Annotated in this window: 112 protein-coding genes, 1 pseudogene and 2 riboswitches; of the genes and pseudogenes, 60 read left to right on the forward strand and 53 right to left on the reverse strand. The window is 70.6% G+C overall.

The genetic code is table 11. The features are described 5' to 3' along the window. Nucleotides 1–172: 172 nt before the first annotated feature. Nucleotides 173–763 (reverse strand): DUF3027 domain-containing protein, encoded by a 591-nt coding sequence (locus tag J2W20_RS15965; protein WP_307007798.1) that lies wholly within the window; start codon nucleotides 761–763, stop codon nucleotides 173–175. A gap of 2 nt (nucleotides 764–765) precedes the next feature. Continuing rightward, entirely contained in the window at nucleotides 766–1140 is a 375-nt protein-coding gene (locus J2W20_RS15970) for a cold-shock protein (RefSeq protein ID WP_307007963.1), read from the reverse strand. Nucleotides 1141–1338: 198 nt separating this feature from the next. Here J2W20_RS15970 and J2W20_RS15975 point away from each other — a divergent pair, with 198 nt between their 5' ends. The 7 genes from J2W20_RS15975 (at nucleotide 1339) to J2W20_RS16005 (ending at nucleotide 9855) form a co-directional block, all read left to right on the forward strand. Next, nucleotides 1339–1620, forward strand: coding sequence for a hypothetical protein (locus tag J2W20_RS15975; RefSeq protein ID WP_307007799.1), 282 nt, complete (start codon nucleotides 1339–1341; stop codon nucleotides 1618–1620). Between the two features lies 1 nt (nucleotide 1621). After that, nucleotides 1622–4018, forward strand: coding sequence for a helicase-associated domain-containing protein (locus J2W20_RS15980; protein WP_307007800.1), 2397 nt, complete (start codon nucleotides 1622–1624; stop codon nucleotides 4016–4018). A 52-nt stretch (nucleotides 4019–4070) separates the two neighbouring features. Next, complete coding sequence (locus tag J2W20_RS15985; RefSeq protein ID WP_307007801.1) at nucleotides 4071–5804, forward strand: DNA repair helicase XPB; 1734 nt, start codon at nucleotides 4071–4073, stop codon at nucleotides 5802–5804. A gap of 135 nt (nucleotides 5805–5939) precedes the next feature. Further along, entirely contained in the window at nucleotides 5940–6644 is a 705-nt protein-coding gene (locus J2W20_RS15990; RefSeq protein WP_066496202.1) for a response regulator transcription factor, read from the forward strand. 3 nt (nucleotides 6645–6647) lie between these two features. After that, complete coding sequence (locus J2W20_RS15995; RefSeq protein WP_307007805.1) at nucleotides 6648–8210, forward strand: sensor histidine kinase; 1563 nt, start codon at nucleotides 6648–6650, stop codon at nucleotides 8208–8210. A gap of 236 nt (nucleotides 8211–8446) precedes the next feature. Then, entirely contained in the window at nucleotides 8447–8737 is a 291-nt protein-coding gene (locus J2W20_RS16000; RefSeq protein WP_307007806.1) for a WXG100 family type VII secretion target, read from the forward strand. 92 nt (nucleotides 8738–8829) lie between these two features. Beyond that, nucleotides 8830–9855, forward strand: a complete 1026-nt coding sequence (locus tag J2W20_RS16005; RefSeq protein ID WP_307007807.1) for a ribonuclease HI family protein — start codon at nucleotides 8830–8832, stop codon at nucleotides 9853–9855. Between the two features lie 158 nt (nucleotides 9856–10013). Here J2W20_RS16005 and groL read toward each other — a convergent pair whose 3' ends face one another. From groL to J2W20_RS16025, 4 genes are all read right to left on the reverse strand, one after another. Further along, nucleotides 10014–11642 carry a chaperonin GroEL gene (gene groL / locus J2W20_RS16010; RefSeq protein WP_307007809.1) on the reverse strand — a complete coding sequence of 543 codons (1629 nt, stop codon included), beginning with the start codon at nucleotides 11640–11642 and terminating at the stop codon, nucleotides 10014–10016. A 235-nt stretch (nucleotides 11643–11877) separates the two neighbouring features. Continuing rightward, on the reverse strand, nucleotides 11878–13122 hold the full coding sequence (locus J2W20_RS16015) for an ABC transporter substrate-binding protein (RefSeq protein WP_307007810.1): 1245 nt from the start codon (nucleotides 13120–13122) through the stop codon (nucleotides 11878–11880). Nucleotides 13123–13124: 2 nt separating this feature from the next. Beyond that, on the reverse strand, nucleotides 13125–13772 hold the full coding sequence (locus J2W20_RS16020) for a LytR C-terminal domain-containing protein (protein WP_307007813.1): 648 nt from the start codon (nucleotides 13770–13772) through the stop codon (nucleotides 13125–13127). 49 nt (nucleotides 13773–13821) lie between these two features. Continuing rightward, nucleotides 13822–14193: a DUF3263 domain-containing protein gene (locus J2W20_RS16025; protein ID WP_307007814.1), complete on the reverse strand. Its 372-nt coding sequence runs from the start codon at nucleotides 14191–14193 to the stop codon at nucleotides 13822–13824. Nucleotides 14194–14280: 87 nt separating this feature from the next. On the opposite strand from J2W20_RS16025, the gene J2W20_RS16030 reads away from it, so the two are divergent. After that, nucleotides 14281–15057 carry a uracil-DNA glycosylase gene (locus tag J2W20_RS16030; RefSeq protein WP_373458030.1) on the forward strand — a complete coding sequence of 259 codons (777 nt, stop codon included), beginning with the start codon at nucleotides 14281–14283 and terminating at the stop codon, nucleotides 15055–15057. A 51-nt stretch (nucleotides 15058–15108) separates the two neighbouring features. After that, a complete protein-coding gene (locus tag J2W20_RS16035; protein ID WP_307007816.1) occupies nucleotides 15109–15984 on the forward strand; it encodes a siderophore-interacting protein in 876 nt (291 codons plus the stop codon). 19 nt (nucleotides 15985–16003) lie between these two features. On the opposite strand, the gene J2W20_RS16040 is transcribed toward J2W20_RS16035, so the two are convergent. Further along, a complete protein-coding gene (locus tag J2W20_RS16040; RefSeq protein WP_307007817.1) occupies nucleotides 16004–17794 on the reverse strand; it encodes a threonine/serine exporter family protein in 1791 nt (596 codons plus the stop codon). A 13-nt stretch (nucleotides 17795–17807) separates the two neighbouring features. Continuing rightward, nucleotides 17808–18923 (reverse strand): lipid II:glycine glycyltransferase FemX, encoded by a 1116-nt coding sequence (locus J2W20_RS16045; protein ID WP_307007819.1) that lies wholly within the window; start codon nucleotides 18921–18923, stop codon nucleotides 17808–17810. 140 nt (nucleotides 18924–19063) lie between these two features. Between J2W20_RS16045 and J2W20_RS16050 the strand changes: the two genes are divergently transcribed. Further along, the gene (locus J2W20_RS16050; protein WP_307007821.1) at nucleotides 19064–19624 is read left to right on the forward strand and encodes a type 1 glutamine amidotransferase domain-containing protein; all 561 of its coding nucleotides are present in this window, start codon (nucleotides 19064–19066) and stop codon (nucleotides 19622–19624) included. A 72-nt stretch (nucleotides 19625–19696) separates the two neighbouring features. Here J2W20_RS16050 and J2W20_RS16055 read toward each other — a convergent pair whose 3' ends face one another. The 11 genes from J2W20_RS16055 to J2W20_RS16105 all read right to left on the reverse strand — a co-directional run bounded on the left by J2W20_RS16055 (nucleotide 19697) and on the right by J2W20_RS16105 (nucleotide 33197). Then, the gene (locus tag J2W20_RS16055) at nucleotides 19697–21109 is read right to left on the reverse strand and encodes an L-serine ammonia-lyase (protein WP_307007822.1); all 1413 of its coding nucleotides are present in this window, start codon (nucleotides 21107–21109) and stop codon (nucleotides 19697–19699) included. Nucleotides 21110–21178: 69 nt separating this feature from the next. Beyond that, complete coding sequence (glyA, locus tag J2W20_RS16060; RefSeq protein ID WP_307007824.1) at nucleotides 21179–22501, reverse strand: serine hydroxymethyltransferase; 1323 nt, start codon at nucleotides 22499–22501, stop codon at nucleotides 21179–21181. Next, nucleotides 22498–22878, reverse strand: a complete 381-nt coding sequence (gene gcvH, locus J2W20_RS16065; RefSeq protein WP_307007826.1) for a glycine cleavage system protein GcvH — start codon at nucleotides 22876–22878, stop codon at nucleotides 22498–22500. The genes glyA and gcvH overlap by 4 nt, the downstream gene beginning before the upstream one ends. A gap of 58 nt (nucleotides 22879–22936) precedes the next feature. Next, nucleotides 22937–24118, reverse strand: coding sequence for a glycine cleavage system aminomethyltransferase GcvT (gene gcvT / locus J2W20_RS16070; RefSeq protein WP_307007828.1), 1182 nt, complete (start codon nucleotides 24116–24118; stop codon nucleotides 22937–22939). A gap of 91 nt (nucleotides 24119–24209) precedes the next feature. Beyond that, the gene (gene gcvP / locus J2W20_RS16075) at nucleotides 24210–27095 is read right to left on the reverse strand and encodes an aminomethyl-transferring glycine dehydrogenase (protein ID WP_307007830.1); all 2886 of its coding nucleotides are present in this window, start codon (nucleotides 27093–27095) and stop codon (nucleotides 24210–24212) included. 41 nt (nucleotides 27096–27136) lie between these two features. Beyond that, a riboswitch (glycine riboswitch) is annotated at nucleotides 27137–27234 on the reverse strand. A gap of 1 nt (nucleotide 27235) precedes the next feature. Beyond that, nucleotides 27236–27334: riboswitch (glycine riboswitch) on the reverse strand. A gap of 246 nt (nucleotides 27335–27580) precedes the next feature. After that, the gene (locus tag J2W20_RS16080) at nucleotides 27581–27769 is read right to left on the reverse strand and encodes a hypothetical protein (RefSeq protein ID WP_307007832.1); all 189 of its coding nucleotides are present in this window, start codon (nucleotides 27767–27769) and stop codon (nucleotides 27581–27583) included. A gap of 145 nt (nucleotides 27770–27914) precedes the next feature. Beyond that, nucleotides 27915–28607 (reverse strand): hypothetical protein, encoded by a 693-nt coding sequence (locus J2W20_RS16085; RefSeq protein WP_307007833.1) that lies wholly within the window; start codon nucleotides 28605–28607, stop codon nucleotides 27915–27917. A 148-nt stretch (nucleotides 28608–28755) separates the two neighbouring features. Beyond that, entirely contained in the window at nucleotides 28756–29367 is a 612-nt protein-coding gene (locus J2W20_RS16090) for a GNAT family N-acetyltransferase (RefSeq protein WP_307007835.1), read from the reverse strand. Between the two features lie 62 nt (nucleotides 29368–29429). After that, nucleotides 29430–32027, reverse strand: a complete 2598-nt coding sequence (locus tag J2W20_RS16095; protein ID WP_373458031.1) for a Tex family protein — start codon at nucleotides 32025–32027, stop codon at nucleotides 29430–29432. Then, a complete protein-coding gene (locus J2W20_RS16100) occupies nucleotides 32024–32887 on the reverse strand; it encodes a metal-dependent hydrolase (protein ID WP_307007837.1) in 864 nt (287 codons plus the stop codon). The genes J2W20_RS16095 and J2W20_RS16100 overlap by 4 nt, the downstream gene beginning before the upstream one ends. A 58-nt stretch (nucleotides 32888–32945) precedes the next feature. Then, nucleotides 32946–33197, reverse strand: a complete 252-nt coding sequence (locus tag J2W20_RS16105) for a hypothetical protein (RefSeq protein WP_307007840.1) — start codon at nucleotides 33195–33197, stop codon at nucleotides 32946–32948. 83 nt (nucleotides 33198–33280) lie between these two features. On the opposite strand from J2W20_RS16105, the gene J2W20_RS16110 reads away from it, so the two are divergent. Further along, nucleotides 33281–33907, forward strand: a complete 627-nt coding sequence (locus tag J2W20_RS16110) for an L-threonylcarbamoyladenylate synthase (protein ID WP_307007841.1) — start codon at nucleotides 33281–33283, stop codon at nucleotides 33905–33907. Here J2W20_RS16110 and J2W20_RS16115 read toward each other — a convergent pair. Beyond that, nucleotides 33904–34368, reverse strand: a complete 465-nt coding sequence (locus J2W20_RS16115) for a GatB/YqeY domain-containing protein (RefSeq protein ID WP_307007843.1) — start codon at nucleotides 34366–34368, stop codon at nucleotides 33904–33906. The two genes, J2W20_RS16110 and J2W20_RS16115, sit on opposite strands and share 4 nt — an antisense overlap. Nucleotides 34369–34471: 103 nt before the next feature. Here J2W20_RS16115 and J2W20_RS16120 point away from each other — a divergent pair, with 103 nt between their 5' ends. Together J2W20_RS16120 and J2W20_RS16125 are read left to right on the forward strand one after the other, a co-directional pair. Continuing rightward, nucleotides 34472–34954, forward strand: coding sequence for a hypothetical protein (locus tag J2W20_RS16120; protein ID WP_307007844.1), 483 nt, complete (start codon nucleotides 34472–34474; stop codon nucleotides 34952–34954). Between the two features lie 40 nt (nucleotides 34955–34994). Beyond that, the gene (locus J2W20_RS16125; RefSeq protein WP_307007846.1) at nucleotides 34995–37184 is read left to right on the forward strand and encodes a transglycosylase domain-containing protein; all 2190 of its coding nucleotides are present in this window, start codon (nucleotides 34995–34997) and stop codon (nucleotides 37182–37184) included. 73 nt (nucleotides 37185–37257) lie between these two features. Here J2W20_RS16125 and J2W20_RS16130 read toward each other — a convergent pair whose 3' ends face one another. Further along, nucleotides 37258–38013: a dienelactone hydrolase family protein gene (locus tag J2W20_RS16130; protein WP_307007848.1), complete on the reverse strand. Its 756-nt coding sequence runs from the start codon at nucleotides 38011–38013 to the stop codon at nucleotides 37258–37260. Nucleotides 38014–38047: 34 nt separating this feature from the next. After that, entirely contained in the window at nucleotides 38048–39718 is a 1671-nt protein-coding gene (locus tag J2W20_RS16135) for a DHA2 family efflux MFS transporter permease subunit (RefSeq protein ID WP_307007850.1), read from the reverse strand. 122 nt (nucleotides 39719–39840) lie between these two features. Here J2W20_RS16135 and J2W20_RS16140 point away from each other — a divergent pair, with 122 nt between their 5' ends. Beyond that, entirely contained in the window at nucleotides 39841–40590 is a 750-nt protein-coding gene (locus J2W20_RS16140; RefSeq protein ID WP_307007851.1) for an MBL fold metallo-hydrolase, read from the forward strand. Between the two features lie 42 nt (nucleotides 40591–40632). Here the strand turns inward: J2W20_RS16140 and J2W20_RS16145 are convergent, their stop codons facing one another. Then, complete coding sequence (locus J2W20_RS16145) at nucleotides 40633–40851, reverse strand: hypothetical protein (protein ID WP_307007854.1); 219 nt, start codon at nucleotides 40849–40851, stop codon at nucleotides 40633–40635. 281 nt (nucleotides 40852–41132) lie between these two features. On the opposite strand from J2W20_RS16145, the gene J2W20_RS16150 reads away from it, so the two are divergent. Further along, nucleotides 41133–41453 carry a hypothetical protein gene (locus J2W20_RS16150; protein WP_307007856.1) on the forward strand — a complete coding sequence of 107 codons (321 nt, stop codon included), beginning with the start codon at nucleotides 41133–41135 and terminating at the stop codon, nucleotides 41451–41453. A 61-nt stretch (nucleotides 41454–41514) separates the two neighbouring features. Here J2W20_RS16150 and J2W20_RS16155 read toward each other — a convergent pair whose 3' ends face one another. From J2W20_RS16155 to J2W20_RS16165, 3 genes are all read right to left on the reverse strand, one after another. Then, nucleotides 41515–43224 (reverse strand): hypothetical protein, encoded by a 1710-nt coding sequence (locus J2W20_RS16155; protein ID WP_307007857.1) that lies wholly within the window; start codon nucleotides 43222–43224, stop codon nucleotides 41515–41517. A 124-nt stretch (nucleotides 43225–43348) separates the two neighbouring features. After that, complete coding sequence (locus tag J2W20_RS16160) at nucleotides 43349–43768, reverse strand: ATP-binding protein (RefSeq protein ID WP_307007859.1); 420 nt, start codon at nucleotides 43766–43768, stop codon at nucleotides 43349–43351. Nucleotides 43769–43886: 118 nt separating this feature from the next. Then, nucleotides 43887–44534 carry an NADPH-dependent F420 reductase gene (locus tag J2W20_RS16165; RefSeq protein WP_307007860.1) on the reverse strand — a complete coding sequence of 216 codons (648 nt, stop codon included), beginning with the start codon at nucleotides 44532–44534 and terminating at the stop codon, nucleotides 43887–43889. A gap of 178 nt (nucleotides 44535–44712) precedes the next feature. On the opposite strand from J2W20_RS16165, the gene J2W20_RS16170 reads away from it, so the two are divergent. The 3 genes from J2W20_RS16170 to J2W20_RS16180 all read left to right on the forward strand — a co-directional run bounded on the left by J2W20_RS16170 (nucleotide 44713) and on the right by J2W20_RS16180 (nucleotide 46435). Beyond that, on the forward strand, nucleotides 44713–45522 hold the full coding sequence (locus tag J2W20_RS16170) for a formate/nitrite transporter family protein (RefSeq protein ID WP_307007861.1): 810 nt from the start codon (nucleotides 44713–44715) through the stop codon (nucleotides 45520–45522). 172 nt (nucleotides 45523–45694) lie between these two features. Further along, nucleotides 45695–45997: a DUF4193 family protein gene (locus J2W20_RS16175; protein WP_307007863.1), complete on the forward strand. Its 303-nt coding sequence runs from the start codon at nucleotides 45695–45697 to the stop codon at nucleotides 45995–45997. Nucleotides 45998–46090: 93 nt separating this feature from the next. After that, on the forward strand, nucleotides 46091–46435 hold the full coding sequence (locus J2W20_RS16180; protein WP_307007864.1) for a hypothetical protein: 345 nt from the start codon (nucleotides 46091–46093) through the stop codon (nucleotides 46433–46435). Between the two features lie 81 nt (nucleotides 46436–46516). Here J2W20_RS16180 and J2W20_RS16185 read toward each other — a convergent pair whose 3' ends face one another. Together J2W20_RS16185 and J2W20_RS16190 are read right to left on the reverse strand one after the other, a co-directional pair. Further along, a complete protein-coding gene (locus tag J2W20_RS16185) occupies nucleotides 46517–49081 on the reverse strand; it encodes a hypothetical protein (protein WP_307007866.1) in 2565 nt (854 codons plus the stop codon). 174 nt (nucleotides 49082–49255) lie between these two features. Beyond that, the gene (locus J2W20_RS16190) at nucleotides 49256–49906 is read right to left on the reverse strand and encodes a hypothetical protein (RefSeq protein WP_307007868.1); all 651 of its coding nucleotides are present in this window, start codon (nucleotides 49904–49906) and stop codon (nucleotides 49256–49258) included. 183 nt (nucleotides 49907–50089) lie between these two features. Here J2W20_RS16190 and J2W20_RS16195 point away from each other — a divergent pair, with 183 nt between their 5' ends. The 3 genes from J2W20_RS16195 to J2W20_RS16205 all read left to right on the forward strand — a co-directional run bounded on the left by J2W20_RS16195 (nucleotide 50090) and on the right by J2W20_RS16205 (nucleotide 54149). Beyond that, nucleotides 50090–52186, forward strand: coding sequence for a phosphocholine-specific phospholipase C (locus J2W20_RS16195; protein ID WP_307007870.1), 2097 nt, complete (start codon nucleotides 50090–50092; stop codon nucleotides 52184–52186). Between the two features lie 50 nt (nucleotides 52187–52236). Next, on the forward strand, nucleotides 52237–53427 hold the full coding sequence (locus J2W20_RS16200) for an alkaline phosphatase family protein (RefSeq protein WP_307007872.1): 1191 nt from the start codon (nucleotides 52237–52239) through the stop codon (nucleotides 53425–53427). Between the two features lie 185 nt (nucleotides 53428–53612). Continuing rightward, entirely contained in the window at nucleotides 53613–54149 is a 537-nt protein-coding gene (locus J2W20_RS16205) for a hypothetical protein (RefSeq protein ID WP_307007873.1), read from the forward strand. Nucleotides 54150–54184: 35 nt separating this feature from the next. On the opposite strand, the gene J2W20_RS16210 is transcribed toward J2W20_RS16205, so the two are convergent. Next, nucleotides 54185–54469, reverse strand: a complete 285-nt coding sequence (locus tag J2W20_RS16210; RefSeq protein ID WP_307007874.1) for a Helicase associated domain protein — start codon at nucleotides 54467–54469, stop codon at nucleotides 54185–54187. Between the two features lie 359 nt (nucleotides 54470–54828). Between J2W20_RS16210 and J2W20_RS16215 the strand changes: the two genes are divergently transcribed. The 4 genes from J2W20_RS16215 (at nucleotide 54829) to J2W20_RS16230 (ending at nucleotide 57690) form a co-directional block, all read left to right on the forward strand. Beyond that, nucleotides 54829–55131, forward strand: a complete 303-nt coding sequence (locus tag J2W20_RS16215; protein WP_307007875.1) for a DUF4193 family protein — start codon at nucleotides 54829–54831, stop codon at nucleotides 55129–55131. A gap of 121 nt (nucleotides 55132–55252) precedes the next feature. Then, nucleotides 55253–55441, forward strand: coding sequence for a hypothetical protein (locus J2W20_RS16220; protein ID WP_307007876.1), 189 nt, complete (start codon nucleotides 55253–55255; stop codon nucleotides 55439–55441). Nucleotides 55442–55539: 98 nt separating this feature from the next. Beyond that, nucleotides 55540–55920, forward strand: a complete 381-nt coding sequence (locus J2W20_RS16225) for a hypothetical protein (protein WP_307007877.1) — start codon at nucleotides 55540–55542, stop codon at nucleotides 55918–55920. 111 nt (nucleotides 55921–56031) lie between these two features. Beyond that, nucleotides 56032–57690: a phosphodiester glycosidase family protein gene (locus tag J2W20_RS16230; protein ID WP_307007878.1), complete on the forward strand. Its 1659-nt coding sequence runs from the start codon at nucleotides 56032–56034 to the stop codon at nucleotides 57688–57690. 16 nt (nucleotides 57691–57706) lie between these two features. Here J2W20_RS16230 and J2W20_RS16235 read toward each other — a convergent pair whose 3' ends face one another. The 3 genes from J2W20_RS16235 to J2W20_RS16245 all read right to left on the reverse strand — a co-directional run bounded on the left by J2W20_RS16235 (nucleotide 57707) and on the right by J2W20_RS16245 (nucleotide 60891). After that, on the reverse strand, nucleotides 57707–58744 hold the full coding sequence (locus tag J2W20_RS16235) for an AAA family ATPase (protein ID WP_307007879.1): 1038 nt from the start codon (nucleotides 58742–58744) through the stop codon (nucleotides 57707–57709). Nucleotides 58745–59232: 488 nt separating this feature from the next. After that, nucleotides 59233–59976, reverse strand: coding sequence for a sigma-70 family RNA polymerase sigma factor (locus J2W20_RS16240; protein WP_307007880.1), 744 nt, complete (start codon nucleotides 59974–59976; stop codon nucleotides 59233–59235). A gap of 279 nt (nucleotides 59977–60255) precedes the next feature. After that, nucleotides 60256–60891 carry a response regulator transcription factor gene (locus tag J2W20_RS16245; RefSeq protein ID WP_373458032.1) on the reverse strand — a complete coding sequence of 212 codons (636 nt, stop codon included), beginning with the start codon at nucleotides 60889–60891 and terminating at the stop codon, nucleotides 60256–60258. A gap of 245 nt (nucleotides 60892–61136) precedes the next feature. Here J2W20_RS16245 and J2W20_RS16250 point away from each other — a divergent pair, with 245 nt between their 5' ends. Next, nucleotides 61137–61493, forward strand: a complete 357-nt coding sequence (locus J2W20_RS16250) for a hypothetical protein (RefSeq protein WP_307007882.1) — start codon at nucleotides 61137–61139, stop codon at nucleotides 61491–61493. Between the two features lie 156 nt (nucleotides 61494–61649). On the opposite strand, the gene J2W20_RS16255 is transcribed toward J2W20_RS16250, so the two are convergent. After that, on the reverse strand, nucleotides 61650–62357 hold the full coding sequence (locus J2W20_RS16255) for a trimeric intracellular cation channel family protein (RefSeq protein ID WP_307007884.1): 708 nt from the start codon (nucleotides 62355–62357) through the stop codon (nucleotides 61650–61652). A 211-nt stretch (nucleotides 62358–62568) separates the two neighbouring features. Between J2W20_RS16255 and J2W20_RS16260 the strand changes: the two genes are divergently transcribed. The 12 genes from J2W20_RS16260 (at nucleotide 62569) to J2W20_RS16315 (ending at nucleotide 72803) form a co-directional block, all read left to right on the forward strand. After that, nucleotides 62569–62865, forward strand: coding sequence for a DUF4193 family protein (locus tag J2W20_RS16260; protein ID WP_307007885.1), 297 nt, complete (start codon nucleotides 62569–62571; stop codon nucleotides 62863–62865). Nucleotides 62866–64180: 1315 nt separating this feature from the next. After that, the gene (locus J2W20_RS16265) at nucleotides 64181–64927 is read left to right on the forward strand and encodes a DUF998 domain-containing protein (protein WP_307007887.1); all 747 of its coding nucleotides are present in this window, start codon (nucleotides 64181–64183) and stop codon (nucleotides 64925–64927) included. A gap of 91 nt (nucleotides 64928–65018) precedes the next feature. Next, nucleotides 65019–65870: a CPBP family intramembrane glutamic endopeptidase gene (locus J2W20_RS16270; RefSeq protein ID WP_307007889.1), complete on the forward strand. Its 852-nt coding sequence runs from the start codon at nucleotides 65019–65021 to the stop codon at nucleotides 65868–65870. 524 nt (nucleotides 65871–66394) lie between these two features. After that, the gene (locus tag J2W20_RS16275; protein ID WP_307007890.1) at nucleotides 66395–66715 is read left to right on the forward strand and encodes a hypothetical protein; all 321 of its coding nucleotides are present in this window, start codon (nucleotides 66395–66397) and stop codon (nucleotides 66713–66715) included. A 298-nt stretch (nucleotides 66716–67013) separates the two neighbouring features. Then, nucleotides 67014–67925 (forward strand): CPBP family intramembrane glutamic endopeptidase, encoded by a 912-nt coding sequence (locus J2W20_RS16280; protein WP_307007891.1) that lies wholly within the window; start codon nucleotides 67014–67016, stop codon nucleotides 67923–67925. 74 nt (nucleotides 67926–67999) lie between these two features. Beyond that, the gene (locus tag J2W20_RS16285; protein ID WP_307007892.1) at nucleotides 68000–68488 is read left to right on the forward strand and encodes a hypothetical protein; all 489 of its coding nucleotides are present in this window, start codon (nucleotides 68000–68002) and stop codon (nucleotides 68486–68488) included. A gap of 482 nt (nucleotides 68489–68970) precedes the next feature. Further along, nucleotides 68971–69405 (forward strand): universal stress protein, encoded by a 435-nt coding sequence (locus tag J2W20_RS16290; protein WP_307007893.1) that lies wholly within the window; start codon nucleotides 68971–68973, stop codon nucleotides 69403–69405. 560 nt (nucleotides 69406–69965) lie between these two features. Continuing rightward, entirely contained in the window at nucleotides 69966–70244 is a 279-nt protein-coding gene (locus tag J2W20_RS16295) for a hypothetical protein (RefSeq protein WP_307007894.1), read from the forward strand. Further along, nucleotides 70241–70399: a hypothetical protein gene (locus tag J2W20_RS16300; RefSeq protein WP_307007895.1), complete on the forward strand. Its 159-nt coding sequence runs from the start codon at nucleotides 70241–70243 to the stop codon at nucleotides 70397–70399. The genes J2W20_RS16295 and J2W20_RS16300 overlap by 4 nt, the downstream gene beginning before the upstream one ends. A gap of 268 nt (nucleotides 70400–70667) precedes the next feature. Then, nucleotides 70668–70901 (forward strand): hypothetical protein, encoded by a 234-nt coding sequence (locus J2W20_RS16305; protein WP_307007896.1) that lies wholly within the window; start codon nucleotides 70668–70670, stop codon nucleotides 70899–70901. 362 nt (nucleotides 70902–71263) lie between these two features. Next, a complete protein-coding gene (locus J2W20_RS16310; RefSeq protein ID WP_307007898.1) occupies nucleotides 71264–72163 on the forward strand; it encodes a multidrug DMT transporter permease in 900 nt (299 codons plus the stop codon). A 118-nt stretch (nucleotides 72164–72281) separates the two neighbouring features. After that, on the forward strand, nucleotides 72282–72803 hold the full coding sequence (locus J2W20_RS16315; protein WP_307007899.1) for a DNA methyltransferase: 522 nt from the start codon (nucleotides 72282–72284) through the stop codon (nucleotides 72801–72803). 342 nt (nucleotides 72804–73145) lie between these two features. Here J2W20_RS16315 and J2W20_RS16320 read toward each other — a convergent pair whose 3' ends face one another. Continuing rightward, on the reverse strand, nucleotides 73146–73439 hold the full coding sequence (locus tag J2W20_RS16320; protein ID WP_307007900.1) for a hypothetical protein: 294 nt from the start codon (nucleotides 73437–73439) through the stop codon (nucleotides 73146–73148). Nucleotides 73440–74647: 1208 nt separating this feature from the next. Continuing rightward, the gene (locus tag J2W20_RS19225) at nucleotides 74648–75241 is read right to left on the reverse strand and encodes a helicase associated domain-containing protein (RefSeq protein WP_373458034.1); all 594 of its coding nucleotides are present in this window, start codon (nucleotides 75239–75241) and stop codon (nucleotides 74648–74650) included. Between the two features lie 283 nt (nucleotides 75242–75524). Here J2W20_RS19225 and J2W20_RS16325 point away from each other — a divergent pair, with 283 nt between their 5' ends. The 3 genes from J2W20_RS16325 to J2W20_RS16335 all read left to right on the forward strand — a co-directional run bounded on the left by J2W20_RS16325 (nucleotide 75525) and on the right by J2W20_RS16335 (nucleotide 77155). Beyond that, nucleotides 75525–76316 carry a metallophosphoesterase family protein gene (locus J2W20_RS16325; RefSeq protein ID WP_307007901.1) on the forward strand — a complete coding sequence of 264 codons (792 nt, stop codon included), beginning with the start codon at nucleotides 75525–75527 and terminating at the stop codon, nucleotides 76314–76316. 58 nt (nucleotides 76317–76374) lie between these two features. Further along, the gene (locus J2W20_RS16330; protein ID WP_307007902.1) at nucleotides 76375–76638 is read left to right on the forward strand and encodes a hypothetical protein; all 264 of its coding nucleotides are present in this window, start codon (nucleotides 76375–76377) and stop codon (nucleotides 76636–76638) included. Between the two features lie 358 nt (nucleotides 76639–76996). After that, nucleotides 76997–77155 (forward strand): hypothetical protein, encoded by a 159-nt coding sequence (locus tag J2W20_RS16335; RefSeq protein ID WP_307007903.1) that lies wholly within the window; start codon nucleotides 76997–76999, stop codon nucleotides 77153–77155. A gap of 10 nt (nucleotides 77156–77165) precedes the next feature. Here the strand turns inward: J2W20_RS16335 and J2W20_RS16340 are convergent, their stop codons facing one another. The 10 genes from J2W20_RS16340 to J2W20_RS16385 form a co-directional block, all read right to left on the reverse strand. After that, nucleotides 77166–77414, reverse strand: a complete 249-nt coding sequence (locus J2W20_RS16340) for a hypothetical protein (protein WP_307007904.1) — start codon at nucleotides 77412–77414, stop codon at nucleotides 77166–77168. A 517-nt stretch (nucleotides 77415–77931) separates the two neighbouring features. Beyond that, nucleotides 77932–78120, reverse strand: a complete 189-nt coding sequence (locus J2W20_RS16345) for a hypothetical protein (RefSeq protein ID WP_307007905.1) — start codon at nucleotides 78118–78120, stop codon at nucleotides 77932–77934. Between the two features lie 772 nt (nucleotides 78121–78892). Then, complete coding sequence (locus tag J2W20_RS16350; RefSeq protein ID WP_307007906.1) at nucleotides 78893–79561, reverse strand: recombinase family protein; 669 nt, start codon at nucleotides 79559–79561, stop codon at nucleotides 78893–78895. Between the two features lie 200 nt (nucleotides 79562–79761). After that, nucleotides 79762–80316 (reverse strand): DUF6036 family nucleotidyltransferase, encoded by a 555-nt coding sequence (locus J2W20_RS16355; protein ID WP_307007907.1) that lies wholly within the window; start codon nucleotides 80314–80316, stop codon nucleotides 79762–79764. After that, on the reverse strand, nucleotides 80306–80851 hold the full coding sequence (locus J2W20_RS16360; RefSeq protein WP_307007908.1) for a helix-turn-helix domain-containing protein: 546 nt from the start codon (nucleotides 80849–80851) through the stop codon (nucleotides 80306–80308). The genes J2W20_RS16355 and J2W20_RS16360 overlap by 11 nt, the downstream gene beginning before the upstream one ends. Nucleotides 80852–80945: 94 nt before the next feature. After that, nucleotides 80946–81335, reverse strand: coding sequence for an ATP-binding protein (locus tag J2W20_RS16365; protein ID WP_307007909.1), 390 nt, complete (start codon nucleotides 81333–81335; stop codon nucleotides 80946–80948). A gap of 707 nt (nucleotides 81336–82042) precedes the next feature. Beyond that, nucleotides 82043–82702 carry a response regulator gene (locus tag J2W20_RS16370; protein ID WP_307007911.1) on the reverse strand — a complete coding sequence of 220 codons (660 nt, stop codon included), beginning with the start codon at nucleotides 82700–82702 and terminating at the stop codon, nucleotides 82043–82045. A 567-nt stretch (nucleotides 82703–83269) separates the two neighbouring features. After that, nucleotides 83270–83944, reverse strand: coding sequence for a winged helix-turn-helix domain-containing protein (locus J2W20_RS16375; protein WP_307007967.1), 675 nt, complete (start codon nucleotides 83942–83944; stop codon nucleotides 83270–83272). A gap of 199 nt (nucleotides 83945–84143) precedes the next feature. Next, nucleotides 84144–84803 (reverse strand): DUF3841 domain-containing protein, encoded by a 660-nt coding sequence (locus tag J2W20_RS16380; protein WP_307007912.1) that lies wholly within the window; start codon nucleotides 84801–84803, stop codon nucleotides 84144–84146. A gap of 67 nt (nucleotides 84804–84870) precedes the next feature. Beyond that, nucleotides 84871–85134: a hypothetical protein gene (locus J2W20_RS16385; RefSeq protein ID WP_307007913.1), complete on the reverse strand. Its 264-nt coding sequence runs from the start codon at nucleotides 85132–85134 to the stop codon at nucleotides 84871–84873. A gap of 205 nt (nucleotides 85135–85339) precedes the next feature. Here J2W20_RS16385 and J2W20_RS16390 point away from each other — a divergent pair, with 205 nt between their 5' ends. The 8 genes from J2W20_RS16390 (at nucleotide 85340) to J2W20_RS16425 (ending at nucleotide 91992) form a co-directional block, all read left to right on the forward strand. Beyond that, entirely contained in the window at nucleotides 85340–85579 is a 240-nt protein-coding gene (locus J2W20_RS16390; RefSeq protein WP_307007914.1) for a GYD domain-containing protein, read from the forward strand. A gap of 392 nt (nucleotides 85580–85971) precedes the next feature. Continuing rightward, nucleotides 85972–88548, forward strand: a complete 2577-nt coding sequence (locus tag J2W20_RS16395; RefSeq protein ID WP_307007915.1) for a PEP/pyruvate-binding domain-containing protein — start codon at nucleotides 85972–85974, stop codon at nucleotides 88546–88548. A gap of 576 nt (nucleotides 88549–89124) precedes the next feature. Continuing rightward, nucleotides 89125–89487 carry a TfoX/Sxy family protein gene (locus tag J2W20_RS16400; protein WP_373458036.1) on the forward strand — a complete coding sequence of 121 codons (363 nt, stop codon included), beginning with the start codon at nucleotides 89125–89127 and terminating at the stop codon, nucleotides 89485–89487. 59 nt (nucleotides 89488–89546) lie between these two features. Further along, complete coding sequence (locus tag J2W20_RS16405; protein ID WP_307007917.1) at nucleotides 89547–89843, forward strand: YciI family protein; 297 nt, start codon at nucleotides 89547–89549, stop codon at nucleotides 89841–89843. Between the two features lie 172 nt (nucleotides 89844–90015). Beyond that, nucleotides 90016–90378: a hypothetical protein gene (locus J2W20_RS16410; RefSeq protein WP_307007918.1), complete on the forward strand. Its 363-nt coding sequence runs from the start codon at nucleotides 90016–90018 to the stop codon at nucleotides 90376–90378. 70 nt (nucleotides 90379–90448) lie between these two features. Beyond that, complete coding sequence (locus J2W20_RS16415; protein ID WP_307007920.1) at nucleotides 90449–91024, forward strand: DUF5655 domain-containing protein; 576 nt, start codon at nucleotides 90449–90451, stop codon at nucleotides 91022–91024. A gap of 224 nt (nucleotides 91025–91248) precedes the next feature. Continuing rightward, complete coding sequence (locus J2W20_RS16420; RefSeq protein ID WP_307007921.1) at nucleotides 91249–91641, forward strand: nuclear transport factor 2 family protein; 393 nt, start codon at nucleotides 91249–91251, stop codon at nucleotides 91639–91641. A 54-nt stretch (nucleotides 91642–91695) separates the two neighbouring features. Continuing rightward, nucleotides 91696–91992 carry a hypothetical protein gene (locus J2W20_RS16425; protein WP_307007922.1) on the forward strand — a complete coding sequence of 99 codons (297 nt, stop codon included), beginning with the start codon at nucleotides 91696–91698 and terminating at the stop codon, nucleotides 91990–91992. A gap of 615 nt (nucleotides 91993–92607) precedes the next feature. On the opposite strand, the gene mscL is transcribed toward J2W20_RS16425, so the two are convergent. After that, nucleotides 92608–92997 carry a large conductance mechanosensitive channel protein MscL gene (mscL, locus tag J2W20_RS16430; protein ID WP_307007923.1) on the reverse strand — a complete coding sequence of 130 codons (390 nt, stop codon included), beginning with the start codon at nucleotides 92995–92997 and terminating at the stop codon, nucleotides 92608–92610. 221 nt (nucleotides 92998–93218) lie between these two features. On the opposite strand from mscL, the gene J2W20_RS16435 reads away from it, so the two are divergent. Next, nucleotides 93219–93491, forward strand: coding sequence for a hypothetical protein (locus J2W20_RS16435; RefSeq protein ID WP_307007924.1), 273 nt, complete (start codon nucleotides 93219–93221; stop codon nucleotides 93489–93491). 949 nt (nucleotides 93492–94440) lie between these two features. Here J2W20_RS16435 and J2W20_RS16440 read toward each other — a convergent pair. Further along, nucleotides 94441–94962, reverse strand: a pseudogene (locus tag J2W20_RS16440) (ABC transporter ATP-binding protein); the annotation flags it as partial. 43 nt (nucleotides 94963–95005) lie between these two features. Here J2W20_RS16440 and J2W20_RS16445 point away from each other — a divergent pair. Continuing rightward, nucleotides 95006–95398, forward strand: coding sequence for a hypothetical protein (locus J2W20_RS16445; RefSeq protein WP_307007925.1), 393 nt, complete (start codon nucleotides 95006–95008; stop codon nucleotides 95396–95398). A 99-nt stretch (nucleotides 95399–95497) separates the two neighbouring features. Here the strand turns inward: J2W20_RS16445 and J2W20_RS16450 are convergent, their stop codons facing one another. After that, nucleotides 95498–96142, reverse strand: a complete 645-nt coding sequence (locus tag J2W20_RS16450; RefSeq protein ID WP_307007927.1) for a GntR family transcriptional regulator — start codon at nucleotides 96140–96142, stop codon at nucleotides 95498–95500. A gap of 102 nt (nucleotides 96143–96244) precedes the next feature. On the opposite strand from J2W20_RS16450, the gene J2W20_RS16455 reads away from it, so the two are divergent. The 3 genes from J2W20_RS16455 to J2W20_RS16465 all read left to right on the forward strand — a co-directional run bounded on the left by J2W20_RS16455 (nucleotide 96245) and on the right by J2W20_RS16465 (nucleotide 99497). Then, nucleotides 96245–97684 carry a purine-cytosine permease family protein gene (locus tag J2W20_RS16455; RefSeq protein ID WP_307007928.1) on the forward strand — a complete coding sequence of 480 codons (1440 nt, stop codon included), beginning with the start codon at nucleotides 96245–96247 and terminating at the stop codon, nucleotides 97682–97684. Next, nucleotides 97681–98337, forward strand: a complete 657-nt coding sequence (locus tag J2W20_RS16460; RefSeq protein ID WP_307007929.1) for a flavin reductase family protein — start codon at nucleotides 97681–97683, stop codon at nucleotides 98335–98337. Before J2W20_RS16455 ends, J2W20_RS16460 begins: the two co-directional genes overlap by 4 nt. 80 nt (nucleotides 98338–98417) lie before the next feature. Beyond that, nucleotides 98418–99497: an aminoglycoside phosphotransferase family protein gene (locus J2W20_RS16465; RefSeq protein ID WP_307007930.1), complete on the forward strand. Its 1080-nt coding sequence runs from the start codon at nucleotides 98418–98420 to the stop codon at nucleotides 99495–99497. A 219-nt stretch (nucleotides 99498–99716) separates the two neighbouring features. On the opposite strand, the gene J2W20_RS16470 is transcribed toward J2W20_RS16465, so the two are convergent. Then, nucleotides 99717–100202, reverse strand: a complete 486-nt coding sequence (locus tag J2W20_RS16470) for a hypothetical protein (RefSeq protein ID WP_307007931.1) — start codon at nucleotides 100200–100202, stop codon at nucleotides 99717–99719. A gap of 211 nt (nucleotides 100203–100413) precedes the next feature. Here J2W20_RS16470 and J2W20_RS16475 point away from each other — a divergent pair, with 211 nt between their 5' ends. The 4 genes from J2W20_RS16475 (at nucleotide 100414) to J2W20_RS16490 (ending at nucleotide 104465) form a co-directional block, all read left to right on the forward strand. Next, on the forward strand, nucleotides 100414–101019 hold the full coding sequence (locus tag J2W20_RS16475; protein WP_307007932.1) for a DUF1326 domain-containing protein: 606 nt from the start codon (nucleotides 100414–100416) through the stop codon (nucleotides 101017–101019). Nucleotide 101020: 1 nt separating this feature from the next. Next, complete coding sequence (locus J2W20_RS16480; protein ID WP_307007933.1) at nucleotides 101021–101833, forward strand: DUF2182 domain-containing protein; 813 nt, start codon at nucleotides 101021–101023, stop codon at nucleotides 101831–101833. 606 nt (nucleotides 101834–102439) lie between these two features. Next, nucleotides 102440–103819 carry an FAD-binding oxidoreductase gene (locus J2W20_RS16485; protein WP_307007934.1) on the forward strand — a complete coding sequence of 460 codons (1380 nt, stop codon included), beginning with the start codon at nucleotides 102440–102442 and terminating at the stop codon, nucleotides 103817–103819. 193 nt (nucleotides 103820–104012) lie between these two features. Next, nucleotides 104013–104465 (forward strand): SRPBCC family protein, encoded by a 453-nt coding sequence (locus J2W20_RS16490; RefSeq protein ID WP_307007935.1) that lies wholly within the window; start codon nucleotides 104013–104015, stop codon nucleotides 104463–104465. Nucleotides 104466–104588: 123 nt separating this feature from the next. On the opposite strand, the gene J2W20_RS16495 is transcribed toward J2W20_RS16490, so the two are convergent. Then, on the reverse strand, nucleotides 104589–104834 hold the full coding sequence (locus tag J2W20_RS16495; protein ID WP_307007937.1) for a recombinase family protein: 246 nt from the start codon (nucleotides 104832–104834) through the stop codon (nucleotides 104589–104591). A 284-nt stretch (nucleotides 104835–105118) separates the two neighbouring features. Here J2W20_RS16495 and J2W20_RS16500 point away from each other — a divergent pair, with 284 nt between their 5' ends. Further along, the gene (locus J2W20_RS16500; RefSeq protein WP_307007938.1) at nucleotides 105119–105694 is read left to right on the forward strand and encodes a hypothetical protein; all 576 of its coding nucleotides are present in this window, start codon (nucleotides 105119–105121) and stop codon (nucleotides 105692–105694) included. Here the strand turns inward: J2W20_RS16500 and J2W20_RS16505 are convergent. The 3 genes from J2W20_RS16505 to J2W20_RS16515 form a co-directional block, all read right to left on the reverse strand. After that, a complete protein-coding gene (locus J2W20_RS16505; protein ID WP_307007940.1) occupies nucleotides 105679–106491 on the reverse strand; it encodes a TIGR03943 family putative permease subunit in 813 nt (270 codons plus the stop codon). The two genes, J2W20_RS16500 and J2W20_RS16505, sit on opposite strands and share 16 nt — an antisense overlap. Before the next feature lie 8 nt (nucleotides 106492–106499). Beyond that, nucleotides 106500–107591, reverse strand: coding sequence for a permease (locus J2W20_RS16510; protein ID WP_307007942.1), 1092 nt, complete (start codon nucleotides 107589–107591; stop codon nucleotides 106500–106502). 83 nt (nucleotides 107592–107674) lie between these two features. After that, on the reverse strand, nucleotides 107675–109036 hold the full coding sequence (locus J2W20_RS16515; RefSeq protein WP_307007944.1) for a YibE/F family protein: 1362 nt from the start codon (nucleotides 109034–109036) through the stop codon (nucleotides 107675–107677). Nucleotides 109037–109231: 195 nt separating this feature from the next. Between J2W20_RS16515 and J2W20_RS16520 the strand changes: the two genes are divergently transcribed. Continuing rightward, nucleotides 109232–110197 (forward strand): metal ABC transporter solute-binding protein, Zn/Mn family, encoded by a 966-nt coding sequence (locus tag J2W20_RS16520; RefSeq protein ID WP_307007946.1) that lies wholly within the window; start codon nucleotides 109232–109234, stop codon nucleotides 110195–110197. The last annotated feature ends 503 nt before the right edge of the window (nucleotides 110198–110700 follow it).

Raw genomic sequence — 110700 nt, forward strand, 5'->3', positions numbered from 1 at the left:
CAGCAACCACCCCCCGCCCCCCCCCGTCCGGCCCTCCACAACCCCGTGCGGCGCCCCCCCCCCCCCGCGGCCGCGCCGCCCGCCCCCCCCCCCGCCCCCCCCCCCCCCGGGGGGGGCCCCCGCCGCTGTCTTCGGCTCACTCGACCGCTGTCACGGTCGGCTCGTCCGGTGCTCAGTCCTCGCGCGTCTCCGGGCCGGCCTCGGCGGCCGGGGCGGCCTCCGATGGCTCCTCGGCAGTGGCCTCCTCGGCATGAGCCCCCGCTGGAGCGTCTTCCCCCGCCTCGGCTGCGCCGGTGACCGAAGGCGAGCCCTCGGCGGCAGCCGAGCCCTCGGCGTCGTCCGTCCCACCGGCCGCGTCCGCGTGGGCCGCGGCGCGTTCCTCGGGCCGGACGCGCTCGGACCAGGGCACCCACTCCGGGGCGAGGACGGCATCCTCGGAGGGCACGAGGCCGATCTCGTTCACCGTGGCCTTCTTGGACCGGGCGACTCTGGCGACGGTGACGAACCACTGCCACCCGCGGTACCCGGGGAGGCGGGACTCGAAGAGGTGGGTGACCACGCGCTCGCCCTCGCTCTTGGCCGCGAGGTGCTCGCCGACGTCCGCCGGGCGCGCGATCTCGGCGAGCGCGGACCGTGCAGTGTCCACCGCCGCGGCGAGGAAGGCGTCGGGCTTGCCGACGCGCCAGACAGGCACGCCGGCCTTGCGCTTGACGACCGCCGCCGCGGTTCCGGCGGCCTGGGGGCGGGGAGTCTGCTCTGCCATGGCTAGGCGTCGAGCTGGTCGGCGACGCGGCGCAGGGCCGCAGCGATGGTGTGGCCCTTCTCCGGGTACGTGCCCCTGGCCAGCTGCCCGGAGAGGTTGTCGAGGACGCTCACGAGGTCCTGCACGATGGGGGCGAGCTCGCGGGCGGGCATGCGCTTCGCCCGGGCCACCGAGGGGAGCTTCTCGAGGACCCGCACGGAGAGCGCCTGGGGTCCGCGCCGGCCGTCGGCGACTCCGTACTCCAGGCGCATGCCCGTCTTGACCTCCGCGTCCGCGGGGACAGCCGAACCGGGCAGGAAGACCTCCTGCCCGTCGTCGCCCGCAATGAACCCGAAGCCCTTCGCCTTGTCGAAGAACTTGACCTTGCCAGTTGGCACTGCCACAACCCCCATCTGTGAGGACTCGAAGGGAAACCGCCCGCGCCGGTGCCGTGGTGCGAGCGCGGACGCTGACCGCGGCCGCGGCAGGTGCTCCGGTCACGGGCGGGATGCTGTACTGCTTCTAGGTTACTGGCTCGCACGCAGAAAGTCGGGGCGCTGCCACCGCCCGGGCCCCGGCGCTGTTAGGTTGGAGCCATGGTGCCATCCGTGCCTCATCAGGACCCCCTCGGCCCTCCGGCGCGCCGCGAACCCGTGAAGGGCTCCCGCACTCCGGGCTGGCGCAAGGCCGTCACCGCGGCCGGCGTCATCGTGGCGGTGGTGTCCGTGGCCGCCTGGGCGGTGACGCTCTCCGTCGCCGCAGCGGGCGGATCGGAGCCGGCGTGGGTCGGCGCCGTGGCCCTCTACGGGCTTCCCGTGGCATTCATCCTCATGGGGGCAGCGATTGTGGGGGCCGTCATCGAACGGAGGCGCCGCTAGCATGTCATCGATCCGCGCACTCGCCGAGGAGCTGTCGGCCCGGGGCAACGACTCCCTCCGCCGCCTGTTCCTGGCCCGCCCGGACCTGATCATGCCGGGCGTGCCCGACTTCGCCGCACTGGCGGCCCGGGCCTGCGCCCGGGTCAGCCTGCAGCGGGCCCTGGAGGGGCTCACCAAGCCCGAGCTCGAGGTCCTCGAGGCCCTCGTGCTCACCACGAACGAGGACGAGGGCCGCAGCGGCAGCGCCGTCGAGCTGCGCCACGCGGTCGGCAACGCGACACTCGGCACGCTCGAGACGATCCTCGCGAACCTGTCCCAGCTCGCCCTCCTGTACCGCGCAGATCCGCCGGACACGATCCATTCGGCCTCGGGCAGCCGGCGGCGCTACTACCAGCCGGTGGCCCGCGTCCGGGAGGTCCTCGGCAGCTACCCCGCGGGGCTCGGGCGCCCCTACACCGACCTCGCCACGACGTCCTCCGTCTTCGCGGAGCAGGCGGCGCGCATCGTCAACGCGAACGCGGCGGTGCAGCCTGAGGGCCAGCAGCAGCCCGTCGAGCACCACATCGCGGCGGCGTACGCGCTCGAGCGGTGGGCGGCCCTCCCCGAGTCGCTCGACGGAGCCCCGCCCCGCACCGCGGAGGTCCTCGCCAAGTTCGCCCACTGGCCGGTCGGCGCTGTCCCGCACGCGGCGGCCAGGGTCAGGCCTGGGAAGAAGACGGACAACCCGATCGACTGGCTCCTGACCCACGGCCTGCTCGTGCCGCTCGACGACGAGCACGTGGAACTCCCGCGCGCCGCCGGCCTCGCGCTCCGCGGGGGGCGGATCGTCCCCGACCTCGCGATGGCCCCGCCCCCGGCCGCGCTCTCGACCACCACGGCCGCCCTGCGCCGCAACGCCGCGCTGGGGGCGATCGGCGACGTCCTGCGCACGGTGAGCGCCCTCGCCGTCGAGGCCGCCGAGCGGCCCATCGAGACTCTGCGCTCCGGCGGCGTGGGCACCCGCGAGATGCGCCGGCTCACCGCCGCGCTGCGGACCGACGCCGATGCCGCGGTGTTCGCGCTCGAGCTCGCGGCCGCGGCCAGAGTCCTCAGCCTGGACCCGGACACCTCGACCTGGCGCGCCACCGGAGCCGAGGCGTGGCTCGCGCTGTCGCGGCCCGAGCAGTGGCTCGTGCTCGCGACCGTGTGGCTGGACACCCCCCGGGTCGCCTCGCTGGCGATGTCCGGCGAGGGGAGCGACCAGCTCGCGCCGCTCTCCGGCGAGGGCCAGCGCTCCGACGCGCCCAGCGTCCGGCGGCGGATCCTCGAGGTGGCGGCTGCGCTCTCCCGTGAGAGCGCCCAGTCCAACGGGCGCGTGCCGGTCGTGGACGCCGAGTCGGTCCGCGCGAGGATCGACTGGCTCCAGCCGCGGCTCGCGCGCCGGCTGCGTGGCCTCCTCGACACGGTCCTCGCCGAGGCCGCACTGCTGGGCTTCACCGGCTCCGGAGCGCTCACGGGAGTGGGCGACGCCGTGCTGCGCGACGACTTCGATGCGGCCCGCGCGAGCCTCGCGGAGCTGCTGCCCGCCGGGGTCGAGAAGGTGCTGCTCCAGGCCGACCTCACCGCCGTCGCGCCCGGCTACCTCGACCCGGTCCTGGCCCGCAGGCTCGCGCTCCTCGCCGATCCCGAGGGCCGGGGGCCCGCCACCATCTACCGGTTCTCCGCGGCCAGCCTCCGCCGCGCCCTGGACGCCGGCGAGGACGCGGCCTCCATCCACGCGTTCCTGAGCGAGCACGCCTCGACCGCGGTGCCGCAGCCGCTGGCCTACCTGATCGACGACACCGCCGCGCGGCACGGACGCATCCGCGTGGGCCGCGCGGGCAGCTTCATCGCGAGCGACGACGAGGCCGCCCTCGCGGGAGTCCTCGCCGATCCCGCGGCGCGGCAGCTCGGGCTCACCCAGATCGCCCCGACCGTCCTCGTCAGCAATGCCAGCCCCCAGGAGGTCGCGGGCGTGCTGCGCGAGCTCGGCCTCTCCCCCGCCGTGGACGCCACCCTCGACCCGGTAGTGCGGCTGCGGCGCGCCGCCGGCACCGGCACCCTTCCGCTGCCCGCGCCCCGCGCGCCCGTCCCGGACCACGAGGCGGTGGAGGCGCAGCTCGCGATCCTGCGCACGCAGTCCCCGGTAGGCCCGGCTGGCGACGAGGCCGCGCCGGCGATGGGCATCGAGACCCTGCAGAAGGCCATCCGCCTCAAGCGGGCGGTACGCTTGAGCATCGTCGACGCGCTCGGCAACTCGAGCATCGAGGAGCTCCGCCCGGTCTCCATCTCGGCCGGCCGGGTGCGCGTCTTCGACCCGGAGCGCGAGACGGAGCGCGTCCTCTCCGTCCACCGCATCATCGACGTCGAGCTGGCCTGAGCGGGCCGTCCCCCGGGCGGCCCGCGGCGGCCGGCCGGGAAGGAGGCGCCCCGTGACCGACGGACCGCTCATCGTCCAGAGCGACAAGACCATCCTGCTCGAAGTGGACCACCCCCAGTCCACCGAGGCCCGCCACGCGATCGCCGCGTTCGCCGAGCTCGAGCGCGCCCCCGAGCACGTGCACACCTACAGGCTCACCCCGCTCGGGCTGTGGAACGCGCGGGCCGCGGGGCTCGACGCCGAGCAGGTCCTCAACACACTCCTGACCTACTCGCGCTTCCCCGTCCCGCATGCCCTCCTGATCGACATCGAGGAGACGATGTCCCGCTACGGTCGGCTCCGGCTCGAGAAGGACCCGGTCCACGGCCTGGTGCTGCGCTCCGAGGACTTCCCCGTGCTCGAAGAGGTCCACCGCGCCAAGAAGATCGCCCCCATGCTCGGGCCGCGCATCGACCCGCAGACCACGGTGGTCCACTCCTCCCAGCGGGGCGCCCTCAAGCAGGCCCTGCTCAAGATCGGCTGGCCCGCCGAGGACCTCGCGGGCTACGTCGACGGGACGCCGCACCCGATGGCGCTCACCGAGACTGTGCCGGCCGCGGCCGGGGGTGACGCGGGAGGCGACGCGGACGACGGCGGCCACCCACCGGCGTCGTCCGCCTCCACCCGCGGTGCCGGCGGCTGGTCCCTGCGCCCGTACCAGCGGGTCGCGGCGGAGAACTTCTGGGCTGGCGGCAGCGGCGTGGTGGTGCTCCCCTGCGGGGCCGGGAAGACGCTCGTCGGCGCGGCGGCGATGGCGCAGTCGTCCACGACCACGCTGATCCTCGTGACCAACACGGTCTCGGCCCGGCAGTGGCGCGACGAGTTGCTCAAGCGCACCACGCTGACCGAGGAGGAGATCGGCGAGTACTCCGGGGCCGTCAAGGAGGTCCGGCCGGTCACGATTGCGACCTACCAGGTCCTCACCTCGAAGCGCGGCGGCCTCTACCCCCACCTCGAGCTGCTCGACGCCAACGACTGGGGCCTCATCATCTACGACGAGGTGCACCTCCTGCCCGCGCCGATCTTCCGTATGACCGCGGACCTGCAGGCACGGCGCAGGCTCGGGCTCACCGCCACCCTCGTGCGCGAGGACGGGCGCGAGGGCGAGGTCTTCTCCCTGATCGGGCCCAAGCGCTACGACGCGCCGTGGAAGGACATCGAGGCGCAGGGCTACATCGCCCCCGCGGACTGCGTGGAGGTCCGGGTCGACCTGCCACGCGAGGAGCGGATGGCGTACGCGATGGCCGAGGAGGCGGACAAGTACCGCCTCTGCGCGGCGAGCGAGACGAAGACCGACGTGGTCGCGCGGCTCGTGGCCCGGCACGCGGACGAGCAGCTGCTCGTGATCGGTCAGTTCCTCGACCAGCTCGCCGAGATCGGCGAGCGCATCGGCGCACCCGTCATCACCGGATCCACGAGCGTGAAGGAACGCCAACGGCTCTTCGATGCGTTCCGCGCCGGGGAGGAGCACCGCCTCGTGGTCTCGAAGGTCGCGAACTTCTCCATCGACCTCCCGGAGGCGTCGGTCGCGATCCAGGTCTCGGGCTCGTTCGGGTCCAGGCAGGAGGAGGCGCAGCGGCTCGGGCGGCTGCTGCGGCCCAAGGCGGACGGGCGCGCGGCGCGGTTCTACGCCCTCGTCGCACGGGACACCCTCGACCAGGACTTCGCGGCCAAGCGCCAGCGGTTCCTCGCCGAGCAGGGCTACGCGTACCGGATCCTCGACGCCGGGGAGATCCCCGGCGCCTGAGGCGGGGGGGGTTCGGATGCGGGTGTGGCCGCGGCGTGCACGGCGGGCGTGCACCCCGGCTCCGCCGACGCGGCCCGGCACCATCGCACAGCCAACGTCCAGACGATTCTCAGAAACCCGGTAGACGATGGAGGCGTGAAGAAGACCGAGCACGAAGCCAAGCTCCTCGTCGTCGACGACGAGCCCAACATCCGGGAACTCCTCTCGACCTCGCTCCGCTTTGCGGGGTTCGAGGTCGTCGCCGCCGGCAACGGGCGCGAGGCCCTCGCCGCCGCGGAGGCGCAGTCTCCGGACCTCGTGGTGCTCGACGTCATGCTGCCCGACATGGACGGCTTCACCGTCACGCGCAAGCTCCGCGCCGCCGGACGCCACGTGCCGGTCCTCTTCCTCACCGCCAAGGACGAGACCGAGGACAAGGTCCAGGGCCTCACCGTCGGCGGCGACGACTACGTGACCAAGCCGTTCAGCCTCGACGAGGTCGTGGCCCGCATCCGCGCCGTCCTGCGCCGGACCCAGCCCGTGCTGGACGACGACGCCGTGATCCGGGTCGACGACCTCGAACTCGACGACGACGCGCACGAGGTGCGCCGGGGCGGGGTCAGCATCGACCTCTCCCCCACCGAGTTCAAGCTCCTCCGGTACCTGATGCTCAACCCCAACCGGGTCCTGTCCAAGTCCCAGATCCTCGACCACGTCTGGGAGTACGACTTCAACGGCGACGCCTCGATCGTCGAGTCCTACATCTCCTATCTGCGCCGCAAGGTGGACGTCAACGGCCCCGGCCTCATCCAGACCAAGCGCGGCGTGGGCTACGTCCTGCGGACGGCCGAGAAGCGCTGACGCGTGCTGGCCGCCTGGAAGCGGGCGTCGCTGCGGACGCAGCTCGTCGCGATCATGATGGTCCTGCTCACGGGCGCCATCTTCCTGACGGCGGCAGCCACCGTGACCCAGCTGCGCACCTACCTCGTGGGACAGCTCGACGCGCGCCTCGACAACGCCTCCGAGTTCGCCAGGAACAACCAGGACATCGACCTGCTGACCACGGCCAACCCGATGATCCCGCAGGACTACGTCCTGGTGATCTACCCGCAGGGCGGGTCGCCGAGCTTCTACTACTCGCCCGACCAGTCGATCGGCCGCCCCGACATCCCCTCGATCACCCCTGACGAGGCCCGCGCGATGCAGCAGCGCGGAGAGATCCGCGAGGTCCGGGGCACGGTCAACTCCGTGGACTGGCGCTACACCGCGATCCCCGTGCGCATCGTCGCGTCCAACACCCCGGCGACGATCGTGATCGCCCTGCCGCTGACGGAGGTCGAGGACGCCATCCAGCACACCCTCGGACTCACGGCCGGGGTCGGGATCGTGACCCTCGCCCTGGTCTTCGCGATCGCCACCTGGACGGTCACCCGCGCGTTCCGCCCGCTCCGGCGGGTGGAGAAGACGGCCGCCGCGATCGCCGCCGGAGACCTCTCCCAGCGCGTCGACGAGGAGGCCCCCGGCACCGAGCTCGGGCGGCTGTCCACCTCGCTGAATGCGATGCTGGCCCACATCGAGGTCGCGTTCCAGGCCCGCATGGCCTCGGAGGCGCGGATGCGCCGCTTCATCTCGGACGCCTCCCACGAGCTGCGGACCCCGCTCGTGACCATCCGGGGCTTCTCCGAGCTCTACCGGCACGGAGCCCTCGCGACCCAGGAGGACGTCGCGACGGCGATGGGCCGGATCGAGAGCGAGGCGAAGCGCATGGGCACCATGGTGGAGGACCTCCTGACGCTGGCCCGGCTCGACGAGCAGCGCCCGCTCACGCTCAAGCCGCTGGACCTCCTGCCGATCGGCCACGACGCCGTGGTGGACATGCGGGCCACGGCGCCTGACCGCACCGTGCGGCTGGTGGGGCTGGACAGCGGCTCCCCGGCGCCGGCCCCCACGCTCGGGGACGAGGCGAGGATCCGCCAGGTGGTCGGGAACATCGTGGGCAACGCGCTGCAGTACACGCCGCCGGGCTCCCCGCTCGAGGTGGCCGTCGGGACGCGCGGCGCTGGGCCCCATCCCGTGGCCGTGCTCGAGCTGCGCGACCACGGCCCCGGGATCGGGGAGAAGGACGCGGCGAAGATCTTCGAGCGCTTCTACCGCGCGGACTCCTCCCGGACGAGGGACACCGGCGGGACGGGCCTCGGCCTCGCGATCGTGGCCGCGATCGTCGGCTCCCACCACGGCACCGTGCGGCACCATGACACCCCCGGCGGCGGCTCCACCTTCGTCATCGAGATGCCCTACGTCGTCCTGCCGGAGCGTCCCACGGAGCCCCCGCCCGGGGCGGCCCGCTCCGGCGGTGCCGGCTCCGGCGGTCCGGGCTCGGAGCGCACGACAGCGGGCGGCAGCGCGGGCGGCCACCTCCCCCGGTGAGGGGCGTCCGCGCGGAGGCGCGGCGGTGCGGCGCGGAGGCGCGGCGGTGCGGCGCGGAGGGGCGTCCGCGCGGAGGCGCGGCGGTGCGGCGCCGAGGGCCGTCTGCGCGCCGGCGCGGGGGCGGCGTCGAGTTGTCCACATAGCCCCGGCCGGACGCTGCGGGGGGCGGCTGCCGGTCCCTAGGGTCGGAAGGGACGGCGCGGACCAGCCGCGGCACAACCAGAAGGCGGGCAACCATGGCGATCATGAGGGTGGACACCGAGGCCATCGGCTCCAGCGCCCAGGCGGTCCTCGCGACCTCCGAGCGGGTGCGGGCGGAGGTCCAGTCGATGCGGAACAACCTCGAGAACCTGCGCTCGAGCTGGGAGGGCCAGGCCTCCAACAGCTTCCAGGCCCTCGTCGCCGACTGGGCACGGACCCAGGCGCAGGTTGAGGCCTCGCTCGGCCAGATCGGCGCTGCCCTGCGCAGCGCGGGCAGCGCGTACGGCGACATCGAGACGAGCAACGCCCAGCGCTTCGCAGGGTGAGGCCCGGCGGGCCGCCCTGCCCGCAGCTGGGGCAGGGCGGCCGGGCCCCGAGGACCGCCGGCTCCAAGGGCGCTCTCTGGCAGGATGGTTCCATGACGATCACCGCCGCCGCGGACGGCTCCGCCCTCGGCAACCCTGGACCCGCAGGCTGGGCCTGGTACATCGACGAGGAGACCTGGCATGCCGGCGGGTGGCCGCACGGGACCAACAACCAGGGCGAGCTCATGGCCGTGCTGGACCTCTTCCGCTCCACTGCCGCTCTGGGCCAGGAGCCCCTCCGGATCCTGTGCGACAGCCAGTACGTGATCAACTGCGTGACCAAGTGGATGCCCGGGTGGAAGCGCCGGGGCTGGAAGAAGGCCGACGGCAAGCCGGTCCTCAACGTCGACCTGCTCTCGCAGATCGACGCGGAGCTGACAGGCCGGAACTACACCTTCGAGTGGGTCAAGGGCCACGCCGGTCACCCGCTCAACGAGGCCGCGGACACCAAGGCCCGCGCGGTGGCGCTGGCCTACCAGTCGGGACGGGCACCCGTCGAGGGCCCCGGGTTCGGCGGGAGTGGTGGGACCACGTCCGCCACGGCACCGTCATCTTCTGCACCGTCCGCCACGGCACCGTCCGCCACCGCACCGTCCGCCACGGCGGCCCGCCAGCGGCCGGCGGACCGCAGCGCCCCGCTGGGCGGCGCCGGAGCCTCGCAGCGGGGGCCCGGCGAGGGGCCGGAGCAGGCGGGCCTCTTCGACGAGCCGGTCCCGGAGCCCGGGCAGGCCGAGCGCGCCCGCGACGTCGAGGCGGTCGTGGAGCTCGAGCAGGAGCTCCTCGACCCCGATGTGCGGGGCGACTACGGCCAGCTGGCCTTCCTCCTCCACCCCGAATACCGCGAGATCGGAGCCTCCGGCCGCCTCTGGGGCCGGGAGGAGCTCATCGAGGAGCTCGTGGCCGACCCAGGCGCGCAGGCACGCTTCGAGCTCGTCGACGCCGTGCCCCTCGGCAGCGACGTCCTCCAGGTCGTGTACCGAACAGTCAACGGCACCGGCTCGGCGCTGCGCTCATCGCTCTGGCAGCGGACCGACGGGCGCTGGCGCCTCCGCTTCCACCAGGGCACCTCCGAGGGCTGAACCGCCCCGCGGCCCGCCGCTGTCCTGCACCCCCGAAACGCCGACGGCGGGGCCCCCACCGAAGTGGGGACCCCGCCGTCGTCCATCAGAGCCGCCGCGTACCCGAAAGGGCTGAACCGCGACGAGATCTGTACCCGAAACGGGTGGGGGTTACGGGATCAGAAGCCGCCCATGCCGCCCATGTCGTCGCCACCGGGCATGGCCGGGGCGGCCTTCTCCGGCTTGTCGGCCACGACGGCCTCGGTGGTGAGGAACAGGCCGGCAATCGAGGCGGCGTTCTGCAGCGCGGAACGGGTCACCTTGACCGGGTCGTTGACGCCGGCGGCCAGGAGGTCCTCGTACACGCCGGTGGCGGCGTTGAGGCCGTGGCCGGCGGGCAGGCCGCGGACCTTGTCCGCCACGACGCCAGGCTCGAGGCCGGCGTTGAAGGCGATCTGCTTCAGCGGGGCCTCGATGGCGACCTTGACGATGTTGGCGCCGGTGGCCTCGTCACCCTCGAGGGTGAGGTTGGCGAACGCCTTGGCGCCGGCCTGGATGAGGGCCACGCCGCCGCCGGCGACGATGCCCTCCTCGACCGCTGCCTTGGCGTTGCGGACGGCGTCCTCGATGCGGTGCTTGCGCTCCTTGAGCTCGACCTCGGTGGCCGCGCCCGCCTTGATGACGGCCACGCCGCCGGCGAGCTTGGCGAGGCGCTCCTGGAGCTTCTCGCGGTCGTAGTCCGAGTCGGAGTTCTCGATCTCGGCGCGGATCTGGGACACGCGGCCGGCGATCTGCTCGGCGTCGCCGGCACCCTCGACGATGGTGGTCTCGTCCTTGGTCACGACGACCTTGCGGGCCTTGCCGAGCAGGTCGAGCGTGGCGTTCTCGAGCTTGAGGCCGACCTCCTCGGCGATGACCTGGCCACCGGTGAGGATCGCGATGTCGGTGAGCATGGCCTTGCGGCGGTCGCCGAAGCCCGGGGCCTTGACGGCGACGGACTTGAAGGTGCCCTTGAGCTTGTTGACGATCAGCGTGGCCAGGGCCTCGCCCTCGACGTCCTCGGCGATGATGAGCAGCGGCTTGTTGGCCTGCATGACGCGCTCGAGGACCGCGACGAGGTCCTTCACCGAGGAGATCTTGGAGTTGACGATGAGGATGTAGGGATCCTCGAGGACCGTCTCCTGGCGCTCGGCGTCGGTGACGAAGTAGGCCGAGAGGTAGCCCTTGTCGAAGCGCATGCCCTCGGTGAGCTCGAGCTCGAGGCCGAACGTGTTCGACTCCTCGACGGTGATGACGCCCTCCTTGCCCACCTTGTCGAGGGCCTCGGAGATGAGCTCGCCGATCTGGGTGTCGCCGGCGGAGATGGACGCGGTGGCGGCGATCTCCTCCTTGGTCTCGATCTCCTTGGCGGACTCGAGCAGCTCGGCGGTGACGGCGTCGACGGCCTTCTCGATGCCGCGCTTGAGGGAGAGCGGGTCGGCGCCGGCGGCGACGTTGCGGAGGCCTTCCTTGACGAGGGCCTGGGCGAGGACGGTGGCGGTCGTGGTGCCGTCGCCAGCGACGTCGTCGGTCTTCTTGGCGACCTCCTTGACGAGCTCCGCGCCGATCTTCTCGTACGGGTCGTCGAGCTCGATCTCCTTGGCGATGGACACGCCGTCGTTGGTGATCGTGGGGGCGCCCCACTTCTTCTCGAGGACAACGTTGCGGCCGCGCGGGCCGAGGGTGACCTTGACAGCGTCGGCCAGCTGGTTCAGGCCGCGCTCGAGGCCGCGACGGGCCTCCTCGTCGAATGCAATGATCTTGGCCATGACGGCTTGAGGTCCTTTCGGGACGTGTGTGTCGGTAGGCCACCTGCTGCAGCGCCCGCGACGGCCGGCGGAGGGCACCGCTTCCACGGTGTCCAGCGCCTCACCCCAGCGAGGTGATCCTGCCCCCGCGACCACACCGCTTTAGCAGTCTGGCCGCCGGAGTGCTAGGTCCATAATTAGCACTCACCCACCGCGAGTGCAAGCGCAGAGGACGCTGTACGCCCACCGCGGAGGCCTACCGCGCGACCGTGACGTCGCCGTCCCGGACAGGGAGGTTGTCGGCGCCGTACGTGAAGGCCATGAAGCGGGCGGTGGTGACGTCGCCGTGCTCGTCGAAGCCGATCGGCCCGGACTGGCCCTCGTAGTCCACCGCGGTGCCCTTCGCCTGCGCGGCGAGGCACGCCGGCAGCCCCGTGCACTTCTCGCGCGCGCCCCCGCCGGTCCCGGGCACAGCTCCGCCCGAGACCTCGATGAGCTTCGACGCGATGGAGGCGCCGCCGTCGTCCTTCGCGGCGCCCGCGGCGAGGATCGCGAGCGAGGCCGCGTCGTATGCCTCGCCGGCGAAGGTCAGGTCTTTCAGGTCCGGAGCGTGCTCCAGGAGGTCGGTCTGGAACTGGGGCGTGGGGTACACGCCCGGGACGAGCGCCTGGGCGCCGTCGAGCGCGCCGTTGGCGAGCGCGGAGCCGTAGCGGCCGTAGACCCCGCTCGAGGCGAGGACCTTCGATCCCGGGACCCCGGCGTCGGCCACGCTGGCGAGGATGGCCTGGCCGTCGCCCTGGCCGATGACGAGGACGGCGTCGGCGTCCTTCGCGGCGGCGGCCGCGGATCCCGCGGAGTGCCCGGTGAACTCGGCGCTGCCGGCCTCCGCGAGCCCGTCCGCGCGGGCGGCCGCCGAGGCGCCGTCCGACTCCGCCTTCCCGTGGTCGCCGGCCTGGTGGAGGATCGCGATGCGCTTGGCCCCCGACCGCCTGGCGAGCTCCACGAGGGCGGCGCCCTCGGCCCCCTCCGGCGCCGCCGTGCGGAAGTAGAACCCGCCGCTGCGGTAGGAGGTCAGCCCGGCGGCACTGTTCGCGGGCGAGATGAGGGGGACCTTGGCCTTGGAGAGCACGTCGATGGCGGCGGGGGCGCGGCTCGAGTCCGTGGGGCCGATCACGGCGTCGGCGCCGGCCTGGGCGAGGCGGCGCGAGTCGGCGGCGGTGTCCGTTCCCGGCTGAACCGGGAGCAGCTCCACGGGCTTGCCGGCGTACCCGCCGGCGGCGTTGGCCTGCTGGACGGCGAGCACCACGGCGGCCCGCTGGGCGTCGTTGAGGTACGCCGAGTCGCCGGTCGAGTCGAGCAGCAGGCCGAGGCGCAGGACCCCGTCTCCGGACGGCGACGGGTGGGCGGTGCGCGCCTCCCCGGTGGCGCCGCAGCCCGCCGCGGACAGGCCGAGGGCCAGGATCCCGGCGACCGCCGCGGCCCTGGACTTCGGCGCCCGCATGCTCACCCGGTGTACCCGGGTCCGATCACGACGGCGAGCGGCAGCCCGAGCGCGGGGGCCTCGAGGACGGTGGGGACCCCGACCTCGGCGGCGAGGGCCTTCGCCGAGGCAGCGTCCTCGGCCGAGCGGTAGTAGACCACGGGGCCGTCGACCGGGGCACCGCTCCAGTTGCCGACCGTCGAGACCGTCCACCCGGCCGCGCGCGCGGTGGCGGCGACGCGGTTGCCCAGTCCCGCGGTCGAGGTCGCGTTGTAGACGCCCACCTCGAGCGACTGGTCGGCTCCCGCCGGAGCCGACGCGGTGCTGGCGGAGCTGGGCGCGGCGGAGGAGGGCGCCTGGCTCGGCGTCGCCGACGGGGTGCCCGGGGCAGAGGTGCTCGGCGCGGGGGTGCTCCGGGCGGGGCCCGAGGCGGACGACGTGGCGGCGGCGGCGGCCGCGGGCTCACCGGAGAGGCCCAACCGCGGCAGCACGAAGAAGGAGACGGCGCCGAGGACGAGGGCGAGGATGCCGGCGGCGAGGATCCACCGCAGCCCGCGCCCGGACGGGCTCGCGCCGCTGTCCGCGCTGCTCTCGCCGCGGGTCCGGTGCACGCCCTGCCGGCGGGGCGCCTCGGGGACTGCGTCGAATTCGTCGCGAGGATAGGTGTTCATGCGTGCGTCAGGGTCCTTGTCGGTGGCCGGCTGGGGACGGCGCGCAGCGTCAGGCCCCGCCGCCGAGCCGGCGGGCAGTGCGCGCACGCTGCCGCGACGTCCTCAGTCTACGCAACCGCTTGACCAGCATCGGATCGTGCGCCAGCGCGTCCTCGGTGTCGATGAGGGCGTTGAGCCGCTGGTAGTAGTGGGTCGCGGAGAGGTCGAACAGCTCGCGGATGGCCTGCTCCTTGGCGCCGGCGTACTTCCACCAGCCGCGCTCGAGGGCGAGCATCTGGATCTCGCGCTCGGTCAGTCCCCCGCTCGGGCGGCCCGGATCGGCGCCTTCGGGGCCCGCGGGCCCGGGGACTTCGGCGGGATGCTCGGGGGCGGCGACGGCGTCGTCGAAGGCATGGGCGTGGTGTGCTGCTGCTGACGACATGGCTTCCAGTTTAAGAGGGAACTACAGCTCTGTCATTTCCCGGCCGGGGCGCGCCGCCTGAGCATCTCTGGCACACTGGCTCGCGTGATGGACGCCGAACCGCTCTTCGACCTGCCCGACGCCGCCGGCGGGCCCGCAGCGGGGGGCGAGGCGACGGCGTCGTGCGCCGAGGACGCCCGCGCGCTCGAGGCGATGGCCGCGGCACCGCTGGCGGACCTCGTCCACCCCGAGTGGGTTCCCGCGCTCTCCGCCTGCGAGCCAACGCTGCGCTCGGCCCTGCGCGGCCTCGCCGCCGAGGCGCACGACGGCGCCCGCATCCTTCCGGCCCCGTCGCGCCTGCTGCGGGCGTTCCGCCGGCCCCTCGGCGACGTCAGGGTCCTCGTGCTCGGCCAGGACCCGTACCCCACTCCCGGGCACGCCATCGGGCTCTCCTTCGCCTGCGACGCCGCGGTGAGCCCGCTCCCGCGCAGCCTGGCGAACATCTTCCGCGAGCTCTCCTCCGACCTTGGCGTCCCTGCGCCCGCCACGGGGGACCTCTCCCGCTGGGCCGACGAGGGGGTCCTGCTGCTCAACCGCGTCCTCTCGGTGCGCGCCGGCGCGGCGGGGTCGCACCGGCGGCTCGGCTGGGAGCACGTCACCGACGCCGCGGTCCGGGCCATCGCCGAGCGCGGCCGCCCCCTCGTGGCCATCCTGTGGGGAAGGGACGCCCAGGCCGTCGCCCCGCTGCTGGGCACGACGCCGGTGATCGCCTCCGCGCACCCCTCGCCGCTGAGCGCCTCCCGCGGGTTCTTCGGCTCGAGGCCCTTCAGCCGCGCCAACGAGCTGCTCGTCGCGCAGGGCGCCGCGCCGGTGCGCTGGGCGTGAGCGGCGTCATGCACCACGGGACGGAGACGGGCGGCCGGTAGGGTGGGCGGCATGACTTCGCCAGCAGAGGGGGCTGCCCAGCCGGGCGTGCAGGCAGCTGCCCCCGCGCCGACCCCGAGGACACGTCCGACCCTCGACCTCGCAGTGGTCCGCACCGAGCAGCTCAGCCCTCACCTGGTCCGCGTGGTCGCGGGCGGCCCCGGGTTCGGCGCCTTCGCGGACAACGGGTTCACGGACAAGTACGTCAAGATCGCCTTCCCGGCCGCCCTGCCCGGCGGGGTGTGGCCCGAGGGCCCCGTGGACCTCGCGGTGCTGAAGGCCTCGCTGCCGCGGGCTTCCTGGCCCGTGACCCGCACCTACACCGTGCGCTGGTTCGATGCCGAGGCCGGGGAGCTCGCGATCGACTTCGTGGTGCACGGCGACGAGGGCCTCGCTGGCCCGTGGGCCGCCGCGGCGCGCCCCGGCGACCGGCTCGTGTGCTCGGGCCCCGGCGGGGCCTACTCCCCCGACCCCGACGCCGAGTGGCACCTGTTCGCCGGCGACGAGTCGGCCCTCCCCGCCATCGCGGCGGCCCTCGAGGCGCTGCCCGCCGCCGCGCGGGGCCTCGCATTCCTCGAGGTCGCCTCCGCCGAGGAGACGGTGGAGCTGCGGGCCCCGGAGGGCGTGGAGGTCCACTGGCTCTCCCGCGGGGGCCGGCCGGCGGGCGAGACGCTCGTCCTCGCCGAGGCCGTCGCCGACGCGGCGTGGCAGGACGGGACGCCCAGCGTGTTCGCGCACGGCGAGCGCGGCGCCATGAAGGAGCTGCGCGCCGTCTTCAAGGGACGCGGGGTGCCGCGGGAGAAGCTCTCCCTCTCCGGCTACTGGGCGCACGGCCGCGCCGAGGACCAGTTCCAGGCGGAGAAGAAGCTGCCCGTCGGCGAGGTCTAGCGCCCGGCCTGCCCCCCAGCTACCGCCGCCTGGACCGGCGCCGGCGCTCGAGCGAGGTGGCGCTGCGGGTGAACGGGCGCGCGAGGTTGTCGCCGAGCACCACGCCGGCCGCGGCGGCGAGGATGATCGCCATGGCCGTGAGCATGCCGCCCGCGCCCGTGGTGATCTGCGAGGCGTCGACCGTCGCCACGTACATCGACCGGAAGATGGTCAGGCCGGGCAGCAGGATGAGCGCCGCCGGGACGGCGACGACGAGCTGGGGCGCGCCCAGCCGCAGCGCCACAATCCGTGCCAGGAAGCCCATGACCACTGCGGAGGCTGCAGGGGCAAGCCGGTCCCCGACGCCGAGGAGCCCCACGCCCGTCAGCGCAAGGTAGCCGACGATGCCGACCGCCGCGGTGGGCAGCACCAGGCGCCGGGAGGTCTGCTCGGTGACCGCGATCGCCGCCACCGCTGCGCCGATCATGAGCACCTCCACGGGATACGGGTACGCCGGCGGGAACGTCTCCGTCACGTCGATGCGGGCGATCCCGAGCATCTCCCCCACCGCGGAGGCCACGGCGATGCCGGCGACGAGGGCGGCGAAGGTCAGGAACGCCGAGAGATACCGGCCCGCCGCGGTCACGGGGAAGCCGTTGATCGCGTCCTGTGTGGCCGAGACGAGCCGGGCCGTGGGCAGGAGCAGGAGGATGCCGCCCACCACCACGATGGCCGGCGCGATGGGCAGGTGCACCGCGAAGAGCATCAGGGCGATGATCGTCACGAGGAATGAGCTCGCCATCGTGACGAAGAAGTCGGGCACGCGCCACCGGCCGAGCACGCGCCACACGAGCGAGACGAGCAGGTTCGAGCCGAACGCGATGAGCGAGGCCAGCTGCCCGCCGCCGAGCACGCCGACGAAGAGCGCGGCGAACACGCCGAACGCCACCGTGACCGACCACTTGGGGAAGGGCTTGGCCCGCCGGGCAATGCCCTGCAGCCTGCGCGAGGCCTCGTTCAGCCCCACGCCTCCGGCGGCGATCTCGGTGACGAGCCGGTGGACCAGCACGAGGCCGGCATAGTTGCTCGTCCACGAGCGCACCACGCGCAGCAGGGTGCTCGGCGTCCCATCCTTCGGGGCGTGGTTGATCGCGACGGACTGGTTGGTGATGTCCACCTCGACGTGCCGCAGCCCGAGGGCAGTGGTCACGGCGATCATGGAGGTCTCGACCTCGAGGGCCCCGGCGCCGTAGCGGAACATGGTCTCGGCGAGCTCGAGGGCGAAGTCGAGCGTGCGCCGCTCGGACTCGTCGGGCGCCGCCGGGATGGCCGGGTTCGCGTAGGGGCTGCCGGCCAGGCGGTCCACGAGGCTCATGGGCGCCGTGGGCGGGTTCTCGCCGCGCATGAGGCGCGCGAGCACGCGTTTGGCCGCGGCGTTGGCGCGGACCTGCGAGGCGCTGATCTGCTGGGTCGCCGGCGGCGCCGCTCCCGGGGCCGGCTCGACCGGCTCGGGGACGGTCGGGGCGACCTGCTGGACCGGCTGGGCCCCGGCGTGGGGCGGGGCGGACGACGGCGGCGGCCCGGCCGGCGTCGTCCGCTCGCCGAGGGCGGGGCCCGACGCGGCGGCGGAGCCGGACGCCGGGGCGGGGCCGGACGCCGGGGCGGAGCCGGGCGCCGGGGGCGCCTCCGTGGCGCCGCCGGTGGGCGCGGTGGTGAAGGCCACCGGCGTGATCTGGGGAATGGTGCCCGCGGGGATGTCCCCGTGGGAGTCGTAGCCCTCCCCGTCGGGGTCGGTGGTGGCGCCGTGCGCCCCGTGCTCCGCCTCAGCCATCACGTCAGTCGGATCAGTAGAACTGCTGGCCGGTGCGGCGCGTGTACAGCTGCCGCGCGACGCGCTCGCCCGCGCTGGCCCACGCCCTGTAGCGCAGCGGGTCGATCACGAAGTCCCAGCAGCCCACGAAGTCGGTCACGGTCTTCGTGAACGAGGTCTTGAACAGGCCGAGGCCGTGGAACGGGTGCGAGCTGTCCTTCAGGCGGTCCGCGGGAGGGGTGCCGCAGAAGTCGTACTCGACGCAGCCGAGCTCCTTGGCCTTCAGGATCGCCGTCCACTGCACCAGATGCGAGTCGCCATACTGGGTGCGCTGCTGCAGGGAGCCGCCGTCTTTATAGGTGCCCTTGCGGCCGTAGTTGATCACGAAGGCGCCCACGGACGGGCGGCCGTTCTCGTAGACGAAGTAGAGCCTGCCCTGCCCCCGCCGGGTGAACTCGGTCCAGAACTGGCGGTAGTACTCGAAGCTGCGCACGCGTGCCCCTGTGTTCGACTTCGCGTTCAGGGTGCCGGTCATGAGCGCGTGCATGGTGCGGTAGTTCTCGAGGGTCGGCTCGGCCTCGACCACCTCGACGCCCTCCCGCTCGGCGCGGCGCACGGCGTTGCGGCCCCGGGAGTGCAGGCTCTTGAGCACGAGCCGGGGCTCGGGGCTGATGTCCAGGATCGCCGTCGAGTCGTTGGGCTGGAGGTTGGGCACCTTGACCAGCCCGGCGCCGGCCAGGAGGGCGCGGGCGGCCTCGGAGTCGATGATGTCCGGCTCGATCTTCACGGCGAAGACGCCGAGCTTCTCGCGGGCCACAAACTCCCGGATCGCCGCGAGGGCCGCGGGGACGTCGTCGATCCCGGCGACGTCCGGACCCTTGATGAGGTACCAGAACCGGCCCAGCAGCGGGATCGACTTCTCGAGGACGAGGTTGTAGCTGGGCTGTGCTTCTTCCCCGTCCACGGGTTCGAGGACGAGGTGGCGCACGCCCCAGCCGAAGTTCCGCTTGACCGCGGCGAACGCCTCGGACTGCAGCAGGTTCCCGCCGTTCGGGTTCGCCGTGACGTGCTCATCCCAGTGGGCGATCTCCTCCTCGTGGGCGAACCGTGCGGCGAAGCGAGCGGCGGTGCGGGCGGAGAGGGTGGTCACTGTAGGAGGGGTCCCTTCGATCGCAGAGGCGGGCCCTGCCAGTCTAGCCAGTGGGCGGCGGGGGCCACGCCACCGGGCTTCCTCCGGGCCCAACGGCAGCTGCGCGTTTGCGCCGCGGCGTCGCGGGGAAAGTGCTGGGCATGGCACACAACATCACAGGCAAGAAGGTCGCGTTCCTCCTCACCAACGGTGTGGAGCAGGCAGAGCTCACCGAGCCGTGGAAGGCCGTGGAGCAGGCCGGGGGCCAGCCCGTCCTGGTCTCCCCCGAGTCAGGCTCGATCACCGCCATGAAGGGTGACTGGGACCATGCCGACTCGTTCCCCGTGGACGTCCCGCTCGCGCAGGCCCGTGTCGAGGACTTCGATGCGCTCGTGCTGCCTGGGGGCACCGTCAACGCGGACACGATGCGGCTGGAGAAGGACGCCGTGCAGCTCGTGCGCGGCTTCGCCGAGGCCGGCAAGCCGATCTCCGCGATCTGCCACGCGCCGTGGATCCTCATTGAGGCGGGGCTCGTCGAGGGCCGCCACATGACCTCGTACGCCTCGCTCGAGAGCGACCTGAAGAACGCGGGTGCGAACTGGGTCGACGAGCAGGTCGTGACGGACCGCGGGCTCACCACCTCCCGGAACCCGGGGGACCTCGAGGCCTTCTGCGCGAAGATGCTCGAGGAGATCTCGGAGGGCCGCCACGACGAGGCCTGAGGCCTCCGCAGAGCGACGGAAGGGGCGCCGGTTCCACTGTGGACCGGCGCCCCTTCCCGCGTGCTGAGCCGGTCAGCACTCCACGACGTTGACGGCGAGGCCGCCCATGGCGGTCTCCTTGTACTTGTGGCTCATGTCCTTGCCGGTCTCGCGCATGGTCACGATCACCTCATCGAGGGAGACGCGGTGGGTGCCGTCGCCCCAGAGTGCCATCTTCGCGGCATTGATCGCCTTCGCCGCCGCGATCGCGTTCCGTTCGATGCACGGCACCTGCACGAGGCCGCCGATCGGGTCGCACGTGAGGCCGAGGTTGTGCTCCATCGCGATCTCGGCCGCGTTCTCGACCTGGGCGGGCGTACCGCCCATGACTTCGGCCAGGCCGGCCGCCGCCATCGACGACGCGGACCCGACCTCGCCCTGGCAGCCCACCTCGGCGCCGGAGATCGAGGCCTGTTCCTTGTACAGGACCCCGACGGCGCCGGCGGCGAGCAGGAACTTCACCACGACCTCGTCCTTGTCCTCCTGCGTGGCCTGGTCCATGCCCGGGGCGTAGTTGAGGGCGTAGTAAAGGACCGCGGGGATGATGCCCGCCGCGCCGTTGGTGGGGGCGGTCACCACGCGCCCGCCGGAGGCGTTCTCCTCGTTGACGGCCAGCGCAATGAGGTTGACCCATTCCTGCCAGTACTTGGCGTCGCGGTCCTTGTCCTCCTTCAGGAGCCGCTCGTGCCAGTCCGGCGCGCGGCGGCGCACCTTCAGCCCGCCGGGCAGCAGCCCCTCGCGCTTGAGGCTGGACTCCACACAGGCCTCCATGACGGCCCAGATGTGCAGCAGCCCCTCGCGGATCTCCTCCTCGGAGCGGGAGGCCTTCTCGTTCACGAACATGATGTCGCTGATCGACAGGCCCTTCGACGAGCACCGGCCCAGCAGCTCGGCCGCCGTCCGGAACGGGAAGGGGAGCTCTTTCTTGGACTCCTCGAGCTCCTTCTTCGCGGTGTCCTCCTCGCCCTCGCGGACAATGAAGCCGCCGCCCACGGAGAAGAACGTGGCCTCGTGCAGCAGCGGGGCTGAACCGTCGGGGCCCGCGGCCCCGAAGACCTGGAACTTCATCCCGTTGGTGTGCCGCGGCAGCACGGTGAGCGGGTGGAGCACCATCTCCTCGACCGAGTACGGCAGCTCGACCTTGCCGGCGAGGGAGAGCCTGCCGGTCTCCGCGATCGAGGCGAGCCGCTCCTCGACCTGCTCGGGGAGGATCTCCTCCGGTTCGAAGCCCTCGAGGCCCAGGAGCACGGCGGTGAAGGTCCCGTGGCCGTGGCCGGTCGCCGCGAGGGAGCCGTACAGGTCCACCCGCAGCGAGTCGACGCGTTCGAGGAAGCCCTGCTCGCGCAGCTCGCGCGCGAACACCGCGCCAGCGCGCATGGGTCCCACGGTGTGGGAGCTGGACGGGCCGATGCCCACGGAGAACAGTTCGAAAACGCCGACTGCCATCGTCGGTGTCTCCTTCCTCGCAGATAAGGTGACCGCGCGGGCCCGGGGATGCCGGGCCCGCGCGCGGGGTCATGCCAGGTCGGCGACCCCCGGGTAGAGCGGGTGCGCCGCCGCGAGGGCGTCCACCCGTGCCTTCAGGCCGGACAGGTCCTCGTCCGGGCCCGCGATGAGGGCCTCGGCGATGATGTCCGCGACCTCCCGGAAGGCCGCCTCGCCGAAGCCGCGGGTCGCGAGCGCCGGGGTGCCGATCCGGAGGCCGGAGGTGACCATCGGCGGGCGCGGGTCGAACGGGACGGCGTTGCGGTTGACGGTGATGTCGATGGCCGCGAGCCGGTCCTCGGCCTGCTGCCCGTCGAGGGCCGCGTCGCGCAGGTCCACGAGCACCAGGTGCACGTCGGTGCCGCCGGAGACGACACCGATGCCGGCGGCCCTGACGTCATCGGCCGTGAGCCGCTCGGCGAGGGTCTTCGCCCCGGCGAGGACCCGCTCCATGCGCTCCTTGAACTCGGGCGAGGCCGCGATCTTGAACGCCACGGCCTTGCCGGCGATCACGTGCTCGAGCGGGCCGCCCTGCTGCCCCGGGAACACGGCCGAGTTGACCTTCTTGGCGATCGCCGCGTCGTTGGTCAGGATGATGCCGCCGCGCGGCCCCGCGAGGGTCTTGTGGGTCGTCGAGGTGACCACGTGCGCGTGCGGGACGGGCGAGGGGTGCAGGCCCGCGGCCACGAGGCCGGCGAAGTGGGCCATGTCCACCATGAGGTAGGCGCCGACGGAGTCGGCGATGCGGCGGAACTCGGCGAAGTCGAGCTGACGGGCGTAGGCGGACCAGCCGGCCACGATGAGCTGCGGCCGGTGTTCCTGCGCGAGGCGCTCCACCTCGGCCATGTCGATCCGGTGGTCGTCCTCGCGGACCTGGTACGGAACGATGGTGTAGAGCTTGCCGGAGAAGTTGATCTTCATCCCGTGCGTGAGGTGGCCGCCGTGGGCGAGGTTGAGGCCCATGACGGTGTCGCCCGGCTTGATGAGGGCGTGCATCACCGAGGCGTTCGCCTGGGCGCCCGAGTGCGGCTGGACGTTCGCGTACTCGGCGCCGAAGAGCGCCTTCACGCGGTCGATCGCGAGCTGCTCGATGACGTCCACGTTCTCGCAGCCGCCGTAGTACCGCCTGCCCGGGTAGCCCTCGGCGTACTTGTTCGTCAGCACCGAGCCCTGGGCCTGCATCACGGCGGCGGCCGTGTGGTTCTCGGAGGCGATCATCTCGAGGCCGCCGCGCTGGCGGGAGAGCTCGGCGTCGATGCTCCGGGCGATCTCGGGGTCGAGGTCGCCGAGGTTGGCATCGAGCGAGGGGGACTTCACCTGCTCGAAGGCGGTGTCCTGCTGGGCCGCGCTCACAGTTCGCCGCCGTTCTTGGAGGCGTACTCCTCGGCGGTCATGAGGGGGCCCTCCTCGGAGACCTCGACCGTGAAGAGCCAGCCGGCCCCGTACGGGTCCTCGTTGACCAGCGCCGGATTGTCGATGGCCTCCTGATTGACCTCGACGACGGTGCCCGAGACGGGCGAGTAGAGGTCGGAGACGCTCTTGGTCGACTCGATCTCGCCGCACGTCTCGCCCGCGGTCACGGTGCCGCCGGCCTCGGGGAGGTCGAGGTAGACGACGTCGCCGAGGGCGTCGGCGGCGACCTGGGAGACGCCGATCTTGGCGGGGGCGGCGGCGGTGTCGAGCCACTCGTGCTCTTCGGAGTACCGGAGGCCGGTCTGGACCTTGCTCATGGGCGGTGTTCCTGTTCTTCTTCGAAGGGGAATCTGTGGGGCGCGGGGTGCGCCGGGCCTACTTCTGGCGCTTGTAGAACGGCAGCGCGACGACCTCGAACGGCTCGGCCTTGCCGCGGAGGTCGGCCTCGAGCTTCGTGCCGACGGCGGAGTGCTCGATGTCCACGTACGCCAGGGCCACGGGGTAGCCGAGGGTCGGGCTGGGCTGGCCGGAGGTGACCTCGCCGACCACTGCGCCGTCCTTGAGGATCGGGTAGTGCGAGCGGGCCGCGCGGCGTCCCAGGCCCTTGAGGCCCACGAGGCGGCGGCCGGCCGTGGTGCCCTCGCCTGCGGCCTTCTTCGCCTCGAGCGCGGCACGGCCCACGAAGTCGCCGTCCTTGCTCTTGAGGGCGACGACGCCGCCCAGACCCGCGGCGAACGGCGATCCCTCGCGGGAGAGCTCGTTGCCGTAGAGCGGCATGCCGGCCTCGAGGCGCAGCGAGTCGCGGGCGGCGAGGCCGCACGGGATGAGGCCGTGGCCCTGCCCGGCGTCGGCGAGCGCCTTCCAGAGCTGGGCGGCGAGCCCGTTCCCGACGAACAGCTCGAACCCGTCCTCGCCCGTGTAGCCGGTCCGGGCCAGGAAGACGGGAACGCCCGCGACGGTGGCCTCGATGCCGGCGTAGTACTTGAGCTGGCGGATGTCCTCGTGGTCCTCGGAGCCGGCCACGGAGAGCAGGATCGCCTCCGCGTTCGGGCCCTGGACGGCGATGAGGGAGGTCTCCGCCGAGGCGTCGCGGAGGGCGACGGCGCCGGCCGCTGCGCCGCCGTCGGCCGCGGACGTGAAGGCGTCGAGGCGGGAGGCGAGCTCGGCCGCGACGGTTGCGGCGTTGCCCGCGTTGGGGACGACGAGGAAGTCCTCCTCGGCCACGCGGTAGACGATGAGGTCGTCGATGATGCCGCCGTCCTCGGCGCAGATGAGCGAGTACTTGGCCTTGCCGACCGCGATCGCGGAGAGCTTGCCCACGAGGGCGTAGTCCAGGAACGCTCCGGCGCCGGGGCCGGTGGCCCAGACCTCGCCCATGTGGGAGAGGTCGAACAGGCCGGCCGCGTCGCGGACCGCGCGGTGCTCGGCGAGCTCGGAACCGTACTTGAGGGGCATCTGCCAGCCGCCGAAGTCGGTGAAGGACGCGCCGAGGGTCTCGTGCTCGCCGTAGAGGGCGGTGCGCTTCTCCTGGGCTGCCTGGGTGGTGGTCTCAGTCATAGGAAGTCTCCTTGCGGTGGTCGAACGAAGCGGTGCGGAGTCGATGCCCGGGGCGGAGCCGGTCCCGGCTCCGCCCCGCCGGCATCGACGGTCAGTTCTCTTCGAACGCCTCGAGGGGCGGGCACGCGCAGATCAGGTTGCGGTCGCCGCCGGCGCCGTCGATGCGGCCGACCGGGGCGAAGTACTTGTCCTGGTGGTGGGTCTTGCCCGGGAAGGCCGCCTGCTCGCGGGTGTACGGGCGGTCCCACTCGGTGGAGACGACGGCGGACGCGGTGTGCGGCGCCCGGCGCAGGGGGGACTGGGCGAGCTCGAACTCGCCGGCACCGACCTGGTCGATCTCGGCCCGGATCGCGATCATCGCGTCGATGAACCGGTCGATCTCGCCGAGGTCCTCGGACTCCGTGGGCTCGACCATGAGCGTGCCCGCCACAGGGAACGCGAGGGTCGGGGCGTGGAAGCCGTAGTCGATGAGACGCTTCGCGACGTCCTCCGCGGTCACGCCGGTCCTGGCCGTGAGCTCGCGCAGGTCGAGGATGCACTCGTGGGCCACGAGGCCGCCCTCGCCCGTGTAGAGCACGGGGAAGGAGGAGTCGAGGCGCTTGGCGATGTAGTTCGCCGCGAGGAGCGCGGACTTGGTGGCCTCGGTGAGGCCCTCGCCGCCCATGAGCTTCACGTAGGCCCACGAGATCGGCAGGACGCCGGCGGAGCCGTAGCGGGAAGCAGAGACGGGGATGGCCGTCTGGCCCTCGGCGCCGGTCCACTGGGTGGCGTCGCCCGGCATGAACGGGGCGAGGTGGGCGCGGGCCGCGACAGGGCCGACGCCGGGGCCGCCGCCGCCGTGCGGGATGCAGAACGTCTTGTGGAGGTTCAGATGGGAGACGTCGCCGCCGAACCTGCCCGGCTGGGCGAGGCCAACGAGCGCGTTCATGTTGGCGCCGTCGATGTAGACCTGGCCGCCGGCCTCGTGGACCGCGTCGCAGACCTGGCGCACGTCCGCGTCGTACACGCCGTGCGTGGAGGGGTAGGTGATCATGATGGCCGCGAGGTCCTCGCGGTGCTTCTCGATCTTGGCGTTGAGGTCCTCGTGGTCGATCGTGCCGTCCGATGCGGTGGCCACGACGACGACCTTCATGCCCGCGAGGACGGCCGAGGCGGCGTTGGTGCCGTGGGCCGAGGCCGGGATGAGGCAGATGTCGCGCCGGCCCTCGCCGCGGGAGGCGTGGTAGCCGCGGATGGCGAGGAGGCCCGCGAGTTCGCCCTGCGAGCCCGCGTTGGGCTGGATCGAGACCTGGTCGTAGCCAGTGATCTCCGCGAGGTCCGCCTCGAGCTCGGCGATGAGCTCCCGCCAGCCGGCGGTCTGGGCGTCCGGCGCGAAGGGATGGATGCCGGCGAACTCCGGCCACGTCATCGACTCCATCTCCACCGTGGCGTTGAGCTTCATCGTGCAGGAGCCGAGCGGGATCATCGTCCGGTCGAGCGCGAGGTCACGGTCCGAGAGGCGGCGCAGGTAGCGCAGCATCTGGGTCTCGGAGCGGTAGGAGTGGAACACGGGGTGCGTGAGGTACTGGCTCGAGCGGAGCATGGCGGTCTCGAGCTGGAAGTCCGCGGTGGCCCGGCTGTCCACGCCGTCGCCCGCGGCGCCGGCGCCGAAGACGCCCGCGACGATCGCGACGTGCTCGGCGGTGGTGGCCTCGTCGCAGGAGATGCCGACGGTGTCGGCGTCGACCAGGCGCAGGTTCACGCCCTGCTTCTCAGCCTTCTCGACGATCGCGGCCGCGCGGCCCGGCACGGTGGCCGTGACCGTATCGAAGAAGCTGCGGTGCGCGAGCTCGACCCCGGCGCCGGCGAGCGCCGTCGCGAGCGAGCGGGCGTGCGAGTGGGTGCGCTGGGCGATGGCCTTGAGTCCCTCGGGACCGTGGTACACGGCGTACATCGAGGCGACGATCGCGAGGAGGGCCTGCGCGGTGCAGATGTTGGAGGTGGCCTTCTCGCGGCGGATGTGCTGCTCGCGAGTCTGGAGGGCCAGGCGGTAGGCGGGCATGCCGGCGTCGTCCTTCGAGACGCCGACGAGGCGGCCGGGGAGCTGGCGCTCGAGGCCCTTGTGGACGCTCATGAACGCGGCGTGCGGGCCGCCGTAGAACAGCGGGACGCCGAAGCGCTGGGCGGAGCCGACGGCGATGTCCGCGCCCTGCTCCCCCGGGGACTTGATGAGCGTCAGGGCGAGGAGGTCGGCCGCGACGGTGACGAGCGCCCCGCGCTCCTTCGCCTCGGCGATGAGCGCGGTGGCGTCCGTGACGAGGCCGGAGGCGCCCGGCTGCTGGATCACGAGCCCGTTGATCGGGCCCTCGGGCAGGCCCTTGGAGAGATCGGCGACCTCGACCTCGAAGCCGAGCGCCTTGGCACGGCCCTTGACGATCGCGATGGACTGCGGGAACAGGTCCGCGTCCAGCACGGTCCGCCCGTTCGCCGCTTCCTTGTTCTTGTTGGCGCGCCGCATCAGGAGCACGGCCTCGGCGACGGCAGTCGCCTCGTCCAGCAGCGAGGCGTTCGCGATCGCCAGACCGGTCAGGTCCGAGACGGCGGTCTGGAAGTTCAGCAGCGCCTCGAGCCGGCCCTGCGAGATCTCGGGCTGGTAGGGGGTGTACGCGGTGTACCAGGCCGGGTCCTCGACGATGTTCCGGCGGATCACCGGAGGGGTGACGGTGTCGTAGTAGCCCTGGCCGATCATCTGCACGCGCAGCTTGTTCTTGGAGGCGAGACCGCGCAGCGTTGCGAGCGTCTCGGCCTCGGTGAGGGCGGTGCCGAGCGAGAGCGGCTTGTCCTGCTTGATGCTCTCCGGAACGGCGGCAGCGGCGAGGGCGTCCGCGCTGTCGTAGCCCACGGCGTTGAGCATGTGCTTGATGTCTGCTTCGCGGCGGGCACCGATGTGCCGGTCGACGAAGGCTGCGGGGGAAAGGTCCGTCACGGGGAACTCCATCAATCAGGCCGGCCCGGCCGGGCTGGCTTTTGACTCCAGTTCCTCCCCGCTCTGTATGGGACCTGAGAGATTCCGCCGGATGGGATCCGGCTTGCACCGTCGGTGAACGTCCGGTGAAGGACGCTGCTTTCCAGAGTTGCCTTGCCGCAGCGGTACAGGTGCCTGAGAGATTCCTGGGGAGGTGTTGCTCCTACGGCGCCTGCTTGCTCTTGCTCGCAGGACTCTCCCGCCGCAGATCAGAGGCTGTGTGTTCAGTTGTCGAAGGCCGGGCGCGTGCGGACACGCGGACCCACGGCTTGCCCTTCCATTGTGCTATGCCGGAGGTCACAGGGGCAAATGCCTCCGGCCACATGGACGCGCACCCCTTCATCTGGGGGTCACCTCCTGGAGGTCACCTCCCGCGGGCTGCCGACTGCGGCCGCGGTGCCGTGATGCGGAAGGCCCCCGATCCGGGTGGATCGGGGGCCTTCCGTGGTCGCCGCCGGTCAGCCGGCCAGGCGTGAATGGTCGCGGTGCAGCCGCTCCTGCGCCGCCTCCGTGGTGTGCCTGATGCCACGGAATGCACCGAGCATGAGGGTCGCCCCGAACAGGGCGACCACGGCCATAGTGAAAAGCAGCGCTCCCAGCGCCACGGTGCCGAAGAACACGGCAGTCTGAAGGTTGAACTCGAACATCGCTCCACTCGCTCCGCGCCCCTCCCATAGGGGCCCACCCCCTATTCTGACGGCCCGCGATCCGCGTCACCGCGCGGAACGCCTGCTACGCGATGTGAATTCGCCCACACCTCTCGCCCGCGGCGCTCCGAGCACCCCGGAGCGCCTAGTTGCAGGAGCCGCCGCCGGTGCCGGACACCGTGGCGCCGACCCCCAGAATTCCGATCTGGACGGTGGGCCGGCTGCTCGTCTGATCCGGGGTGCACGTGGTCGGGACCGGCGAGGGCCCCGTCTGGGAGCCGCCCGACGTCGGCGACGGGGCGGCCGCCGGCGGAGCCTGGCCAGCAGGGGCGGAGCGGGCCGGGGCGGAGCGGGCCGGGGCCGCGGGCTGCGTGGAGGCGGACGACGGCGCGGGGACTGGCTGGGCGGGAACCGGAACCGGCTGCGCGGGGGCCTCCTCCGGGGCGGGGGCTGCCGGCTGCACGGGGCTGGCAGCCGGGACCGCCCCGGCGGCCTGGTCCGACGCAGCGGCGCTGGGCGGGGCGCCGATGGCAGAGGACGAGGCGGAGGAGGTCGTGGACGATGCCCGCATAGCCGGTACTGCGCCGGACGGGACTGTGGGCACCCCGCTGTCCTGCCGCGGGGAGGTCGCCGTGGGGTGGGGCACCGGCCACACGCTCACGATGAGCTGGAACGAGAGGACGGCCAGCGAGAGCAGCGAGGCGCCCCCGGCGCCCCAGACGGCGCCAGCGGGGACGACCGCCGAACCGGCCGAACGCCGCGCCCGGGACTTCCAGAGCACCGCCGTGCCGAGCACGACCGCCGCAGCAACGAGGACGAGTGCCGGGACAGTGGCCACGCCGAGGCAGACGAGGGCCAGTACCACGGCCAGCAAGCCCCACGGCGTCCGCCGGGGCGTCCCCTTCCGGGCTCGGCGCCGACGGGGCGCAGCGTCCCGCCCGCGGCGGCCCCGGAGCGCCCGGGGCGGTCCCTCGGTCAGCGGTTCCTCACGCTCCGCCATGGGCAGCCTCCCACTCCTCCCGGAGAACTCCGTACACGACGGCGTCGTAGAGTTCGCCGCGGACCTGGCGCGCCTTCCGGTGCCTCGCCTCGAGCGTGAACCCGAGCTTCTCACCGACCCGGCACATGCCCGAGTTCCCGCTCCACGTCGCGAAGTCGAGGCGGTCACTGTCGGTGGAGGCGAAGAGGTGGCCGGTCCACAGGCCGAGGGCCTCGGTGCCGTAGCCGCCGGACCAGCGGGCGGGGTCGTAGACGGCAAGCCCGAGCCGGCGCCACGGAAGGAGCCGCGTGCCGTCCTCGGCCTCGGGCCCCGGGCGCTCCTCCCAGTACCACGACACCTGGCCCATGAACTCGCCCGAGCCGGCGTCCACGATCGCGAGGTGCTCGCGCACCGGCGGCCACCCGCCGTCGGCCGCGCGGGCGAGGAGGCCATCGCACCAGCCGTTGGCTCCCTCGGCGCTCCAGCGCCCGTAGAAGGGGCCGTCGTAGAGCTGCCATTCGTGGACCCCGGCGGGAGGCGGCACGATCCAGCGGCGCAGGCCCTCGACGTCGTCGGGCGTCCAGTCCCGCAGGGCCACGCGGGAGCCTGTCAGGGTCACGGGAAAATCCATCCGCACTACCCTACAGGCCCCTGCTGGCGCGCCCAGCCGCCCGAGCGCCGTCAGCGGGCGAGCCCTGCCCTCCTCAGCGCGTCGGCCAGCGCGGTGTCCGCGGCCGGCTCGGCCTTCCCGCCTCGCTGGCCGCCGCCGTTCTGGTTCCGGCCGCCCTGGCTGCCGTCGCTGCGCGAGCCGACATTGCTGCCCTGGCCACCGCGGCTGCGCTGGCCGCGGCCGGCCTGTCCGTCACCGCCGCGCTCGTCCCCGGGGCGCCCATTCCCGCCGGCCTGGTTCCCGCCGGCTCGGTTCCCGCCAGCCTGGGCTTCCCCGGACGCACGACGCCGGGCCTCGCCACCGCGGGCTCGCTTGCGTTCGCCGCGCTCGCCGCCCGGCTCGTCGTCCAGCCGCAGCGTCAGCGAGATGCGCTTGCGGGGAACGTCCACGTCGAGGACCTTGACCTTGACGACCTGGCCCGACTGGACCACCTCGCGGGGGTCGGAGATGAACTTGGTGCTCATGGCGGAGACGTGGACGAGGCCGTCCTGGTGGACCCCGAGGTCCACGAACGCGCCGAAGGCGGCAACGTTGGAGACGGTGCCCTCGAGGATCATGCCGGGACGGACGTCGTTGATCGTCTCGATGCCCTCCGCGAGGGACGCGGTGACGAATTCGGGGCGCGGGTCGCGGCCCGGGCGGACCAGTTCGGTCATGACGTCGCGGACGGTGGGCAGACCGAACCGCTCGTCCGCGAAGCGGGCGGGGTCCAAGGTCGCCACGCGCTCCTTCGATCCCCCGGCTGCCTCGAGGATGCGGGCCGCCAGCCCGTAGGCCTCGGGGTGGACTGCCGAGGCGTCCAGCGGCTCGGAGCCGCCGGTGATGCGCAGGAAGCCCGCGCACTGCTCGAACGCCTTGGCCCCGAGGCGCGGGACCTTCTTGAGCTCGGCGCGCGAGGCGAAGACGCCGTGGGCGTCGCGGTACTCGACGATGTTGCGGCTCAGCGTAGGGCCGAGGCCGGCGACCCGGGCGAGCAGCGCGGGCGACGCGGTGTTGACGTCCACGCCGACGGCGTTGACGCAGTCCTCGACGACGGCGTCGAGGCTGCGCTCGAGCTTGGACTGGGTGACATCGTGCTGGTACTGGCCGACGCCGATCGACTTGGGATCGATCTTCACGAGTTCCGCGAGGGGATCCTGGAGCCTGCGCGCGATTGAGACCGCGCCGCGCAGGGAGACGTCGAGGTCGGGCAGCTCGGCGGAGGCGAGGGCGGAGGCCGAGTAGACGGACGCGCCGGCCTCCGAGACGATGACCTTGGAGCCCCGGGGCAGCCCGAGCCGGGCCAGCAGGTCTCCGGCGAGCCGGTCCGTCTCGCGGCTCGCGGTGCCGTTGCCCACCGCCACGAGTTCGACGTTGTGGCGCCGTGCAAGCTTCTCCAGGACGGCCAACGACTCGTCCCACTTCTTCGCCGGCGCGTGCGGGTACACCGTCGCCGTGTCGAGGACCTTGCCCGTGCCGTCGACGACCGCGACCTTCACCCCCGTGCGCAGGCCGGGGTCGAGGCCCAGCACGGCCCGGTTCCCAGCCGGCGCGGCGAGGAGCACGTCGCGGAGGTTGGCGGCGAAGACCTTCACCGACTCCTCCTCGGCGGCGTCGAAGAGCCGCGCCCTGAGGTCGGACTCGAGCTTGGCCAACAGCCTGCCCTGCCAGGCGACCCTGACCGTCTGCGCGAGCCACTTCCCGGCCGGGGTCCCGGCGCCGCCGTGCACGCCCAGCGCACGCGCCACGGCCGCCTCGTAGGCCGCCCGCGCCTCGGACCGGGCGGCCTCGTCCCGCGGATCGGCCTCGGCGATCTCGAGCGACAGGGCCCCCTCGCGCTCGCCGCGCAGGAGCGCCAGGACCCTGTGGCCCGGCATGGCGTCGACGGGCTGGACATAGTCCTCGAAGTCGGCGTACTTCCCCTCCCCGCCGGCGCCGCCGGCCTTTGCGGCGGAGCGGAGGCGACCGCCCCGGAAGAGCCGTTCGCGGAGGTCAGCCACGAGCGCGGCGTCCTGCCCGACACGCTCGGTGAGGATCGCCCGGGCGCCCGCGAGCGCCTCGGCGGCGCCGGTGATGCCCTTCTCCTCGTTGAGGTAGGCCTCCGCGAGCGCATCGAGGTCCTGGGCCGGGTCGGCGAGGATCGAGTCCGCGAGGGGCTCGAGACCGGCCTCGCGAGCGATCTGGGCGCGGGTGCGCCGCTTCGACTTGTAGGGGAGGTAGAGGTCCTCGAGCTCCGACTTGGTCGCGGCGGACAGCAGCGCAGACTGCAGTTCCTCGGTGAGCGCTCCCTGCTCGGCGACCGCGGCAATGATCGCGCGGCGGCGGTCCTCGAGTTCGCGCAGATAGCGCAGCCGCTCCTCGAGGTCGCGCAGCTGGGCATCGTCGAGGGTGCCGGTGGCCTCCTTGCGGTACCGCGCGATGAAGGGCACGGTCGCGCCGCCGTCGATGAGGCCGACCGCCGCCTTGACCTGCCAGGGTGCCACGCCGAGCTCGGCGGCGATGGTCCGGGCGATCGCCTCGGCGGTCTCCGCTTCCCCCGGCGGGGCGGGCAGGGCGGGGGACGGCTGGGCCAGGGAGGTCTCGGTGCTCACGGTTCTACTGTGCCCTATCCCTCCGACAGCCGTGGTCATCGGCCCCCCACACCCCACGTGGCGATGGCCCAGAGGACGCCCGGACGGCCGAGGTCCACGAGCGAGGTCCCGACCCCGACGATCGCGTAGAGGCTCACGGGGACGAGCATGAGCCATTCCCGCCAGGAGCCCGCATCGCCGAGGACGGGGATGCTCAGATGCCCGCCGCGCCGCCAGACCCAGCGGATGATCGGGGTCTTGTGCATGAACTTCGGCCTGCGGAAGCGGAAGGGCCAGACCAGGTTGCAGCCGCCGGTCGTGAGGAGGTCCCCGGCGATGTGGACCGCGCTCCCGATGCCGACGGCCAGCGGGAACCAGTCCTGCCGGTCGGGGGCGCACAGCGCCACGAAGACGGCCAGCGGCACGGCCAGGATCCAGGGCAGCTTCTGGACGCCGTCCGGCAGGATCCCGAGCACCTTGGCCGCGAAGGAGACCAGGAGCAGCGAGACGAGCCCTGCGCCCAGGTACACGGTTCCCCACAGCGGCGTGTGCAGGGTCCAGTGCCCGGCGAACCACGCGAGGGTCACGAAGCCGGCGATGCCGACGAGCGAGTGCGTGCCGTTGCGGTGGCCGCCCGCGATGGCCCCGATTCCCGCGCACACCGCATTCGAGACGGGTGGGAGGGACTGGGCGATGGTCGCGCTGCGGTGGTCGGCGTCGGGCAGGAGCGCGGCCCCCGCAGTGACGAGCGCACCGACAACGACGCCGACCGGCGAGGCCTCGAACAGCGGCCACCCGAGGTCGAAGGCGACGTGGCCGAGGCCGAGGGGCGCGGTGGCCGCGGAGAGGTCGAAATGGACACGGGTGGTCAGCGCGACCCAGGCTGCTGCGCCACAGGCCGCGTGGTGGGGCCCCATCATGCTGCGGGACCCTCCCGTCGGAGACGGGACGGTGGAACGGTGGTGCTCACGGGACGGTTCAGGCCTCGCAGGAGGCGCAGGCGCCGGCGTCGAGGTCGGCATCGCTGAGGACCGAGCCGCAGTCACGGCACCACGCGTGGGATGCGAGGTCCAGGCAGTCCGCGCAGCGGTGCTCCTCGGACTCCGCGAGGCCCCTGCCGCACTCGGCGCAGTCGTCCTCGCGCCCGGGGACCCGACGGTCAGGGTCGAGGGAGTGGGTGCCGGTTCCGTGAAGGTCCGGGACCGGCGTCAGGACCATTGCTGTGCTCATGCTTCGAGGCTAGGCAGGGGGTCCGACATTTCTCGCACACGCCCTCGGAGAGTTGCGGATTGGGCAGGCGTAGGCTGGCGCCCATGGCGAGATTCTTCGATGTGCACCCGGTCGACCCGCAGCCCCGGGCGATCAGCCAGGCCGTGCAGATCCTGCGCGGCGGCGGACTCATCGCGTACCCCACGGACTCCTGCTACGCGCTCGGGGCGATGATGGGCAACCGCGAGGCGCTGGAGCGGATCCGGCAGATCCGCCACCTCGACGACAAGCACCACTTCACCCTCGTGTGCGCGGAGTTCGCCCAGCTCGGGCAGCTCGTCGAGATGCCCAATGACGTCTTCCGGGCCATCAAGGCCGTCACGCCCGGGCCGTACACCTTCATCCTCCCGGCCACCCGCGAGGTGCCCAAGCGCATGCTCCACCCGAAGAAGAAGTCGGTGGGCGTGCGCATCCCGGACAACGCCGTGGTACGCGCCCTGCTGCGCGAGCTGGGCGAGCCGCTGCTGTCCTCGACCCTCCTCCTGCCCGGGGAGGAGGATCCCCTCACCGACGGCTGGGAGATCAAGGAGCGGCTCGACAACGTGGTCGACGCGGTCATCGACGCCGGCGAATGCGGTTCCGAACCGACCACCGTGGTGGACTTCACCTCCGGCTCCGCCGAGATCGCCCGTTACGGGGCCGGGGACCCGAGCCGGTTCGAAGAGGCCTAGGCCAGCCGGGCCCGCACGATCTCGCTGACGGCCTTGCCGTCGAAGCGGCCCGCCACGACGGCGGTGACGGGCTTCATGACCTGGCCCATCTGCCGGAGGGAAAGCTCGGCGACGTGCGCCCTGAGCGCGGCGATGGCGTCGTCGACGATCCCCTCGACCTCCTCGCGGGTGAGCGGCTGCGGCAGGTATGCCTCGATGACCTCGGCCTCGGCGACCTCCGCCGCAGCGCGGGAGTCCTCGCCGGCGGAGGCGTAGATCTCGGCCGTCTCGCGCCGCTTGGAGGCCTCCTTCTGCAGCAGCGAGGTGACCTGGGCGTCGTCGAGCGTCACCGGGGTCTTGCCGGACTTCTCCCGCGTCTCGATCTCGCCCAGGACGTTGCGGACCGTGGTGAGTGCGGTCCGGTCGCCGGACTTCATGTGCGTGACGAGGTCGGCCTGGAGCCGCTCCTTGAGCGTGGACATCGGGCACCTTCTTCTGGGGACGTCGTGGGATGCGGCGCGCGGGCGACCGCCTGCCTCAAGCGTAGGCGCTCCTACAATGGAGGAAGGCCAGCAGGAGGCTCCCGTGGGACGCAGGCACTACAGGGTCCGGCACCGGCGGCGCATCGGCCAGCCGAGGCGCCTTGAACAGCACCGGCGCGCTGCGGCTGCCCCGCGGCCCCGCTCCGCCCGGCAGGAACGGCAGGAGCCGCAGGAGCCGCAGGAGCCGCAGGCCGTCCTCGAGTGGGCGGCCCTGAGGAGGGTGCAGCCCCTCGCCCTCGCCGCCCTCGTGCTCAAGTGGCTCCTCATCGCACTCCTGTGCCTGGCAGTGCTCGACGTCGCGCGCACCGCCGGGGTGCCGATAGTGCTGATCGTCCTCGTCTGGGCGTGGTCTGCGGCCGTCCGGGGGCGCCGCCGGTCCGGCTACCGGGCACCGGAACGCGCGCCCCGGGACGCCCAGCAGGCCGCGCCCCGAAGCGACCCGCCGGCGGCTGCCGCCGGGCCGCCCCGCGGCAGCCCCTACGACCTCGAGACGTACCTGCGGCGGCTCGGCGAGGACGGCTCCTGATGGCACGCCCGGCCCTATCCGACCCCCTAAGCTGGCGAACATGGCCCGAGTCCTGAACGCAGCCGCAGTCCTCGGGCGGCTTGTCGCCTTCGTCCTCGTGAGCGCGGTATGCGGCGCCCTCGTGGCCGGCATCTTCATGCCGGTCGCCGCGGCGGCCTGGGGCACCACCAACGGCACCGTCCAGTTCTTCGACAGCCTCCCCTCGGAACTCACCGTCACGCCCCCGGCGCGCGTGACCAGCATCGTCGCTGCCGACGGCTCGCCGATTGCCTCGCTCTTCAGCGAGAACCGGACACCGGTGGGGCTCGATGCGATGTCCCCCGACGTGAGGAACGCGATCGTGGCCATCGAGGACTACCGCTTCTACGAGCACGGCGGCGTGGACACGACCGGGATCCTCCGGGCCGTGATCGCGAACCTGCGCGGCGACCGGCAGGGCGCGTCGACCCTGACGCAGCAGTACGTGGCGAACGTCCTCAAGGAGAACCTGGTCGCCCAGGGGCAGGATCCCACCGTGGTGCTCAACGGACAGAAGGACCTCGGGGACAAACTGCGGGAGATGAAGCTCGCGATCGCGCTGGAGAAGAAGTACTCCAAGGACGAGATCCTCGCCGGCTACCTCAATCTGGTCTTCTTCAACCAGAACGCCTACGGGGTCCAGGCTGCGAGCCGGTACTTCTTCTCCGTGGACGCCAAGGACCTCACGCTCCCCCAGGCCGCCCTCCTCGCCGGAGTGGTGAACGGGCCCTCGGTCTACGACCCGACCGCCCATCCTGACGCCTCGGTCCAGCGCCGCAACCTCGTGCTCGACGCCATGCTCAAGCACGGCTACGTGACCCAGAAACAGCACGACGACGCCGTCGCGTCCCCGCTCAAGCTCAAGGTCAGCCCGCCCCGTCAGGGCTGCGCCTATGCCGCCCAGGCGCAGTACTTCTGCGACTACGTCCTGCACGAGGTCCTCAACGACCCGGCCTACGGGAAGACCCCGGACGACCGCTACGCGACCGTCACCCGCGGGGGCCTGACCATCACCACCACCCTCGACCCCCGCCTGCAGGGCCCGGCGCAGGCCCAGGTCGATGCGACCGCCGGCGCCAATCCGGACAAGTGGGGCACGTCGCTCGTGACGGTCCAGCCCGGCACGGGCAAGGTCCTCGCCATGGCCCAGAACACCCGGATGCTCCCGGGCCAGGGCCTCGGCTTCGTGACGAGCTACAACTTCAACGTCGACCGTACGGACGCGCACGGCAACGACCTCGGCGGGGCGGGCGGGTTCCAGCCGGGCTCGTCCGCGAAGCCGCTGACGCTCACGGCGTGGCTGAGCGAGGGCAAGCCGACGGACGAGAAGGTCAACGCCGCCCAGCGCCGCTACCCCCTGAACCACCCGTGGCATGACACGTGCGCGAAGGTCACCGGGGCGTACGACGACACGACGGCCCGGCCGCCCTGGAACACGGCGCCCGACCTCCAGAACGACGAGCCCAACTGGTACCGCCCCATGTCGGTGCGGGAGGGCATCTACCAGTCGATCAACACCGCCACCTTCGCCTCCGCCGCAGGCCTGAGCGACTTCTGCGACATCCAGCGGGCGACCGACGCACTGGGCATGCACGACGGCGAGGGCGGCGGCAAGAAGCTGGACATGTCCACGCTCGGCAATCTCCTGGGCGGTATGAACGTGTCCCCGCTGACCATGGCCTCCGCGTACGCGACCTTCGCCGCCAACGGCACGTACTGCACGCCGAGGTCGATCACCTCGGTCAAGGATGCCCAGGGCAACAAGATCGGTGGCCAGTCGAAGGACTGCCACGAGGGCGCGGTCAAGCCGGACGTCGCCAAGGCCGTCACGAACGTTCTCCAGGACGTGCTGACCAAGGGCTCCGGCTACAACATCAAGGACACCGCGGGCAAGACCATCAACCTGGGGGTGCCGGACGCCGCCAAGACCGGCACCAACCAGTACAACAGCGAGACGTGGCTCGTCGGCTACACCCGCGGGCTCTCGACGGCCTCCTACTTCGGCGAGGCGCTGAAGAACCCGGAGGACCACCTCGGCCGGAACGTGTACGTCAACGGCCGGTTCTGGCCGGTCATCGACGGCGCCTACATCGCCGGCCCGCAGTGGGCGTACTACATGCAGAAGGCCGTTGGCCTCTACAGCCACGGCGCCTTCGACGCGCCCCCGCCGAGCCTCGTCAGCGGCGACAAGCACCAGGACCAGAAGAAGTAAGCACCGCGTGGGGCGGGCGGACGACGGCGGGAGGCGCCCGCCGTCGTCCGCCCGCCCCGCGCCGGGGCCGCGCTCAGGCGGCGAGGGTCGCGTCGAAGAGGGCGCGGAGCTCGCGGAAGTGGCGCTCCGTGGCCTCCTCGTTATAGGCGGAGGTGTCCGCCATGGAGTAGCCGTGCGAGGCGCCGGGATAGATGACGTTGGACGCCTCGAGTCCGGCGGCTTCGAGGGCCTCGCCCAGACGGGCCACGGCCTCGGGGGCCATGCTCCGGTCGTGGTCGGCGTGGCCGAAGACGAAGCGGGCCCGGGCGCCGGGGAGGCCGAGGTGCGGGCTGTCGGCGTCGTCCGTGGCGAGGCCGCCGCCGTGGAAGCCGCCGCACGCGGCGACCTCGGGGTGGGCGTTCGCGGTCCGCACGGCGAGGCGGGCACCCATGCAGTAGCCCGTGACGCCGATGGGGCCCTGGGCCACCCCGTCGAGGGAGGCCAGGGCTGCGGTCCAGGCGTCGATGTCCGGCAGCGCCTTGTCTGCGGTGAGCCGGCCGACCCGGGGGAACGCCGCCTTGCCGGCCTCCTCGCGCCCCTCGCCGGTGGTCATGTCGAGGGCCGGGGCGAGCTCGGCCACGCTGCCCTCGCGGTAGAACACGTTCGGAGCCAGGACCACATAGCCCCAGTCCGCGATGCGCTGTGCCATCTCGGCGATGCGGGGGCGGATGCCGAACGCGTCCATGTAGAGGATGACTCCGGGGAAGGGGCCCTCGCCGGCCGCGGGCCGGGCGACGAGGGCCTCGGCGGTGCCTTCAGGGGCGGGGATCTGAATCATCTCGGTAGACATGGGCACAGGATAGCGGCGGCCGCTGGGCACGGGCTCAGGCCCGCTGGGCCTGACGGTCCTCGGAGGCCTGCCCGGACACCCGCCGCCGTGCGCGCCCCGGCCCGCTCCCGAGGGACAGGGTCGCGAGCAGCCCCACGGCCAGGAAGCTCGCCGCCGAGAAGGCGGCGTACCGGGTGCCTTCGGAGAACGCCGCCTTCGCGTCCGCGGCTGCGGGCGCCGTGGCCGGCGAGCCCGCGAGCCCGGCGATGGCCGCCCCCGAGCTGTCGACGACGGCGGAGACGATGGACTCGCGCTGGGCGGCGGGCACGCCGCGGCCGTCCAGCGAGCCGCCCAGAAGGCCCCCGGCCGAGGAGAACAGGACCGTGCCGAGCACGGCGATGCCCAGCGCCGACCCGATCTGCCGCGCGGTGCTCTGCGTGCCGGAGGCCTGCCCGCTCAGGGTGACGGGGACGTCCTTGAGGACCACCCCGGTGAGCTGCGCCGTCGCTAGCCCCACCCCGAAGCCGTAGACGAACAGGAACGGGACCAGCAGGCCCCACGGGGTGTCGGGCCCGATGACCGCCCCGAGCCCCGCCACGCCGGCGATCTCGGCCACGAGGCCCGCCCGGACGATCACGACCGGGGAGGCGCGGTGGCTGAGCGCCCCGGCGAGCCCGCTCGCCGCGAACGAGCCGATGGCGAGGGCCAGCAGGATCAGTCCAGTGTCGAGGGCGCTGAAGCCGAGGACGTTCTGGAGCCAGATCGGCAGCGCGAGGATGATGCCGAACTCGCCGAGCGAGACGATGAGTGCGGCGAGGTTGCCGTTGCGGAACGAGGGGATGCGCAGGAGCTCGACCGAGAACATGCTGGCCAGCCCCCGGCGCTCCCGGCGGACCGCCCAGAGTGCGCAGGCCGCGATGCCGAGGAGGGCGAGGCCGAACACGAACGGGATCGGCGAGACCGGCCCGGGCCACTCCCAGGATCCGATCCTCGGGCGGTGGTCCACCGTCCACCAGCCGTAGGTGCGGCCTTCGATGAGCGCAAAGACGAGGGACGCCGAGGCGACGACGGACAGGATGGCGCCGACCGGGTCGAGGGGCCGGCGGGCGCCATCCCTCGACTCGGCGACCGCAACCAGGGCGCCGGCCACGATCACCGCCGCGACCGGGATGTTGATCCCGAAGGCCCAGCGCCACGAGAACGAGGTGGTCAGCCATCCGCCGAGGAGGGGGCCCACGGCGGACATGCCGCCGATCGTCGAGCCCCAGACCGCGAACGCGATCGCCCGCTCCGAGCCCCTGAACCCCGCGTTGATGAGCGAGAGCGTCGAGGGGAGCACCATCGCGCCGCCCACGCCCTGGACGAGCCGGGAGCCGATGAGGATGCCGCCGGTGGGGGCGAAGGCCGCGGCCACGGAGGACAGCGCGAAGGCGACGACCCCGAGCAGCAGCAGGCGCCGCCGGCCGAAGCGCCCGCCGAGCGTGCCGAAGACCAGCAGCAGGGCCGCGAACACGAGGGTGTAGGACTCCTGGATCCACTGCACGCCGGTCGAGTCGACCCCGAGGTCCTTCACGATCGAGGGGATCGCGACGTTGACGATCGTCGAGTCCACGATGATGAGCGAGACGGCGAGGCTGATGACCACGAGGCCGACCCATCGCCGTCGTCCTCCTGCGGGGCTGTCCGGACCGGGCGACGATGGGTGGGGGCGGTGCTGGGACGCCATGACCGAGCCTCCGGGGAACCGAGCCGATAATTTCTCGATGATCTTACTTCTCGATCTTCGAGACATCAACCCTGCGCGGGTCTGAATGCGGCGGCCGGCGGACTGCTGGCTACGATGGCGCCATGGAACTGCGCCCCGGGCTGCACCGGATCGGCAATGACATGGTCGCGGCCTATCTCGTGGTCGACGGCTCGGGCATCACGGTGATCGACGCCGGCTTGCCGGGGCACTGGCGCGACCTCGAGCAGGAACTCGCGGCCCTCGGCCGCTCCGTGGAGGACATCCGGGCGGTGCTCCTGACCCATGGCGATCCGGACCACCTCGGCTTCGCGGAGCGCCTGCGCCGCGACCACGGGGTCCCCGTCTACGTGCATGGGGCGGACAGCGCGCGGGCACGCGGCCAGGGGTCGACGAATCCTGGCTGGGGGCCGATGCGGCTGGGACCCGTGGCGAAGTTCCTGGCCTACGCGGTCGGCAAGGGCGCGCTGCGGCCGGTCCACGTGGCGGAGGTGCGTGAGTTCGAGGACGGCGAGGTCCTGGACCTCCCCGGCGCGCCGCGGATCATCGCCCTGCCCGGCCACTCCCCCGGCAGCGTCGCGGTCCACGTCCCTGCCGCGGAGGCCGTGCTCGTCGGGGACGCGCTCACCACGCGCCACGTCCTCACGGGACAGGAGGGGCCACAGCCCGCCCCGTTCACCGACGATCCCGCCCAGGCCCTGAGATCCCTGGAAAGACTGCGGCCCACGGGGGCGCGATGGGTGCTCCCCGGGCACGGGACGCCGTGGCGGGGCGGCGTCGACGCGGCGGTCGACGCCGTCGAACGGGCAGCGGCCGACGCCGGCCGGTCACCACGGCGGCGCGGGCTCCGCTAGGCGTTGCCCGCGCCGCCTCGGTGGCGGGTCAGCGGCAGCGGGTCAGCGGCCCTTCTCCTCGAGCTTGAGGGCGATCCCGATCGTGAAGAACGTGGGCGCCCAGTGGCCCACGAAGATCCCCCAGCGGTCGGACTGGGCGCGGTCGTGGCGCGGGTTCATGCGGCTCACAAGCCAGGAGACGAAGGAGAATCCGATGGATCCGAAGCCGGCCATGTAGGCGTATTCGCTCCTGACCCCCATTTCGTGCAGCTTCTCGAGCATGACAGCAACCTCCTGGTGGGGCGGTGATATGTTCCGGACGCAGTGAGGTTGCCCACTGATCAGGGGGTTGAACCCGATCCGGGGCGCCTGATCCGCAGGCGCACCGTGGGCGGGCTGCCCGATGCGATATGTTGTACATGTCCATCTGTGGGAGCTGGGGTCCCACCGGTGGGCTGCCTGTCCACGCGCGGCCGCCCCGGGTGCAAGCCCGGGCGCGGCCGCCGAGGACATCGGCCGGCCGCGGCCGAGTGAGCCGCGGACATCGTGATCAGGGGGACAAGATGGACTCGTCAGCGAGCGGCGCCTACACGGAGCGGCGCGGGAGCATTGAGTCTGCCCGCCTGCGCGCGGCCCTGGACCGCGAGGCGGCCCGCCGTTCGGTCCGGCATTCCGAAGGACCGTTCGCCGCTGAGGCGCCCCTCCTGGCCGGCACCCCAGATCTTGCGGCGGTGCGGCAGCGTGCGTGGCTGATCCCGAAGGGCCCCTTCGTGGCCGTGGGCCGGCTCGCCCTCGCCCTCGCGGGGATCTCCGGACTCGTCCTGCTCGGGCTGCTGCTGGCCGCGGCCGTCGCCATGGTGCAGCTCCACTTCCAGGGGCACTGACAGCACGGCTGCGCCTCGACGCCTGCGCCGTTCCATCCCCCGGTCCGGCTCGCGTCGGGGTCTAGCCCTGCGGTCCGATGATCTTCACAGTGCCGCCGGATGAGATGGCGATCCTGCCATGCTCGAAGTCCTGCACCGTCGCGCCGCCGGCCCCTGCGTAGGGATCGCTCGTCGGATAGCCCAGCGGGCCGCGCTCGAAGTCGGTCGCGCCCCAAGCTGCGCGGAGCGGCCCTGAGCTCACGCGGACGCCGGTGGAAGGCGATGAAATGAGGAGCCCCTTCTGGAAGCTCTGGTAGGCGCCTCCCCTGACGAGCCCGGCGACCCTGTCTCCGACCGGGAATCCGACAGCTGCGAACCCTCCCCCGGCAGTCAGGGCGGCCCCGAAGTCTCCGAGGACTGCATGAGCGCCGGTGGCCGGCGACCAGTAGATCGCCCCACCTTGATAGCGCTGGAAGACCCCGTTGCCCGTGCGCAGCTCATCGCTGGTGGGATAGCCGAGGGCTCCGGCCTCGTAGCCCGTGCTCGCCCAGACGCTGCGGATAGCACCGAGAGACAGGTGGGCTCCGCTGGCCGGTGACCAGTAGACGGCACCGTTCTGGAAGAGTTGATAGGCGCCCCCGTCCCGGAGGCCTCCGGCCTCGTCGCTGACGGCGTAGCCGAGCGGGCCACCTTCGAAGCCGGCAGAGGCGTAGGCGGAACGGATCGCGCCCCGGGTGGCGTGAGCGCCCACTCCGGGCGCCCAGACGATCGCTCCGCCCTGGTACAGCTGGTAGACGCCGCCGCGGCGCAGTCCGCCGACTTCCTCGGAGACGGGGTAGCCAAGGGGGCCGTCCTCGAAGCCGCTGCGCGCCCACGCTGAGCGGATCGCGCCCTGGGAGACGTGGGCGCCGGCCTTTGGCGACCAGTTGATGGCGCCGTTCCGGAAGAGCTGGTAGGCGCCTCCGTCCCGGCGTCCGCCGACCTCGTTCGAGGCGGGTGCGCCGAGCGGTCCGAAGTTGCCCCCGGTGCTGCCGTACCTGGCGGTGATCGCGCCGAACGGGTTGGACGAATAGGGGGTGAACACATCGTCGACCGCCCCCATGATGATCCTGTCGCCCGGGCGGTTGGTCTGCAGCAGGCGGGTCACCGTCGGCAGGGAGGTGGAGACGCAGCCTGCAGAGGGGACACGGCCTGCATGGAAGAAGATGGCGAAGGATGCCCCCTGGACGGTCGGCATGTCGGGGAGGCGGTTGTAGTTGATGACCGCTGCCTGCTCGTAGTAGCCCTGATTCATGTAGTACCAGAGGTTCTCGTCGGACTCCCCGCCCGCACCCTCGAAGTACTGGTTGTAGGTGCTGCCCCGCTCGCCGCCCCACCGGGAGTTGGGGGTCACCGTGTGGTACCGGAGGGCCGTCCCGGGGTTTCGACGGCCCAGCGCCTCGGTAATGCTGAACGAGCCGCTCGGAGACTTCCACGTGTCCTCCCACGTGCCGCCCGCAGCGAAGCCCTTCTGGCCGACGTAGCCCCAGTCCTGCCACTCCTGGGCGTAGCCGGCGCCGGATCTCACGCACCCGGTGATCGTGACGGCATTCGAGCCCCTGTCCGCTGCTGTGGCGAAGGTGACGCGGTGGGCGCCGGAGGCGGAGAAGCGCACCTGGCCCGCGCTGAGCCGCGCGCAGGGGTTGTACACCTGAGGCGAGGCCTCGGCGTCGGGAGCGAACCCGACGAGGGAGGCGGCGACGAGCGCAGCGGCGCCGAGCAGGCGCAGCGATGCCCTCAGATCAGGCTTCATGGATTCTCCAGCGGTGGGGACGGACTCCGGGCGTGGTTCAGGCGCCGTCGGAGCCCCCTTCTCCACGGGAGCAGCATATGCGCCGCGGGCGCACGCTACCGTGAGGCTGGCGGCCAAGGCCGGTTCAGATGTCGGTCCGGTCCCTTCCGAGGGTCCACACATTGGCGTCCTCGACGCGCTCGTAGCGGACCTCGGTCATCAGTTGCCTGAGCATGGCCAGTCCGCGGCCAGCGTCCGGCGGTGTGCCCGGCTCGTGCCGGAGCGACGGCGTCGGCTCGGCGCCCACCTCCCGCAGTTCCGCCTCGAGCCTCCGATAGGTGGGGCGGAGCTCGATCTCCAGGAGCAAGGTCTCCCCGGCCTCGGCCACGGCGTGGCGGATCGAATTGGAGACGGCCTCGATGACAGCGATCTCGAATGCCGTCCGGTCAGCAAGGCCGGCCCAGGGGTCGTCGTGCCACAGGCGCTCGAGGAGGCCCTCCACCCTCGTGAGGAACGCGTCGCTCCGCTTTCCGCTTGCTCTGAGCACCACTGCCGCGCCGGACACGGGACCGTCCCTTCGATGGAGTTATAGGGTTCAAGGAGCTGTTACCCGCGGACTGCGGGGCTCAATCGGACCCGCTGCGACCGCTTCCTCAGGCGGGCGAGGACCAGCCGCGTCGCGCCTACATGTCCCGGTAGCGCTTCGCAGCGGCGAGGGCCTGAGTGAGGCCAGCTCGGTCGAGCCGGGGCCCGTATCCCGGGGTGTCACGCTGGATGCGCCAGCCCTCGGCGAGCGGCCCGGCGTCGACCACGTCGAACCCGAACTCGTCGATCAGGGCGGCCACCTGTGCCTTCGCGCTGTCGTCGTCTCCGGCGATGGCCAGGGCGCGGCGGTCCGACGAGCCTGCCGGCAGCGGATCGGTGGTGAGGTCGCGGGCGTAGATGTGGTTGAACGCCTTCACCACGTGGGAGGTCGGCAGGTGCGCCTGGAGCAGCTCGGCGGTCGTCGTCTCCTCGGCGTCGAGCGCGGGGATGGAGCCGTCCCGCTGAGGGTAGTAGTTGTCGGTGTCGATCACGGTCTTCCCTGCCAGTTCCTCGACCGGGACCTGGTCGATGTTCTTGAGCGGGATCGTGACGACGGCGAGGTCCGCGGCGTCGGCCGCCTCGCGGGCGGTCGCGGCGCGTGCGTGCGTGCCGAGCTCGGCGACGAGGCCCGACAGGGTCTCGGGGCCACGCGAGTTGCTCACCACCACGTCATAGCCGGACCGCACGGCGAGGCGTGCGAGCTGGGAGCCGATGTGTCCACTGCCGATGAAGCCGATCGTTGTCATGTGGGGTGCAACCACGGCCTGCGCCCAGTATTCCCGGCTTCCTCCAGACGTCCCGAGGGCATGGCGGCGTGCTGGCTGCGGCGCTAGATTGGACGCCGGAGCGCCACGGAGGCGCGCCGGGGCCGCCGCGTCGCGCGGATCAGACATCAAGGACCGCCCTTCGAGAAGAGGCCCGTGCATGAGCGATGAGGACCGCCGGCGAGAGCTCGGCAGCAACGATGCCCCGGTCGAGGAGGAGATCGAGGAGTCCTTCGACCGGATCGTCGGAGAAGGGGCGCAGCGCCTGCACCGCACCTGGCGCTCGGTGCTGATCACCGGTTTCTTCGGGGGCGTCGACGTCGGGCTCGGCGTGATGGCCTATCTGGCCGTCGAGCACTCCACCGGGAGCAGGCTGCTGGCCGGGCTCGCCTTCGGCGTCGGGTTCATCGCCCTCCTGCTGGCCAAGAGCGAGCTGTTCACCGAGGGCTTCCTCGTGCCCATCGCAGCGGTGGCCGCGCGGCAGGCCCGGCTCGGACAGCTCATCAAGCTGTGGACGGGGACGCTGACCGCGAACCTCGTGGGCGGATGGTGCTTCATGTGGCTCGTCATGAAGGCCTTTCCCGAGTGGGCCCCGACCGTCATCGACTCCGGCCGCCATTTCGCCGAGGCGCCCCCGAACCTCCAGTCATTCTGCCTGGCGACCCTCGGCGGCAGCACCATCACGCTCATGACCCGCATGCAGCAGGGCACCGAGTCGGTGCCGGGGAAGATCGCAGCGGCCGTCGCCGGCGGATTCCTGCTGTCCGGCCTGCCGCTGTTCCACTCGGTGCTCGATTCCCTGCTGATCTTCGGCGCACTCCACTCCGGCGCGCCGTTCGGCTATGGCCAGTGGCTGGGCTGGTTCGCCTACACGGCCGCCTTCAACGTCCTCGGTGGCCTGCTGCTGGTGACCGCGCTGCGGCTGCTCCGCAGCAAGGAGCTCATCAGCGAGCGCCGGGCCCGCGGCTGAGCGCCCGCGGGCCCCGCTGCCCCGGGTCCCGGCCCGCGCGACGGTCGGTCCCACCGCGCCGTGCTTTCCCGGGGCCGCACCCCAGGCACTTTCCCGGGCCGTACCTCGGCGCGCACGCCGTGGTGTACGGTTGCTGCTCGCACTCCCGCCAGCCGAAAGGAAGGCCAGGCCTGTGGCCGCCGACTACGACGAACTGCGCTCCGACGTCAAGGAATCCCAGAACGACTCGCTCGAGGCCGTGAAATCGGCCAGCGCACCAGACCCGCAGAGCGTCGTGCGCGAGCTCGACGGAGACGACAGCGGGGAGAGCGGCGAGCTCCCGGGCGGGGAGATCCTCACCGATGAACTCACCGTGCACGTCGTCCCGCAGGGCGACGACGAGTTCGTCTGCCAGTCCTGTTTCCTGGTCCGCCACCGCTCCCAGAAGGCCGTGGAGAAGGACGGGGCGGCCTACTGCCGGGACTGCGAGGGCTGAGCAGGAGCTCGTCCGGCGGCCAGGCCCGATCGACGGTAGGGTGGCTTCTCGAGGCGGGGCACCGGGCCCGGCCAGCTACCTGTAGGGACCAGATTGAAGAAGACCGCCGTCCTCGTGCCCGCCCTGCTCACAGCCGCCGCCCTCGGCCTGTCCGGCTGCTCGGCCCAGCTGTCCACGAAGGATTCCTGCGCCCAGTTCCTGTCGATTGAGAAGAACGTCTCGACTCTTGGAGGCAGCCCCAGCCCGACCCAGGTGAGCGGCGTCGCCAGCCAGATGGGCACCCTCGCCCAGAAGGCCTCCGACGATGTGAAGAAGGACATCGCTGCTCTCGCCGACGGGCTCGAGGGCTACGCGAACGGGGACAAGTCGGCACTCAGCACCTCCAAGGTCAGCGGCGCCGTCACGCACCTCCAGAGCGTCTGCGGTGCCGGCAACTGACCTGCCGGCAAGGACCTGCCTGACAACGCAGGGCCCCGGACTCCAGGGGAGTCCGGGGCCCTGCGTCGTTGCGCCTCGTGCCTAGGGCGTCGGCGCAGCCGTTCCCTTCGGAGTCGCCGACGGGCTCGGGGCTGCTGCCCCGGTGGGACCTGCGCTGGCTGACGCGCTCGGGGCCGGGGTGGACAGCGGGCTCGCCGTCCCGGTGGCGGACGGGCTGGGAGTCGCCGCGGGGGCCGGCGCCGTCGTGGTGGTCGGAGCCGGGGTACTCGAGGCCGATGCGCTCGGGGTCGGGGCCGGCGCCCCAGCGGCCGTCACCGTGGTCCCGGACGTGGGGCTCCACACGATCCTGCCGCCCTGGTAGTCCTGGGCAACTCCGCCCGCAACGGCGTACTCACCGCTGGTGGGGTAGCCGAGCCGGCCATCCTGGGCACCGAGGGACAGCCACGCTGAGCGGATCGCACCCTTGGACTCGAACGCCCCGGTGGCCGGAGACCACACGATGGCCCCGCTCTGATAGGACTGTGCCACGCCCCCTCCGGTGAGGCCGGGCACCTCATCGCTCGTGGGATAGCCCATGGCCCCGTTCTCGTACCCGAGCTGCGCGTACCGGGAGCGGATCGCCCCGGTGGACTGATGGGCCCCGGTGGCCGGGGACCAGACGAGGGCTCCGCCTTGGTACATCTGGTACACGCCCCCGCTCTTGAGGCCGGGCACCTCGCCGGTGGTGGGGTAGCCCATGGTGCCGTCCTGGGTGCCGAGGGACTGCCATTCCCCGCGGATTGCGCCGGTGGACTCGTGTGCGCCGGTGGCCGGCGACCAGACGATCGCGCCGCCCTGGTAGGCCTGGCTGACGCCGCCGGCCTTGAGGCCTGACGTCTCGCTGCTGGTCGGGTAGCCCATCTTCCCGTTCTCGGACGCCAGGGACTGCCAGTCGCTGCGGATGGCACCCCTGGACTCGAAGGCGCCTGTCGCCGGGGACCAGACGATGGCCCCGCCCTGGTACATCTGGAAGACGCCGCCGCTCTTCAGGCCCGCCGTCTCCCCGCTCGTGGGGTAGCCCATGATCCCGTTCTCGAACCCGAGCTGCGAGTACCGGCCGCGGATCGCTCCGGTGGACTCGTGGGCACCCGTGGCCGGGGACCAGACGATGGCCCCGCCCTCGTACATCTGGTAGACGCCACCATTCTTGAGGCCGCCCACCTCGTCGGTGGTGGGGTAGCCCATGCGGCCGTTCTCGAACCCGAGTGCCTGCCAGACAGACCGGATGGCTCCGTGGGAGACCATGGCACCGTTGGCGGGGGTCCAGATGACCGCGCCGCCCTGGTACATGTGGTACCAGCCGCCGTCCCGGGAGATCCCGTAGCCCCCGAATCCGGAGCCGAGGCCGAACTGGGCGGCCTTGGCGTCCATGAGGTCGGCGACGCCGGGCGGCGGGACGTTGCCGCCAGTGACCGTCACGGTCGCGGACGCAGCCGAGACGGAGTTGACGGTGACCCGGGTCCCGCCGGCCGTGGTGAAGGTCTGGCCGGGCTGCCACGCCAGATTGGACGCGTAGTACCCGAGGAACGGCATGGTGCTCGGGGCGAGGAGCAGCGACTCGCTGGAGTTCAGGCCGCCCTTGATGATCTCCACGCCCTGGTTTCCGCCCACGGCCGTCGGAGCGTCGTATCCGACCGGAGCCTTGTACTGGAGGTAGTACCACTCCCCCGTCAAAGGGTCCTGGAACTTCGCCGCCCGCGCTGCACCGCTCCCGGCCCAGGGGGTGAGGGTGAGCGTCATCGGAGCCCCCGCGGTGCCCGCATTGCGGATCTCGTTCCCGGTGCCGAAGCCGCCGTACTCGTACAGGTAGGAGTTCAGCTGCGGCTCGCTGTACTGGGAGACGCCCATGAGGTCGGTGCGGTCTCCGTAGAAGCGCGTGGTGCAGGCTGCGTCCGTGAAGTCCGTGCCGGCAAGGGTCGAATCGGCTGCCCCGTCCGTGCACTGCAGGGCGTTGGCGTGACCGAGTCCGAGGACGTGGCCGAATTCGTGGGCGGTGACCGGGGACGTGAAGTTGGACGGGCTCGGAAGCAGGACGAGGCCGCTGGTCTGGCCCGTTTCAGCCCCGGCGCCGAGGTTCCCGGTGGTCCCGTACACGATCACGTCGGTGCGGGGCACGGCGAGGACCAGGACGTTGGACGTGCTCGGCGTCCATCCGATCTCCTGGGCAACGGTGTTCATGATGACGGTGAAGTCGTCGCTCGAGGAGGCCGCGGTCTTGAATCCGGCCATGACCTTGTCGACGCGCATGCTGATGCGGCCGGCGGACATGGTGGACCAGTAGGCACTTGCCGAGGAGACGGCGCTCTTGTAGGCGTTGACGTCGAGCGCGGCGGCGTCGGCAGCGGTCTTGTCGCTCGTCTGCAGGGTGACGATGGTGACCGAGAGCTGCGCGGTCCGCTGCGGGAGGACCGTCGGGGCGACGGCGGGCAGCGGAGCGGCCTCCGCGGGCGCCAGGCCCTGGCCCTGGCCCTCCACGACGGGGACTACGGCAACCGCGAGCGCGACGGCGGCCGACGCGAGGGCGCGGGTCCCCGCACCGCCGCCGGTTCGTCGGTGGCGGCGTTTCTTGGCGGACTGGGCACGGTGATGAGGGGCGCGTGGGCGCATGGGGGCCTCCAAAGGCGGGATCGCTGCGGTTCGATCCTAGGGGAGGTTGGACCTGTCCAACGCGGAACCCGCGCAATCCTCGGCTGACCTTTGGACAATCGTTGGCTGGCGCTTGGGCCACGGCCGGTCGGCGGTTGGAATCGGGACGCGCCGACCAGTGCCGGGGACCGCTGCTCAGTACCCGTCGGGGAAGCTGTAGGAGCTGGGGATGGTGGCGGGCGGGGCGCCGTGCACCAGCAGCACTTCGTCGTGGGCCTTCAGGGTGATGTCCCGGGGGTTGCCGGACTGCTTCGCTCCGTTGACGTAGGCCTGCCAGTCGGCCGCGCTCGAATGCGCACTGCCCGGGGCGCCTTCGGAGCCGTCCAGGACGCCCCACTCGGTGAGCACCTGTCCGAGGGTGTAGGTGGCGCCGGCGGTGGGCGCCTCGATGTGGATGATGCCGGACGGGTCATGGGTATGCAGCGCGGAGATGCCGTTGGGCTGTCCGTCTGCCCCGAAGCTGAAGCCGATGTCTGCCGGCACCGGGACGGGGTGGCCGTCCGAGATGACGTCGAGGTGCGCGTGGTAGTGCTCGGCGCTGCCCTCTTCGGAGAGGACCTGGAGCCCCGCGGCCTTGATTCCTGCTGCCCCGTTGGCGGGCACCAGCTGCCAGCCGGAGCTGGCACCGGTGGCCTGCGCCTCGCCCGGAGCGGTCGTCGAGGCCGACGCCGAGGGGGATGTCGCAGCCGACGCCGTCGCCGGCGTGTTCGGGGCTGCAGCCGAGCAGCCTGCCAGGCACAGGGTGATCGCCGCGAGGGCGGCGGGGAATGCGGGCGTGGTCTTCACTGGGCCGTCGCTTTCGTCGGTCGGTCGGGGCCAGTCTAGGGGCGCCTCCCCTGCGGACGCTGGCAGCCCTCCCCCTTGGCCTGGCTCCGGGTCGCCCGCAGTTCATGAAGCCTCAATGCTCCCGTCACTTCGAGGGGGAAGGCTACCTCAGGGGACGCCACCACCGTGTACTAGGAGCAGTTCATGACACACCTGAACCGTAGACGTTTCCTCCAGCTCTCGGCCGCGATGGCCGCGGGCACCGCCGTGTCCCAGATGCTCGGCCAGAGCATCGCCCGCGCCGCGGCGATCCCCGCGAACCGGGCCACCGGTTCCATCAAGGACGTCGAGCACGTGATCGTGTTCATGCAGGAGAACCGGGCCTTCGACCACTACTTCGGCACGCTCAAGGGCGTGCGCGGGTTCTCGGACCCCCACCCGGCGATCCTCCCGAGCGGGAAGGACTCCTTCCACCAGGCCAACGCCACGCGCGAGATCACGCCCTTCCACCCGAGCGCCCCCAACCTCGGCCTCCAGTTCGTGGAAGACCTCGACCACTCGTGGAAGATGACCCACGAGGCGTTCAACGGCGGGAAGTACGACAAGTGGCTCCCGGCCAAGTCGGACGCGACCATGGCCTTCTACGAGCGCGGCGACATCCCGTTCCACTTCGCCCTCGCCGATGCGTTCACGGTCTGCGACCAGTACCACTGTTCGGTCCTGGGGCCCACGGACCCGAACCGCTACTTCATGTTCGCCGGCGGCGACGACCCGGCGGGGAAGGGCGACGGCTCCGGCACGGGTGGCGGTCCCGACCTATGGAACGCCGAGACGGGCTACACGTGGAGCACCTATCCCGAGGAGCTCGAGAAGGCCGGGGTGAGCTGGAAGGCCTACCAGGACATCGGGCAGGGCCTCGACCCTGCGCACTACGAGGGCTGGACCGGCAACCCGTATGTCGGCAACTACGGCGACAACTCGCTGCTGTACTTCCAGCAGTACCAGAACGCGAAGCCCGGGACACCGCTCTACGACAGGGCCCGCACCGGCACCGACGTCCTCGGCGGCCACGACGACCTCTTCCGCATCTTCCGTGACGATGTCGCGAAGGGCACGCTCCCCCAGGTCTCCTATATCGTCGCCCCCGAGGCGTACACCGAGCACTCGAACTGGCCGGCCGACTACGGCGCCTGGTACACCGCCAGCATCCTCGACATCCTCACCTCGAACCCCGACGTGTGGAGCAAGACCGCGGTGTTCTTCATGTACGACGAGAACGACGGCTTCTACGACCACATCGTCCCGCCGCACCCCAACACCCCCCAGATCCCCGGCGCCTCGACGGTCCCCACTGACGGCGAGTGGTACGACGGCCGCATGACGTACTCCGGCAAGGCTGATGTCCCCGGCCACTTCGGACTGGGCGTGCGCGTGCCCATGATCGTGGTCTCGCCGTGGAGCATGGGCGGCTGGGTCTGCTCGGAGACATTCGACCACACCTCGATCGTGCGCTTCCTCGAGGCCCGATTCGGGGTGAAGTCGCCCAACATCACCCCGTGGCGGCGGGCGGTCTGCGGCGACCTCACGAGCGCCTTCGACTTCTCGGCGAGCGCCGGAACGGCCCCGGCCCTGCCGGACACCGCTTCGTACAAGCCGAGCGACGCCGACATCGCTGCCGCCAAGAAGTACCCCAGCTACGTCCCCGCGCCGCCCGCGGCGAACACCATGCCCAGCCAGGAGAAGGGGACGCGCCCCTCCCGCGCCCTCGGCTACGCGCTCGATCTCGAGGCGACGGTCGACGGCGGGAAGCTCGCCGCCCGCTGGAAGAATTCCGGCACGCTGGGTGCCCATGTCCAGGTCCGGTCGAACCTCCTGCCGGCCGGTCCCTATTCCTACACGATCGGCGCCGGCGGGACGTTGGACGCCGCCTGGCCGCTCGGCACCGAGTACGACGTGCAGCTGCACGGCCCCGCAGGGTGGTACCGCCGCCTCGCGGGCACCACGGCCGCCACGGACATCCGGGTGTCCGTGACCTCGGACGGGGCCGCCGCGCATGCCCGGTTCCGGATCGAGAATGCCGGCTCCGCCAAGGCCGACCTCGTGCTCAAGGACGCCTACGGCAGCGGAGCGCAGCGCCTTTCACTCAACCCCGGACAGGCCAAGACGGTGGTCCTCCCGACGCCTGGAGGCTGGTACGACCTGACTGTCACTTCCGCGGCAGATGCAGCCCTCGTCCGTGTCCTCGCCGGGCGGCTCGAGAACGCGGGCTCCCTCACGAGCGACCCGCAGCTGGGCCGATGACCGGTCCCGGGCGGGGCCCCGCCCGGGACACACCCCGAAAGGACAATGCAATGCTCAATCTGCTCAAGGGCCGCGCAGCAGGCGCTGCCGCGGCGATGGCTGCGGCCGTCGCCCTCACAGGCGCCACTGCGGTCGCTCCCTCGGCTGCGCTGGCCGCTCCCGGCTCCTCTGCTGCCGCAGACGCCCAGGGCGCCATGGGCCCGGACCACGTCTTCGTGATCATGATGGAGAACCACGGCCGCGACCAGATCATCGGCAACACCGCCGACGCGCCGTACATCACCTCGCTTGCCCAGAGGTACAACGTCGCGACCAACTACCACGGCGTGACCCACCCAAGCCTGACCAACTACCTGGCCACGATCTCGGGGGACTTCCAGGGCATCTGGGACGACTGCAGGGCTGGGGCGGACGTCACCTGCGCCCCGGAGGAGTTCGTGCCGGGCTCGGGGGACGCCACCGACACCGCCTCGCTCACCTCCGCGCAGGTGGCGAGCGCCTCCGCGAAGCCCCACATGTTCTCCGGCAAGAACATCGTCGACCAGCTCGAGGACAAGGGGCTCTCGTGGAAGGCCTACATGCAGTCGATGCCGTCTGCCGGCTCCACGGTGGAGTACGCGCCGACCATCGGTTCGACGACGGTCAAGCTCTACGCCGAGAAGCACAACCCGTTCATGTACTTCTCCGACATCGCGGGCAACCCGTCCCGCACGTCGAAGATCGTTCCGCTCGAGCAGAACCTGGCGAGCGACCTCTCCTCGGGGAACGTCCCCAACTTCGTGTGGATCAGCCCCGACCAGTGCCATGACATGCACGGCACCTCGCCGTCGGGAGCCAACCGGATCGGCATGCCGTCGTGCGGCTACCCAGCCTCCGGTCTGGACCACGGCGCGATCAAGCTCGGTGACGACTACGTGAAGCAGCAGGTCACGCAGATCATGGACTCCGCGACGTGGAAGACGACCAACTCGAGCATCGTGCTCGCGTGGGACGAGAACGACTACTCCGGCTACTCGGGCGGCCCGGGAAGCCCCGTCGGCGCGAACGGAGCGGTGCTCGGCGGCGGAGACGCCCCGCTGATCGTGATCAACTCGGCTCAGGGCCCGCACAAGACCACGGACAAAATGTCCGACCACTACACGCTGCTCTCGACGATCGAGCACCTGTGGCACCTCGGCTGCCTTGCCAACACGTGCTCGCCCACCACGTCCGGCACCTTCGAGGAGCTCTTCCGTCCCTGACCGTGGAGCAGCTGCCGTCCTCCCACGGCGGGGTCGAGGCGTCGCCAGAATTTCCGGCGGCGCCTCGATTCCTGTTTGGGCCGGGCCATGGGCGGCGTTCCCCCGCGCGCTGCGGCCCCGGCAGGCGTAGGCTCTCCTCGTTGGGGAGCAGGAGGTGCTCCTGCGTGCCAGAAGGAGCACCCGCCATGAGCCATGACCAGCACTTCTCCCACCAGCCCCCAGGGCCGCAGGCCGGCGCGTGGCCCTCGACCGCCGCTCTCTCCCCGGAGGACGCCGAGAAGTCCAAGCGGTGGCGTGTCATCCTGGGCTCGACCTCGCTGCTCCTGGCGCTCTTCTCCGGCTTCTACGCCTACACGAACATTGCCTCCGTCGTCCGCGCGACGGCGGCCGTGGAGGCCGCCGGCGGCTTCGTGCCCCAGACGGCCATGGCCCTCGCGGTGGCGATCATCGGCGTCTTCTGCTTCCTCGCCCTCGCCTACGCCGGCGTCGGGGCCTGGAACGTGGCGGCCCGCCGCTCCACCTCCAAGGCCCCGCTCATCGCCGCCGTCGTCCTGGCCGCCACGGCGTGCGTCCTCATCGTCTTCTACATGGCGACCCGCGGGACCGGCGGCTTCCAGCTCGGCGGCCTCGCCCTGAACGTCCTCATCCTTGCCCGGGCAGCGACCATCCTGAGGATGAAGAAGTCCCCCGCGCATCCGACCGCGGCGCACTGGACCACCTGACAGGGGAGGACCGCGAGCGGACGTTCTGCAGACCGCTAGCGTTCCGAGGACCAGCCCCGCCCCAGCACACCTTGGAGCGCGCCGGCACGCTGGGCGCTGAGCCTGCCGCGACGGTCAGCGGCCCGTTGTCCATCCAGCCAGGACCCGAGCCTTGCCTCTGACGCGTCGTGCGCGGCGGCCGCCTCCGGCACCCGGTCGCGCTCGCGCATGAAGGCCGAGAGCTCGTTGGTCCGCGCGGCGAAGTCCTGGTCGCCCTGCTGCCGCAGTGCCGGCAGCCCCGTAATGTCCCGGGCGAACCGCGTCTGCAGATCCCTGTCCATGCGACCCCCAATAGCCGAACCTGAGGTGGGAGCCAGCGCCGGAACGGACTCCTGCTGGGGGCCACCTCGGCCCCCGGTGACCGTGACGATAACGCTGGCATAACGCTGCCTACAAGGGCCTTCGGACAGGGCTCAGAACGCCCCCGGCGGCCTTGTCATACGGCCCGCACCTCCGCGGTGCACGTCATCGCGCGGCGGATGGGGCAGGCCTGCCCCTCACCCGGGGGGCTCCATGACAGGCCTCTCACCGGAAATTGTCACGTCGATGGATGAACGGCCGTGGGCCCCGGGCGCCGCGACACAGCGCGATGGTGTACGGTTGCTTCGCTATCCTCCCGTATGAAAGGAACATCAGGCCGGTGGCCGCCGACTACGACGAACTGCGCTCCGACGTCAAGGAATCCCAGAACGAATCGCTCGAGGCGCTCAAATCCGCCAGCGCCCCCGACCCGCGCAGCGTCGTGCGCGAGCTCGACGGGGACGACAGCGGCGAGGACACCGGCCTTCCCGGGGGCGAGTTCGTCAACGACGAGCTCACCGTGCACGTCATCCCCCAGGGCGCGGACGAGTTCGTCTGCCAGTCCTGCTTCCTGGTCCGGCACCGCTCCCAGAGGGCGGTCGAGGTCGACGGCGTCGCCTACTGCCGGGACTGCGAGGGCTAAGCCCCGCCTGGTTTCCCGTTCCGACGCCCCGGGTAATTTCTCCGCTATGCCCCACCCAGAACCAGCCTCGCCACTGCATGAGACCATGCTCGAGGTACTCCACGAGGCCCGTAGGCGCGGGATGACGCACAGCAGGCACTCCCTGCAGGACTGCCAGCTCCTGCTGGCGATCCACGCGCCCGCGGGTGAGATGATCGGCGCCCCGTGCGCGGGGTGCCGCGAGCCGTGGCCCTGCAAGACGGTGCTGGGCATCCTCGGCGGCCTCGAGCCGGCTGCCGTGCCGTCGGCCCCATCTGCCGGCCGCCGCTGATCCAGCCGTCGTCCAAGTCCTCCGTCGGGCGCCAGAGTCACTAGAATTGAAATGCGCCAAGCAGACGCATAGTTCGTCGCAGGAGAGGCGGCAAGGTCATGGCTGAGGGTAGCGGCGTCGAAGAGCCCCGGCGCGGCGAGGACGGGCACGGGCCAGCGTCCGAGAAGCCGGAACTCCGCGGACGGTACGTCGAGGGCAACTTCGGCAAGTCGGGCCGGGAGACGGGCCGGCACTCAGGGGACGAGGAAGGCCAGTACGTCCAAGGCGACTATGGCACTGCCGGCCGCCAGGGCGGTCTGCCCGAACCTCTGGGAGAGAACGCCCGGGAGTCCGGACGGTATGCGCAGGGCGATCTCGGGGAGGCAGGAACGGCGTCCGGCCGGACCGCGGGCTCGGAAATAGGCCAGTACTCGGAGGGCGACTACGGCACCGATGGAAAAGTGCCGCCCCTGCGCAAAGCCCGCACCGACAAGGAATGACCTCCGAGGGCTGACGATGGCCGCCGGCGCTGGATGAACATCGCGCAAAACGTTCGCCAACTGTCCCCCAACCCCGGCCAGCCGGCGAACACGGGCTCCTACCCTTGAACGGTGCTCTCCCCCAGAACCCGCAGAACCCTCGCCTCCGCCGGCATGGCCATCGCCGTTTCCTCGGCACTGCTCGGCCCGGTCGCCCCCACCCAGGCGGACGCCACCACCCCTGCCGCCACGGCCTCGGCGCGCCTGAACCTCGGCGCCCCCGACCTACCCGAGACCCGGACCGAACAGGTCCTCGCCCCTGGCGTCACCCTGACCGCCATTCACCGCGGCGCCCAGGACAGCTCGTTGTTCTGGACGGCCGAGGTGGCCATCCCCTCTGACTCACCTGACCCGGATGCGCCGTCGTCCGCGCTGTCCTCGCAGGTTGACGCCCACAAGGTGGCCGCCAAACTCAAGGCTGCCGGAGTCGACTCCCGCGTGGAGCAGGTCATCTCGCCGCAGCTCGCCGACGCCGGCGGCCAACTCGGGTACCGGGTCCGCGCAGGCCACTTCACGGCGAAGGCCGACGGCGCGTCCCTCGTCGCGCGGATCAAGGCCGCCGGCTACGCGTCCTCCCTCGTCTACACGGGCTGGGACGGCGACTCCGGCAGCATCGGCCAGACCCGCGGGCCCTGGAACCTCGACGTCGTCACGATCGACCCGAGGCAGTACCACGGCGAGCTCGCCGCAGACTTCGGCCCCGACCTCGAGACCCCCGAGACCACCAGCCGGCTCGCCGCCGCGCAGCACGCCCTCGCAGGCGTCAACGCAGGCTTCTTTGTCTTCGACCCCGCAGCCGGAGCACCGGGCGACCCGGCAGGAGTGGGCGTCTACAACGGCAAGACCCTGCGCGAGCCGGTCGGCGACCGGCCCGGGCTCATCCTCAACGGCGAGACCAACGCCTCGAGCATCCAGCGGCTCACCTGGAGGGGCGACGTGTCCGCCGCCGCGGCCAGCATTCCCCTGACCGGCATCAACCGTGACCCGGGCCTCGTCCGCAACTGCGGCGAGAAGGGCGAACAGCCCACCGAGCTGCCCCAGCAGGACGTCACCTGCACCAACCCGAACGAGGTTGTGGCCTTCACCCCCGACTTCGGGGCCACGACGCCCTCCGGATCCGGACTCGAGGTCACCGTCGACGCCCGCGGCACCGTCACCGCCGTCGCCAGCACGCGCGGCACCACGGTCCCCGCCGGGGGCCGCACCGTCCAGGCGACGGGCACCTCCATCCCTAGGCTGCGCGCGCTCGCCCATGTGGGTCAGAAGCTGCACGTCAGCGCCGACGTCCTCGGCGAGAACGGCCGGCCCCTACACACCACGAAGGACACGAGCGTCGTCAACGGCGGCCCCATGCTCGTCAAGGACGGCCAGGAAGATGTCACCGCCCGTCAGGACGGCTTGGTCCACCAGGGCGACTCGAACAGCTTCTACTACGGGTGGGTGCACAAGAGGAACCCGCGCACCTTCGCCGGCACTGACGCACAGGGCCGGACCCTCCTGGTGACAGCCGACGGCCGCTCCACGGACTCCCTCGGCCTGAGCCTGAAGGAGGAGGCCGACGTCGCCCAGTCCCTGAGGATGGTCCAGGCGATGAACCTCGACGGCGGCGGGTCCACCACCGCGGTCGCGGGCGGCTCCGTGGTGAACACGCCGTCCGGAACGAGCGAGCGGCCGGTCGGCGATGCGCTCCTCGTCCTGCCGGGCCGCGACGGCCAGGACCGCCGCCCCTGACGGCGGCCCGATCCGGTCAGACCAGCCAGCGTTGCCACCAGCGTGGCTGCTCCGGTTCCGGCGTCGATTCCGGCTCGGGCTCCTCGCCCAAGGCCAGCGCTGCCTCCGCGATGTCGTCCGCGGTAAGCGTCATGACGGCCTCGCGGTCGAGCGCGTCGAGACTCTGTTCCTCGTCGCGGGACAGCCGCAGGGCCTGGCGGTTGAGTGCCTGCTCGAACAGCGTCCGGGCAAACCGTGCATTGCCGGAGTCCTCGCCCGCGTGGAGCCCCGTGAGGATGCGGCGCAGCATCTCGTCGGCACCCGGCCCCAGCGCGTACTCATGCTGGACCAGCATCTGGTGGAAGATCACCTGGAGTGCGTCGACCGAGTAGTCGGGGAAAGTGATCTCGCGGGCGAACCGGGAGCGCAGCCCCGGGTTCGAGAGCAGGAAGGACTCCATCAGCCGCGGATACCCGGCCACGATCACGACGAGGCGGTGGCGGTAGTCCTCCATCCGCTTGAGCAGGACCTCGATCGCCTCGGGGCCGAAGTCCATCCGGCCGTCCTCGGGTGCCAGTGCGTACGCCTCGTCAATGAACAGGACGCCATCCAGCGCACGCCGGATCACCCTGTCCGTCTTGATGGCGGTCGCGCCGACGTACTGCCCCACGAGCCCCGAACGGTCGACCTCGACCAGGTGACCCTTCTGCAGGAGCCCGACGGCGCGGTACATCTCGGCCAGGAGCCTCGCCACCGTTGTCTTCCCCGTGCCCGGGTTTCCGAGGAACACCAGATGCTGTGACGTGGCCACCTCCGGCAGGCCGTGCGCCTGGCGGCGGGCCTGGACCTGGAGCAGGGCGACCAGCGCCCGCACCTGTTCCTTCACGGTCTCCAGTCCGACGAGCGCGTCGAGCTCGGCCTGCACTTCGGACAGCGGCCGTGCCGGACCTGGCCTCGCACCGATGAGATCGCCCACCAGCTCGTCGACGCGCTCCGAACCGGGCAGCTTGAGCTGATCCGCAAGATGGCTGAGGGTTCCGCGGAGGTCGTCGAACGGATTGTGGCTGGCAGCCATGGTTTCATGGTACAGCGCACCCTTGAGCACGCCACCAAGGCACCGACGCTGACCCGTGCGCTTCCGGCGCTGAGCTTGCTTGGACTCCTCTCGGACCCTCCGTCTGGAAGGCCGGGTCGGCCCGCCCCCGTGGCCGCCGTCTCGCCCTTCGCTCGGGGCCGACGAGAGGCCGTTGGACCACCTGGGCCCGAACCGCCTGCACACGGGCGGCCGGACAGCGCGGTGCGCAGGAGTTCGGCCCGGGAAGGATTCGGACCCCGCGGTGTCAGGGCAGTTGCGAGAGGACTGCGGTGATGAGGGCTCCGGTCTGCCGTGTCGAAGTGGGCGGACGAGGCCGGCTGCCTCCCGGCTCAACCTGGTGGGCGTGCGGGGAGTCTGGGCCGGAATGCCAGTGCTCCCCGCAGCTGCATCCCTCCCGCCGGTGCGGCAAGGCAGAACATGCAGATGAGCCCGAAAGGTCCGGCGGGGCGGCCCGGTGTGGTGGCGGGTCAGGCGGCCATCTTGCGGCGCATGCGGTCCAGGAGGCGGCGCAGCAGGCGCGAGACCTGCATCTGGGACACCCCCAGCTCCGCGGCGATCTCCGACTGGCTCATCTCCTCCACGAACCGCAGCCGCACCAGCCGCCGCTCCTGCTCGCTCGCCCCCTCCAGCGCGCACGCGACCATCTGCCGCAGCTCCACCTGCTCGAACCCCGCATCGACCACCGGCACCAGGTGCGCCGTCCGCTCCCCCTCCGCATCCGAGGACGCATCCAGCGGCTCGATCGCCGCCGCCGTCATCGCCGACTCCACCGACCGCGCCTCCGCGACCTGCTCGGCCGTGGCGCCGGTCGCCTCGGCCAGCTCCGCCAGCGACGGCTCCCGGCCCAGCTCCTGCACCAGACGCCCCCGGGCCTCCTTCACCCCCAGCCGCAGCTCCTGCAGCGACCGCGGCGGGCGCACCACCCACGACTGGTCCCGCAGGTACCGCTTGATCGTCCCCGAGATCGTCGGCACCGCGAACTGCACGAACCCGTGCCCGGCACCCTCCCGGTACCGCTGCGCCGCCATAACCAGCCCCAGCCGCGCCACCTGCCGGATGTCCTCGAAATCATGCCCCGGCACCCGATGCCGACGCGCCAAAGCATCCGCCAGCCCCAGATGCTCCACCACCAGAGCCCCCGCCCTGGCATCCACAGCGGCACCCGCAGCAGAACCGGCAGCGCCGGCGGCAGCACCGCCGTCGGCCTCCACACCAGGCTCCCCGGCCCGGCCCCCGGCCACGACCGCCAACCGGCTCTCCCGCTCCATCACAGCTGACTCGCCCACAGCGACCTACCCTCCCTGCACCGCCAGGCGGTGCCCGGTGTTGATGCCGGCTACCTCGAAGTCTTCAACGAGACAGACCTGTCTGTTCCGTCATGAGGAGTATGCACCGAGACAGACCTGTCTGTCCAGCGGTAGCCCGGGAGCGGATCCTCAAAGGACCCCGAAGCAACGCAGCGCGGCATGCTCGGCGGAGCCTGAGGCCGGTTAGGGGCGTTGGATCTGCTGGCGGTCGGGCCGGAAGCCGTGCTCGACGCCCCAGAGGATCGCGTTGGCCCGGTTCGTGACGCCGATGCGGCCGTAGCAGCTGCGGATGTAGGTCTTGATCGAGTTCATCGAGAGCCGGGTCCGCTCGGCGATCTGGGCGTTGTCCAAACCTTGGGTGATCAGGGCGAGGACCTCTGCCTCGCGCTGGGTCAGGCCTTCCTCTCGGCCAGGCCAGTCTCCCCCGACAACGGTCGCGGTGCCGCTGCTCTCGGCGGTCTTCTTCGGCTGCCCGCCGCGGTGGACTGCTTCCAGTGCCTCGACGAGCTCACTGGCGGTGAGGCTCTTGGAGACGTAGGCGCTGGCGCCGTTGGCCAGAGCCGCTGCCACCAGGTCGGCATCGGTGTTCCAGGAGTAGACGACCACCCTGCCGGCACGGGGGTCGGCGGCCAGCTGGTGGACGCCCTTGCGGTCGCCCTGGGCGTTGGCGAAAGTGTCGTAGAGGGTAATGTCCACGGTTTCGCCCACGCCGCGGTCGAGGTCGAGCTCGACTATCTCCACCCGATCCCCATAGGAGCGCAGCATCGCGGCGACGCCTCGGACCACCACCTCGTAGTCATCAACCAGCGCCACCCGCATGGGCTATATCCTCCCCTCCCTGGGGAGCCCGGGATACACCCCCAGAGGTGAATACTGCCCCATGCGCCTCCGCCTATCGTTGACACAGCAGCAGGCCCTGGCAGTTGCCCCCCCCCGGTCCGCGACGGTGGTCCGGCCCGCACCGCCGAGGACGAGCCCCCGGCCGGGGTCCCCTCCACCGGGCCCCGGCCCGGCCCAGAAGCTGCAGGCCGCATCACGACAGGGCAAGAGGTTCAGGAGGAACGATGGACCACCAGCCAGCCGCCACAGCCCAGCGTGAGAGCGTACCCCCGAAGCTGCCCGAGGACACCGGTACCCGGACCCGCCGCGGGCAGTCCGCCGACGGCCCGGACGCCCCTGATTCCGGGCGGTCGGTCATCCGGCAAGGGCGCAGGCCCTGCTCACCCGCGTACACCGTGCCGACCGCCACGGGCGAACCCACCCGGCGCTATCTGCAGGGTCAAGCCTGGACGATCCGCCCGCTCCGTTCCGTGCAGGAGCTGAGGGCCACGCTCACCGCGCTCCGCCCCCGCCTCACACAGGAGCTGGGCCGCGAGCCCACCATCGCCGAACTTGCCGCCGCTGCGCAGAGGCCGTCGTGAACTTCGGCCGCTAGGCGGTGAGCGAGGACTTCAGCAATGGTCCCACCACGGTCGGGGTGCCCTACCCATACTTGGGACCGCGGCCTTTGCCGCTATTGCCGCCTCGGCGTGGCTGGGCAACGGCTGAACCGGCCCCCGGACTTCGACGGTCGGTGATCACCGGCTCCCTGGGCCACCGCCTCCGCCAGGGTGGTGCCTGTCTCGCCGGTGAAAGCGCGCAGGCACGGCCTTGGCCGGGGACCAGGGGTCCGAGCCTGGCAGGATCCAGCCGCGCCAGCGGGCCAGCAGGCACAGCCCGGCCCCCACGGCGAGGGCTGCCAGCGAGCCTGCCGTCCGGTGGCCGGTGAAGAACAGGATGGTCAGGGTGCCGCTGGCGGCGGCGGCGCAGGTGGCGTAGAGGGTGTTACCACCTAGGACCGTGGGCACGCGGCGGAGCACCACGTCGCGGGTGGCGCCGCCGCCGACGGCGGTGAGCGTGCCCAGGAGGACAGCGGGAAGCCAGCCCAGCCCGGAACTGAGGGTCTTCTCGGCCCCGCTTGCGGCCCAGCAGCCCAGGGCGAGGGCGTCGACCACGGGCCACACCCTGTCCCAGAGCCGCCCCTCGACGCGGATGATGTAAGCCAGCGCCGCCCCCGCGAAGGCTGTGTACATGTAGGTGTAGTCCGTCAGTGCGGCTGGCGCCCCGTGTTGGAGCAGGGTGTCGCGGATCATCCCGCCGCCGAGGCCCGAGAGCACGGAAAGGACGATGAAGCCCACCGGATCGAGCTTCTCCTGGCGGGCGATGAGGCCGCCCAGGAGGGCGTTGAAGAGGACCCCGGTCAGGTCCAGCACCCGGAACAGGTCCGAGACAGGGAAACCGCTCACTGTACCTCGCCTCTCCCAACCACCACTGGAACCGGGCGCCGGTCTCACTACCGGGCTCACAGTAGCCCCCTGCACCCGGCCGCGGAACAGTTCCGCTCGCTTACCGGCGTCCAGCCAGGCCCGTGAGGCTGGACACGTTCTCCCCCACGGGGACGGTCACGGGGGTAGGGTTGCGTCGCCCATCAGCTCTCCGGAAGGAACTGCGCGCCAAGTGGCAGCCGATTACGACGAACTTCGCTCCGATGTGAAGGAATCCCAGCATGAGTCGCTGGAGGCCGTGAAGTCGGCCAACAAGCCCGATCCGCGGTCGGTGGTGCTCGAGCTCGACGGGGACGACTCCGCCGAGACGGCCCTGGCCGGTGGCGAGATCATCAACGACGAGCTCACGGTCCAGGTCATCCCGCAGGGCGCCGACGAGTTCGTGTGCCAGTCCTGCTTCCTGGTCCACCACCGGTCCCAGAGGGTGGTCCGTGGCGGGGTCGAGTACTGCAGCGACTGCGAGGGCTGACCCACGGGTTCTGCTGTGCCTCCGGTTTCCGGCTCCGGCCGTTCGGGCAATGACCTCTCCATGTTTTCAACGGAACCGGCCCTGCCGCTGCACGGGACGATGCTCGGGATGCTGCTCGAGGCGCGCCGCCGAGGCCTCGCGCACACCGAGTACTCGCTGCCCGTGTGCGAGCTTCTCCTGCAGATCCATGCCCCGGCCGGCGGGGCCTTAGGCGAGCCCTGCGCGGCCTGCCGGGAGCCTTGGCCGTGCAAGACAGTGCTGGACATCCTCGGCGGCCTGGTGCCATCTCACCAGCCAACGCGAGCACACTCGTGCCCGTGACCGGGAAAAGCTGAAGCGGTCGCCCCGCCCGGCTGGGGGACGGCCGAGACGGGGTGCCGCGTGCAGGCTTCCCATCCCATCAGGCGGCAGGCCGGCTGGCTTCACGGGACGGCCGGGCGTAGGCCTGCTCCAGAGGACTCCGACCCTCGCTTTTCATCGGCCGGCCGGGGAAGAGGAGAGAGATGCTTTCCCCGGGCCTGGCCGCGGAGCGGCACCTGCTCCCGCGCTTTGCCCCCTGGGCTCACGCGATGCCGCTCTCCAAGGGATTACCCGGCCCCGGTCCGCTCACCCTAGACGCGGCGCTAGTCGGACCAGTCCCGGCCGAGGACGCCTTGGAGGGCCAGGGCGCCCGGGGCGCGGAGCCTCCCGCGCCGGTCCGCTGCCCGCTACCCGGCCAGCCACGCGCCTAGCCGCGACTATCCGCCTGGATTATCGACGGTGGCCGTTCTGCCGGCTCGACGGCGCCACCTGGCCAGAGGGCTGATTCGGGGGTTGGGTGCACGGGAAGCGCCCGGACGGCCAATGGCCTCCCTATGGACCGGGCGCCGGCCGGGTGCCTCCCGCACGTGCACGCACTCGATCGGGTCTGCAGGGATCGGGAACCGTCGGGCGCTCCCCCTTGTCTACCAGAGCGGCCCGGACCGTGGACAGGGTCAACCTGGCATGTCGCGCAGCCGCCCGGGGCGTGTCCGCCCACCTGGTCCCGAGGAACACCGAGCAGGCGACCGCCCCCAACCCGCTGCAGCCCAACCCATACTCCTCGGACCCTCAGCGTCCCACCCCTTACTCGTCCGAGCAGCACACCACCCCGCACTCCCCTCAGCCAGACCAGCCACCGCAGTACCCGGACGCCGGGGTGGTGCCCCGGTCCGGTCTGCGTCCAGCCCCGCGAAGTGCCCTGACCCTGCGCTGCTCGCATCTCGCTGGTCGCATCTCGCTGGACCACGCTGCCGTGACCTTTTCCTCTGAACGGCAACTCTGGGCCGAGACAACCATGGAATCGGAGGTGGAGAATGTGAAGCCCATGGCGGACGGTGGCGGGACAGCCTCATGGTGGCGGCGCAGCCCCCGGGTCCAGAGGATCCTCCTCGTCGCCCCGATACCCGCAGTCGCCGTTTACGTCATCGGCGATGTGGTGTCGACCGTCGGCTACAACGGATACAGCTTCCGGGATCAATGGATCAGTGAGCTTACCGCTTTCGGCTCACCTGTCCGGCCGCTAATGGTGACCGTCATCCTGATCCACGGAGTGCTGCTCCTGGCGTTCTCCTTCGGTCTCCTCCAGGTGGCGCGACGCAGAAGCGCCCTGTGGTGGATCGGAGCGATCGGGGTCGCGGGGTTCGTTGTCGTCGGCATACCCACTCACACCTTTTGGGCGATGAACTCGCGTGGGATGCAGCCGGGGTTCAACGACGCCATGCACGCCACCTTGTCGCTCGTTTTCAGTGCGAGCATTATGGCCACGATGATCCTTTCCGCAGTCGCGTACCGGGGATGGTTCCGCCTGTACGCGCTGGCGTCCCTCGCTGCGGTGGCCTTCTTCGGGGCCGCTTCCGGCATCGCGATCCGCGGCATCGACCAGGACAACACCCCGTGGGCTGGTGGTTTCGAACGGATAGATGCCTACACCTACTTCGCCTGGCTAGTGGTCCTTGCCGTGATGGTGGACCGCCGCGAACTCGGCGGCGTACGTCTCACTCGCAGGGTGGGACGGCGCCCGTGGCGAGGTGCACCAGCCTGAGCCCAGGCAGGGTCTGCGAAGGGAGGTGCTACGACCCGTGGGGGCAAGAGTGCGCCCCTCTGCCCGTGCCTTCATCACGAGGCACGCGGCGGTGATCTTTTACACCGTGATCTTCGGCCTGGCGTTCGGCCCGGCCATCGTCCTCGCCGGCCCCGGCGCCTTCTCGGACCCAACCGGTTTGTCGGGCACGGGAAATGCGGTGGCCACAGCCGCGGACCTCGGCCCTGTCATGCTCGCGGCCGCCGTCGCGGCCCCTCTCGTCTACGCCCTGATCGCCGTCGCGGTGATTGCCCTCTCCTCCGGGAGGGCCGGCCTGCGCGACCTGTGGTCGAGGCTGTTCCGCTGGCGGGTGGGCCTGCCCTGGTACGCCTTCGCCCTGCTCGCTGCACCACTCCTGTGGGCGGGAGTCCAAGGCGCGCTTTCGCTCACCTCCGACGTCTACGTCCCCGGCATCGTCACCGCCGATGACAAGGCAGGCCTCCTGGTGACGGCACTGGTGGCTGGGCTGGTCGCCGGCTTCTTCGAAGAGATCGCCTGGACGGGCTTCGCCACCGACGATCTGCTCAGGCGGCACGGAGTGGTGGCAGCCGGCATCTCCCTGGGGCTGCTGTGGTCAGTGCTGCACCTGCCGCTGTACGCAGGAGCGACCTACGGCGGCGTTCCGCGGGAGCTTGCGGTGCCGGTGAATCTCTTCGCCTGGCCGCTGCCCTACCGGGTGCTTGTGGTGTGGGCCTACAGCCGCACGAGGAGCGTACTGATTGCGGTGCTCATGCACGTCCCGATGACCGCGCTGGGTTTCGTCCTGGGTTCGGCGGCCATGGCTGGTGTCCCTGACGTGATCTTCAACCTCATCTTTGGGGCGGCGCTGTGGGTGGTCGTGGCAGCTGTGACAGTAGCCGGTCGCAGACACAGCGCTCCCACTGGGCATCCAGCCTACGGGTAAGAGCCCCTGCGGAGAGCGGGTGGCAGTGCAGGGACGGATCCGGTCAGGGCATACGAACCGGCGCCGCATCCACGCCGTCTGGGCCCGCACCGAGGCCGAGCTCGAGACGTCCCAAGGGATCGCAGCCGGGATCCGCGCCCACTTTCCGGGCGCCCTCGCCGAAGCACGCGCGCCCTAGCTCTGAAGGGCGGCCCCCATGACCACCGCTGCCCGCACCGGCACCCGCGAGCCCGGCGACGAACTCCACGAAGCCCTTCAGGCCAACGTCCGAGATCGGCGTCCTCGCCCTCGGCTCGGTCGGAGACCCGAAGCTAGCCCTGGAAGGAAGGAAGGGAGTCTCCCGCGCCGCGGAGGGGCCCCGTTCGCTGGGCCCCTCCGTCCGGCGTCGCGGGTTACCAGCCCGCCGAGCCCCGTGAATGGGAGAGGAACTCGACAGGCACCTTGCCCGCCAGCCGTGGAAGCCAAACCGTCCGGCCCGCCGCGCGTCTCCACCAGGGCTCGGGCCCGCACCTAGGATCGGGGCCGTGAGCACGACCCCGTACCGCCGATCGACCCTGCACGGCCTCGACGGCGCCTGGGTCGCCGGCCGCATCGAAGAGTCCCCGATCCTCCTCGACGTCACTGACGGCATGCCCAAGTTCGAACGCCCGCGCCCCGCCCCGCCGACCAGTTCGCCGTTCTCATCTTCGACTCGGCCGATGGCACCCGCTTCATCATCGAAGTCCAGACCGGCACCACCGACCAGGACCAGCTCGCCCACGCCCCTCGACTGGCGGGAGACCGAGCGCACCCGCCTCCCCGTGGACCACCCGGTCGTCCTCGCCGCCGAGCACATCCGGTCCTGATCGGAGAACGAGACGCCTTCAACGGCCCGGAGCCGTGGACCCGCGCGCGGGAGCGGGTGCAGGACGTCCGGGTCGCGGACTGCGACCGTCTCCTCCCGTTCACCCTGCCAGCCTCGCCGCCGATGTGATCCTCGAGCCGCTCCCCGCTCCGGCGAACCCATCGGCCCCGGCCGCTGACTCTCCTTGCTGAGGCGCGAGCTGAGACGAGACACCTGGGTGTCGGGGATTTTGACTCTGGGATAGCAGCCTCGGACGGATGACGCTGAAACGTGAGCACAGCGACTTGTAGGAGCTCACCATGAAGAAACTCACTGCCCGCAAACTTGTCTGGCCGGTCTACCTCGTTGCGGCACTTCTGCTGCTCGGCATGGGCAACGGCACCGCCTACGGGATCGTCGTGCCCCTGGCGGCGCTGGTGCTCGCAATCGCCCTGCGCTGCTACAGGCCTAACCCGAACTCACAGGTGGACCGGCTCGACCTTGCCGTCATCGCCGGCCTCTACCTCGCGGTCGTCGGGCTCTTCTCGCTCGCGTTCAGGGTCTTCACCCAAGCCAACACCGCCGGGCTGTTCCTCACGTTCGCCGCCGGCCTCCTCCTCGGGGTGGTCGGTCCGATCGTCTACACCGTCTGGATCCGCGGCAGGGCGCTGGCCGACTTGGGCCTCGCCCGTGCCAACCTGGGCCGTTCGCTCGTGTTCGGAGTGGTTCTGGCCGGGGTCCAGTTCTTCCTCACGCTGTGGGGGTACCACCTGCCTCGCCCCGTCGACTGGGTCCCGCTGGTGGCCTTGGCCCTCACCGTCGGGTTCTTCGAGGCAGTATTCTTCCGGGGGTTCGTGCAGAACCGCCTGCACGAGAGCTTCGGTCCAGTGGCCGGCGTCGGCGGATCGGCCGTGCTCTATGCGCTCTACCACGTGGGCTATGGGATGGGCACGTCAGAGATGCTCTTCCTCTTCGGGCTCGGTGTTGTCTACTCGGTCGCGTTCGCCACCGTGCGCAACATCATGGTGCTCTGGCCGCTGCTGGTGCCCCTCGGTTCGTTCTACAGCAACCTCGCGGGAGGAGACATTCAGATGCCGTGGGAATCCATTCTCGGCTTCGTCGACGTGCTCGCCCTCATGATGGCTTCCATCTGGCTGGCAGCGCGGCGCCAACGCCGCAACCTGTCTGCGATGCGAGGTGGACTCGGGACCCCGGGCCCGGCCCTGCCCTGAAGCCCCTGCCTCAACAGACGCTGCTGTTCACCTCGTGACGAACTGCCGACATCCAGCGCGCATATGATGCCCGAGTGAACACCGGAACCCCCGAGCAGTCGCCCCTGGACAACTCCTTCGCCCTCGCCGGCGCCTGGCTGGCCGCCCGCATCGAGGACGACCCGTCCCTGCTCGGCCTCGGCGACGGCGTCCCCGCATTCGAGCGGACCGTCGTGCACGAACGCCCCGACCAGTTCGCCGTCGTCCTCTTCCACCAGGCCGACGGCGTCCGCCACGTCGTGGAGGTCCAGCTCGGCACTGCGGACACAACCCAGATCGCACGCGCCATCGCCCACCTCGAGGAGGAGCGGGCCCGGCTGCCGCTCATCCCCCACCGAGCCGCGGTCGCGGCCGAGCGCATCCCCGACAGCGTCCTCGCCGCCGCTGCCCATGCCGGGCAGCCGGTCGATGTGATCGCCCTTCGGGTGGAGCCGTCCGGTGAGCTCGCCACCGTCCACGGCCACCTCCTCCACACCCGCACCGAGCCCGATGCCCCGGACGGGGCGCCCGAACCGGCACACTGAGCGGCGGAGGGCAGGCCTGCCCGTCGATCCGGCGGAGACCGGCGTCCGCTCAACCGGGGTGCGGCCGGGCGGTAGCCCACCGCGCACGAGACCAGCCCGAGCCGACCGACCGGGGAGGCGCGCAACCTTGAACGGGCGAGCGTCGCCGAGCTCTCGCCGAACTGGCAGAGGTGGAGGAGGCCATCAGGTATCCCGCGTTGGCGGGGTCCCCCGCGGCAGCTGCCCGGTCCCGGCGAGAGGACCCGATCGTGGAGGCGCTGGGTCGGCGCTACGGGCCAACCTCCGGAGGCCGCGCCACGCCTGGGCCTTCCTGGGCTCTCGGTGCGTTCCGAGCCCTCACGCGTTGTGGGAGTCTTCGCCTTTGGGCTCCGCGACTGGCCGCTTCGTGGGCTGGTTCCGGACGTGCACCAATAATCCTCGCCATCCCTGTACGTGTGCAGATCTGAGCTTCACCCTTAAAGCCGAGTGGGAGGAGGGATCGCATGAGTGATGGGAAGGCCTACAGGATCGTCGTAGGGGTGGACGGCTCCCCTGGTTCCGTCCTGGCCCTGGAATGGGCGCTCGAAGAGGCCAAACTCCGGGGAGGCACAATCCGGGTCATCACAGCCTGGCACTACCCCGCTCTGGGGGAAGCAGCCGATACCGCCTCGGACTACGAGACGTTGAAGCAGGCCGCTGCGCGTGCCCAGACCAAGCTACTCGCAGGAGCGCAGGCGAAGGGCGCGCCGAGCAGCGGGGAAGTCATAGAAGGGGCTCCCGTCCAAGTCCTGCTCGAGGCGGCAGGCGACGCCGACCTGCTCGTCGTAGGCTCACGCGGCCACGGCGGGTTCCGCGGACTCCTGCTGGGCTCAGTCTCATCCCAGCTCGTCCACCACGCCCCGTGCCCAGTCACCATCGTCCGCCACCCGAAGGCCTAGGTCGATCCCGTCCTGGGTCACAGGTGTAGATTGCCACGCATTCTGGTCTTTGGGACCGACTTGCGGACCTCGTCGATCCGCCGCTTCCATCGCTCGTCAATGGCTCGGTCCTGCCCTCGAAGATGGTCCATTTCTACGCTGAGCGCGACCCTGAGATCGACACCGGAAGAGGGCGAGCGACAGACGGTCCGGTTCCGTGTCGCGGCGGGTGGGGCGACGAAGTACGTTCTTAGCAGCGAGTGGGAGCCGGCTGTTCGGTCCACCGGCGAACGGCACCGTCATTCATCACCCGTCGCCCAAGCTCCTCGCAGGCTGCAGCTTCACTCGGGAGCACCGCTTCAGTGTTCCCGCGCCGCGTTCGCTGTAGTACACGTGCCACCCGGTGGCCTCTCGGGTGAGGCAATGCGACTCGTTGGCGTCTCTGCCAATGCTGTTGGCAGACGAAGGGTCTTCCTCGGCCCCTTCCGGCCCTTCAAGATCAGCGGCCAGCCTCCTACAGTAAGGCCACCGGAATCACACCGCGTCCGGCGCCCGGGCGCCGCTCCCCGGCCGATGAAGGGATGGATGAGATGGCAGAGGCGCCGCAGAGCCCGGTCAAGGACAAGAACTACGACCTCGCATGGGTACCGGAGGCATCGCTGAAGAATGTCTGGCAGCTGAAGGCGTACATTCAGGACGCCGCACGGGACGGCGACGGAGAGCTCGCGGAATGGTCCCGCAAGATCCAGACGAACAACCGCAAGGCCGGCGAGCAGGGCAAGCGGACGCTCGCCGAACGCCTGCGCCGCGAAGGAGCACAGGCCCGCGCCTGGCTGCAAGAAGAAGGGAAAGTGTCATGATCGTCCTCGGCATCATCCTCCTCATCCTCGGCTACGTCCTGGGCCTGGGCATCCTCACGACCATCGGGTGGATCGTCATCGCCGTGGGGATCATCCTCCTCGTCCTCGGCGCTCTCGACCGCCCTATCGTGGGGGGCAGGCGCTGGTGGTACTAGGGGAGGACCCGGCCGAGGGAGTGGGAGCGCCATACTCTCAGGCCGCCGACCCAGGGGACGACTGTGCTGAATGTAGCCGTGTTCCTGTCAGGAAAGGGGTTCGCGGGCGACGATGGCGAGTACTCGCACGGCGGCACGGCCATGTCCACCACCGGTCCCAGAAGGTGGTCCGCGGCCGGGTCGAGGACTGCCGCGACTGCGGGGGCTGACGCATGGGTTCTGCTGTGCCCCCGTTTCCGGCTCCGGCCGACCGGGCAACGACCTCTCTATGGTTTCAACGGAACCAGGCCTGCCGCAGCACGAGACGATGCTCGGGATGCTGCTCGAGGCGCGCCGGCGCGGTCTGGACCACACCGACTACTCGCTGTCAGCCGGCGAGCTCCTGCTGCAGATCGATGCCCCGGACCGCGACGTTCTCGGGGGGCTGTGCGCCAGCTGCCACGACGCCTGGCCGTGCAAGACCGCGACGGGCATCTTTGGCGGCCTCGTGCCACTCCCCTAGGTGAAGCCCGTCCCCGTGGGGCTTCAGCCGGCGGAGGGTTCGTTGTTGGCCTTGGCCATGTAGATGGCTGCCTGGGCGGCCGGTGTGGCAGTGCAATCCCGCTCCTCCGGGCTCGGGGTCGTAGCCTCGAGATCGTGTCCGCCCAACCCGGGCACCTCACCGGCTTCGACTGCTCCTGCCCCTCAGAGAAAGGCGGATAACGACGGGCAGGCCTCCCCTGATCGCCGCCGGCCCGGACCGCGCCGATGGGTTCCTCCCGCCGCTCTAACCGGTGATCGCGGCCCGTCCGTTTTCGAGCGGGAAGGGGCGGGTATCCGGGTGGTGAGCGGCCCGTGCGGGGCAGTGCAGAGAGGCAGCGGCTGATGCTCACAGTCGGGGTCGCGTCGGCCAAGGGCCTCAGCGTCTTCTCCTCCACCCACTGGCTGGGCATCCCGATAGCGCTGCTCGGCGCGGTCCTCCTCGCCCTCGGAACGATCTGCCAGAGCAAAGGAGTCGAGTCCGACGGCGAGCAGGAGACCAGCTTCCGCGGGCTCGTGCGCCGCCCAACATGGCTCGTCGGCACGGGGCTGATCGGCGGCGCCATCGTCCTGCAGCTGACCGCCCTGAGGTTCTCCCCGCTCATGGTCGTCCAGCCGATCGGCGCCGCGGCCCTGGTCGTGACCGCCGTGGCAAACGGAGTGCGATCCCGCCGGATGCCCGGCAAGAGGGAGAGCCTTTCGATCATCCTGTGCATCGCGGGCATCGGCTCCTATGTAGCGGTGGCAGCGCTCTCCGCCGAGGACATCCAGGTCGACCAGCAGCACATGCTCGAGGTGCTGCTCCTCATGGGCTGCACCATCCTCGCGGCGTCCGTCGTCTGGGTGGTGACCCGCCACCATCCGAGTGCAGCCGCCGCCACGGTGGCAGCGGGCGTCCTCTACGGCTTCGTCGCAACCCTCGCAAAGGCCGTTATCGGGCGCATTGTCCAAGGCGACCTCGAATGGCTCGTGCTCGCGGGCCTGGCGGGGCTGGGCATCGCCTTGGCCCTCGGAGCGAGCCTGGTACAGAAGGCGCACGCGGGCGGCAGCAACGAACTGGTTGTGGCCGGGTTGACCGTAATCGACCCCTTGGTCGCGGTGACGCTCGCCATCACGGTCCTCGGAGAGGCAGCCAACGCACCTTCACTGGCCTTCATCGGCTTCCTGGGCGCAGGAGCCGCAGCGGTAGCCGGGGTATGGATCATGTCCGTGCACGAGCCGGAAACCTCAAAGGACCTCGAGTGAATCGGGCCAGCGTGTTTGGCATGGGGCCACGACCTACGCATGGGGTATTGCATGGAGTCGGACGGGATGGGCTCGACGGGGCCCCGCGGCGAAGGCCGAGTGGGACACCGCCGACGAGGTGGCTGCCTTTCTTGGGGACCGCGGCCGCTGGCCCAGCCCCACCTCAGGGGACACCGCCAAGCGCGAGATGGGCCTGTGGCTGCGCCGCCAGCGCCTCGACATGGCCCGAGGGACCATCGAGCCGTTCCGGGCCGTGTACCTGGAATCCGCCTGCGCGGCTGGCGCCCCGACCAACGAGGACGCGCACGCCGAGTCGCAGGCGATCTTCGGATCCGGACGCGGGTTCGACGCCCCCAAACCCGGCGCCCTGCTCGAGCGGTTCATCCTCGCCGCCACCGACCTTGGCGGCCGCGTCCTGGACCCGTTCGCAGGGTCCGGGACGACCCTCGCCGTCGCCGAGCGCACCGGCCAGGCCTGGACCGGGATCGAGCTGAGCGTGCGGGTGTGGTCGAGAGGCGCGGTCGGCATGTGGCCATGGTGGAGCGGGCACCGCCACTGCGGCCAGCTCGCTCATGTCGAGGATGCAGGGGATGGACGCGGCGGAGGGGTCCTCATCGAGAACCCCTCCCTTGACTGCTGACTGATGCCCGGGCGTTGCCCGGCCCTCAGACCCTCTCCTTAGCCCCTTCGGCGGAGTGGGTGCGGGGCGCAGGCGTCCTGCGCCACTTGGGGAAGGCAAAGAACGTGAAGTCCCGTGCCTTGACCGGCTTCTCCGGCGTTTCCGCAGGGGTTTCCGCTTCAGGCCGGCGCCCAGTTTCTTTCCTGGCATCCCACCCGAAATCCTTGTTCGATGCGTAGCACATCACAACCTCCTCTTGGTGACTGCCCTTCAATCGTCCTCCTACTGATTGCGGGAGTCGATAGCCCTGTAGGCGACGTGCTCCCGGCGCGCGCCTGGTCCGCACCCACGTCCCAACCCTTGTCACGAAGACAGCTCCCGGAGGTTGAGCCTCGGCGAGGCGCGGTGGCGTCGCCGGAGCACCTCCATCACGAATGGCGGTGCCTGAACCACGAGATCCTCGGCTTGCCGACCTGACCTTCGCCAGTCCTGACGGAAGAACCGGCCGGCCACGTGGGCTCCGTTCTCATCTCTGTGGGCGCGCTGCTCGACGAGAGTCCCTCTCACGTGCACGAGTGCCGATTCGAGGTCGATGTCTTCCCATCGGAGGGCGAGCGCTTCACCGATGTGAACTCCGAGTCCAAGCATGATGTCCAAGGCATCGCCCACGTACTCGGAACGCGGAGCGCCCACGTTCTTGCCCCCCGGTTCTGCCAGGCCCGGGGCGCGTTGCGAACCGCCTCGAGTTCGCGGTCGGTGAGTGACCGGGGCTTGCCCTTGTATTGCTCAGGTGCGTCGCAGGCGAGGGCAGGATTTTCCTTGATGGGGGCCGCCCTGCTCGGCATACTCGAGAGCTTGACGCAGAACCGTGAGCATGTGCCGGGCGTCGCTGTACCGGGTCCCGTCCGCGACTATCTCGTTCAGCGCACCTTCGATGTCCCGTGCCGTCAGATCCTCGATCGGGCGTTTCCCCCAGAGCAGGGACGATTGCGCGGCGGACGACCTCGGAGTAACCGGCCCGGGTCTGCGGTGAGATTTCCGCGGCGGATGTCAGCGTCGCGGCTGGGCCGGGACCGGAGCCAATCCCTGACCGCCCACTCCACGGTCATTGCGGGCCACATCCACGAATCCGCCGGGTAGCTTCTCGACATGAGCTAGGAGATCTGCACGCGCTTGACCCTCAGTAGGGCGTTCGATGTGGGGCGTGTGCTGCACGCCGTCTCGGTCGACCTAGAGGACCTGTGCGCGGTACAGGCCCTTCGAGTTCTTCTTTGGGATCAGCTCGGGGCCGAGCCCTGCGCAGCGGAGTGAAGAGCCTCTTCACAGAAAGGCCGAGATAACCAGCGGCCTCAGCGCGGGTCAAGAGGAGTTCGGCCATGTCCTCCCGGTTAAGGGCAGCGGTCTGATCAGCAGTCGTCATGCGCCGCATGTGTGCGGACAACAGCGCCGCCCTCGACAGTGTCTGCTCCGGACCTCGCTCGTTCTGGTCCCCCCGCCGGGGGCCTCCGAAACTTCGGGAACGGTCGGAGTAAACATGGGAGTTTTCGTGGGAGCGGGTCGAACGCCACATGGGAAACCCCTCTCCAATCTGCGTTTCCGCAGGTCAGGGAGGGGTCTGTGGAGCCCCCTGCCGGATTCGAACCGGCGACCCTCTGTTTACAAGACAGCGTGTCCCGCGGGTTCCTGCTCGCTCCCGTGTGCGCCGAATTGCCAGCCATTTCGCGCCATTTGTATGACCCTACGATACCCACGATTACCCGTGAGTCCATCGGCAATCCGTGTCGTTTCCGTGTCGTCCGGCTAATGGGCCCTTCCAGGGGAAGTCCGCGAGCCATCGGCGGGCCGTGACGCCGCCGGGCAGACTTTCAGCCGACGATGATCCTAAGGCCGATCGATGATGTAAAGATCCCCGGTACGCGCCCGGGCGTGAATGGGCCACATAGGTGAGGCGGGTCTCGTGGCCCAGCAGCGTTCTTGACAGCCAACGACTGCGCAGGCGAAGGCCGCACGAAGCGTCCGTCCAGAGCGGCGAGACGTGCCAGCCTTTCCCCCCGGAGGGCACCGCGGTTCATTGCAGCCACCTGGTTCCGGATCCAGGTTCCAATGCGCCTACCCATGTAGACAGTCGAATGGGTCAGCCGTGAGTCGGGGTTCTCGCGGAGGTAGTCCGCGCATGCCCGGTAGTTCTCTTCCCACGCGCGGTCGATCTGGTTCTCGAATACCCCGTGGTGGATCTCCTGCATCCGCCCTGCCCGATCCCTGGGAAGAAGGCCTTTCCGGAAGTTCTTCTGCTGGTCGTTCTGCCACTGCCCCGTTCGCGTCCCGAGATGCACGGTCTTCTGAGGCATGAGCCGACCAGGGTTCTCCCGGTGCCAGTCAGCCCACGCCCTGAAAGCCCACTCCCATGCCTGGCCGTGACGGCGGTGTCCGCGTGCACTCGGCTCCTGCCTTGTCCTCATCCTCAATCTCCCGTCTAAATGCCGTTGCGGGTTAAATGAGTGCGGCACACTGAAAAACTCTCACCGGTCGGTGGGCACTCGTGGCTACGCCATCAGGAGCGCTGCCGGACTCCTCGCGATGTTGGACTCTCCCGCGCTGCTGACTTCTCCCGGGACAGGTCGGCTTCACCGGTCTGCTGGATCCCGGGCCGGCTCCCCTGCTCCCGCCCTGCACTCGTCGCCTATCCGATAGCCTCTGATCGTCACAGCCGACAGGGGCAGCGAGACAGGAGGACTTCCTCACGTGTTCCGGGCAGCCGTCATGGGCGATTTCCACGGCCAGACCCACCACTTCCGGGCCGCAGTCAGAACAGTGCGACGTGCGGGGATTTCCCTGCTGCTGGGAGTCGGCGACGTCGGCTTCGACCTCCCCACGGGCCAGCGCGGCCGGACTGAGAAGAAGATGCGCCTCCTTCTCGAACAGAATGAGGTGAATTTCATCTGGGCCGCGGGCAATCACGACAACCATGACACTCTCGGAAGACTTCCACTCAGCGCTGACGGCACCCGTCGAGTCTCGAACCGGAACTCGAATCTGCCGAATGGAACGGTCCTGGAGATCGAGGGCGTGCGAATCGGGGCTCTGGGCGGCGCATACAGTGTCGACCAGCGCTGGCGCACCCTCGGTCGGGACTGGTGGCCGCAGGAGGAACCGACCGGTGAAGAGGCGGAGCGGCTTGTGGCCGAAAGCTCACGAGGGCCTCGTCTGGACATCATGCTCACCCATGACGTGCCGATGGGCGTCGCAGGCCTGAAAGGTCTCCCAGGGCTCTCGAAGAGCGCAGTCGAACGGGCCAATGAGACTCGAATCCTCCTCCGGCAGACCGTCGAACGAATCCGGCCCAGGGTCCTGTTCGCCGGTCACTGGCACCAGCGGCTTCGCTCCGAGCTCCGATGGGACGACGGCGCCATCACGATGGTCGAAGTACTCGCAGCCGAACAGTCTTGGGCGGGAAACCTCGTAGAGGTAACCGTCGACTCTGACGGAAAAGTGCAGGTCAGCCCGTTAATAATCGAAGTCTCGTTCCCGGGATGAGGGCTCTTGGACAGTCGGCAGAGATCATCAGCAGAGGCGGCGGCGTAGCCTTGATTCCATGCCAACAATCAAGGTGGCTTTCACCGAGGAGGAACTCTCGGCCATCCGCAGCGAGGCCGACCGAGCGGCCATCTCGCCAGAGATCTTCGTCCACCGTTCCGCATTGGCCGCCGCGGCAGGCGGCCCGTTCGGCGTCGCGTCGGCTGCGGCCGAGGTCGCCGAACGCTCAGCTCAGCTGAACGTCAGGCTCGCCCCTAGCGGCACCGGCGCTGAGTCCGCCGTCCCGGATGCCGAGAAGGCGCGAAACCGGGAGTCCAGCTAGGACCGCCGGGTGCAGATTGCGGCGGCGACGGCCCCCGTTGTCTTGGACCGGCGCCTCCGTCTGAGCACTTTCCCCGGATCATCGAGCTCGCGAATGAGAAGCTCCAGTAACCAGAGCGGGACGATCGAAGACGCCGCGGGCTTGGGATGTCGGTCCTGCTCCTCACAATAGGGCCAAACCTCGCGCAGAGACGTAGGAGGCGGCCATACTGACCCGCATCACCGACACCGACTTCGGCGTCTACCGCTTGCACACGGCCGCGGGTACTACCTACCGGCTCGACATCCGCCCCCACGACAGCACTCTCACCCGCCTCCCCGTCTCGGACTCGCCTAACGAGGACTACGACCAAGCCGTCTTGCGCAAGGATGGGCAGGCCCTGCCCCTGCTAGGGATCGTCCGCGCCGCAGTGGGGGCCTCGGCGGAATTCTGGATCGACGTCCGCCGCGACGGCATTCCGACCTTTCGCACGACCACCCCCGTGCTCAGCCTCAATCGCGAAGAAGACCCGTCGTGAGCATGGCCCTTCATCGTTGACGGGGCCGAGGTGTCGAGCTCGTCGAGCAGGAGCAGGCCCTCCGCGGCGGCGTTGAGGTGTTGAGGTTCTGCACCCGCTGGAAGGACGAGTAGCGGATCGCGCCTTCGTCCTCGATCATGACGCTGAGGAAGTCGGTCGCCTCGCGGTTCGAGCCGATCACCCTCTCGACGTGGCGGCCCCAGCCCTCCGTCGAGTTCTCGATCGTGGCCGTCTTGCCCTGGCCGGGCTCGCCGATCACGCCGGTGGGGACGTTGGCCTGGATGCGGGCGGCGAGTGCGCGCTCGCCAGCGCGCCGGGGAAGGTGCCGTACACATGGAGGACGAGGCCGACCACCATGGGAGGCCATGACGAGAGCGGGACACCATGAGCGAGCCCGGCCCGGAGGGCCGCCCAGCCGGCAGCGGCGAAGGCAGACATACCGCGTGGGGTCGCAGGGGGGCCGGTGGCAGGCGGAAGGACGAGCTGATCGTCAGGCGCGCCGAGAATGGGGAGACCGTCGCGTACACCCGCGCCGAAAGCAGCGGACCGTACGCAACGGTCACCTCGGCGCCCCCTGCGTTCCTGACCGTTCTGGCAACCATCGGTGCAACTCGGCCTTCGTGGAGTCGTCTTCCGCCCGGGCGTTGCTGGCGATCTTGCCGACAGCGCTTGCCGCCGCCATGAATTCGGGCCCGTCGTCTTCGCCCGATCCTCCTTGCTCGGACCGAATGAGAGAGCGGGACCCCACCCATCGCTGAGCGGGGCCCCTGGATGAATCAGACGGCGCTGGCCAGCGGCCCGGCGGCACTGATGCGCCGGTAGCGCATCCGCGGTCCGGCGGTCGGCGGCATCTTGTCTCCGGCGCGGACATAGCGGTAGTAAGGCACAGCCCTGCCGTTCGGGGTGATCATGACATAGAAACCGGTCTCAGGGCAGATCCGGCCGGGGCAGATGAGAGGCTCCAAGATGGGCCTCCTCCTTTCATGAGAGCGTCGACGACGCGCCCCGACGTTTGCGGTGCGCGACCGGCCCCGACTATGCTCTCGAAGTATTCCAACAGCCCATTGGACTCCTAGCGCCCAGTCTTTGTCGCCCTAGCGTCGACACTGACTGGGCGTTCCGCGTTCTGGGCGTCGCCCTCCTGCGTTCCGGTGCTTAGATGCTACATGTAGTGCACCCTGCTGCCGAGGACCCCAAGATGTTGTCTTACAGGTATGTCATTCCTCATCCTGTGAGTCCACAGCCGATCCACCTTTAATGCACCGCCGGATGCCCGTATTGCCGCCCTTCAGGGCCCTGGGTCTACAGGCTGCGGATGCCCGGTTCCCACACCCGCGCCGAGGGGGCGTGTCACCCGTCTCACGGCGTGTTACGGCGTGTCGTAGGCTTGGCGAGCCGTCGCTAGTGTAACTTTCTGGAACTCGCGGAACTCTTGGGTGCCAGTAGTCGGTGCGACCATGCGGGCAGGAGGAGACTCAATCAGACCTCGACGGTGGCGCCGGCGCCCCTCGCGGCCGCCGAGGCACTCGCAGGTCTGGGCGGCAGTGTCCCAGCCGGTCAAGACCTAGCCGGACTGGATGTAAGTTACCTTCCGCGAGGACAGGGGACTGGTCCCGTGATGGACGACCCGGGCTCGAAGTGCTCATCGGCGACGTCGTTGTCGCGGCGCTCATCGCAATCGTCCTTCTGGCGCTCACGCTGCTGAGGCGGCGGCGCGCACGCCAGTCAGCAATGGCCTCAGCCCCGATCGGGCAGGGGCTTTACCTTGGCGTACTGGGACCGTGCCCGGCCTCGGGCGACGGGTTTCTCCGGCTGGGACGACTGCTCGGCCCCGCGCCCTTTCAGGTAGCGGTACAGGGTGGACCTCGACCAGCCGACGAGCTCTGCGACTCTAGTTGCCGTCTTGCCCTCGGCGAGCAGTTGGCGCGCGAGCTTGAGCTTGTCCTCGACGGTCTCCTGGTTCACGGGCTTCTGGCCGAACCTGACCCCGCGGGACTTGGCGGCCATAATTCCGGCTCGAACACGTTCGTTGATGAGCTCGCGCTCATACTCGGCTAGCGTGGCGAACAGGCCCAACTGGAGCCGGCCTGCCGGGGTTGACGGGTCGATGCCGTCCATCAGGGACCGCAGCCCGATGCCGCGCTTCTGCATCTCAGCGACGGTGTTGAGCACGTCGATCAGGGATCGGCCGAGCCGGTCGATTCGGTACACCAGCACGGTGTCGTCCCGCCGGGCGTAGGCCAACAGTGCGGTGAGCCCTGGTCGCTCCGTCGCTGCCTTCGCGCCCGAGAGCCTGTCGAAGTAGATGTGCTCTTCGGGGACGCCAGCTTCGCGGAGCGCATCAAACTGCGCCTGCCCCTTCTGGTCCGTAGTCGAAACCCGCACATACCCGAGGAGGAGTCCCATGGTGCAGATGCTAGGCAAGGGGTCCGACAGGATTGCCCCACCGCGCCTCGAGGAGTCGCGAGACCGGCTGAGTGAGACCGACCTGGTGAGACACTTCCACACCCTCGAACGACTGCTCAGGCAATTTCAGACAAATCCGCATCGAGGTATACCCCGTGAGACGGCCAGAAGGGGCGTTGACGAGCACTGCTAGTCGAAGGTCAGGCCTGCTTCGCCGGCCGCGTGGCGCCTGCGAGCCACCTCGAGGCGAGGCCGACCATCTCATCGTGGCCCTCGATCATCTCCAACCGCTTCCTGAGTGTTTCCTCCTGCACCAGGCGCTCGTCGAGGAGCGCTCGGACGAAACGGTGGTCCTTCTCGCGGTTCGCGATGAGCTTCGCCGCGCAGAGGTCGTGAGGCTCAAGGCAGAGGCCAGTTCGGCCCCGGGTGTTGTCGTTCTTGACGCGCACGAGCCTGTCGTACCAGCCGGCTGGCAGGACTGCGGTCTGGCGGCCCACCCCTTGGATGTAGAAGCCGTGGGTCTGGTGGAACTGTGACGCCTCCCCGATTAGCGCGTCGAGCGTGGTCGCGAGCGATTCGGCGTCGTCGTCCTCAAGAGGGCAGATGTCCACCTCGTCCGACAACGTGGCTGCATCCGGCAAGCTGTCTTCGTCGTAGGTGCCCAGGATGGCCTGGCTGCCGATGACGATGACAGCGTCCTGCTGGATGATCTCGGTTGCGGCGCGGATCGCGTGCTCGAGCTGGTCACGCCGCAAGGGCGACCGCCTTGTGAATGGCGACAAGGCGGTCGGCCTGGCTGACAGCTCCCGCAAACGGCGTCATCTGCCGTAGGTCGATCGCGCGCTCATCGGTGCCGAGCATCCGCTCGATGAGGGCACTCACATCGCCTCGGACGAGGGACTCCCACTCTTCGACCCAGCCGCGCGCGTACTCGTCGCGCCGCTTTGCCTTCATGCGGTCCAGGTTCTTCAGAGCCACTTCCAGGACGGGACGGGGGTCCTGCCGGATCCGATCGGCGATGGCTCGGTGGATCTCCCAGGAGACGCGTTGCTCCCTGCGCCCCATGGCCGGCCTGCGGCGCTTGGCCTTCTCGATCGAGTCCTGAACGACCGAGGGGCTGCATCCGAGCTTCTTGGCGATGTCCCGGATCGAGAGGCCTTCGGCGTGCAGGCCGAAGATCGCCTCGTGGCGCCGCTCGGCGGCGAAGAGCATTGCGCTGCGGGCGCGCTCCGATTCTTCGGCGTAGCGCTCCTCCTCGGCCAGGAGGGACTCGATCAGCTCAGTGGACATGTGTGCATGGTAGCCCCCTACAGCCGGTGGTGCACCACGGGCGGCCGAACCGCGTGGCGGGCTCCCGCCAGGAGGGGCCGTCCGCCTGTGCCGCCTACAGGACCAGGGTCCAGACGCTGCCGTCGGGGATCCGCTCGAAGGCCACCGAGCTCAGGAGCCGCTCGAGGAGGGCGAGCCCGCGTCCCGATTCCGCGTGCAGGTCCGGCATCCCGGGCGACTCGCCGGGGACCGGGGCTGCCTCGGTGCCGTGCTCGAAGATCCGTGCGCGGAGCTCACCGTCGGCCGATTCCAGCTCGACGGACAGGTATACGGGCACCGTGGCGTCGGCGGCCCGGGCGTGCTCGATGGAATTGGTCACCACCTCGATGACTGCGAGCTCGAACGCCATTGCGTCCATTACGCCGATCCCGGGGACCGCCGCCCGCAGGCTGTCCAGCCGCTCGTGCACGGCGTCGATGAGCTCCGGTCTGGCGGGCCCTTCCACGCACTCCTGTGCCCGCCGGCCGGCGATCACCAGAACCTCCACTGAGGCTGTGCGCAGCGCCCGTCGGGTCGGGCACGGTTCCTCCCATCCCGGCGTGTGCCGGCGCGCCTGCGCGCCCGCAGGATGAGAAGGCTTCCGTTGTGCACCGCGTGGGGCGTATGCGTGTGCCCGGTCGTCCCCACGGCGACCCCTGGGACGAATCCCCCAAGGCCGTTGCCCGTGTATCCGGCCAGACCCCTCGAACCCCCAACTTTCATCGAGTCGGTCATCCCCCGAAGCTAGATGCAGACAGACGGCTCTGTCCATGTGCGACGTGCACTTTGACCTGAGGCCCCGGCGGCGGGCCCGCTGGCGGACCACTGGAATGCATGGAGTCACTGAGGCTGAGGTTCCTATCGGCTGCTGCTGGCCGCGTCACGAACAGGAGCGCCCCATCCTCCATTCTCGGACGGCACCATTGCCCACCGCGCGGCCATCACCCCGCCTGCGGGGCGACAGTCCTGGCCTCGGCCCTGCGCCGTGCGGTGAGCTTCGACACTCAGCGACGCCGTGTGCATCGCGCGGGCGTACTGTTGCGTCGCTCATCTCTTTGGAAGGAACAGCGCGCCAAGTGGCAGCCGATTACGACGAGCTTCGCTCCGATGTGAAGGAATGAGCATCCTCGGCGGCCGGGTGCCCCTCTACTAGCTGAAGCCCGCCCGGGGGCTTCAGCCGGTCGAGTGTCCGCTGTCGGCCTGGGCCATGTAGACGGCTGCCTGGGTGCGCGTGCCGAGTCCGAGCTTGCCCAGAATATTGGAGACGTAGTTCTTCACGGTCTTCTCGGTCAGGTGCATCGCTTCGCCGATCTCCCGGTTGGTCATCCCCTGCGCCAAGTGCTGGAGGATGCGCTTCTCCTGTGGGGTCAGCCCCTCCATGCGTGGATCCACGAGATCGCCGGCCCCGCCCTCGGCCTGGTGCCGCTCTTCCTCGGTGAAGAGGGTCTCCCCTGCTGCCGCCCTGCGCACGGATTTGGCGAGGTCCCTGGCGCCGACCTGCTTGAGCACGTAGCCTGCGGCGCCGGCCAGGACCGCGCTGCGGAGGGCGTCCTTGTCCTCGTGCGCGGTCAGGATCAGGCACGCGATGCTGGGGTCGACAGAGCGCACGTCCCGGCACACCTCGATTCCCGTCCCGTCCCCGAGTCGTCCGTCCAGGATCGCCACGTCCGGGTGCAGGGCCGGGATCCTCCTGACTGCCTCCCGGGCCGATGCGCTCTCTCCGACGACCCGCATCCCGTCGCCCTCGAGCAGGTCCTTCAGCCCGATCCTGACCAGCTCGTGGTCGTCGAGGATGAAAACATCCAAGGGCCGTCCGTCTTCTGCATCCTGCATGCGACCAGCCTCCACGGTCTTCGCCAGGGGCGCGTGCCTGCTGGCCGGCAGAGGGAGGGCAGAAGCGTGAGTGGCGGCCCGCTGCGAGGGACGCCAGGCCCGTGCCTTCCCGCGGACCGCTTCTTGATCTAGTGCGCAGCATAGGAGTGCCCCGGGGAGGAAACCCAGCTTTGAGTGCGCCGAAATAGTTTCGCGGCGGTGGTGGAGGCGACCCCTGAGATCGGGTCAGCCTACGACCCCCGGACTCGAATGGCTCTGACCAAAGCAATGGCGGAGATCGCCGGCCGTTCCTGTCCCACGGGACGGCCAGGATCTGTAAGCGGTCACCCCGCCCGGCTGGGGGGTGCCGAGACGGGGTGCCGCGTGCCGGCTTCCCATCCCATCAGGCGGCAGGCCGGCTGATTCCACGGTAGGGCGGGTCGTCTCCCTGTCCCAGAGGACTTCGGCCCGCGGCACCTTTTGTCGCCGGCCCGGGATGACGAGAGAAGGTGCTTTCCCCGGGCCGCGCAGCGCGGGCTGTCACTGTTGGGCCGTCGTATCAGCGCAGCCGGGCTTCGCATCCTCTGCTCAACCGCCTACCCGTTCGATCATGTAGCCGGCGCCGCGCACCGTGCGGACCATCGGAGGCCCGGCGGCATCGAGGCGCCGGCGCAGCGACGAGGCACAGAGTTCGACCTTGTTCCAGTTGACAGAGGTCAGGTCCTCTCCCCACACCTGCCGGAGGATCTCGGCCTTGCCGACCACCGACCCCGCACTGGCCATCAACAGGGCCAGCAGTGCCGCCTGCCTCTTGGACAGTGCGATGCGGTGGCTGCCTCGGCGGGCCAGCAGGGAGCCCGGCACGAGCGCCAGGTCGCCAACAATGAGTTCTTCGGGGCAGGTGCCGCCGTCCGGGCGGGGAGCCGGGGCAATGGGGCCAGCGCTTCGAGCACTGCTGGCGAACCCCCGGCGCATCAGCCAGCTCAGGCGCACGGCCACGTCCTCCGCGGTGAAAGGACCATGCAGGTAATCGTCCGACGGCGTCGCCGCTCCGCCCACGAAGCTCGCCCCCGCCTCCCGCGAGACCAGGAACAGCGCCGGAACGCCCGGCAGCAGTCGCCTCCACCCTGTCCTGGCGGAGTCAGTCAACAGCACATCGGGCCGAGGCTCCCCCACTGCGCCGTTCAGCGTATCCACTGTCTCCCACCCGGCGACGGAGAGCTCACGGGCGAGGGCACGGGACTGTTCGGGACCGCTGAGCATCACCAGCACCCGTCCACAGAGCGATTCAGACGGGCCGGAGGGAGCCGGAGGGTCGGGAGCTTGGACGAGAGTCACCGGTCAAGGGTCCACGGACGTCCTGTGGGGTGAGTGGGCCGAAGCTGTGCGCTTCCTGTCAATCCCGAGCTTGCCGGGGAGGTTCCGGTCCTGCTGGGTCCGGGAGGAAGCCGGCGTGGCTGCCTCAGTCCGTGAAGCGGACCGCCTCCACGACGTCCTCGGCGCGCAGCTCGTGCACGGTGGCCTGCCAGTGGGCCGCCCGGCCGTACCAGGACGGGTCGAAGATGATCTCCCAAGTCGCCTCGAGCTCGGCCCGCAGCTCGTCCGGCCACGGGTCGAGGTCGTAGGGGTCGAGGCCGGCGGCGTCCACGCGGGCGTAGAAGTCGTCCTGCAGCGCGTCGATCCTGGCATCGGCCGCCGCGACGTCCTCGCCGGGGAGGTCCCGGTAGCACAGCGAGGCGTTGAGGACCGAGTGCCAGTCGCCGTAGTGCGAGAGCAGCACCCGCTCGCGCGGGACCCGGCAGGTCAGCAGCACCTGCCCGTCGTAGCCGTGGCAGTGGTCGATGAGGCCAGCGCGGGGGATCTTCGCCCACAGCCACGCTGCACCGGCACCCGTGGTGGGCAGGCGCCGGCCCATCTGGCGGGTCATCCACGCGTACGCCCTGGTGTACTCGCCGTAGGCGAGGGCCGGGTCGGGCACGAGGCGGCCCGTCGAGACGAGCTCCTCGATGGCCTCGGCCGTCTGGACGGTGTGCAGCAGAAGGACCGGGGCGGTGATGTCGTAGCCGACCCGGCCGGGCGGGACGGCCTCGGCGCGGGGAGCGGTGCGGATCGGGAAGGGCACTGGTACATCATCTGCGACCCGTCCGACGTCGGAGCGGCCGCCGCACCTCCCCTCGGGCGGCAGGAAGCTACGCCTCGACGAGGATCACCAGGGTTTCGGGCAGGACGCCGTCGTACTCCATGGCCTCAGCGGCGGCCTTGGACTGCATCGCGGCCTCGAGGGCATGCATGTCGGGCACGTCCATCAGCACCGCCACCTGCGTCGGGTTCTGCGGGTTGACGAACGTGCGGATGTTGGTGATGCCCAGCGGTCCGAAGAGCTCCTCGCGCTTGGGCGAGGCAAGCCAATGGTCCTTGTCCTTCACATCGTGGTGACCGATCACGGTGGGCATGGCGCGTCCTCTCGACAGGGGCCAGCGGCGCGCCGGCCCGCTGCACAGGACAGTATTGGGGCTCCGCACACTGGAGAAGGGTATTCGGGCCCGGATCTCGCGCCAGCGTGCACCCGGGCCCGGAACGGGAATGGGAGTCGGCAGCCTCTGGCGCTTGATGCTCGCCGTGCTCCATAGTGTCTGGCGATGACCTAGGAGGCGTGTCATGAAGTTCCTTGTCTTCTTCGATTTCAAGCCGGAGACCGTGGCGGCGGCGATGCAGCGGCCGAGCGACCGGGCAGCCGTGGTCGGCAAGCTCTGCGAGGCCGTCGGCGGACGGCTGGAGAGCTACTACTGGATGTTCGGCGAGCACGACGGACTGGTCATCGCTGACCTCCCCGACTCCTCTGCCGCCGCGGCAGTCAGTCTCGCCGTAACCAGCTCTGGTGCGTTCTCGCGCCTGTAGACGCACGAGTTGATCCCCGCCGACCAAATCCGAAGCATCCTGGACCGGGCGAAGACCAGCCAAGCGGCATACACGCCGCCTGGCGCATAGACAGCTGCTCACCCCCGACCGCCGATGACCACCGCCCGATCGCGGCGGGTATGGGACTTCTGGGGCCCGAGCGATCACGGTGGGCACGGCGCGTCCTCTCGAGAGGCGCTGGCGGTCCACAGCCCGGTGCGCAGGACGATACTGACGGTTCCGCGGTCGGCGGAAGGGCATTCGTGCCCGCATCTCTCCGGCTGGCTGTGCCCGGGCGTCGTCGGGCGGCCGGCACGGAGGGCCCCGCCCGCCTGTTCCGGTCCGGCCTGCGGGGCCTTCCGGGGCACGCTGCCCGGTGGGACGCTGGGGGCATGCAGAACGACCCGGGCCCTCTGGTCATCGGCCTGCGGGATCCTGCCTCGCGGGATGTGGGCTTGGTTGGAGGGAAGGCGGCAAAACTCGGCGCACTGGTCCGCGGCGGGTTTCCCGTGCCAGCGGGCTTCGTGCTCACCACCGCGGCCTACAGGACGGCAGCCGGAGAAGTGCACCCGGATCTGGACGACTCGCCGGCCGCCGCTGCGGCTCTCCGGGCCGCTGTCGTTCCACCGGCCGTTGCTGAGGTGCTCCTGGCTGCCTACCACGCGCTGGGGTCCGGGCCCGTGGCCGTCCGCTCGTCCGCCACCGCCGAAGACCTGCCGGAGGCGAGCTTCGCCGGGCAGCACGACACGTACCTCGGCACCGCGGGCGATGACGCGGTCCTCGACGCCGTCCGCCGATGCTGGGCCTCCCTCTGGACGGACCGGGCGGTGGCCTACCGGCAGGCCCATGGGATCGAGGGGCGCCGTGTTGCCATGGCGGTCATCGTCCAGAACATGGTGGACGCCGCCGCGGCCGGGGTGCTGTTCACCGCAGATCCCGTCACCGGGACCCGGCGGCGCGCCGCGGTCGACGCCGTCCCCGGCCTGGGCGAGGCCCTGGTCTCGGGCGAGGCCACCCCGGACCACTACGTCGTGCACACGGCTGAGGGCTCGGTCCTCCAGCGCCGTCCCGCGGGGAGCGCCGCCGTCCTCACCGACGGCGAGCTCGAGGAGCTTGCCCTCCTCGGCGACCGGGTCGAGCGGCTCTTCGGCGCCCCGCAGGACATCGAGTTCGCGCTCGACGCCGGGCGCCGGCCCTGGCTCGTGCAGTCGAGGGCCGTCACCACCCTGTACCCGCTGCCGGCAGGGGCTCCCGACCCGGCGGACGACCTGCGCGTCTACCTCTCGGCGAACGTGATCCAGGGCTACTTCGAGCCCATCACCCCGATGGGGGTGCAGTTCTTCCGGCTGCTCGGCTCCGGCGTCTCCCGTGCCATCGCCTGGCCCTCCCGGCCAGCCGGCGATGCCGCCGACGGGCCGCGGATGCTGGTCGAAGCGGCCATGCGCCTGCACATCGATGTCACCGGCGCGCTGCGGGACCCGATCGGACACCGGCTGCTCCACCTCGTGGCCGGCGTCGCCGAATCCCGCAGTGCCGCCGTGCTCTCCCGGCTGGCAGACGACCCGCGTTTCGCCATCCGCACCGGCCCGCATCTGGCCTCCCTCCGCCGGATCGCAGGGCCCCTGCTGCGACTGGGAGTGCCCCTCATCGCCCTGCGCACCTTCCTTGCCCCGGCGTCGGCGCCCGGCCGGCTCGCCCGCCAGGTCGAGACGATCGTGCGTCCTCTGGCGGTGGCCGACGACGACGCGAGCCGCCGCCTCGACGCCGTGGAGCGGCTCCTGCTGGAAGCACCGCCCCGCATGTTCCCCCGACTCATCGGCGTCTTCGCCCCCGCGATGCTCTCGCTGGGGCTGGCCGGCCGCCTCCTGCGCGGACGCGCGAGCCCCGACGAGCTCAGGACCGTGACCCGGGGCGCCCCGGGCAACCCGACGACCGAGATGGATCTGGCCCTCTGGCAGGTCGGTGCAGCAGCCCGCCACGCACCGCCGTCGAGGAGGGCGCTGATCGAGCGCACCCCCGCCGAGCTCGCCGGCGCCTACCGCACCGGCTCGCTCCCGCCCACGCTCCAGTCACAGCTCGCCCAATTCCTCTCGCGCTACGGCTTCCGCTGCATCGGCGAGATAGACATCGGCACGCCGCGCTGGTCCGAGGACCCCACCCACCTCCTGGGCGCCCTGGCCAACTATGCACGCCTCGGCGACGGACTGCCCGACCCCGAGGCCCAGTTCGCCAAAGCCGCCCGGGACGCGGACGCCATGGTCCAGGAGCTCCTAGGGAGGGTGCACGGGCCGCGGCGCGCCGCCCTCCGCTTCGCGCTGCGCCGCGTCCGGCTGCTCATCGGCTCCCGGGAAGCACCCAAGTCCGACCTCATCCGCCTCCTCGCCACCCCCGCCCGAGAACTCCTGAGGCCCGTGGGATCGCAGCTCGCCGAAGACCGCCGGATCGACGACCCCTCCGACGTGTACTTCCTCACGCTCCCCGAGGCCAGACGCGCCCTCGCCGGGCAGGACCTGCGCGCCCTGGTCGCCCAGAGGCGCGCGGCCTTCGAACACGAGCGGAAGCGGAAGCACATCCCGCGAGTCCTGCTCTCCGACGGGACCGACGCCGAAGCCGCCACGGGCGTCCCCGCCGGCAAGGACCTGACCGGCACACCGGCCTCACCCGGGACGGCCACCGGCCCCGCGCGCGTGATCCTCTCCCCCGAGGGCGCCCGCCTCGAACCCGGCGAGATCCTCGTGGCCCCCTCCACCAACCCGGGCTGGACCCCGCTCTTCCTCACCGCCGCCGGTCTGGTCATGGAGATGGGCGGAGCCATGTCCCACGGAGCCGTCGTCGCCCGCGAGTACGGCATCCCCGCAGCAGTCGGCGTTCCCGGCGCCACCGAAAGGATCACCACCGGAACGGTCATCACCGTGGACGGATCCCTCGGCACAGTCTCCCTCCACGAGCCGACACAGCCGACGCCCTAGCCCCGGCAGCGACCTGCAGCCGGCCCCGTGTGAGGACAGCCCGCGCCGACCCGTCCGGCCCAGAGGGTCTGGGCGCTTTCTGTGTGACCGCGACGGGCACTCGAACTGCGGCCAGCCGGGTGCACGGACGGTCAGCGGCCGTTCGCCTGCCGTGCGAGGAGGCGAGGCCACCTCCCGCCCCGGGCACGCGGAACATTCCCGAGGAGGTGCCTGCCGATGGCGGGCGCGCGGTGCCGGGCAGTTCGGATGACAAGGCCCATCCGAAGAGGCAGGGCACCGCGCAGTCCAGCTCCCCCCAAGAAACGGAGCCTAAGCTGGACAATTCTGACGCTATGGGGGCACGAAGCCTCAGTCAACGCAGTGCGGTGGACTGATGCCTCCGAAGACGCCGGCAAGCCACCCTCCCGCCGGGGTAGGCCGGCACCGGGACCCCTCTGGCGTGGGACCGTCGCCTTTGGGTAGCGTGTTGCCCATGTTGCGCAGCCCCCGGTCTCCCGGCACGGCCACGGGCCGACCAGGGCCCCCCGCTGCCGGACTCCTTGCCGCCCTCGTTGCCGGGGAGGCCTGAAGGTGCAGATGCCCAAGGCCACCGACGCGGAGAAGGCCGGATTCCGCGCCCTGATCGCATCCATCGCGACAGAGATGCCGGCCGTCGAGGTCAAACCGATGTTCGGCCAGCTGGGCGCGTTCGTGAACGGGAACATGTTCGCCGGCCTGTTCGGCTCCGCGATCGGGGTCAAACTGGACCCGACCGACGCGGCAGAGCTCGCCAAGGCGGGCGGGGGCCCTTTCGGCCCCGCAGAACGTCCGATGGGCGGATACGTCAGCCTGCCCGCAGGAGCGGACGCCGGACTGTGGACGGCACGCGCTGCAGCCCATGTCTCGGCCCTGCCCCCGAAACCTCAGAAGAAGGCGCCCGCCAAGCCGAAGGTCCCCTGACCGCGCACCTCAGCACTGCCTCGTGATCGACAGCACGTCCCCCAGCCAAGGAGAAGCACATGAGCAAGTACCTCGTCCTCTACCGCTCCGATGTCAGCGCCCAGGAGCAGATGGCCAACACCAGCCCCGAACAGGCCCAGGCCGGCATGCAGGCCTGGAACGACTGGTTCGCCAAGGCCGGCCCCGCCGTGGTCGACGGCGGATCCCCGGTCTCAGGCGAGGACAGGACCATCGGCGGCTATTCGGTCCTCCAGGCAGACTCCCGCGAAGAGCTCGACCGCATCCTCGAAGGGCACCCCCACAGGAGCATGGGCACCATCGAAGTCCTCGAGTTCCTCACCATGCCCGGCATGTGACACTCCGATACCCGGGCGCGCCGAACGGCTCCTGACCCGCTGGCAAGGGGACCTCAAGGCCGTGGCACCGCCGACCGAGGGAGCCCCCACAGCCTGACCCACGAGCCCCAGCCGACCGAAAGGACGTGCCCGGCGGCCGAGGTCTCCTGGCCGTGGGTGGTTCAATGGCCTCGTGAACCTCTGGGAGAAGCTTCAGATCAGGCGCGGCACGACCGTCGCGATCCTCAACGCCCCCACCGACGCGCCCGCCGTGCAGGGCCCCTTCGACGCCACGGACGGTCCCGGCGCCGCCGACGCCGTCCTGCTCTACGCCCGGAACAGCGACGAGCTCGCCTCGCAGGGCGCGCCCGTGGTCAGCGCGGCCCGCGAGGACCGCCTGGCGTGGATCGCGTACCCGAAGGCGAAGAAGCTCGGAACCGACCTCAACCGGGACATCCTGGCCCGCGAGATGACCGCCCACGGGGCCGACCCAGTACGGCAGGTCTCGCTCGACGACACCTGGTCCGCCCTGAGGTTCAGGCCCGCCTCCCGCTGAGGCCGCCGTGGCCGCGCCCTCGAGGCTGGCGCTCCTGGATCCCGGCCGTGGGCCGGGCTATCGTCGTGCCATGGGTGATGAACGGCGCACGTGGAAGGGCATGGTCGAGTGGAACCAGTCCCTCCTGCTGCGGGCGACCGGACGCGACATCCAATGGTGGACGGAACACGCGCGCGAACAGGGCTTCACGGACAACCAGGCCCTCAACGCTTGGCTGCGCGCAGAGCACGGCGTGACCGGCTACGCCCAGTACGCAGTCTCCTGGGAGGTCTTCGGCTACCCGGACTTCATGCTGAGCACCGCCGACGAGCTCCTCGACGGCCAGTACGCCGACCGCGGACACCTCAGACCCGTAGCCGACGCAGTCCTGGCCTGGGCCGGCGAGACCCACGGCGTCACGGTCCAGCTCCGAAAAGGATATGTCTCGCTCCTCTCGCCGCGGCGGAAGTTCGCCCAAGTCAGTGCCGCGACCAAGACCGCCGTCGACGTGGCGCTCCGCTGGGACGGCCCCGTCCCCGACCGGCTCGAGCCAACCAAGGTCCGCAGCGGGGACCCTTTCGCGTGGCGCATCCGCCTGCGCTCCCCTGAGGACGCCGACGGCGGATTCTTCGCCCTCCTCACCTCCGCCCTCCGGCAGAACAGCTGAAACGCGGTACGAAGCCCAGGGCTATGACCGTGGCCCCACCGGCAGCATCCACCCGGCTCACGCCGCGCCCGCTCTCCTCGCGGTCCCCCTGCCCGGCCCTGACGAAAGCTCGGGGCCCGAAACACCTGCGCGTCTTGGGCCTTCCGGCCCGAGACGGTCACCCCGGGCTGGGAATAGCCTTGAGCCGTCCATCGACCGACAAGGATGACGGTGAGGTATCCGACATGGGCGCTGCAGAGAACGCTGAAGTGGTCCGGCGGGGGTACGAGGCCTTCAATGCAGGGGATCTAGCAGCCCTCAGCGACTTGTTCGCGGAGGACGCGGTCTGGTACGCCGCCGGCAGGGGCGTACTGTCCGGGGCCAAGCAGGGACGCGACGCGATCTTGGCCTACTTCGGCGAGCTGGGCGCCCGTTCCCACGGTACCTTCCAAGCAGCGGTCCAGGACATCGTCGGCGGGGAAGGCCACACGGTCGGGATCCAGCAGAGCCGCGCCGAGAACAACGGCAAGACCCTCGACGCGGCCACGGCCATCGTGTTCGTCATCCGCGACGGAAAGGTCGTCGAAGGCCGTGAATTCTTCGAGGACACAGCCACAGCCGACGACTTCTGGAGCTGACCCTCCAGCCGAGCAGAACCACAGCACACACCCGGACCCACCCAAGGAGCAGACATGGAAGCCACCCCCTACGGAGTCGTGCACTTCTTCCCAGGAGGCACCAAGGAGCAATACGAGGCCTCGATAGCCGCCGTCCACCCAGGCCCAGGCCTCCTCCCCGACGGCCAGGTCTTCCACGCGGCAGGACCTTCAGCGGGAGGATGGACGATCATGGCCGTCCACCAGTCGAAGGAGAGCTGGGAGCAGTTCCGCGACAGCATCCTCATGCCCCGCATGCAGGCCGGCATCGAGGGCGGATTCACCTCACCCCCCGAGGAGACCGTCATCGACCTCTACAAGATCATGCCCTGACACTCCGGCACGCCGCCTGGGCTGACACTTCCGCAGGCTCAGGAGCGCGTAATCCGCCGCCGCGCCATCGTCTCCACGGGTGCGCGCTGCCCTGAAGGCTCACGGCCGAGGCGCCCAAGCCTTGGCCTCGGCGGGCGGTCAGACTTCTGCCGAGGCCGCGTGCGCGCCGGCCCGCACAGGGCACCCGTGCGCGCGGAGGATGCAGTGAGGCGAACGCGTCGGGAGCGCGGAGGTCATGCCCCGTTCCCGGCGCGACCAGGGTCGGCCTGCTGTGGCCGGCCGGGGAGGCGTCCGACAGCGATGGGCACCCCGGCCCAGGGCCGTACCGCGCTTGGCAAGAAGACCTTCCCTGCTGGGAACGAGCGCTGCCGCAGCTGCCCCGAGGCGACCTCCCACACCACATTCACGCGGCCGCCGCGCAAGGACAGGGCATAACCGTGGATCTCCGCTTCGCCATCGCTAACGATCACCTGCTGGAGCATTCTGGCCCCGCTTCCACCCTTCCCCTCCGCACCGACATGCCCCTTGGCTGCCGCCCGGGGGGGCCCAGGAAGCGGCCGCGTCCAGAACTCCGGCGGCCGCCAGCCCTACGCTCCCCGGCGGTCCGCCGCGCTGTCAGCGGCGCTGGGCCAGGAGGGCGTCCCTGATCTCGGTCAGCAGGCCGATCTGGGGGTCGATCGGCTCTTCGGCCGCCTCCTCCTTGATGCCCAGGCGGCGGTTGCGGCGCTCGATCATGTGGTTCATCGGCACGACGACAATGAAGTAGATGGCAGCGGCGATGATCAGGAAGTTCACCACCGCGGTGATGAACGCGCCGACCTTGACCGGGCCGAAGACGAGGAAGCTGTCGAAGTTGGGCTGGCCGAACACCAGGGAGATCAGGGGCATCAGGACGTTCTGGACGAGCGAGGTCACCACGGCGCCGAAGGCGGCGCCCATGATCACCGCCACCGCGAGGTCGACGACATTGCCCTTCATGACAAAAGCTTTGAATCCGCTCAGCATGGGCAGATATTAGACCCACCCACCCTGTCGGGCGCAAGGAGCCAGCAGAGCCAGAACACGGCGGGAGGTCGCCCGTTCCCTTGTCCGGGCCCCGGGAATCACCAGGGGCGCGAGAACCCCATACCGGGGCGCCTCCGAGGCCCCTGGGGTCATACCGGCAAGGGATAAAGTGACCCTGCCGGGACCGCGCGGAGCCCCGGGGCAGGAGACGGGGGCGGGGCGTGGGAGAGATCATCGCAGCGGCGGCTCACCTCGTGCTCCGCGTCGGGGACCGCTTTGCCCTCCTGGGCGGCACCGAGGAGCGCACCGGGACCGTCCTCGCCATCGAGGCGGCCGCCTGTGTGCGGTTCAGGGACGACCTCACCGGCCAGGACCTTCTCGCCGACCTCGCCCATTGGGAATCTGTCCGCACGTGCTCGAGGGCCGCCGGGCAGCCGGTACCGCGCTCGGTCCCAGCGCCCCTGCCCCCGGGGGCTTCTTCGCGGACCTGGTAGGACGGCTCGTGCACGGCCCTGACGAGCCGCCCCGCTGTGGGGGCTCCAGGTCCAGCTTCTTCGGCCAGAGTATCGGTCCGCGGGTTGGCCGTGCCCGGTCCGCAATGGCCGCGGCAACATGATCGGAGTGGAGCCCTGCGCACCTCGTGGGCTCCGAACCTGAACGGGCCTGCACGTGCACCAAACCCGGCTGCGGCTGGACGTTCAGGCACCCGCCCATCCGAGAGGAGGCGTGTGCTCAAAGGGTGAGGCGCTCGCCCTGCCCAGCGAAGGTGGGCGCCGAGGGGGCGGCGCCGCCGGCTTCCCATCCATCCGGCGGCAGCGGCGACCTCCAAAGCCAGGCTAGTCTCCGACTGAGGCCGCAGAGGCTTTCGGCCCACGGGCGGACCGGCCAGAGATGGCGGGTGCTGGCAACGATGCCCGGGGAAGGGGAGAGAACAGCCTTCCCCGGGTGACCGCCGGCCCGGCAACTGCTTCTGCACTGGGCCCCCTGGCCCCGGGCAGGTGCCACACAGGAGTAACCATATCAACTGTGATGCACGCCTCATGCACCGATCGGCCGTCGCCCAAGAAGGAGCCAGAACACAAGACGCGCGCGCCCGAAATCCCTAGACAGAGCGCCTCTCCCTGCCCGCTACCCCGGAACTTCACTGCGCGAGCCAAACGGTTCAGCATCGCCAACGCCCGGATGTGTCCACGCCCGCTCGGCGGGGGCCCGAAGGGAGGCATGTCAGCCTGTTCAGCCTCGAGAGCCGGTTCTCTCGACGCTGCGGACGTACTCGACCGCGACGAGGATTAAAGACCACACCTGTCTATCCAGAAATACGTCCCCTAACGGGAACCGCCTCGGAGATGCGCAGCTCCTCGCCGTGGCCGCAGCGTGTCGATGGCTGCCCGAATGGGGGACGGGCCACAGCGGCCGGCCTGCGCCTCGAGCGGCGGAGGGAGGTCAGGCGTCGGTGAGCACTGGGGCGGTGGACCTGCCGTCGCGCATGGTGGCGGCGGCGTCGGTCAGCGGGACGAATTCGGTGTCATGGGTGACCATCACGGTTGCTACCCCGAAGTCGTCGGTGACGCGACGAAGCAGGCGGACGATCGAATCACTGCGTTCGTGGTCGAGGGCTGCCGTGGGCTCGTCCACGAGCAGGACCTTGGGTTCTCCCACCAGCGCCCGGGCGATGTTGACCCTCTGCCGCTGGCCGCCTGAGAGCTGGTGAGGGCGCCTGCCCGCACTGGAGGCCAGGCCCACGACCTCGAGCAGGTCGGCGGCCCTGGCCCGGGCTGCCTTGGTGGCTTTCCTACGCAGGTGGTCACCGATGACGAGCTGCTCGAGGGCGGTCAGGGACGGGAGCAGGTTCGGCTGTTGGAAGATGATGCCGACCTTCTCCCGGCGCAGCGCCGTCACGTCCCTGTCGCCGAGGCCGGTGGCATCAGTGCCGTCGATGAGCACGCGGTCGCGGGTCGGGCGGACGGCCGCCAAATACGGCGCCACATACACCCCGGAGGCCTGCGAAATGCTGCTGGCCGCCTCCGGCGGCTACCCCTACTTCATCCAGGAATACGGCAAGGCCGCCTGGGACACCGCACCCGAGAAGACCATCACCGTTGAGGACGCCAGAATCGCCATCGAACTCGGCCGCGCCCAGCTCGACCAAGGCTTCTTTCTCACCCGCTGGGAACGGACCACTAGGGCCGAAAAAGACTTCCTCCGCCTGATGGCCCAGGACGGCGACGCAGGATCCAGCACAGGTGAACTGGCCGAACGTGCCGGCAGGAAACCCAGCTCGATGACCATGACCCGCGCGGCCCTGATCAGGCAGGGCGTAATCTACCCGCCGGCCCTGGGACGGGTGGCCTTCACCGTGCCCGGAATGGCCGACTACATCAACCGGCTCAACGACCTCTGACCCCAGCAGAGTCCGCATCCCTCCGCCCCTGTCGAGTTGGCCGACGTCGACTTCGTCACGTGCAGCCCACAAAGGGGCTTGGATGGCGCCGGCCTAGCCCTATTGCTGACTGCGGAGGGTGCCGTAGGCGAATTCGACGAGGTAGTCGTTGAGGGCCTGCGAGGACTTCTCGGCGGCGTCGGCGGCCCGGGCCAGGACATCGCGGAGGATGGCGAGATGCAGCTGCGTGCCGCGGGCCATCTCGCCCTCCTCGTCGCGCACGTGGGAGAGCCAGAAGCGCCGGGACAGCCCTTGGAGGGGTGCCATCGCGTCCGCGAGGTACTCGTTGTGGCTGGCCTCCACGATCATCTGGTGCGTGTCCTTGACGGTCTCGGCGTACTCGGCCAGGGAGAGCCTGTCTGCTTGCAGCAGGTCCACCATGGCCTCCATCCGGGCGCGGTCCTCCCGGCCCGCGTTCTGGCAGGCGAGCCGGACGGCCAGGGCCTCCAGCACCCGGCGCAGCTCGAGCATGCGCAGCTGCGCCTCAACGGAGGCGGGGGGGACCAAGACTCCCTTGTTCGGATGGATTTCCACCATGCGGTTGCGCGCGAGCTGCTGGAGGGCCTCCCGCACCGGCGTGCGGCCCAGCCCCGTCTTCTCCATCAGCACGGCCTCGGACACGAGCGAGCCCGGCGGGAGCTCCTGGAGGACGATGAGCCGCTCGATCTCCTCGTAGGCGTGCGCGGCCTTCCCTTGCTGCATCATGCATCCACTCTAGCCGGAGCCCTTGTGCAACCGGTATATCGGTCGCATACTGGTCTGGTCCGTTCATACGGGCACCGAAAACCCCCTACAGATAGGTCTGCAATGGCGAAGACCGTCAGGGTCGAACGGCGTTCGATCGACTTCATCCCGCCGGAGGAACGGCACGGCTCACCGCGGAGCCTGATGTTCGTCTGGTTCGCTGCCAACACCTCCATCACCGCCGTGGTCACCGGCGCACTGTTCGTCATCCTGGGCAACAGCGCGCTCTGGTCGATCCCGGCCATCATCCTCGGCAACGCCGTGGGCGGCTTCTTCACTGCCCTGCATTCCGCGCAGGGGCCCAAGCTCGGGGTGCCCCAGATGATCCAGAGCCGGGCCCAGTTCGGCTACTTCGGCGCGATCCTCCCCCTCATCCTCGCGCTCATGATCTACGTCGGCTTCTACGCCACCGGCCTCGTCCTCGGCGGCCAGGCCATCGGGACGCTCTTCCACGTTCCGGCCCAGGTAGGCGCCATGGTCTTCGCGCTCATGTCCACCGCCCTGGCGATCGTCGGCTACCGCTGGATCCACAGGTTCTCCCACGTCGCCGCGGTGCTCAGCGCCGTCGTGTTCGTGATTCTGCTCGTCCGCATCATCTCCGAGAAGAACATCGGCGCAGTCACCGATACGCCGGCGTTCGACGGCGCCGCCTTCGTCCTCGGCATCTCCCTCTCGGCCTCGTGGCAGCTGACCTTCGGCCCGTACATTGCCGACTACTCGCGCTACCTGCCCGAGAGCACCCCCAAGAAGGCCACAATCGGGTGGACGTTCCTCGGCAGCGTCCTGGGCGGCTCCCTCGCCATGACCCTCGGCGCCCTCGCCGCGGCCCTGGGCGGGAAGGCGTTCGGCCACGACCAGGTCGGCTACCTCGCCGGGCTCGGCGGGGCGGTCTGGCCCTTGGTGCTGCTCGCCGTGATCCTCGGCAAGCTCACCGGCAACACCCTCAGCTCCTACGGGGGGTACATGTCCCTCGCCACGATCATCACTAGCCTCGTGGGCCAGAACCGAGTGGGACCGCGGCAGCGCTCCGTCTACGTCGTTGCCATCTCGGCGGTTTCACTGGGCATCGCCCTCGCAGCGAGCAGCAACTTCCTGGCGAACTTCACGGACTTCCTGCTGTTCCTGCTCTACTTCATGACCCCGTGGTCTGCCATCAATCTCGTCGACTACTACTGGGTGCGCAAGGAGCGGTACAACGTCGCGCAGCTCTTCCTGCGCGACGGCGAGTACGGCCGCTTCAACAAAGGCGCGTTCCTCGCCTACGCCGTCGGCGTGCTCATCCAGATCCCGTTCATGAACAGCACCCTCTACGTCGGCCCCATCGCCGACCTCCTCGGCGGCGCCGAGATCGCCTGGCTGATCGGCCTCGTCGTTGCCGGCGGCCTCTACTATTTCTCATCCCGCACCGTACGGCTCCAGACGGCCGAGGCCGTCCGCGCCGACAGCCCAAGCCAGCCCATCCAGAACCCGGCCCCCGCCGTCGCCCTTGAGGAGACCCTGTGAAGTACGACCCGTCCACCGAGCGCGCCCCCATGCAGTACTCACCGTTCAAGAGCTGCACCGTCCCGCGTCCCATCGGCTGGCTCTCCAGCGTCAGCCCCGACGGGGTCGAGAACCTCGCCCCCTACAGCCAGTGGCAGAACCTGACCTTCGACCCGCCCATGGTGATGTTCAGCGCCAACCAGTACCCGGACGGGCGCCGCAAGGACACCGTGCTCAACGCCGAGCAGACCGGCTGGTTCGTCTGGAACATGGCCACCTACGACCTCCGCGAGGCCGTGAACATCAGTGCCATGGCCCTGCCATTCCAGGAGAGCGAGTTCGACCGCGCCGGCATCACCAAGCGCTACGCCGAACTCTCCCCCACGCCGATGGTGGCCGAGAGCCCGGTCCACTTCGAATGCCGCTACCTCTCCACTCACCGCATGACGGGCAACTCCAACGTCGGCACCATCGACATCGTCTTCGCCCAGGTCGAGCGGATCCACATCAACGACGAGGTCATCACCGTGGACGGCCGCCTCGACATCGAGAAGATCCGGCCCCTGGCACGGATGGGCTACCACGACTACACCTCCATCACCGAGACCTTCGAGATGAACGTCCCCGAGGCATCCGAAGCCGAGTCGTACGGGCTTACGGGCCAGCCCGCCTGAGACCGAGGACCCGCGGCCCCTGCTCTCCTCCGGGCAAGGGGCCGCGGCTGTGCCCAGGTCGGGCGGCCTACGCTCGAGCTGTGAGCAGTGACAACCCTCTGAGGGCAGCAGTTGCAGCGGCCCTGTCGTGCGAGGTCGAGGGACTTGTGGACGTGCGCCGGGAAGCACTCGAGTACGACGCCTTCCTGGCCCACCGTGCGGTGCACCGGGTCCACGGATACGCCCTCGTGGGCGGTGACCAAGTTTCCTGGTCGTTGATTGAGAAGGCCACCGAAGGGCCCGGGCTTGCCCAGCCGTACCTGCTGGACAACGGTGCCCGGGAGTTCCGGGCCTACGAGTCCGGGCTTCTAGACGAGCTGGCGGCATCGGTCAGGGCCCCTCGGCTCTACGGTTCGGAGGAGGGTGCGGACGGGAGGCTGGTCCTGTGGCTTGAGGAGGTCCCACACCATGGGCCGCGCCCCCTTGATGCCCAGTCCCTGCTGAAGGCCGCTGGCGACCTGGGCGCCATGGCCGGGCGGTGGCACGGGCAGGTAGCAGTCGAACCGTGGCTGTTCACCGGATGGATCGACAGGCACAGCCAGCCCGAGGCCGTGCCGGCCGGGCTCGTCACACTCAGCCAGCGAGGCCCCGGAATGACTGCGCGGCTCGGCGATCGCCTCGCAGCCGCGCAGCGTCTCGTCGCGGCCCAGCCCCGCCTCCGACGGATCCTGGAGTCCCTGCCGCACACGCTGTGCCACCACGACGCTGTCGGAGCCAACGTCTTCGTCTCCAGAACCACGGTTCTGATCGACTGGGAGACCATTGGACCCGGCCCGGTAGGGGCAGACCTGGCCTCGCTGCTGTTCTCATCAGTCCGGCGCGGTGATGCCACGGCATCGGTGGTCGTCCACCTCCTCGACGAGGCCGTGGCGGCGTACACCGAGGGCGCCCGAAGCGAGGACCCCACCATCTCGCCCTCAAACGTCCGCCGCGGGGTCGACGCCGCGGTCGCCCTGCGCTGGAAGCTCATCGTCGACGTCGCGGCCTCGGCCCGCACCGGTCACCGCCTGCGGCGCGGCAGCAGGCCGGACGAAACGGCCGAAGACTCCACTCACGAGCTGATGACCCTCATCGACGTGCTGCTCGAGGCCGCGCAGCGCGCCCTGCACCCCAAGCCCTGAGCAGCGGCGGCCGACAGCGCCGCACCGAACTCAGGTGTCTCATTGCAGGCCCCTCTTCCGTCCACGACCGGTGTGACGGCTTGATTCAGGACCACACTTGACGTCCCATCATGGGTTCCTTTGATGAGCGCATGTGTCCAGCTGGTTCCGTGACCGAGGGCTGCTGCCGGCAGACAGCCTGCCGCCAAGTGAGTGCCCGCGGTGGCCGGTGGTGTGCGGTCAAGCGTGCACTTCGGACATCGGCGACCTCGGGGTCATCGGCTGTGGGCATTTGCTTGGGCGCTTGCCCGGTCGATCGTCCGATGAGGGATCAGACACCACGCGATGGAGGACGACGACATCGGCCACCTCGACCTCGCCGGGTGCCAGAGCCAGATCCACCCCGACGCGCCGCTCAAGCCGGTGGACGACCCCGGCTGCCTCGGCGAGCCGAACCGCGTCCTCCTCGTTCCCCGCGGACAGCTCGAGGTTCACCGCCCTGGCAGCCCCGCGCTTGAGCAGCTCGAGCTGGATCTCCCCGATGCCGCCGCCCACTTCAAGCACCGAAGCCCCTACGATCCCGGCGCCGACGACGAAGTCGACGATCCCCCGCTCCAGAGCCCGCAGGCCGCGTCGGGCGTAGCGCCGCGCGACCGCTGCCGAGAACACGGAATCGAACACCGCGTCGTACCGGCGGGAGTCGCGCGGACCGCAGCAAGGATCCATGCCACGAGTATCCGCGGCCCTGGGCCCGATCCCAGAGGATCGGATCGCTCTCGGCGGTGGGGCGCTCCGTACAGGGGATGACCCGCCGAACCTTCTTCGAGCACCCCTCGGCAACTGCCGCCTTTCGCCTCTTGACCTCCCGCGAGGTCGGGAGGACAGTGCCGATCGAGGGGTTCCATACGGGGGTGGGTCGGTCCTGGAAGGAGCCGAAATGGCATGGAAAATCGAAGGCACCTACTTCGAGAACTGCAACTGCGATATGGTCTGTCCCTGTTCGACCTCCGGCCTAACGGCGCCCGCCGACAATGACCGCTGCAAGGTAGCGTTGACCTTCCACATCGACAAGGGCGACGTCAACGGGGTCGACGTCAGCGGCCTGAATGTCTGCGTCGTGGCGGACTCGCCCGCGCTGATGGATGAGGGCGGCTGGAAGATGGGCGTGCTGATGGACGCTGCGGCATCGCCGGAGCAGGCCCAAGCGCTCGGGGCGGTCTTCGGCGGCCAGCTCGGCGGCCCCATGGAGGGCCTCGCCCCGCTGGTCGGCGAAATGCTGGGCCAGGAGTCCCGCGAGATCGCCTACGCAAACAACGGCCGGGAGCACAGCGTCCGGATCGCCGATGCCGTCGACATCACCGTGGAGGACTTCGTCTCCCGGTTCGATGCCACCGGAGCGGGCGTGAAGGTCAGCGGCGTCGGATTCCCCGCCGACACCTTGGCTGCCGGGCGAGCCACCACGTCGACCGTGGACGTGTTCGGCCTGTCATGGGACAACACCGGGAAGAACTCCTTCTCCGCCCCGTTCGCCTGGTCGGCCTGAAATGGCGGGGCAGGCACATCTGGCGGTCCGCAGCCAGCCCGCCCTGCTGGCGCTGCTCGGCTGCGCGGCCGTCGCCTGGTACTTCACCGTCCTTTCAGCCCGGGACATGCCCCCCGGGCCAGGGACGATGGGACTGGGCCTCGGGGTCTTCCTCGCGGCCTGGACCCTCATGATGGCCGCCATGATGCTCCCGGCATTGACGCCGCTGACAACGGTATACCTGCGGTCTCTCCGGGCCACTCCGAACGCGACGGTCCGCGCACTGCGGACCGCAGCGCTGGTGTTCGGCTACCTCGTCTCCTGGGCCCTGTTCGGCGCTCTCGCCTTCGCAGCCGCGCTGCTGGCCGCACAACTGGCGATGGACGCCCCGGAGGTGGCGCCGTGGGTGGGGGCCGGAATCGTGGCGGCCGCCGGCATCTACCAGCTGACCCCGCTGAAGGACTTCTGCCTTCGCCATTGCCGCTCGCCGATAGCCTTCCTCCTCCACGTCGCCGCCTACAGGGGCAGGCTCCGCGACATCCGCGTCGGCCTCTACCACGGCGTGTACTGCATCGGCTGCTGCTGGGGTCTGATGGCAGTGCTGACCGCCGTCGGCCTGACGAACCTCGCATGGATGGCCGTCATCGCTTCAACGGTGCTGCTGGAGAAGACCTGGAGCCACGGCCGCGCGCTCAGCAGGGCCGTCGGAGTCGCCCTGATCGTCTTCGCGTTCTTCATCCCGGCAGACCCGGCCCTACTGCCAGGACTTCACTCCTCTCCAACGATGCCGTCAGCTTCCATTTCCCTGAACAGCACCCCGTTTGGGACCCCCTGACGCGTCCGCAACCGGATTTGGCGGAGTCGACGGGGTTCGGGAGGACTGACCGTGCGGCCCTGCGCTCTCTAGGACATGCGGTCCTTGGCGGCCCCGCGAACGGTATCTATCGGCGCGTCCGCAGAAGGCACAGCTTCCGACCCTCGCCGGCCGTGGATCAAATGTTCACGATCGGACGTCATGTCCTCCAAGGCGCCCTTCCTCTGGAGGCCCAAACGCCCCGGACGCACCTTTGCGGACGCGGCCACCTGCCTGGCGACGGCGCCATGACCCCTCCCTCGGATGCTGCGCCCTCCCCGTCGCGGCGGAGCAGAACCTACGCCTCGGCGAGGATCACCAGCGTGTGCAGCAGAACAGCAGAACGTCCGTTGTACTCCATGGCCTCAACAGCAGCTCTAGACTCCCACGACCACGAACGTCGCCGGCGAGGGTCCCAGCCCGAAGGACTGCTGACCCCGAGCCTCCCTACCCGCGTGAGCCTGCGGGGGCAGCAGCCCCCTGCGCGGCCGTACATGACGAACGGCCGGCCGCGGGGCGGCCCTCGCCGCCGTGAATTCGAAGCCGTGGGATGTTGCCAGGCGAGGCATGTCCTCTGATCATGCCCTCATGGACGGTGAGTTATCGGGCTTCCGGGGCGAATTGCTGCGACCCACGGATGGAGGGTATTCCGCATCCCGGAGGATCTGGAACGGGGCCATCGACCGGCACCCGGCCCTGATCGCCCTTTGCGCGGACGAGGAGGACGCGTCCGCCGCGCTGAAGTATGCGCTGAGCCGGAAGATTCCGCTCTCAGTGCGCGGCGGCGGGCACAACGTCTCAGGTTCGGCGCTGGCCGAGGGCGGGGTCGTCACCGACTTCTCGGCCCTCAGGGGCGTGGCCGTCGACCCGGACGGCATGACCGCCCGGGTCCAGCCCGGCGCCCTGTGGGGCGACGTCGACTCCGCCAGCCAGAAGCACGGGCTCGCCGTGCCGGCAGGAATCGTCACCCACACGGGGGTGGCAGGGCTGACCGTGGGCGGCGGCTTCGGCTGGCTGAGCCGGCACTGGGGCCTAACCTCGGACAACCTGCTCTCCGTCAGGATGCTCCTTGCCGACGGCAGCCGAGTCCGGGCATCCGAGGACGAGAACCCCGACCTCTTCTGGGCCGTCCGGGGCGGGGGCGGAAACTTCGGCATCGTGACCGAGTTCCGCTTCCGGCTCCACCGCCTCGGCACCCACGTCCTGGCGGGGCCCATCCTGTTCCGCGCGGACCAGGCGCGGGAGGCCATCGCCTTCTACCGCGAGTTCATCGCCACGGCCCCGGACGAGCTGTCGGTCTACCTGAACCTGCGCACTGCCCCGCCGCTCGGCTGGGTGCCCGCGCACCTGCGGGGCACCGAGGTGCTGCTGGTGATCCCGTTCTACGTAGGCGACCCCCGCCAGGGCGAGGATCTGCTGCGGCCGCTGCGAGCATTCGGCCCGCCCGCCGCCGACTTCGTCGGCTACAAGCCGTACGTCGAGCACCAGGCCATGTTCGACGCCGGGGTCCCCCACCACTGGGGCTACTACTGGAAATCGCACTACCTCCCTCCTCTCACCGAGGCCGCCGTCGAAGTCCTTCTCGAACATTCCTGGGCCAAGAGCTCCCCGGCCTCCTACACCCTGCTGTTCCACATGGGCGGCGCCATCACCGCACGCCCCAAGGACAGCTCCGCGGCCAGCGGACGCGACGCGGCGCACGCCATGAACATCAGCGCCGCCTGGGCCGCCGGAGGCCCGTCCCACCCTGACATCGCATGGTGCAGGGACTACTTCACCGCGATGGAGCCCCACGCCACCGGCGGGGTCTACGTGAACTTCCTCCACAACGACGAAGGCGAAGCCCGCACCCGCGCAGCCTACGGCAGCCGCTACGACCGCCTCGCCCAGATCAAGGCCAAGTACGACCCCGAGAACGTCTTCCACACGAACCAGAACATCAGACCCGCCCCGGCCGAGAGCCGCTGACCTGACGCTCTCGATGCTCCACCAGGCCCGCGGCAGCCTCATGGAGCACGAGGAGTGGTCAGGCCAGGAACAGCCGATGGCACCGAACCCGAGCGTGAGCTCATGCCATCACCCTCGAGGGTGAGGTCCCGGCCCTCGCCAGGGGTAGCATCTCCTGGACCAGCTCATCGCCTTTACCGGAAGGGTGCCCCCCATGGTTGACGTCGAAGTCTCCACGACCATCCGGCGCCCGCGCGCCGAGGTCGCCGCCTACGCCGCAGATCCGGAGACTGCCCCCGAGTGGTACCAGAACATCGTCGCCTCGGTGTACCGGACGCCGAAGCCGCTCGCGCCGGGCAGCGAAGTCGACTTCACCGCCCGGTTCCTGGGCAAGACCCTCGACTACACCTACCGCGTCGAGGAGTTCGTCCCCAGCGAGCGGCTCGTCATGACCACAGCACGGGGGCCGTTCCCGATGCGCACCACCTACAGCTGGCAGGACACAGCAGACGGAACCCTCATGACACTGCGAAACGAGGGCGGCCCCACCGGCATCGCAGCACTCGCAGACCCCCTCATGGCCATCATCGTCAGACGCACCACCGCCAAAGAGCTCCAGCGGCTCAAGGCCATACTCGAGAGGCACGCCTCGCCTCACCCGCAGTGAACTCAACAAGCCCCGTACCTGCGCGCTGCCCCACAGCGCGCCGGGCCGTGTCCGGCGCGACCAGACGAGCAGGACTGCGTGACCCCAGGCCGCCCTGCATCATCAGTCGTTCCTCTAACGAGACTATCTGGGCGCGGCAGCGGCCCCTCCCTTGCGGAGCGACGCTCCCACCCGCGGGGGTCTAGTCCAGAAGGCCGTCGGATGAGACGGCCAGCTGGACCTTGAGAGTGCGTCGGGCTGCTCGCTCGGCGTCGAGGTGTCGATGCCCTGATCCAGCACCACTAGGTCCACACCCTTGGCCTCAAGCTGCTTCGAGACCTCGATCAGGTTCTCCAGCGACCGGCCCAGCCGGTCCAGCTTTGTCACCATCAACTGGTCCCCGCCCTGTTCGCCGGCAGCAGCGCCTTCTCCAGCCCGGGCCGGGACACCAGCTTCCCGGAGGCTGAATCGACGAAGACCCGCTCACAACCGGCCGCGGAAAGGACATGCCGCTGGGCATCGACATGCTCAGCACTCGTCGCCGTCGCAGTCGGCGCGTTCTTCGTCCGCCACGCCCTCGCCGACGCCCGCAACGAATAGGCCCCCGGTTCGCCGGCGCAGTCCGGCGTGCAGCGGGCCCCATCCGGAGTGGGCGACCGTTTCGAAGAGTATGCATGGAGACGGTGCTGGCGAGGCGGAGGACTGCCGCGGCCGCGCTCACGGTAGGGCCGGCCGCGGTGGGACTCGGCCTCGCCGCCCATATCGTCTCCGGTGGTGCCCCGCCCCCGGTGACGGTCCTGATGGCCCTGACCGCGGTGACGAGCCTGCTCGCGGCCGCCGTCGCGCACCTGCAGCTCCCCTCCTGGGCCATCGGCATCGGCTCCGGGGCGCTCCAGCAGGTCCTGCACCTGCTGTTCACCGCCCTAGCGGGCCCGAACGCCCCGCTCCTGCCCGCAGCCGGGCACGTGCACAGCCACGGCCTTCCCAGCGCCGGCCCCGCGGCCGTCCCTGCCGGCCCGGGGCGGCGCTCGATGTGCACCTGCTGGTGGTCGCGCATGTGGCAGCCGCCCTCCTCACGGTCCTGGCCGCCGTCGCCGCGGACCGCCTCTCGGACCGCTGGGCAGTCGCCGCCGGTGGGCCAGGCGCCCGCGCCTCACGGCCAGCGCAGGCCGACGCACAGGACCGAGGCATGGCCCGGTCGCGCCCGGCGATCCGGCCTGTCCTGGGGATTGGTCTATCGGGTGAGGTAGGGCTGTTTGGGCTGGGCGGTCTCGGTGATCTGGTCGGCGGTGATGACGACCGGGGCGTCCTTGGTGGCGTGCGGGTTCTGCTGGAATCTGCCGGTGGCGGTGACCCATTGGTCGGGCCTGTACTGGCGCTGCCACCCGGGCAGGTAGACGGGGACGCCTACGGGCTGGGCGTCCACGGTGCAGCAGGTGACGACGAACCGGGTGATGAAGAAGACGGCCGGGTCGGTCCGGTCTCCGGTGACGAACCCGGTCACCGTGGCCGTCTGGCCGCCCAGCTTTGGGTCGGCGGCGGCGTCGTAGCGCAGCAGGGATGCCCAGTCCCGAACGGTGTAGCCGGCAGGGTCCTGGCCGGCGAGCCTGCTCGTCTGGGCGCGGCTGAGGGTTCCGGAGACGTTCAGGTTGCGCTGCCCGGCGGCGGTGGAGGTGAGGGTCTTGGGCGGCAGGACGAGCAGCCCGACGACCGCGGCGCCCACCATGAGGAGGCTCCCGGCGGCCCGGAGTCGGCCGGGTCCGGCCGCACTGTCCCCCTCACCCACGTGGATGCGGTCGTCGCCGAGGCTCTGCGCGGCCATGTCCCGGAGATCGTCTTGGTCGGGCTCGTGGGGGTGCTGGGCTGGGAGGAGGATGAAGGCGCCGAGGGCCAGGGCGCCGCCGACGACGGCGAGGATGGTGGCGAACGGGGCATAGCCGGGGTTGATGTAGAGGCCGAGGCGCCCGGTGGCGGCCAGCCAGAGGGTTGCGGCGACGGCGGTGAGGCTGAGCATGATGCCGGCCCTGCCGGCGAATCCCCTAAGCATCGGCGCTCCTAGACGACAAGGTTGACTGCCCATCCGAGGACGGCGGCGCACCCGCCGATGAGGAGGGTCAGGGCGGCGAGGGTCTTCGCCGTGAAGGTGGTGCGCAGCAGGGCGAGCATCTTGACGTCGATCATCGGGCCGAAGACCAGGAACGAGGCGATCGCGCCGGGCATGAAGGTGCTGCCGAAGGAGAGGATGAAGAAGGCGTCCACGTTCGAGCACAGGGCCACGATGAAGGCCAGGGCCATCAGGGCAAGCACTGACCAGATGACGTCGCCGCCGAGGGCGACGAGGGCGTCGCGGGAGACGAAGACCTGGACGAGCCCGGCCAAGGCCGCGCCGATGACCAGGGCCGGCATCATGGCGTTCGTCTCGTGCGCGAAGAGCTCCAGGCTGCGCCGGACCCTGCCCTCCCGCCCGTGGCCGTCCCGGTGGTGGCGGCTGTCGGCGGCGCAGGCCGCCTGGAACCCCGGGGTGAGCAGCTCCTCGGGGCGGGGATGGCGGGCGTAGAGCCAGCCGACGAGGTTGGCGATCAGGAACCCGCCCGCGACGCGCGCGGCCAGGACGGGGCTGTCCCAGCCGAAGGCCTGCCCGGTGGTGACGATGGTGATCGGGTTCAGGATGGGGGCGGCGAACAGGAACGTCATCGCCTCCGCGACCGTGAGCCCGTTGAAGACCAGGCCCCGAGCGAGCGGGACGTTCCCGCACTCGCACACCGGCATCAGGATCCCGAGGAAGGACAGTGTCAGGCGCCGCAGTGCCGGACGGGAGGGGAGGCGTCGCAGGAGCAGGTCCTGCGGGAGCCAGACCTGGACCACGATCGAGATGAGGATGCCCAGGAAGACGAACGGCACCGACTCGATCACCACGGAGACAGCGAGGGTGAAGAAGTCCTGCGCCGCGCCCTCGAGCCCTGCGGTGGCGGACGGCATGAACGCGCGGAAGATCAGCACGGGCACGAGGACCACGGCGGCGAGGACGAGGAACACCGCCGTGCGCGCGAGGGCCTCCGCCCGGCGCACCTGCTCGGGCGGCGGAGGTTCGGGCCCGCTCCCGGCCGGCAGGGCGACGCTGTCCCGGTCCGGTTCCGGCTGCGACATGCAGCGAGGCTACGGCCGGCCCGGCAGGGCGGCAAGGGCCCGAAGCCCCTCCCCCAGCCCCCGGCCGGAGCCTCAGGAAGGCATCACCTGGCGGGTACTCCTGGGGCCTCGGCCTCCCGGTGCCCCCGCCTCCTCTCGTGCACGCCCGCGGGAGCCGCAGCCTCCCGGTCCTCCCCGGCGGCGGGCCGGGGGCCTTGGGCGGGTGGGAGCCAGTCGTCCTTGGCCCTGGTGCTGGCCTTGACGATCAGGACGGCGACGGCCGTGGTCACCGGAACGGCCAGGACCAGGCCGATGGACCCTGCCAGGGTCCGGACGACCTCTTCGGCCAGCTGCCCCGAGGTGAGGGCATCGAGCAGGGGCTGGTCGTAGAGCATCACCAGGATCAGCACCGGCAGGGCCGCCCCGGCGTAGGCGAACGCGATCGTGTAGACGGTGGAGGCGATGTGGTCCCGGCCGATCCGCATGGCCGAGGCGAACAGGCTCCGCGCGCTGGTGTGCGGGGCGAGCTCGTGCAGCTCCCACACCGCCGAGGACTGGGTGACGGTCACATCGTTGAGCACCCCCAGGCCCGAGATGACCAGCCCGCACGTGATCATCCCCGAGACCGAGAGCCTGCCCGCGCCGTTGATGAGCTGGTACGTGTTCTCGTCCCCGGTCCCGGTCAGGAACGCGGCCCCGGTGGCCCAGTCCGCCAGCGCAGCGATGGCCCCGAGCCCGAAGAGCGTCCCCAGCAGGGCCGTCGAGGTCCGGGCCGAGAACCCGTGGGCGAAGTACAGCACGCCGAAGGTGATCGCCGCCGATCCCGCCAGGGCCACCGGCAGCGCCGGGCGCCCCTCCACCAGGGCCGGCAGCACGAAGACGGCCAGCACCGCGTACGCCCCGCCGAGCCCGACGATCGCCCGCAGGCCCCGCCAGCGGGCGACGGCGATGACGACGACGGCGTAGAGCAGGGCCAGGAGCACCATCGGCACCGTGCGCACGAAGTCCGTGAACATGTACACCGACCCGGTGGAGGTCACCCCGGAGAGGTTCAGGTAGCGGATCCGGTCCCCGGCCTTGACCCCGTGGGACTTGGCGATCTCCGGTGTCACCTCCACCGGCACCTCGGCCCCGCCCCGGTCCGGCTGCGTATGGGCGACCAGGCACTGCCGCGCAGCGACCCCGCCCGACCCTTGAGCTGGGCCCGCCGACGGGCAGTCCTCCATCCGTGCCATCTTGACCGTGCCGGTGTCGAACGTGACCCCCGGCGCCGCCGTGTAGGGGCTTCCGACCTGCACCGCGCCCCGGTCCCCCGTCGGCCACAGCAGCACCATCGCCAACACCGTCAGCCCGGCCAGCGGGACCAGCACCGCCATCAGCAGGACATGGGCCCTGCGCCGCCCCGCCCGCGCCGCCGGCGACAGCCCCGCAGCCGGCGCCGGGGCATGGGAATGCCCTTGCCCCATCAGAAGAACAACCTCATGCCCCGAGCCTACGGCCGCCGGCCCACGGGCACCGGCCCGACCCACCAGGCCAGACGCACGACGGCAAGGGGATCAGTCGAATCCGGCACGTGGAGCCGCTCCGGAGTGAAACCCGCTAATGAGATCGATTATCATCTGTAGCGATCCTGCCGCATCCGATACCTGAGGACCACCGCCATGAAGACCCACTCCCCGCGCCCTTCCCTGGCGAAGCTCGCCCTCGTCGCCCCGGCCGTCGTCGGGGCCCTGCTGCTCGGAGCCTGCAGCACCCAGCCGGGCACCGCGGCCCAGGGCAGCGGCTCCGGGTCCATCCCGGTCGTCGCCTCCACCTCCGTCTACGGCGACATCGTCAAGGCCGTCGGAGCCGACAAGGTCTCCGTCACCTCGATCATCTCCAAGCAGAGCCAGGACCCGCACTCCTACGAGGCCACCACCCAGGACCGCGTCGCGGTGTCCAAGGCCAGGCTGGTCGTGCTCAACGGCCACGGCTACGACGACTTCATGCTCAAGCTCGCCGACGAGGCCAAGCTCCCCTCCGGCAGCCTCGTCAACGCCGTCGACGCCTCCGGCCTCGCCACCAGCTCACCCTCCGCCGGCCCCGGCGGGAAGGACGAGTTCAACGAGCACATCTGGTACAGCACCGACGCGATGAAGAAGGTCGCCGGCTCCATCGCCGACAGGCTCGGCGCCCTCGACCCCACCGACGCCCACGCCTTCAAGGACCGCGCCTCCCAATGGGAGGCCAAGCTCGCGCCCATCACCGGCAAGCTCGCCGCGATCAAGGCCGCCCACCACTCCCAGGCCGTCGCCGTGACCGAACCCGTCCCGCTGTACATGCTCGAGGCCGCCGGACTGCAGAACAGGACACCCGCCGCATTCAGCGCCGCCGTCGAAGCAGACAACGACGTCCCCCCAGCCGCCCTCAAGCAGATGCAGGACCTCATCAGCACCCACCAGGTCGCCCTCCTCGCCCACAACCCCCAGACCGAGACACCCCAGACCCAGGCCCTGAAGAAATTCGCCCAGGACGCCCATGTCCCCGTCGTCGACTTCACCGAGACCATGCCCGAAGGAACCGACTACATCACCTGGATGATCGACAACGCAGACGCCCTCAGCACCGCCCTCGGCACATCCAAATAGCCGCCCATGCGATCGGGCGCGGGGTGCCCTCTGACGAGGCGCCGATATGCGCTAGCGCGGCAAGCGTCGCGGCGTCCCGAAGCCGTGCCCGATGGAGAGCCCTGCCGACTGCGGCCACGCCGAAGGGTGATGGCCGCGAGATAGATCCGTTCCAGGCCGGACCTCCGCGTGCCCTACCGGCAGGCCCGGCACGGGCAGACAGCGGGCGACCTCATGTAAGCGCCCGCCGGGCGGGGCAGAGGAAGTGGGTCTAGGGGCCTATAGGTTGAACAGCATCCGGTCCTGTCCGCGGCAGCGCCGTCGGGGGCGCCCTGTTGGCCACGCGGTGAGCGAGCCGGACGTATGGCCCTGTCCCGGCGCCGCTTCCGGGCACATCATCCTGGTCAGGTGCATGGGCTCCTGCGGTCGCCGAATGGCCCGAGGGGCAGCAGGGACCGCCCATGTGCCCAGGCGCGCCCACCGCGTCCTCTCCGAGCAGGGCCAGAAGCGTTGCGGGAAGGACG

Origin of the sequence: Sinomonas atrocyanea (assembly GCF_030812675.1) — a bacterium.
Taxonomy (GTDB): domain Bacteria; phylum Actinomycetota; class Actinomycetes; order Actinomycetales; family Micrococcaceae; genus Sinomonas; species Sinomonas atrocyanea_B.

Bases quoted from the DNA above. Each gene is read 5' to 3' on its own strand.
- J2W20_RS16300 (WP_307007895.1), top strand. From the start codon at position 70,241: ATGATCGTCCTCGGCATCATCCTCCTCATCCTCGGCTACGTCCTGGGC.
- J2W20_RS16100 (WP_307007837.1), bottom strand. From the start codon at position 32,887: ATGATGGGGCCCCACCACGCGGCCTGTGGCGCAGCAGCCTGGGTCGCG.
- J2W20_RS16510 (WP_307007942.1), bottom strand. From the start codon at position 107,591: ATGTCGCAGCCGGAACCGGACCGGGACAGCGTCGCCCTGCCGGCCGGG.
- J2W20_RS16165 (WP_307007860.1), bottom strand. From the start codon at position 44,534: ATGACAACGATCGGCTTCATCGGCAGTGGACACATCGGCTCCCAGCTC.
- J2W20_RS16185 (WP_307007866.1), bottom strand. From the start codon at position 49,081: ATGCGCCCACGCGCCCCTCATCACCGTGCCCAGTCCGCCAAGAAACGC.
- J2W20_RS19225 (WP_373458034.1), bottom strand. From the start codon at position 75,241: ATGAGGACAAGGCAGGAGCCGAGTGCACGCGGACACCGCCGTCACGGC.
- gcvP (WP_307007830.1), bottom strand. From the start codon at position 27,095: ATGGAGTTCCCCGTGACGGACCTTTCCCCCGCAGCCTTCGTCGACCGG.
- J2W20_RS16295 (WP_307007894.1), top strand. From the start codon at position 69,966: ATGGATGAGATGGCAGAGGCGCCGCAGAGCCCGGTCAAGGACAAGAAC.
- gcvH (WP_307007826.1), bottom strand. From the start codon at position 22,878: ATGAGCAAGGTCCAGACCGGCCTCCGGTACTCCGAAGAGCACGAGTGG.
- J2W20_RS16035 (WP_307007816.1), top strand. From the start codon at position 15,109: ATGACTTCGCCAGCAGAGGGGGCTGCCCAGCCGGGCGTGCAGGCAGCT.
- J2W20_RS16125 (WP_307007846.1), top strand. From the start codon at position 34,995: ATGGCCCGAGTCCTGAACGCAGCCGCAGTCCTCGGGCGGCTTGTCGCC.
- J2W20_RS16490 (WP_307007935.1), top strand. From the start codon at position 104,013: ATGGTTGACGTCGAAGTCTCCACGACCATCCGGCGCCCGCGCGCCGAG.
- J2W20_RS16015 (WP_307007810.1), bottom strand. From the start codon at position 13,122: ATGCGGGCGCCGAAGTCCAGGGCCGCGGCGGTCGCCGGGATCCTGGCC.
- J2W20_RS16280 (WP_307007891.1), top strand. From the start codon at position 67,014: ATGAAGAAACTCACTGCCCGCAAACTTGTCTGGCCGGTCTACCTCGTT.
- J2W20_RS16105 (WP_307007840.1), bottom strand. From the start codon at position 33,197: ATGAGCACAGCAATGGTCCTGACGCCGGTCCCGGACCTTCACGGAACC.
- J2W20_RS16470 (WP_307007931.1), bottom strand. From the start codon at position 100,202: ATGGATCCTTGCTGCGGTCCGCGCGACTCCCGCCGGTACGACGCGGTG.
- J2W20_RS16130 (WP_307007848.1), bottom strand. From the start codon at position 38,013: ATGTCTACCGAGATGATTCAGATCCCCGCCCCTGAAGGCACCGCCGAG.
- J2W20_RS16140 (WP_307007851.1), top strand. From the start codon at position 39,841: ATGGAACTGCGCCCCGGGCTGCACCGGATCGGCAATGACATGGTCGCG.
- J2W20_RS15965 (WP_307007798.1), bottom strand. From the start codon at position 763: ATGGCAGAGCAGACTCCCCGCCCCCAGGCCGCCGGAACCGCGGCGGCG.
- J2W20_RS16145 (WP_307007854.1), bottom strand. From the start codon at position 40,851: ATGCTCGAGAAGCTGCACGAAATGGGGGTCAGGAGCGAATACGCCTAC.
- J2W20_RS16150 (WP_307007856.1), top strand. From the start codon at position 41,133: ATGGACTCGTCAGCGAGCGGCGCCTACACGGAGCGGCGCGGGAGCATT.
- J2W20_RS16095 (WP_373458031.1), bottom strand. From the start codon at position 32,027: ATGACCACGGCTGTCGGAGGGATAGGGCACAGTAGAACCGTGAGCACC.
- J2W20_RS16220 (WP_307007876.1), top strand. From the start codon at position 55,253: ATGACGCACAGCAGGCACTCCCTGCAGGACTGCCAGCTCCTGCTGGCG.
- J2W20_RS16305 (WP_307007896.1), top strand. From the start codon at position 70,668: ATGGTTTCAACGGAACCAGGCCTGCCGCAGCACGAGACGATGCTCGGG.
- J2W20_RS16115 (WP_307007843.1), bottom strand. From the start codon at position 34,368: ATGTCCACGCTCAAGGAGCGGCTCCAGGCCGACCTCGTCACGCACATG.
- J2W20_RS16250 (WP_307007882.1), top strand. From the start codon at position 61,137: ATGGACCACCAGCCAGCCGCCACAGCCCAGCGTGAGAGCGTACCCCCG.
- J2W20_RS16245 (WP_373458032.1), bottom strand. From the start codon at position 60,891: ATGCGGGTGGCGCTGGTTGATGACTACGAGGTGGTGGTCCGAGGCGTC.
- J2W20_RS16350 (WP_307007906.1), bottom strand. From the start codon at position 79,561: ATGGGACTCCTCCTCGGGTATGTGCGGGTTTCGACTACGGACCAGAAG.
- J2W20_RS16080 (WP_307007832.1), bottom strand. From the start codon at position 27,769: ATGTTCGAGTTCAACCTTCAGACTGCCGTGTTCTTCGGCACCGTGGCG.
- J2W20_RS16055 (WP_307007822.1), bottom strand. From the start codon at position 21,109: ATGGCAGTCGGCGTTTTCGAACTGTTCTCCGTGGGCATCGGCCCGTCC.
- J2W20_RS16505 (WP_307007940.1), bottom strand. From the start codon at position 106,491: ATGCTTAGGGGATTCGCCGGCAGGGCCGGCATCATGCTCAGCCTCACC.
- J2W20_RS16200 (WP_307007872.1), top strand. From the start codon at position 52,237: ATGCTCAATCTGCTCAAGGGCCGCGCAGCAGGCGCTGCCGCGGCGATG.
- mscL (WP_307007923.1), bottom strand. From the start codon at position 92,997: ATGCTGAGCGGATTCAAAGCTTTTGTCATGAAGGGCAATGTCGTCGAC.
- J2W20_RS16210 (WP_307007874.1), bottom strand. From the start codon at position 54,469: ATGGACAGGGATCTGCAGACGCGGTTCGCCCGGGACATTACGGGGCTG.
- J2W20_RS15980 (WP_307007800.1), top strand. From the start codon at position 1,622: ATGTCATCGATCCGCGCACTCGCCGAGGAGCTGTCGGCCCGGGGCAAC.
- J2W20_RS16495 (WP_307007937.1), bottom strand. From the start codon at position 104,834: ATGGTGACAAAGCTGGACCGGCTGGGCCGGTCGCTGGAGAACCTGATC.
- groL (WP_307007809.1), bottom strand. From the start codon at position 11,642: ATGGCCAAGATCATTGCATTCGACGAGGAGGCCCGTCGCGGCCTCGAG.
- J2W20_RS16310 (WP_307007898.1), top strand. From the start codon at position 71,264: ATGCTCACAGTCGGGGTCGCGTCGGCCAAGGGCCTCAGCGTCTTCTCC.
- J2W20_RS16375 (WP_307007967.1), bottom strand. From the start codon at position 83,944: ATGCTCAGCGGTCCCGAACAGTCCCGTGCCCTCGCCCGTGAGCTCTCC.
- gcvT (WP_307007828.1), bottom strand. From the start codon at position 24,118: ATGACTGAGACCACCACCCAGGCAGCCCAGGAGAAGCGCACCGCCCTC.
- J2W20_RS16155 (WP_307007857.1), bottom strand. From the start codon at position 43,224: ATGAAGCCTGATCTGAGGGCATCGCTGCGCCTGCTCGGCGCCGCTGCG.
- J2W20_RS16360 (WP_307007908.1), bottom strand. From the start codon at position 80,851: ATGTCCACTGAGCTGATCGAGTCCCTCCTGGCCGAGGAGGAGCGCTAC.
- J2W20_RS16205 (WP_307007873.1), top strand. From the start codon at position 53,613: ATGAGCCATGACCAGCACTTCTCCCACCAGCCCCCAGGGCCGCAGGCC.
- J2W20_RS16265 (WP_307007887.1), top strand. From the start codon at position 64,181: ATGGAATCGGAGGTGGAGAATGTGAAGCCCATGGCGGACGGTGGCGGG.
- J2W20_RS16225 (WP_307007877.1), top strand. From the start codon at position 55,540: ATGGCTGAGGGTAGCGGCGTCGAAGAGCCCCGGCGCGGCGAGGACGGG.
- J2W20_RS16110 (WP_307007841.1), top strand. From the start codon at position 33,281: ATGGCGAGATTCTTCGATGTGCACCCGGTCGACCCGCAGCCCCGGGCG.
- J2W20_RS16385 (WP_307007913.1), bottom strand. From the start codon at position 85,134: ATGCCCACCGTGATCGGTCACCACGATGTGAAGGACAAGGACCATTGG.
- J2W20_RS16425 (WP_307007922.1), top strand. From the start codon at position 91,696: ATGGAAGCCACCCCCTACGGAGTCGTGCACTTCTTCCCAGGAGGCACC.
- J2W20_RS16395 (WP_307007915.1), top strand. From the start codon at position 85,972: ATGCAGAACGACCCGGGCCCTCTGGTCATCGGCCTGCGGGATCCTGCC.
- J2W20_RS16450 (WP_307007927.1), bottom strand. From the start codon at position 96,142: ATGATGCAGCAAGGGAAGGCCGCGCACGCCTACGAGGAGATCGAGCGG.
- J2W20_RS16020 (WP_307007813.1), bottom strand. From the start codon at position 13,772: ATGAACACCTATCCTCGCGACGAATTCGACGCAGTCCCCGAGGCGCCC.
- J2W20_RS16050 (WP_307007821.1), top strand. From the start codon at position 19,064: ATGGCACACAACATCACAGGCAAGAAGGTCGCGTTCCTCCTCACCAAC.
- J2W20_RS16005 (WP_307007807.1), top strand. From the start codon at position 8,830: ATGACGATCACCGCCGCCGCGGACGGCTCCGCCCTCGGCAACCCTGGA.
- J2W20_RS16500 (WP_307007938.1), top strand. From the start codon at position 105,119: ATGGAGACGGTGCTGGCGAGGCGGAGGACTGCCGCGGCCGCGCTCACG.
- J2W20_RS16420 (WP_307007921.1), top strand. From the start codon at position 91,249: ATGGGCGCTGCAGAGAACGCTGAAGTGGTCCGGCGGGGGTACGAGGCC.
- J2W20_RS16290 (WP_307007893.1), top strand. From the start codon at position 68,971: ATGAGTGATGGGAAGGCCTACAGGATCGTCGTAGGGGTGGACGGCTCC.
- J2W20_RS16480 (WP_307007933.1), top strand. From the start codon at position 101,021: ATGGCGGGGCAGGCACATCTGGCGGTCCGCAGCCAGCCCGCCCTGCTG.
- J2W20_RS16415 (WP_307007920.1), top strand. From the start codon at position 90,449: ATGGGTGATGAACGGCGCACGTGGAAGGGCATGGTCGAGTGGAACCAG.
- J2W20_RS16390 (WP_307007914.1), top strand. From the start codon at position 85,340: ATGAAGTTCCTTGTCTTCTTCGATTTCAAGCCGGAGACCGTGGCGGCG.
- J2W20_RS16025 (WP_307007814.1), bottom strand. From the start codon at position 14,193: ATGTCGTCAGCAGCAGCACACCACGCCCATGCCTTCGACGACGCCGTC.
- J2W20_RS16235 (WP_307007879.1), bottom strand. From the start codon at position 58,744: ATGGCTGCCAGCCACAATCCGTTCGACGACCTCCGCGGAACCCTCAGC.
- J2W20_RS16030 (WP_373458030.1), top strand. From the start codon at position 14,281: ATGGACGCCGAACCGCTCTTCGACCTGCCCGACGCCGCCGGCGGGCCC.
- J2W20_RS16520 (WP_307007946.1), top strand. From the start codon at position 109,232: ATGAAGACCCACTCCCCGCGCCCTTCCCTGGCGAAGCTCGCCCTCGTC.
- J2W20_RS16515 (WP_307007944.1), bottom strand. From the start codon at position 109,036: ATGGGGCAAGGGCATTCCCATGCCCCGGCGCCGGCTGCGGGGCTGTCG.
- J2W20_RS16400 (WP_373458036.1), top strand. From the start codon at position 89,125: ATGCCCAAGGCCACCGACGCGGAGAAGGCCGGATTCCGCGCCCTGATC.
- J2W20_RS16040 (WP_307007817.1), bottom strand. From the start codon at position 17,794: ATGGCTGAGGCGGAGCACGGGGCGCACGGCGCCACCACCGACCCCGAC.
- J2W20_RS15975 (WP_307007799.1), top strand. From the start codon at position 1,339: ATGGTGCCATCCGTGCCTCATCAGGACCCCCTCGGCCCTCCGGCGCGC.
- J2W20_RS16000 (WP_307007806.1), top strand. From the start codon at position 8,447: ATGGCGATCATGAGGGTGGACACCGAGGCCATCGGCTCCAGCGCCCAG.
- J2W20_RS16485 (WP_307007934.1), top strand. From the start codon at position 102,440: ATGGACGGTGAGTTATCGGGCTTCCGGGGCGAATTGCTGCGACCCACG.
- J2W20_RS16170 (WP_307007861.1), top strand. From the start codon at position 44,713: ATGAGCGATGAGGACCGCCGGCGAGAGCTCGGCAGCAACGATGCCCCG.
- J2W20_RS16135 (WP_307007850.1), bottom strand. From the start codon at position 39,718: ATGGCGTCCCAGCACCGCCCCCACCCATCGTCGCCCGGTCCGGACAGC.
- J2W20_RS16455 (WP_307007928.1), top strand. From the start codon at position 96,245: ATGGCGAAGACCGTCAGGGTCGAACGGCGTTCGATCGACTTCATCCCG.
- J2W20_RS16405 (WP_307007917.1), top strand. From the start codon at position 89,547: ATGAGCAAGTACCTCGTCCTCTACCGCTCCGATGTCAGCGCCCAGGAG.
- J2W20_RS16445 (WP_307007925.1), top strand. From the start codon at position 95,006: ATGCTGCTGGCCGCCTCCGGCGGCTACCCCTACTTCATCCAGGAATAC.
- J2W20_RS16475 (WP_307007932.1), top strand. From the start codon at position 100,414: ATGGCATGGAAAATCGAAGGCACCTACTTCGAGAACTGCAACTGCGAT.
- J2W20_RS16195 (WP_307007870.1), top strand. From the start codon at position 50,090: ATGACACACCTGAACCGTAGACGTTTCCTCCAGCTCTCGGCCGCGATG.
- J2W20_RS16370 (WP_307007911.1), bottom strand. From the start codon at position 82,702: ATGCAGGATGCAGAAGACGGACGGCCCTTGGATGTTTTCATCCTCGAC.
- J2W20_RS16330 (WP_307007902.1), top strand. From the start codon at position 76,375: ATGCCAACAATCAAGGTGGCTTTCACCGAGGAGGAACTCTCGGCCATC.